Source organism: Paenibacillus psychroresistens (assembly GCF_009728935.1).
Lineage (GTDB): Bacteria > Bacillota > Bacilli > Paenibacillales > NBRC-103111 > Paenibacillus_AC > Paenibacillus_AC psychroresistens.
In genome coordinates this window covers 4,129,128-4,244,166 of sequence record NZ_CP034235.1, presented here as the reverse complement: position 1 = coordinate 4,244,166, position 115,039 = coordinate 4,129,128, and the positions used below count along the sequence as shown (strand labels likewise).

Annotated in this window: 117 protein-coding genes, 1 pseudogene and 1 riboswitch (2 of these 119 only partly in view); of the genes and pseudogenes, 83 read left to right on the top strand and 35 right to left on the bottom strand. The window is 40.1% G+C overall.

The window, feature by feature from the left end:
* The 12 genes from dapB to EHS13_RS19180 all read left to right on the top strand — a co-directional run.
* Window positions 1-101: the 3' portion of a 4-hydroxy-tetrahydrodipicolinate reductase gene (dapB, locus tag EHS13_RS19235; protein ID WP_193571430.1), read on the top strand. Its footprint begins 694 nt before the window's first position; only the last 101 of its 795 coding nucleotides appear in the window; its start codon lies off the left edge, out of view; it ends in the stop codon at window positions 99-101.
* A 14-nt stretch (window positions 102-115) separates the two neighbouring features.
* Window positions 116-544, top strand: a complete 429-nt coding sequence (locus EHS13_RS19230; protein WP_155701930.1) for a methylglyoxal synthase — start codon at window positions 116-118, stop codon at window positions 542-544.
* Window positions 541-1,239 carry a bacillithiol biosynthesis deacetylase BshB1 gene (gene bshB1 / locus EHS13_RS19225; RefSeq protein ID WP_155701928.1) on the top strand — a complete coding sequence of 233 codons (699 nt, stop codon included), beginning with the start codon at window positions 541-543 and terminating at the stop codon, window positions 1,237-1,239. Before EHS13_RS19230 ends, bshB1 begins: the two co-directional genes overlap by 4 nt.
* Window positions 1,240-1,314: 75 nt before the next feature.
* The gene (gene bshA, locus EHS13_RS19220) at window positions 1,315-2,493 is read left to right on the top strand and encodes an N-acetyl-alpha-D-glucosaminyl L-malate synthase BshA (RefSeq protein ID WP_155701927.1); all 1,179 of its coding nucleotides are present in this window, start codon (window positions 1,315-1,317) and stop codon (window positions 2,491-2,493) included.
* 44 nt (window positions 2,494-2,537) lie between these two features.
* The gene (locus tag EHS13_RS19215; RefSeq protein WP_155701925.1) at window positions 2,538-3,887 is read left to right on the top strand and encodes a CCA tRNA nucleotidyltransferase; all 1,350 of its coding nucleotides are present in this window, start codon (window positions 2,538-2,540) and stop codon (window positions 3,885-3,887) included.
* Window positions 3,880-4,851, top strand: a complete 972-nt coding sequence (locus EHS13_RS19210; RefSeq protein ID WP_155701924.1) for a biotin--[acetyl-CoA-carboxylase] ligase — start codon at window positions 3,880-3,882, stop codon at window positions 4,849-4,851. The genes EHS13_RS19215 and EHS13_RS19210 overlap by 8 nt, the downstream gene beginning before the upstream one ends.
* Window positions 4,852-5,069: 218 nt before the next feature.
* Window positions 5,070-5,900, top strand: coding sequence for a 3-methyl-2-oxobutanoate hydroxymethyltransferase (panB, locus tag EHS13_RS19205; RefSeq protein WP_155701923.1), 831 nt, complete (start codon window positions 5,070-5,072; stop codon window positions 5,898-5,900).
* 1 nt (window position 5,901) lies between these two features.
* Window positions 5,902-6,789, top strand: a complete 888-nt coding sequence (panC, locus tag EHS13_RS19200) for a pantoate--beta-alanine ligase (protein ID WP_155701921.1) — start codon at window positions 5,902-5,904, stop codon at window positions 6,787-6,789.
* A 16-nt stretch (window positions 6,790-6,805) separates the two neighbouring features.
* On the top strand, window positions 6,806-7,189 hold the full coding sequence (panD, locus tag EHS13_RS19195; protein WP_155701920.1) for an aspartate 1-decarboxylase: 384 nt from the start codon (window positions 6,806-6,808) through the stop codon (window positions 7,187-7,189).
* A gap of 104 nt (window positions 7,190-7,293) precedes the next feature.
* Window positions 7,294-7,914 (top strand): tetratricopeptide repeat protein, encoded by a 621-nt coding sequence (locus EHS13_RS19190; protein ID WP_155701919.1) that lies wholly within the window; start codon window positions 7,294-7,296, stop codon window positions 7,912-7,914.
* A gap of 70 nt (window positions 7,915-7,984) precedes the next feature.
* Window positions 7,985-10,852: an ATP-dependent DNA helicase DinG gene (dinG, locus tag EHS13_RS19185; RefSeq protein WP_155701918.1), complete on the top strand. Its 2,868-nt coding sequence runs from the start codon at window positions 7,985-7,987 to the stop codon at window positions 10,850-10,852.
* A complete protein-coding gene (locus EHS13_RS19180; RefSeq protein WP_155701916.1) occupies window positions 10,839-11,459 on the top strand; it encodes a redox-sensing transcriptional repressor Rex in 621 nt (206 codons plus the stop codon). Before dinG ends, EHS13_RS19180 begins: the two co-directional genes overlap by 14 nt.
* A gap of 69 nt (window positions 11,460-11,528) precedes the next feature.
* Here the strand turns inward: EHS13_RS19180 and EHS13_RS19175 are convergent, their stop codons facing one another.
* Complete coding sequence (locus EHS13_RS19175; RefSeq protein ID WP_155701915.1) at window positions 11,529-12,149, bottom strand: DUF47 domain-containing protein; 621 nt, start codon at window positions 12,147-12,149, stop codon at window positions 11,529-11,531.
* 166 nt (window positions 12,150-12,315) lie between these two features.
* Here EHS13_RS19175 and EHS13_RS19170 point away from each other — a divergent pair, with 166 nt between their 5' ends.
* The 7 genes from EHS13_RS19170 to EHS13_RS19140 all read left to right on the top strand — a co-directional run bounded on the left by EHS13_RS19170 (window position 12,316) and on the right by EHS13_RS19140 (window position 19,428).
* Window positions 12,316-13,614 carry an amidohydrolase gene (locus tag EHS13_RS19170; protein ID WP_155701913.1) on the top strand — a complete coding sequence of 433 codons (1,299 nt, stop codon included), beginning with the start codon at window positions 12,316-12,318 and terminating at the stop codon, window positions 13,612-13,614.
* Window positions 13,615-13,617: 3 nt separating this feature from the next.
* Entirely contained in the window at window positions 13,618-14,121 is a 504-nt protein-coding gene (locus EHS13_RS19165) for a cell wall elongation regulator TseB-like domain-containing protein (protein ID WP_155701911.1), read from the top strand.
* Window positions 14,122-14,285: 164 nt separating this feature from the next.
* The gene (locus tag EHS13_RS19160) at window positions 14,286-14,819 is read left to right on the top strand and encodes a hypothetical protein (RefSeq protein ID WP_155701910.1); all 534 of its coding nucleotides are present in this window, start codon (window positions 14,286-14,288) and stop codon (window positions 14,817-14,819) included.
* Window positions 14,812-16,293: an AAA family ATPase gene (locus EHS13_RS19155; protein WP_155701908.1), complete on the top strand. Its 1,482-nt coding sequence runs from the start codon at window positions 14,812-14,814 to the stop codon at window positions 16,291-16,293. Before EHS13_RS19160 ends, EHS13_RS19155 begins: the two co-directional genes overlap by 8 nt.
* Before the next feature lie 365 nt (window positions 16,294-16,658).
* Window positions 16,659-17,531, top strand: coding sequence for a 3-hydroxyacyl-CoA dehydrogenase family protein (locus tag EHS13_RS19150; RefSeq protein WP_155701907.1), 873 nt, complete (start codon window positions 16,659-16,661; stop codon window positions 17,529-17,531).
* Window positions 17,528-18,724: an acetate/propionate family kinase gene (locus EHS13_RS19145; RefSeq protein WP_155701906.1), complete on the top strand. Its 1,197-nt coding sequence runs from the start codon at window positions 17,528-17,530 to the stop codon at window positions 18,722-18,724. The genes EHS13_RS19150 and EHS13_RS19145 overlap by 4 nt, the downstream gene beginning before the upstream one ends.
* A gap of 23 nt (window positions 18,725-18,747) precedes the next feature.
* Window positions 18,748-19,428: a DnaD domain protein gene (locus EHS13_RS19140; protein WP_319633382.1), complete on the top strand. Its 681-nt coding sequence runs from the start codon at window positions 18,748-18,750 to the stop codon at window positions 19,426-19,428.
* Window positions 19,429-19,489: 61 nt separating this feature from the next.
* Here the strand turns inward: EHS13_RS19140 and mtnB are convergent, their stop codons facing one another.
* From mtnB to EHS13_RS19105, 7 genes are read right to left on the bottom strand one after another with little or no spacing between them, the layout of a single operon-like run.
* Window positions 19,490-20,149, bottom strand: coding sequence for a methylthioribulose 1-phosphate dehydratase (mtnB, locus tag EHS13_RS19135; RefSeq protein WP_155701904.1), 660 nt, complete (start codon window positions 20,147-20,149; stop codon window positions 19,490-19,492).
* Window positions 20,150-20,161: 12 nt separating this feature from the next.
* Window positions 20,162-20,824, bottom strand: coding sequence for a 2-hydroxy-3-keto-5-methylthiopentenyl-1-phosphate phosphatase (locus EHS13_RS19130; protein WP_227013436.1), 663 nt, complete (start codon window positions 20,822-20,824; stop codon window positions 20,162-20,164).
* On the bottom strand, window positions 20,821-22,095 hold the full coding sequence (locus tag EHS13_RS19125; RefSeq protein WP_155701902.1) for a 2,3-diketo-5-methylthiopentyl-1-phosphate enolase: 1,275 nt from the start codon (window positions 22,093-22,095) through the stop codon (window positions 20,821-20,823). Before EHS13_RS19125 ends, EHS13_RS19130 begins: the two co-directional genes overlap by 4 nt.
* A gap of 27 nt (window positions 22,096-22,122) precedes the next feature.
* A complete protein-coding gene (gene proC / locus EHS13_RS19120) occupies window positions 22,123-22,986 on the bottom strand; it encodes a pyrroline-5-carboxylate reductase (protein ID WP_155701900.1) in 864 nt (287 codons plus the stop codon).
* Window positions 22,987-23,007: 21 nt separating this feature from the next.
* Window positions 23,008-24,255, bottom strand: a complete 1,248-nt coding sequence (locus tag EHS13_RS19115) for a glutamate-5-semialdehyde dehydrogenase (RefSeq protein WP_155701899.1) — start codon at window positions 24,253-24,255, stop codon at window positions 23,008-23,010.
* A gap of 27 nt (window positions 24,256-24,282) precedes the next feature.
* Complete coding sequence (proB, locus tag EHS13_RS19110; protein ID WP_155701898.1) at window positions 24,283-25,380, bottom strand: glutamate 5-kinase; 1,098 nt, start codon at window positions 25,378-25,380, stop codon at window positions 24,283-24,285.
* A gap of 16 nt (window positions 25,381-25,396) precedes the next feature.
* Entirely contained in the window at window positions 25,397-26,602 is a 1,206-nt protein-coding gene (locus EHS13_RS19105; RefSeq protein ID WP_155701896.1) for a pyridoxal phosphate-dependent aminotransferase, read from the bottom strand.
* 182 nt (window positions 26,603-26,784) lie between these two features.
* Here EHS13_RS19105 and EHS13_RS19100 point away from each other — a divergent pair, with 182 nt between their 5' ends.
* From EHS13_RS19100 to EHS13_RS19080, 5 genes are read left to right on the top strand one after another with little or no spacing between them, the layout of a single operon-like run.
* Window positions 26,785-28,287 carry a spore germination protein gene (locus EHS13_RS19100; RefSeq protein WP_155701894.1) on the top strand — a complete coding sequence of 501 codons (1,503 nt, stop codon included), beginning with the start codon at window positions 26,785-26,787 and terminating at the stop codon, window positions 28,285-28,287.
* Window positions 28,288-28,320: 33 nt separating this feature from the next.
* The gene (locus EHS13_RS19095) at window positions 28,321-29,487 is read left to right on the top strand and encodes a Ger(x)C family spore germination protein (protein WP_155701892.1); all 1,167 of its coding nucleotides are present in this window, start codon (window positions 28,321-28,323) and stop codon (window positions 29,485-29,487) included.
* 24 nt (window positions 29,488-29,511) lie between these two features.
* Window positions 29,512-29,754 carry a hypothetical protein gene (locus tag EHS13_RS19090; protein WP_155701891.1) on the top strand — a complete coding sequence of 81 codons (243 nt, stop codon included), beginning with the start codon at window positions 29,512-29,514 and terminating at the stop codon, window positions 29,752-29,754.
* Between the two features lie 15 nt (window positions 29,755-29,769).
* On the top strand, window positions 29,770-30,879 hold the full coding sequence (locus EHS13_RS19085; protein WP_227013435.1) for a GerAB/ArcD/ProY family transporter: 1,110 nt from the start codon (window positions 29,770-29,772) through the stop codon (window positions 30,877-30,879).
* A gap of 45 nt (window positions 30,880-30,924) precedes the next feature.
* Window positions 30,925-31,728 carry a carbon-nitrogen family hydrolase gene (locus EHS13_RS19080; RefSeq protein WP_155701890.1) on the top strand — a complete coding sequence of 268 codons (804 nt, stop codon included), beginning with the start codon at window positions 30,925-30,927 and terminating at the stop codon, window positions 31,726-31,728.
* Here EHS13_RS19080 and EHS13_RS19075 read toward each other — a convergent pair.
* Window positions 31,725-32,636, bottom strand: coding sequence for a LysR family transcriptional regulator (locus EHS13_RS19075; RefSeq protein ID WP_155701889.1), 912 nt, complete (start codon window positions 32,634-32,636; stop codon window positions 31,725-31,727). The two genes, EHS13_RS19080 and EHS13_RS19075, sit on opposite strands and share 4 nt — an antisense overlap.
* A 187-nt stretch (window positions 32,637-32,823) precedes the next feature.
* Here EHS13_RS19075 and leuC point away from each other — a divergent pair, with 187 nt between their 5' ends.
* From leuC to EHS13_RS19020, 11 genes are all read left to right on the top strand, one after another.
* Window positions 32,824-34,233 carry a 3-isopropylmalate dehydratase large subunit gene (gene leuC, locus EHS13_RS19070; protein ID WP_155701888.1) on the top strand — a complete coding sequence of 470 codons (1,410 nt, stop codon included), beginning with the start codon at window positions 32,824-32,826 and terminating at the stop codon, window positions 34,231-34,233.
* 33 nt (window positions 34,234-34,266) lie between these two features.
* Complete coding sequence (gene leuD, locus EHS13_RS19065; protein ID WP_155701887.1) at window positions 34,267-34,872, top strand: 3-isopropylmalate dehydratase small subunit; 606 nt, start codon at window positions 34,267-34,269, stop codon at window positions 34,870-34,872.
* Between the two features lie 437 nt (window positions 34,873-35,309).
* Window positions 35,310-36,881, top strand: coding sequence for an N-acetylmuramoyl-L-alanine amidase (locus EHS13_RS19060; protein WP_155701886.1), 1,572 nt, complete (start codon window positions 35,310-35,312; stop codon window positions 36,879-36,881).
* A 28-nt stretch (window positions 36,882-36,909) separates the two neighbouring features.
* Window positions 36,910-37,452 carry a GerMN domain-containing protein gene (locus EHS13_RS19055; protein WP_162463168.1) on the top strand — a complete coding sequence of 181 codons (543 nt, stop codon included), beginning with the start codon at window positions 36,910-36,912 and terminating at the stop codon, window positions 37,450-37,452.
* A gap of 203 nt (window positions 37,453-37,655) precedes the next feature.
* Window positions 37,656-38,333, top strand: a complete 678-nt coding sequence (gene nth / locus EHS13_RS19050) for an endonuclease III (protein ID WP_155701884.1) — start codon at window positions 37,656-37,658, stop codon at window positions 38,331-38,333.
* Between the two features lie 34 nt (window positions 38,334-38,367).
* The gene (locus EHS13_RS19045) at window positions 38,368-38,634 is read left to right on the top strand and encodes an NAD/NADP transhydrogenase alpha subunit (protein ID WP_155701883.1); all 267 of its coding nucleotides are present in this window, start codon (window positions 38,368-38,370) and stop codon (window positions 38,632-38,634) included.
* Window positions 38,635-38,693: 59 nt separating this feature from the next.
* Window positions 38,694-42,356 carry a dynamin family protein gene (locus EHS13_RS19040; protein WP_155701882.1) on the top strand — a complete coding sequence of 1,221 codons (3,663 nt, stop codon included), beginning with the start codon at window positions 38,694-38,696 and terminating at the stop codon, window positions 42,354-42,356.
* Between the two features lie 352 nt (window positions 42,357-42,708).
* Complete coding sequence (locus tag EHS13_RS19035) at window positions 42,709-44,496, top strand: ABC transporter ATP-binding protein (protein WP_155701881.1); 1,788 nt, start codon at window positions 42,709-42,711, stop codon at window positions 44,494-44,496.
* A complete protein-coding gene (locus tag EHS13_RS19030; RefSeq protein WP_405083507.1) occupies window positions 44,484-46,325 on the top strand; it encodes an ABC transporter ATP-binding protein in 1,842 nt (613 codons plus the stop codon). Before EHS13_RS19035 ends, EHS13_RS19030 begins: the two co-directional genes overlap by 13 nt.
* A gap of 20 nt (window positions 46,326-46,345) precedes the next feature.
* Window positions 46,346-46,789 (top strand): protein-tyrosine phosphatase family protein, encoded by a 444-nt coding sequence (locus tag EHS13_RS19025; protein WP_227013434.1) that lies wholly within the window; start codon window positions 46,346-46,348, stop codon window positions 46,787-46,789.
* 32 nt (window positions 46,790-46,821) lie between these two features.
* Window positions 46,822-47,418 (top strand): MSMEG_1061 family FMN-dependent PPOX-type flavoprotein, encoded by a 597-nt coding sequence (locus EHS13_RS19020; protein ID WP_227013433.1) that lies wholly within the window; start codon window positions 46,822-46,824, stop codon window positions 47,416-47,418.
* Window positions 47,419-47,473: 55 nt separating this feature from the next.
* Here the strand turns inward: EHS13_RS19020 and clpP are convergent, their stop codons facing one another.
* From clpP to EHS13_RS19005, 3 genes are read right to left on the bottom strand one after another with little or no spacing between them, the layout of a single operon-like run.
* A complete protein-coding gene (gene clpP, locus EHS13_RS19015) occupies window positions 47,474-48,055 on the bottom strand; it encodes an ATP-dependent Clp endopeptidase proteolytic subunit ClpP (RefSeq protein WP_155701878.1) in 582 nt (193 codons plus the stop codon).
* A 43-nt stretch (window positions 48,056-48,098) separates the two neighbouring features.
* Window positions 48,099-48,338: a hypothetical protein gene (locus EHS13_RS19010; RefSeq protein WP_155701877.1), complete on the bottom strand. Its 240-nt coding sequence runs from the start codon at window positions 48,336-48,338 to the stop codon at window positions 48,099-48,101.
* A gap of 13 nt (window positions 48,339-48,351) precedes the next feature.
* The gene (locus EHS13_RS19005; protein WP_155705424.1) at window positions 48,352-48,882 is read right to left on the bottom strand and encodes an ArsR/SmtB family transcription factor; all 531 of its coding nucleotides are present in this window, start codon (window positions 48,880-48,882) and stop codon (window positions 48,352-48,354) included.
* 241 nt (window positions 48,883-49,123) lie between these two features.
* Here EHS13_RS19005 and EHS13_RS19000 point away from each other — a divergent pair, with 241 nt between their 5' ends.
* The 5 genes from EHS13_RS19000 (at window position 49,124) to gyrA (ending at window position 56,475) form a co-directional block, all read left to right on the top strand.
* The gene (locus EHS13_RS19000) at window positions 49,124-49,996 is read left to right on the top strand and encodes a GDSL-type esterase/lipase family protein (RefSeq protein ID WP_155701876.1); all 873 of its coding nucleotides are present in this window, start codon (window positions 49,124-49,126) and stop codon (window positions 49,994-49,996) included.
* A gap of 27 nt (window positions 49,997-50,023) precedes the next feature.
* Entirely contained in the window at window positions 50,024-50,998 is a 975-nt protein-coding gene (locus EHS13_RS18995) for an ABC transporter ATP-binding protein (RefSeq protein WP_155701875.1), read from the top strand.
* Window positions 50,991-51,983: an ABC transporter permease gene (locus EHS13_RS18990; protein WP_155701874.1), complete on the top strand. Its 993-nt coding sequence runs from the start codon at window positions 50,991-50,993 to the stop codon at window positions 51,981-51,983. The genes EHS13_RS18995 and EHS13_RS18990 overlap by 8 nt, the downstream gene beginning before the upstream one ends.
* 61 nt (window positions 51,984-52,044) lie before the next feature.
* On the top strand, window positions 52,045-54,021 hold the full coding sequence (gene parE / locus EHS13_RS18985) for a DNA topoisomerase IV subunit B (protein WP_155701873.1): 1,977 nt from the start codon (window positions 52,045-52,047) through the stop codon (window positions 54,019-54,021).
* Between the two features lie 12 nt (window positions 54,022-54,033).
* Complete coding sequence (gene gyrA, locus EHS13_RS18980; protein ID WP_155701872.1) at window positions 54,034-56,475, top strand: DNA gyrase subunit A; 2,442 nt, start codon at window positions 54,034-54,036, stop codon at window positions 56,473-56,475.
* 3 nt (window positions 56,476-56,478) lie between these two features.
* On the opposite strand, the gene EHS13_RS36440 is transcribed toward gyrA, so the two are convergent.
* Window positions 56,479-56,652, bottom strand: coding sequence for a hypothetical protein (locus tag EHS13_RS36440; protein ID WP_193571429.1), 174 nt, complete (start codon window positions 56,650-56,652; stop codon window positions 56,479-56,481).
* Between the two features lie 218 nt (window positions 56,653-56,870).
* Here EHS13_RS36440 and EHS13_RS18975 point away from each other — a divergent pair, with 218 nt between their 5' ends.
* Window positions 56,871-57,278 (top strand): MarR family transcriptional regulator, encoded by a 408-nt coding sequence (locus EHS13_RS18975; protein ID WP_155701871.1) that lies wholly within the window; start codon window positions 56,871-56,873, stop codon window positions 57,276-57,278.
* Here the strand turns inward: EHS13_RS18975 and EHS13_RS18970 are convergent.
* Window positions 57,275-57,988, bottom strand: a complete 714-nt coding sequence (locus EHS13_RS18970) for an RluA family pseudouridine synthase (RefSeq protein ID WP_155701870.1) — start codon at window positions 57,986-57,988, stop codon at window positions 57,275-57,277. The genes EHS13_RS18975 and EHS13_RS18970 overlap by 4 nt on opposite strands.
* 1 nt (window position 57,989) lies before the next feature.
* Window positions 57,990-58,853: a class I SAM-dependent methyltransferase gene (locus EHS13_RS18965; RefSeq protein ID WP_155701869.1), complete on the bottom strand. Its 864-nt coding sequence runs from the start codon at window positions 58,851-58,853 to the stop codon at window positions 57,990-57,992.
* 236 nt (window positions 58,854-59,089) lie between these two features.
* Between EHS13_RS18965 and EHS13_RS18960 the strand changes: the two genes are divergently transcribed.
* Genes EHS13_RS18960 through EHS13_RS18950 form a run of 3 tightly spaced genes read left to right on the top strand, consistent with a single transcriptional unit; the run spans window position 59,090 to window position 63,285 of the window.
* Window positions 59,090-59,320: a hypothetical protein gene (locus EHS13_RS18960; protein WP_155701868.1), complete on the top strand. Its 231-nt coding sequence runs from the start codon at window positions 59,090-59,092 to the stop codon at window positions 59,318-59,320.
* Window positions 59,299-61,695 carry a cyclic di-GMP-binding domain-containing protein, MshE-related gene (locus EHS13_RS18955; RefSeq protein ID WP_155701867.1) on the top strand — a complete coding sequence of 799 codons (2,397 nt, stop codon included), beginning with the start codon at window positions 59,299-59,301 and terminating at the stop codon, window positions 61,693-61,695. The genes EHS13_RS18960 and EHS13_RS18955 overlap by 22 nt, the downstream gene beginning before the upstream one ends.
* 36 nt (window positions 61,696-61,731) lie before the next feature.
* A complete protein-coding gene (locus EHS13_RS18950) occupies window positions 61,732-63,285 on the top strand; it encodes a glycosyltransferase family 39 protein (protein ID WP_155701866.1) in 1,554 nt (517 codons plus the stop codon).
* A gap of 75 nt (window positions 63,286-63,360) precedes the next feature.
* On the opposite strand, the gene EHS13_RS18945 is transcribed toward EHS13_RS18950, so the two are convergent.
* Window positions 63,361-64,521 (bottom strand): peptidylprolyl isomerase, encoded by a 1,161-nt coding sequence (locus EHS13_RS18945; RefSeq protein ID WP_155701865.1) that lies wholly within the window; start codon window positions 64,519-64,521, stop codon window positions 63,361-63,363.
* 155 nt (window positions 64,522-64,676) lie between these two features.
* On the opposite strand from EHS13_RS18945, the gene glgB reads away from it, so the two are divergent.
* Genes glgB through glgA form a run of 4 tightly spaced genes read left to right on the top strand, consistent with a single transcriptional unit; the run spans window position 64,677 to window position 70,350 of the window.
* Window positions 64,677-66,584 (top strand): 1,4-alpha-glucan branching protein GlgB, encoded by a 1,908-nt coding sequence (gene glgB, locus EHS13_RS18940; protein WP_155701864.1) that lies wholly within the window; start codon window positions 64,677-64,679, stop codon window positions 66,582-66,584.
* 41 nt (window positions 66,585-66,625) lie between these two features.
* Complete coding sequence (locus tag EHS13_RS18935) at window positions 66,626-67,798, top strand: glucose-1-phosphate adenylyltransferase (RefSeq protein ID WP_155701863.1); 1,173 nt, start codon at window positions 66,626-66,628, stop codon at window positions 67,796-67,798.
* Window positions 67,795-68,904, top strand: coding sequence for a glucose-1-phosphate adenylyltransferase subunit GlgD (gene glgD, locus EHS13_RS18930; RefSeq protein ID WP_155701862.1), 1,110 nt, complete (start codon window positions 67,795-67,797; stop codon window positions 68,902-68,904). The genes EHS13_RS18935 and glgD overlap by 4 nt, the downstream gene beginning before the upstream one ends.
* Window positions 68,905-68,931: 27 nt before the next feature.
* A complete protein-coding gene (glgA, locus tag EHS13_RS18925) occupies window positions 68,932-70,350 on the top strand; it encodes a glycogen synthase GlgA (protein ID WP_155701861.1) in 1,419 nt (472 codons plus the stop codon).
* Window positions 70,351-70,402: 52 nt separating this feature from the next.
* Here the strand turns inward: glgA and EHS13_RS18920 are convergent, their stop codons facing one another.
* Both EHS13_RS18920 and EHS13_RS18915 read right to left on the bottom strand, forming a co-directional pair.
* Window positions 70,403-71,119: a potassium channel family protein gene (locus EHS13_RS18920; protein WP_155701860.1), complete on the bottom strand. Its 717-nt coding sequence runs from the start codon at window positions 71,117-71,119 to the stop codon at window positions 70,403-70,405.
* A gap of 10 nt (window positions 71,120-71,129) precedes the next feature.
* On the bottom strand, window positions 71,130-71,924 hold the full coding sequence (locus tag EHS13_RS18915; protein WP_162463167.1) for a (2Fe-2S)-binding protein: 795 nt from the start codon (window positions 71,922-71,924) through the stop codon (window positions 71,130-71,132).
* 204 nt (window positions 71,925-72,128) lie between these two features.
* On the opposite strand from EHS13_RS18915, the gene EHS13_RS18910 reads away from it, so the two are divergent.
* The 9 genes from EHS13_RS18910 to EHS13_RS18870 all read left to right on the top strand — a co-directional run bounded on the left by EHS13_RS18910 (window position 72,129) and on the right by EHS13_RS18870 (window position 80,496).
* Entirely contained in the window at window positions 72,129-72,839 is a 711-nt protein-coding gene (locus EHS13_RS18910; RefSeq protein ID WP_155701858.1) for a ThuA domain-containing protein, read from the top strand.
* A 140-nt stretch (window positions 72,840-72,979) separates the two neighbouring features.
* A complete protein-coding gene (locus EHS13_RS18905; RefSeq protein WP_155701857.1) occupies window positions 72,980-74,044 on the top strand; it encodes a zinc-dependent alcohol dehydrogenase in 1,065 nt (354 codons plus the stop codon).
* Between the two features lie 38 nt (window positions 74,045-74,082).
* Window positions 74,083-74,940 (top strand): helix-turn-helix domain-containing protein, encoded by an 858-nt coding sequence (locus tag EHS13_RS18900; protein WP_155701856.1) that lies wholly within the window; start codon window positions 74,083-74,085, stop codon window positions 74,938-74,940.
* A 31-nt stretch (window positions 74,941-74,971) separates the two neighbouring features.
* A complete protein-coding gene (locus tag EHS13_RS18895) occupies window positions 74,972-75,772 on the top strand; it encodes a sugar phosphate isomerase/epimerase family protein (protein WP_162463166.1) in 801 nt (266 codons plus the stop codon).
* 31 nt (window positions 75,773-75,803) lie between these two features.
* Window positions 75,804-77,129, top strand: a complete 1,326-nt coding sequence (locus EHS13_RS18890) for an ABC transporter substrate-binding protein (protein WP_155701854.1) — start codon at window positions 75,804-75,806, stop codon at window positions 77,127-77,129.
* Between the two features lie 73 nt (window positions 77,130-77,202).
* Entirely contained in the window at window positions 77,203-78,084 is an 882-nt protein-coding gene (locus EHS13_RS18885) for a carbohydrate ABC transporter permease (protein WP_155701853.1), read from the top strand.
* Window positions 78,085-78,102: 18 nt separating this feature from the next.
* Window positions 78,103-78,969: a carbohydrate ABC transporter permease gene (locus EHS13_RS18880; protein WP_155701852.1), complete on the top strand. Its 867-nt coding sequence runs from the start codon at window positions 78,103-78,105 to the stop codon at window positions 78,967-78,969.
* 177 nt (window positions 78,970-79,146) lie between these two features.
* Window positions 79,147-80,076, top strand: coding sequence for a magnesium transporter CorA family protein (locus EHS13_RS18875; protein ID WP_162463165.1), 930 nt, complete (start codon window positions 79,147-79,149; stop codon window positions 80,074-80,076).
* Window positions 80,077-80,121: 45 nt separating this feature from the next.
* Entirely contained in the window at window positions 80,122-80,496 is a 375-nt protein-coding gene (locus EHS13_RS18870; RefSeq protein ID WP_155701850.1) for a GntR family transcriptional regulator, read from the top strand.
* Between the two features lie 8 nt (window positions 80,497-80,504).
* Here EHS13_RS18870 and EHS13_RS18865 read toward each other — a convergent pair whose 3' ends face one another.
* Together EHS13_RS18865 and EHS13_RS18860 are read right to left on the bottom strand one after the other, a co-directional pair.
* Window positions 80,505-81,356 (bottom strand): DUF72 domain-containing protein, encoded by an 852-nt coding sequence (locus tag EHS13_RS18865; RefSeq protein WP_155701849.1) that lies wholly within the window; start codon window positions 81,354-81,356, stop codon window positions 80,505-80,507.
* Entirely contained in the window at window positions 81,353-81,934 is a 582-nt protein-coding gene (locus tag EHS13_RS18860; RefSeq protein WP_155701848.1) for a xanthine phosphoribosyltransferase, read from the bottom strand. The genes EHS13_RS18865 and EHS13_RS18860 overlap by 4 nt, the downstream gene beginning before the upstream one ends.
* Window positions 81,935-82,166: 232 nt before the next feature.
* Between EHS13_RS18860 and EHS13_RS18855 the strand changes: the two genes are divergently transcribed.
* Both EHS13_RS18855 and EHS13_RS18850 read left to right on the top strand, forming a co-directional pair.
* Complete coding sequence (locus EHS13_RS18855) at window positions 82,167-82,712, top strand: heme NO-binding domain-containing protein (protein WP_155701847.1); 546 nt, start codon at window positions 82,167-82,169, stop codon at window positions 82,710-82,712.
* Between the two features lie 4 nt (window positions 82,713-82,716).
* Window positions 82,717-84,405 carry an ATP-binding response regulator gene (locus EHS13_RS18850; RefSeq protein ID WP_155701846.1) on the top strand — a complete coding sequence of 563 codons (1,689 nt, stop codon included), beginning with the start codon at window positions 82,717-82,719 and terminating at the stop codon, window positions 84,403-84,405.
* 64 nt (window positions 84,406-84,469) lie between these two features.
* Here EHS13_RS18850 and EHS13_RS18845 read toward each other — a convergent pair whose 3' ends face one another.
* The gene (locus EHS13_RS18845; RefSeq protein WP_227013431.1) at window positions 84,470-85,489 is read right to left on the bottom strand and encodes an ABC transporter substrate-binding protein; all 1,020 of its coding nucleotides are present in this window, start codon (window positions 85,487-85,489) and stop codon (window positions 84,470-84,472) included.
* Between the two features lie 330 nt (window positions 85,490-85,819).
* On the opposite strand from EHS13_RS18845, the gene EHS13_RS36845 reads away from it, so the two are divergent.
* From EHS13_RS36845 to EHS13_RS18830, 4 genes are all read left to right on the top strand, one after another.
* A complete protein-coding gene (locus tag EHS13_RS36845) occupies window positions 85,820-85,906 on the top strand; it encodes a putative holin-like toxin (protein ID WP_227014048.1) in 87 nt (28 codons plus the stop codon).
* Between the two features lie 137 nt (window positions 85,907-86,043).
* Window positions 86,044-86,277, top strand: coding sequence for a hypothetical protein (locus EHS13_RS18840; RefSeq protein WP_155701845.1), 234 nt, complete (start codon window positions 86,044-86,046; stop codon window positions 86,275-86,277).
* Window positions 86,278-86,320: 43 nt separating this feature from the next.
* Entirely contained in the window at window positions 86,321-87,436 is a 1,116-nt protein-coding gene (locus EHS13_RS18835) for a hypothetical protein (RefSeq protein WP_155701844.1), read from the top strand.
* A gap of 71 nt (window positions 87,437-87,507) precedes the next feature.
* A complete protein-coding gene (locus EHS13_RS18830; RefSeq protein WP_155701843.1) occupies window positions 87,508-88,602 on the top strand; it encodes an RCC1 domain-containing protein in 1,095 nt (364 codons plus the stop codon).
* 34 nt (window positions 88,603-88,636) lie between these two features.
* Here the strand turns inward: EHS13_RS18830 and EHS13_RS18825 are convergent, their stop codons facing one another.
* The 3 genes from EHS13_RS18825 to EHS13_RS18815 form a co-directional block, all read right to left on the bottom strand.
* Window positions 88,637-88,834, bottom strand: coding sequence for a hypothetical protein (locus EHS13_RS18825; RefSeq protein ID WP_155701842.1), 198 nt, complete (start codon window positions 88,832-88,834; stop codon window positions 88,637-88,639).
* 520 nt (window positions 88,835-89,354) lie between these two features.
* Window positions 89,355-89,975: a DUF6199 family natural product biosynthesis protein gene (locus EHS13_RS18820; protein ID WP_227013430.1), complete on the bottom strand. Its 621-nt coding sequence runs from the start codon at window positions 89,973-89,975 to the stop codon at window positions 89,355-89,357.
* A gap of 142 nt (window positions 89,976-90,117) precedes the next feature.
* Window positions 90,118-90,792 (bottom strand): CPBP family intramembrane glutamic endopeptidase, encoded by a 675-nt coding sequence (locus tag EHS13_RS18815; RefSeq protein WP_155701840.1) that lies wholly within the window; start codon window positions 90,790-90,792, stop codon window positions 90,118-90,120.
* 159 nt (window positions 90,793-90,951) lie between these two features.
* Here EHS13_RS18815 and EHS13_RS18810 point away from each other — a divergent pair, with 159 nt between their 5' ends.
* Genes EHS13_RS18810 through EHS13_RS18800 form a run of 3 tightly spaced genes read left to right on the top strand, consistent with a single transcriptional unit; the run spans window position 90,952 to window position 92,410 of the window.
* A complete protein-coding gene (locus EHS13_RS18810; RefSeq protein WP_155701839.1) occupies window positions 90,952-91,179 on the top strand; it encodes a hypothetical protein in 228 nt (75 codons plus the stop codon).
* Entirely contained in the window at window positions 91,176-91,868 is a 693-nt protein-coding gene (locus EHS13_RS18805; RefSeq protein WP_155701838.1) for a hypothetical protein, read from the top strand. Before EHS13_RS18810 ends, EHS13_RS18805 begins: the two co-directional genes overlap by 4 nt.
* Complete coding sequence (locus EHS13_RS18800; RefSeq protein WP_155701837.1) at window positions 91,865-92,410, top strand: accessory gene regulator B family protein; 546 nt, start codon at window positions 91,865-91,867, stop codon at window positions 92,408-92,410. The genes EHS13_RS18805 and EHS13_RS18800 overlap by 4 nt, the downstream gene beginning before the upstream one ends.
* A gap of 179 nt (window positions 92,411-92,589) precedes the next feature.
* Here the strand turns inward: EHS13_RS18800 and EHS13_RS18795 are convergent, their stop codons facing one another.
* The 4 genes from EHS13_RS18795 to EHS13_RS18780 form a co-directional block, all read right to left on the bottom strand.
* Complete coding sequence (locus tag EHS13_RS18795) at window positions 92,590-92,952, bottom strand: hypothetical protein (RefSeq protein WP_155701836.1); 363 nt, start codon at window positions 92,950-92,952, stop codon at window positions 92,590-92,592.
* Between the two features lie 184 nt (window positions 92,953-93,136).
* Window positions 93,137-93,550, bottom strand: a complete 414-nt coding sequence (locus EHS13_RS18790; RefSeq protein WP_155701835.1) for a helix-turn-helix domain-containing protein — start codon at window positions 93,548-93,550, stop codon at window positions 93,137-93,139.
* A gap of 143 nt (window positions 93,551-93,693) precedes the next feature.
* Window positions 93,694-93,858, bottom strand: coding sequence for a hypothetical protein (locus tag EHS13_RS18785; RefSeq protein WP_155701834.1), 165 nt, complete (start codon window positions 93,856-93,858; stop codon window positions 93,694-93,696).
* Between the two features lie 68 nt (window positions 93,859-93,926).
* Entirely contained in the window at window positions 93,927-94,505 is a 579-nt protein-coding gene (locus EHS13_RS18780; protein WP_155701833.1) for a CBO0543 family protein, read from the bottom strand.
* A 477-nt stretch (window positions 94,506-94,982) separates the two neighbouring features.
* Here EHS13_RS18780 and EHS13_RS18775 point away from each other — a divergent pair, with 477 nt between their 5' ends.
* The 3 genes from EHS13_RS18775 (at window position 94,983) to EHS13_RS18765 (ending at window position 98,148) form a co-directional block, all read left to right on the top strand.
* The gene (locus EHS13_RS18775) at window positions 94,983-96,299 is read left to right on the top strand and encodes a type 2 periplasmic-binding domain-containing protein (RefSeq protein ID WP_155701832.1); all 1,317 of its coding nucleotides are present in this window, start codon (window positions 94,983-94,985) and stop codon (window positions 96,297-96,299) included.
* 113 nt (window positions 96,300-96,412) lie between these two features.
* Window positions 96,413-97,294 (top strand): carbohydrate ABC transporter permease, encoded by an 882-nt coding sequence (locus EHS13_RS18770; protein WP_155701831.1) that lies wholly within the window; start codon window positions 96,413-96,415, stop codon window positions 97,292-97,294.
* Entirely contained in the window at window positions 97,294-98,148 is an 855-nt protein-coding gene (locus EHS13_RS18765) for a carbohydrate ABC transporter permease (protein ID WP_405083505.1), read from the top strand. Before EHS13_RS18770 ends, EHS13_RS18765 begins: the two co-directional genes overlap by 1 nt.
* 156 nt (window positions 98,149-98,304) lie before the next feature.
* On the opposite strand, the gene EHS13_RS18760 is transcribed toward EHS13_RS18765, so the two are convergent.
* Window positions 98,305-99,000 (bottom strand): GAF domain-containing protein, encoded by a 696-nt coding sequence (locus tag EHS13_RS18760; protein ID WP_155701829.1) that lies wholly within the window; start codon window positions 98,998-99,000, stop codon window positions 98,305-98,307.
* Between the two features lie 257 nt (window positions 99,001-99,257).
* On the opposite strand from EHS13_RS18760, the gene EHS13_RS18755 reads away from it, so the two are divergent.
* The 3 genes and pseudogenes from EHS13_RS18755 to EHS13_RS37555 all read left to right on the top strand — a co-directional run.
* Complete coding sequence (locus tag EHS13_RS18755) at window positions 99,258-99,581, top strand: hypothetical protein (RefSeq protein ID WP_155701828.1); 324 nt, start codon at window positions 99,258-99,260, stop codon at window positions 99,579-99,581.
* A 134-nt stretch (window positions 99,582-99,715) separates the two neighbouring features.
* On the top strand, window positions 99,716-99,856 hold the full coding sequence (locus EHS13_RS36840; RefSeq protein WP_227013429.1) for a hypothetical protein: 141 nt from the start codon (window positions 99,716-99,718) through the stop codon (window positions 99,854-99,856).
* 129 nt (window positions 99,857-99,985) lie between these two features.
* Window positions 99,986-100,048, top strand: a pseudogene (locus EHS13_RS37555) (DUF255 domain-containing protein); the annotation flags it as partial.
* A 114-nt stretch (window positions 100,049-100,162) separates the two neighbouring features.
* Here the strand turns inward: EHS13_RS37555 and EHS13_RS18740 are convergent.
* Window positions 100,163-100,387, bottom strand: a complete 225-nt coding sequence (locus EHS13_RS18740; protein WP_155701827.1) for a hypothetical protein — start codon at window positions 100,385-100,387, stop codon at window positions 100,163-100,165.
* Window positions 100,388-100,602: 215 nt separating this feature from the next.
* Here EHS13_RS18740 and EHS13_RS18735 point away from each other — a divergent pair, with 215 nt between their 5' ends.
* From EHS13_RS18735 to EHS13_RS18720, 4 genes are all read left to right on the top strand, one after another.
* Window positions 100,603-100,797, top strand: coding sequence for a hypothetical protein (locus EHS13_RS18735; RefSeq protein ID WP_155701826.1), 195 nt, complete (start codon window positions 100,603-100,605; stop codon window positions 100,795-100,797).
* 92 nt (window positions 100,798-100,889) lie between these two features.
* Window positions 100,890-101,090, top strand: coding sequence for a hypothetical protein (locus tag EHS13_RS18730; RefSeq protein WP_155701825.1), 201 nt, complete (start codon window positions 100,890-100,892; stop codon window positions 101,088-101,090).
* 156 nt (window positions 101,091-101,246) lie between these two features.
* Complete coding sequence (locus EHS13_RS18725) at window positions 101,247-101,462, top strand: hypothetical protein (RefSeq protein WP_155701824.1); 216 nt, start codon at window positions 101,247-101,249, stop codon at window positions 101,460-101,462.
* Window positions 101,463-101,543: 81 nt separating this feature from the next.
* Window positions 101,544-101,723 carry a hypothetical protein gene (locus tag EHS13_RS18720; RefSeq protein WP_155701823.1) on the top strand — a complete coding sequence of 60 codons (180 nt, stop codon included), beginning with the start codon at window positions 101,544-101,546 and terminating at the stop codon, window positions 101,721-101,723.
* 246 nt (window positions 101,724-101,969) lie between these two features.
* On the opposite strand, the gene EHS13_RS18715 is transcribed toward EHS13_RS18720, so the two are convergent.
* On the bottom strand, window positions 101,970-102,251 hold the full coding sequence (locus EHS13_RS18715) for a DUF3817 domain-containing protein (RefSeq protein ID WP_155701822.1): 282 nt from the start codon (window positions 102,249-102,251) through the stop codon (window positions 101,970-101,972).
* Window positions 102,252-102,430: 179 nt separating this feature from the next.
* Here EHS13_RS18715 and EHS13_RS18710 point away from each other — a divergent pair, with 179 nt between their 5' ends.
* Both EHS13_RS18710 and EHS13_RS18705 read left to right on the top strand, forming a co-directional pair.
* The gene (locus EHS13_RS18710) at window positions 102,431-104,500 is read left to right on the top strand and encodes a thioredoxin domain-containing protein (protein ID WP_155701821.1); all 2,070 of its coding nucleotides are present in this window, start codon (window positions 102,431-102,433) and stop codon (window positions 104,498-104,500) included.
* A 111-nt stretch (window positions 104,501-104,611) separates the two neighbouring features.
* A riboswitch (cyclic di-GMP riboswitch) is annotated at window positions 104,612-104,704 on the top strand.
* 180 nt (window positions 104,705-104,884) lie between these two features.
* Window positions 104,885-106,978, top strand: a complete 2,094-nt coding sequence (locus tag EHS13_RS18705; RefSeq protein WP_227013428.1) for a methyl-accepting chemotaxis protein — start codon at window positions 104,885-104,887, stop codon at window positions 106,976-106,978.
* A 73-nt stretch (window positions 106,979-107,051) separates the two neighbouring features.
* Here the strand turns inward: EHS13_RS18705 and EHS13_RS18700 are convergent, their stop codons facing one another.
* From EHS13_RS18700 to EHS13_RS18685, 4 genes are all read right to left on the bottom strand, one after another.
* Entirely contained in the window at window positions 107,052-108,065 is a 1,014-nt protein-coding gene (locus EHS13_RS18700) for a potassium channel family protein (protein WP_155705421.1), read from the bottom strand.
* 70 nt (window positions 108,066-108,135) lie between these two features.
* The gene (locus EHS13_RS18695; protein WP_155701820.1) at window positions 108,136-110,070 is read right to left on the bottom strand and encodes a glycosyl hydrolase family 18 protein; all 1,935 of its coding nucleotides are present in this window, start codon (window positions 110,068-110,070) and stop codon (window positions 108,136-108,138) included.
* A 116-nt stretch (window positions 110,071-110,186) separates the two neighbouring features.
* On the bottom strand, window positions 110,187-110,471 hold the full coding sequence (locus EHS13_RS18690) for a DUF2653 family protein (protein ID WP_155701819.1): 285 nt from the start codon (window positions 110,469-110,471) through the stop codon (window positions 110,187-110,189).
* Between the two features lie 4 nt (window positions 110,472-110,475).
* Window positions 110,476-110,892 carry a hypothetical protein gene (locus EHS13_RS18685; protein WP_155701818.1) on the bottom strand — a complete coding sequence of 139 codons (417 nt, stop codon included), beginning with the start codon at window positions 110,890-110,892 and terminating at the stop codon, window positions 110,476-110,478.
* A 121-nt stretch (window positions 110,893-111,013) separates the two neighbouring features.
* On the opposite strand from EHS13_RS18685, the gene EHS13_RS18680 reads away from it, so the two are divergent.
* From EHS13_RS18680 to EHS13_RS18660, 5 genes are all read left to right on the top strand, one after another.
* Window positions 111,014-111,553, top strand: coding sequence for a DUF309 domain-containing protein (locus tag EHS13_RS18680; RefSeq protein WP_155701817.1), 540 nt, complete (start codon window positions 111,014-111,016; stop codon window positions 111,551-111,553).
* A 2-nt stretch (window positions 111,554-111,555) separates the two neighbouring features.
* Window positions 111,556-112,299, top strand: coding sequence for a response regulator transcription factor (locus EHS13_RS18675; RefSeq protein ID WP_155701816.1), 744 nt, complete (start codon window positions 111,556-111,558; stop codon window positions 112,297-112,299).
* Complete coding sequence (locus tag EHS13_RS18670; protein ID WP_155701815.1) at window positions 112,292-113,737, top strand: sensor histidine kinase; 1,446 nt, start codon at window positions 112,292-112,294, stop codon at window positions 113,735-113,737. Before EHS13_RS18675 ends, EHS13_RS18670 begins: the two co-directional genes overlap by 8 nt.
* A gap of 37 nt (window positions 113,738-113,774) precedes the next feature.
* Window positions 113,775-114,101: a hypothetical protein gene (locus tag EHS13_RS18665; protein WP_155701814.1), complete on the top strand. Its 327-nt coding sequence runs from the start codon at window positions 113,775-113,777 to the stop codon at window positions 114,099-114,101.
* A 197-nt stretch (window positions 114,102-114,298) separates the two neighbouring features.
* Window positions 114,299-115,039, top strand: the 5' portion of a protein-coding gene (locus EHS13_RS18660) for an aminopeptidase (protein WP_155701813.1). 375 nt of this gene lie beyond the right edge of the window; 741 of the gene's 1,116 nt are visible here — the first part of the coding sequence; the start codon lies at window positions 114,299-114,301; its stop codon lies off the right edge, out of view.

Sequence of the window (115,039 nt, the reverse complement as noted above, 5' to 3'; positions counted from 1 at the left end):
CTTATGAACGTGCTGGTTATATGCCAGGTGTTAATATAGCAATAAAGAAAGTAATGGGCTACACTGGACTTGTTTATGGCTTTGAAAACTTCATTGATTGAGAGATGATTGCCTTATGGGATTGAATATAGGATTAATTGCACATGATCGTAAAAAAGAGGAAATGGTTAATTTTGTGCTTGCCTACGAGCATGTTTTTGCGGATGGGCATGCTTTATTTGGCACGGGCACGACCGGATTAAGAATCATGGAAGCTACCGGCTTGAAAGTGCATCGATTTATGTCAGGGCCGCTTGGTGGAGATCAACAAATTGGGGCGATGGTGGCTAAGAATGAAATGGACTTAATCATCTTTCTTAGAGACCCACTAATGGCGCAGCCACATGAGCCGGATATTATCGCTTTGCTTCGTTTGTGCGACGTGCAAGGAATACCGGTTGCTACCAATATTGCGACTGCCGAAATTTTAGTTAAGGCTTTGGACCGTGGCGATTTTGCCTGGAGAGAGCTAGTTCATAAATATAAGCCAGGAATTGACTTATGACGCAACAGCTCGATATTCTAATTTTTGGCGCACATCCGGATGATGCTGAGATTGGCATGGGAGCTACGATATACAAGCATACAAATGCAGGCTATCGTGTGGGCATATGTGATTTGACGTATGCTGAAATGTCATCCAATGGGAATAAAGAATCACGAATGCAAGAAGCAGAGGCAGCTGCACAGATTCTGGGGTTAGCTGCACGGACTAATCTGGGACTGCCTGATCGTGGTTTGTTTGTATGCCAGGAACAGATTGAAGCCATTGTTTTGGAGATCCGTAAGTTTAAACCAAGACTCGTCTTTGCACCTTATTGGGAGGATCGCCACCCCGATCATATTCTCTGCAGCCAATTGGTACAGCAAGCTGTATTCAATGCCAAGCTGCCCAAGTATTTGCCGGAAACACCTGCAACCACAGTGGAGCAATTATATTTTTACTTTATTAATGATGTGCATGCAACGGATTTGATGGTCGATGTGACAGAGTTTTATCCACATAAGCTGGATGCTTTGCGAGCTTATCGAACGCAATTTCTAGCAGCGCCTAGTGGTGAAGAATATATCCAGACTCCAATTAATCAAGGCTTTCTCCAAGCCATCGAAGCTCGTGATCGCTTGTTGGGGCAGAAGCGTCAAATAAGCTTTGCTGAAGGCTTTGTTACTAAGCAACCTCACGTAGTTAACCTTTTTTAAAATTATAAGAAGGTATAAGTTTTGTTACTTGTACTTACTCTAAAACATATATAGCAGCTCTCCAGGAGGTTTCATATGGTCGATAAATTAAAGATTGGGATCACTTGCTACCCCACACTCGGGGGTTCAGGTGTTGTTGCGACGGAATTAGGCAAGCTGCTTGCTGAAAAAGGACATGAGGTTCATTTTATTACACATAGCATGCCGTTTCGTTTAGGGAAATTCGACAAGAATATTTTTTATCATGAAGTTGAAGTCAATGATTATTATGTTTTTAAATATCCACCTTATGATTTGTCCTTAGCATCGAAGCTTGCACAAGTGGCTAAGAATGAAGGCTTGGATTTATTACATGTCCATTATGCGATTCCTCATGCGGTTTGCGCCTTACTGGCCAAGCAAATGGTAGGTGATCATTTGAAGGTAGTTACAACACTCCACGGTACGGATATAACGGTATTGGCTCAGGATGAGTCGCTCAGTGATTTAATCCGATTTGCCATTAATGAGAGCGATGCTGTAACAGCTGTTTCTAAAGATCTAATTCAGGAAACCCGCAATACTTTATCGATTGATAAAGCCATTGATTTGACCTATAACTTCGTGGATAAACGCGTTTATTATCCGCGTGATGTGGAAGCCTTAAAGCGCGATTTTGTGCGGCCAGGTGAAAAGCTCTTGATTCATATTTCTAATTTTCGCCCTGTAAAAAGAGTCTTGGATGTTGTAGAGATCCTTGATAAAGTTAATCTTCATATGCCGACAAGATTGTTATTTGTAGGTGAAGGTCCTGAACTATCCAAAGTTATGTCACGAGTTAAAGAGCTGGGTTTAATGGATCGCGTTATTTTTTGTGGTAAGCAGGATGATGTGGCTCAAATTATCTCTTTAGCCGATGTCATGATTTTACCTTCCGAGAAGGAAAGCTTTGGCCTTGTTGCTCTGGAAGCAATGGCTTGTGGTGTACCAACTGTTGGGTCGGATACTGGAGGGATTCCTGAATTAATTACTCACGGAGAAACTGGTTTTCTTGAAGCTGTTGGCGATACAGAGCGTATGTCTGAAGATGTGTTGAAGTTGTTGCGTGATGATGAATTATATGCAAAGGTTTCAAAAGCTTGTTTGTACCGGGCACAGGTCTATTTTTGCGATAGCGTGATTACGGCACAATACGAACAAATTTATTATCGCGTTCTAGGCAAGGAAATGCCGCTTGTTGATCTTGAAAAGCAAAAACTGAGCTGTCTAGGCTAATAATAAACGAATAATCAGACTCACTCACCGATTGGGGGGGCGTTATGGAAAAGTCTGCGAACCAGCTATTGGACAAGTTATTGGCAAATCAATATGAAGCTTATTTGGTTGGAGGTTGTGTACGCGATCGACTGATGCATAAGCCGGTTCAAGACTTCGACATCGCAACTAATGCGCTGCCGGAGCAGGTGATGGAGCTTTTCTCTCATACGATCCCTACAGGCTTAAAGCACGGTACAGTTACTGTTATGCTCGAAGGAGTTGCTTTTGAAGTAACAACCTTCCGCAAGGAATCCGCTTATGAAGAACATAGACGACCCCAGCAAGTGGAATTTGTTTCTGATTTACAGGAGGATTTGCAGCGCAGAGATTTCACAATGAATGCTATGGCTATAGACTTAAAGGGAACGGTAATCGACCCTTTTGATGGTCAAATAGATATCGCACAGAAATTAGTTCGCTGTGTTGGAAACCCAAATGAACGCTTTGAAGAAGATGCACTTCGGCTGCTTCGCTGCATTCGTTTTGCTGTAAATTATGGCTTCCGTATTGAACAAGCTACCTGGGAGGCTTTGCTCCAGCATGCTCATCTGCTTAAATTTGTTGCGATGGAACGTGTTAGAGTCGAACTGGAGAAAATGCTAGCAGGCGATAATCCTTATCAGGCACTTGAATTGCTTTTGGATTCTCAGCTGTTGAAATATGTAAAACTAGAGCTGCAGTTTCCTTTCATTAAGTGGAAAACAGCCGATTTACCGGTTTATCTTAGGAAGTTAAGCCAGCTTGATAATCCTTTACTGCGCTGGGCTTTATTGTTTTATAGCATGCAAACTACATCTGATAAGGCAAGTCGAGCCCTTAAAAAATTAACCTTTTCAAGTAAACAATTAAAGGTCATTATCCCGATTCTTAATTTAGAGATTTGGTTGCACGAGCAAATTGATCATGCGCTGCAAGCGAAGCGGACTCCAGATAAGAATGATCATGTTGCTTTATCATCTTCGAGAGTTTCCGTCGATCGGCCTGATTTAATCTGGAAGCAAGCAGCGATCCAATTCGGCAAAGATACTTTGTTAGATTGGTTAAGCATTAAACAAATTGAATTCTCTGAGCTTGCAAGCAATACTAGCTTAGATTTGAAGCAATCCGTATTTATTGTTTTCTTACGCAGCGGCAATGAATGGATCTCGGAAATGCCAGTTGAGACTTTAAGTGAGCTTGATTTGATCGGAAGTGATCTTTTGACTCATTTTGACATGCCGGCAGGTCCATGGGTCAGTGAATTTTTGCAGCGTTTGTTATTGGATGCCGCATTTGGGAATGCTCGCAACCAAAAGAATCATTTGCTAAAAAGAGCTGAAATCTATCGCAAAGAGTTGAATAAACATGAATGAATTAATTTTGCAATATTTTCAAGAACATGAAGGTGAATATGTTTCAGGCGAAGAGCTAAGCATTAAGCTGCAATGCAGTCGAACGGCAGTATGGAAGCACATTGAAGCCTTGCGCAAGCAAGGATATGTGTTCGACGCCATCCCGCGCAAAGGCTATAAAATGCTCACTAAACCAGTTATCATTAATGCAGCTAAGCTCATGCAAGGCTTGCAAACTAAAACATTAGGCAGGGTAGTGCGGATCTATGATGAAGTCGATTCGACTCAGAATATTGCCCATACTTTAGTTCGCCAAGGAGCGATTGAAGGAACCTTAGTAATAGCAGAACAGCAGAATGCAGGTCGCGGGAGAATGGGACGCAACTGGTTTTCACCAAAAGGCAAGGGGATTTGGATGAGCCTGATTCTCAAGCCAACAATTTCTATGCAATTTACTCCTCAGCTAACCTTATTGGTCGCTGTAGCTTTATGTCGGGCGATTCAAGCACATATCCCACATCAGGTAGGGATTAAATGGCCAAATGATTTGTTAATAAACGGGAAAAAGATTAGCGGGATTTTATTGGAATCAAGTGCAGAGGATGAGCGTTTGAATTATGTAATTGCTGGAATAGGCATTAGCGTAAATTTATTGGCTGAAGATTATCCTGAAGAGCTTAAGGCAAAAGCAACCTCCTTATTCATTGAAAAAGGCCAGCTGGTGGACCGAGAGCAATTGATTTGTGATTTCCTGCTGCAGCTTGAGGTATTGCTTGAGCTTTACACACAGCAAGGTTTTGCTCCGATTCGCTCTTTGTGGGAGGCACTAACAATCTCTTTACATAAACCTTTGCGTATTCAAACGGCAAAAGGTTGGGTTGAAGGGGTGGCTAACGCAATTGATGAAATGGGTGCTCTGTGGGTTACACTGCCAAATGGGGAAAATATAAAGTTATATTCTGGAGATATTGAGCTTTTGCTTTAGTAAATTCTTTGGTATAATACATACTAAGAGGCGATATCCTAATCGAATCGCACTCAAGTAAGTGGATAGTCTACAACTGAATAATGATGTCTATGTTGGATTCTGCTCAGATTCGTATGAACCGAGACAGAAGGATCATAAATACAGCTTATTTGTATGAATGAACCTTTTTAGTTTTGGCTAAAATGGTTTTTTAGTTTGTAAGGAGAGATGTAATCATGGTCAATCGCAAACCTCTAACAACCGTAAAATTAAAAAAGATGAAACAAGACGGGATCCCGATCTCGATGATCACCGCATATGATTACCCATCTGCACTTTTAGCGCAAGAGGCAGGTATTGACGTTATCCTAGTAGGAGACTCATTAGGAAATGTGGTTTTGGGGTATGATACAACGGTTCCTGTTACATTAGACGATATTATATATCATACAAAAGCCGTGACAAGAGCGGCAACAAGCTGCTTTGTCGTAGCCGACATGCCATTTATGACATACCACGGCAGCATTGATGCAACCTTGGGAAATGTAGGACGATTGATGCGTGAAGGGCTTCCCCAATCTGTGAAAATGGAAGGCGGCATTGAAATTGCAGCTACTGTAGCAGCCTGCGTTCAAGCTGGTGTTCCCGTTATGGGACACTTAGGGCTTACACCGCAATCCGTTCATCAAATCGGTGGATTCTATGTCCAAGGTAAGAACGCTGTACAAGCACAAAAGCTCATTGAAGATGCAAAAGCTTTAGAGCAAGCAGGCGCCTATGCAATTGTATTGGAGCTGGTGTCTGAATCTCTAGCTGCCTATATCACATCACAAATATCAATCCCAACTATTGGAATTGGTGCCAGTGTAAGCTGTGATGGCCAAGTGCTGGTCTTCCATGATCTGCTTCAATATGGAGCCTCAGAGGAACCTAAAAAAATGGTGAAAACCTATGCTAATATTGGGAATGAAATCCGTAAAGGTATTTCTGAGTATGTAAAAGACGTCAAATCTCGGCAATTTCCGCAAAAAGAGCATGTATTTCAAAACGAAGCCTGGAGGGAGTAACATGGAGGTTATCCAAACAGTTGCCGAATTACGCTCCAAGCTGAATGAGAGAAAAAAACATTATACGAATTCACAAGCTTCAAACTATAATAGTGGAGTAGGATTCGTACCTACGATGGGTTTCTTGCATGCTGGACATGCTAGTTTATTGCAGCAAGCTCGTCAAGATTGTGATATTGTGGTATTGAGTATATTCGTCAACCCGCTTCAGTTCGGTCCCAAGGAGGATTTTGAACGTTATCCAAGAGATCCAGAACGTGACTTAGCTTTAGCGAGACAAGCTGAAGTCGATTATGTCTTCATGCCGGAAACCGCCGAAATGTACCCAGAACCAATAAAAACGATGATTAAAGTATCTGATTTAACAGATAAGTTAGATGGGGCTTCACGCCCTGGGCATTTTGATGGAGTTGCTACAGTTGTTGCCAAGCTTCTGCATATTGTTGAGCCTGATCGTGTTTATTTTGGATTGAAGGATGCCCAACAGGTCGTTGTTATTCAGCGTATGGTTAAAGACCTTCATATGCGTACAGTTGTCGTACCTTGTTCAATTGTACGTGAAGCTGATGGCTTAGCGATGAGCTCGCGGAACGTATACTTAAGTGCTGAGGAACGCAAGCAGTCACTAGTGCTCTCACAGGCGCTTAATCAGGTCAGTGGTTGGTTGGAAGCCAGTGGTGAGATAAAAGCTTTAGAACAGCAATTAACAGCTTACATTCAAACTGCGGCTTTGGCAGAAATTGATTATGTGAAAGCATTGTCTTATCCTTCCTTATTAGAGATAGCCCATATAAAAGATGTAAAAGCTGGAGAGCGTTTGATTGTGGCATTAGCCGTGAAGTTTGGCCGCACCCGCTTAATAGATAATAACTTACTTGATGTGAACTAAGAGAGGAGTGGTTGAATTGCTAAGAACCATGATGAAATCCAAGATTCATCGCGCAACGGTGACAGAAGCTAATTTAAATTACGTGGGCAGCATTACTATAGATGAAGATATTCTTGATTTAGTTGATATTTATCCAAATGAAAAGGTGCAGATTGTTAACAACAACAATGGAGCACGTTTGGAAACTTATATCATTCCTGGACCCCGAGGTTCAGGTGTATTCTGTTTAAATGGTGCCGCAGCGCGAATGGTTCATGTTGGAGATACGATTATTGTGATCTCTTATGGACTGATGACAAGCGAAGAAGCCAAGAACTATAAGCCAAAAGTTGCTATTATGGACGCGAATAATAAAGTGATTCAAACGGTTAATGAAGAACCGCATTCCACTATTTTTTAACAAGTATGAATCGAGGTCTCTAAACAAACAATGAGGGTTAACTGCTTGCAGTCCTATTCGCTTTGTTGGAGGGGATCGACATTTTTGAACAGCTTTTTATGACGATGAATGAGCATTTAGCAGAAATTGCCGCACATTACGGATCGGCAACATCACAAGAAAAAGTTAATTTGGATGATCAGCTGGCCATGCTCAAAAAGATGAGTGATGAATACATGGAGCTGTGGCTTTCTTTTGAAGAGAAGCTTGCTGGATTTTATGTGGATCATCCAGCTTCTGCCACTTCTTCAGCTGCGGCTTTAAATCATAGCAAAAAAGCGAGTGACCAACAGCCTGTTGCACAAACTCAAATGGATCCAGGCTTCGCTAAAGCACAAGGATTCTATAAATTATATATGTTTAAGCATGCGGTTAGAGAGCTTGAAATCCTCATTAAACAGCAGCCGGATGATCTGTTGGCTAGAACGTATTTAGCTATGGGTTATTTGCGATTAGGTGAAGATGGCGATGCTTATCCTCATTTTCAAATGATTTTGCCATTAACAGATAACAAGCAATTAAAGGCCATTTCTTATAACGCGATGGGCTGTATTCAGATTAATAAGAAGAATATGCAAAAAGCCATGGAATATTTTAGCTTATCCCATCAATTAGATCCCGCTTGTTTTATGGAGCCTTATAGTCAGGTTGGAGCAAATCTCCATCATCAGCAAAGACTGCCATAGCGGTTTTCGGTATACTTTGGTATGCTAGGAGGAGTATTTACAGGGATTAGGAAGGGATTGGGTACGCGCAATGAAATTTGCCGTTCTTGACTTTGAAACGACGGGAAGCCAACAAACGGATGAAATTATTCAAGTAGGCTTAGTGATTATAGATGAACAGCAAATTACCGAGAGGTATACTTCACTGGTGAAGCCAGTTGCAGGTATACCATCTTTCATTACCGGATTAACCGGAATAGATGATGCGATGGTTAAGGATGCACCAGAATTAGAAGTGGTTATGGTTGAACTCCAGAAGCGATTAACAGATTGTGTACTGGTAGGGCATCAAATCTCATTTGATTTGGCTTTTTTGCAGCGTTCCTTGGATTATTGCGGATACTCGCCTTTTACAGGTCAAGTACTCGATACCATGGACCTGCTGCGTATAGTGTTTCCTGCGCTGCCTAGCCTGCAATTAAGCATGGTAAGCCAATCACTAGGAGTGACACATGAACGCCCCCATCAAGCAGATTCCGACGCGGATGCGACTGCTGATATTTGGTTGAAATGCATGCAGCGCTTTAATGAGCTTCCATTGATCACCATTCAGCGGATAGCTCAGATTTTTGTCGAGGACATTACCGACTTTTCGCTTTTTCTCCAATGGATGCGCGAGCAAAAAGAACATGCCGTTGCGCTTGATCACGATAATTTTCGTTATTATCGCCAGTTTGCGCTGAATGTCGACGATTGGGGCGATGAGGATGATATCCGCTCGGAAGAAGAAGTTAAAGCGAAGCTTGATATTCCATTTGAACAATTTTATAGTGCATTTAAACAAGAGCTGCAGCAGAAGTTTGCCGTTTACGAAGATCGTGTAGCCCAAGAGACAATGATTTCTGAGGTTGCGATGTCTTTCTCAGATGACCGGCATTTAATGATTGAAGCAGGAACAGGCACGGGGAAATCGCTTGGTTATTTAGTGCCTTCTTTGTACTATGGCATCCCGCATGGTGAAAAAGTAGTAGTTAGTACACATACCATTAATTTACAAGAACAGCTTCGCCAGCGCGATATCCCGTTACTCCATGATATTTTCCCAGTTCCTTTTCGGGCGGCTGTGCTTAAAGGGCGCAGTCATTATCTTTGCTTGCGTAAATTTGAGCATAAAATGACCTATGCAGACTATGAGGCAGCCAAAGAAGAGCGAATGACCGCTGCGCAAATGGTCGTATGGCTAAGTGAGACTCAGCATGGGGATGAAGAGGAGATTCATTTCGCGAACCGCGGACATGAATTCTGGCAAACGGTGGCCAGCGATACCGACTCTTGTTTGAACCGCGCCTGTCCATGGTTTAAGAAATGCTTCTATCATCGAGCTAAGCATGAGGCTAATATTGCCGATGTAGTAATTACGAACCATTCCTTGCTCTTTACGGATATCAAAGCGGAAAATCGGCTTTTGCCGGCTTACAAGCATTTAGTAATTGATGAGGCGCATCATTTTGAAGAGGTGGCTAGCAAGCATCTTGGGATAGAAGTGCATTACATGCAGTTCCTTAATTCGCTGCTTTGGTTATATAAGGATAGTAAGAGCGGACAGCTGCCTAGCTTACGGCAAAGGCTTGCTAGAATAGAAGGGGATTTGGCGGAAAAAGCAGCAGATTGGTGCAGGGTTATTGATGATCTCTATCTATCGATTCTATCCGTTAAAGAGAACTGGGATGAACTAATAGGCCTGTTATATGAATTATTAACAGGTAAGCATGATGGATCTGGCGAAGTGGGCCAGCTCGTACTAAGGATTAAATCAGAATACTTACCTTCGCAATGGAACCAATTATTAACGATAGAAGAGAACATATATGTAGTTTTAAGCAATGCTCTGCGTCAAATTGATAAAATGCTCCAAGCTTTGAAGGATTCCGATGAGTTTGATGTACAAAGCGCGATAACCGATATTAGCGGTACCGTGAAGGATTTATATCGCCATCGCGACGGTTTACGCTTTTTTATGAAACGTACAGATCAGGATTATGTCTATTGGATGGAAGCCAGTGCTTATTTTAAAGCAAAATCGTTACAGCTTATTTGTGTGCCTTTAGATGTCAGCCCAATGTTGAAACAGCATTTTTTTGAAATTAAAGATAGCGTTATTCTCACATCTGCCACTTTATCGGTAGATAAAAAGTTTCATTATACCTGTGAACAGCTAGGCTTGGATGCGGACGGAAATTCGGATAAGTTTAAAACGGTTTTATTGCCATCGCCATTTAATTATCGCGAGCAGGCTTTAGTTTGTGTTCCACGTGATTTTCCTGGAGTTAAAGGCGCTGGCGGGGAAGCATATTTTATTGACAACCTAATTCAATCTTTAAAAGAGGTTGCAATCGAAACAAAAGGGCGAATGCTAGTCTTATTCACTTCACATCGGATGCTTAAGCTGGTTCACCAAGGACTTAAAGAACCACTGCAGCAAGAAGGCATTCAAGTTCTAGGGCAAGGTGTGGATAGTGGAAATCGCAGCAAGCTTACTCGGATGTTTCAAGATAGTGTTTCGGCAGTTCTTTTAGGCACGAGCAGCTTTTGGGAAGGTGTAGATATTCCTGGCAAAGCGTTAAGCTGCTTAGCCATAGTTCGTTTACCGTTTCAACCGCCATCTCATCCCATTGTCGAAGCCAAAAGCGAGAATCTGATTAAAAATAAGCAAAACCCTTTCATGAAATTTTCTGTTCCTCAAGCGGTAATTCGCTTTAAACAAGGCTTCGGCAGGCTGGTTCGCACCGCATCGGATAAGGGAATTGTTATTATTTACGATACGCGAGTGATTGATACCCAATATGGCAAGTATTTTTTGTATTCCCTTCCTGGACCGAAGATTGAGAGTATGAACACCAATCAGCTTGTGCCTAGAATTAAGGATTGGATGAAGGAGGAAGAGCATGAAAACACCTAAAATATCGGAGGCGGTTGTACGGAGGCTGCCCATTTATTTACGATATTTGAATGTACTTCATCTGCAGAATGTGCAAACCGTATCCTCAAGCGATTTAGGGCAAAAGCTTGATCTGAATCCTGCACAAATCCGCAAGGATCTAGCTTATTTTGGCGAGTTTGGCAAAAAGGGGATTGGTTATGATGTTAATTACCTAATAGAGAAGATTCGCCAGATTCTCAAGCTGGATCAATTTATTCAAGTTGCACTAGTTGGAGCGGGTAACTTAGGCAGAGCACTTAGCAATTATAATGCTTTTCTCAAGGATAATATGAAAATTGTTGCTGTTTTTGATGCCATGGAAAGCAAGGTTGGTGATAAAATCAATAATCTTACCGTGCAGCCGATGCAAGAAATGAAGCAAACAATTAAGTCGATGAACATTCGGATTGGGATTATCACAGTACCAGCTTCAGAAGCTCAGCATGTAGCAGATGAATTCATTCAATCGGGGATTGAAGCGATTTTAAATTTTGCGCCAGCTATTATCAAAGTTCCTAACGAAATTCGGATTCACCATGCTGATTTTACAACAGAGCTGCAAAGCTTGGCGTTTTATTTGGATTAGAGCTTTTTGAAGTAAATACAAAAAAGAAATCGCTGTTAATGGCGATTTCTTTTTATTAGACAAGCGCGTTTAAGCATAACGCATAACAATGCTTTCGAGAATATTAGCTACATCTTCACAGGCATCCGTAGTTTCTTCTAAGCGTTCATACATTTCTTTAAGCTTGAAATCATGGTAGGGATCACGTTGGTTAATGAAAATTTCGCGGATTCCTTCGCGCATCAGGCGATCGCCATCATTCTCCAGCTTATTGATCATAACCGTATGAACGGATATCTGCATGTATTTCTTCTTGGAGAGCAGCTTGAAAGCGTCAAGAATATGCTGGCAGCTGGAAACGATGACTGCGGAGAATTCCTTCATATATTGATCAGACTTCAGAATATACAAGTAATCAAAACGAGCAATAGTAGCTTCAATACCATCAATTACATCATCCAGCTTCATCGCTAAATCAAGGATGTCTTCGCGATCAATCGGGGTAATGAATACTTGGTTTAAGCCTTTATAGATGTTGTGGGTAATGGAGTCGCCTTCGTCCTCCAAAGCTTTAAGGATAGGGAAATATTCTGCAGGTGGCTTATCACCCAGCATGGCTTCACGGAAAATATGTGCTGCCTTTAACGTATTCTCAGCTGCCTCAATCAATAGTACGAAAAAATCTGCTTTGCCTTTTTTTGCTGTTGTCATCAATAATAAGCCTCCCGTTACTTCTTTACACAAACTTAAAAATAGCACAAAACGTGGGGGAAAAGCAATGTCTCACCGAGCTTTTTATCGAAAGAATATTGATTTTATATGGTTGAAGTTGTACTCTGTGAAGAGAAGAAACTCACTGAAAAGGAATGATGTTCTAATGTTGCGTACAATCATTAAAAACGGAATTTTTGTTACAATGGATGAATCGAACCCAATTGTACATGGTTATATGACTTTCGAAGGCAATACAATCACAGGAATACATGAAGCTCTGCCAGCACCATTAGAAACTTTTGATGAAGTAATCGATGGTAAACACCGTTTGTATATGCCGGGCTTAGTTAATACCCATGGACATGCAGCCATGTCGCTATTGCGTGGTTATGGAGATGATTTGGCACTTCAAGTCTGGCTTCAGGAGAAAATGTGGCCCATAGAAGCGAAGTTCACAGCACATGATGTTCGTTACGGTACGCTGCTCTCTATTGTAGAGATGCTTAAAGGCGGCACAACCAGCTTTGTTGATATGTATGACCAAATGAACGAAGTAGCTCAGGCGGTTGAACAGGCAGGCATCAGAGGCTGTTTAACGCGTGGGGTTATTGGTTTTTGTTCACCCGATGAGCAAACTATCAAACTTAATGATGCTAAGCAATTAGTTAAAGACTGGCATGGCAAGGCAGACGGTAGAATTACGACTATGATTTCACCTCATGCACCGTACACATGTACGCCAGACTACATCTCACGTTTTGTTGAAGCTTCACATGAGCTGAATGTACCGCTGCATACGCATATGTCTGAAACAGCAAGAGAAGTGGCTGAGAATGTGGAGCAATATGGACAACGTCCTGTCGTACACTTGGAGAAGCTTGGTTTTTTCTCACGTCCAAGCATACTTGCTCATGCCGTTCATTTAACCGATGAGGAAATAGAAGTATTAGCGCGTTATGATGTGCGAGTTTCCCATAATCCAGGCAGTAATTTAAAGCTTGCCAGTGGTATTGCGAGAGTAGTTGCTTTGCAAAAAGCAGGTGTGCTTGTTTCCTTGGGAACAGACAGCGCAGCAAGCAACAATAATTTGGATATGTTCGAGGAAATGCGTTTGGCTGCTTTACTGCATAAAGGCATATCCGGTGATCCAACTGCAATTCCAGCTGCAGCAGCCTTGAAAATGGGAACAATAGATGGTGCAAATTCAATATGGTTAAATAATGTAGGTAGTCTGAAGGTCGGATATAAAGCTGACTTTATTGCCATTGATATTGATCAAGCCCATTTTTTACCTCGTTCCAACTACATTTCCCATTTGGTTTATTCAGCTTCAGCTAAGGATGTTACGGATGTTTGGGTGGACGGAAATTGCTTAGTACGTGCAGGAAAATGCCTCACATTGGATGAAGAGAAAATCAAACGAGAATTTGAGCTTTGCTTCGATCGACTGACAGGTAATTAAGCTATGTGGAATAAGAAAATCATTGTAATGGGTGTCATTGTTGTTTTTGCTTTGTTGCTGTTTGGGTTAGCGCAATTTTTTCAAACCATTCAAGCTGGAGCTTGGTCTGAAGAAAGCGAAGCAGTGGATACGGCTTATAAGAAGACGATTATGGCCAAAGCTACTAAAGTCGATACATTCATTAATGACCAAACCTTCAAAATTGTATATGGGGAAGATGCTGTTGGCCAGAAGTTGATTGTCTGGATCAGTGATGAGGAAATTCACACGGAATATGTGTCGGAAGGCTTAAAGGATAAGGACTTGCTAGCGCAATTTGCTCAAAAGGAACCAACTGCTAAGCTGATGCGCGTCATGCCAGGTAAATTTAAAGATAAGTTTGTTTGGGAATTATATTATAAAAAACCTGGTGAATCAGGGAGACAAACGTACTATTATGATTATATTGATTTTAAAGATGGCTTTTTATTAGATACCTACAATCTCGGTGATAAGCAAATGATGTAAAATGGTTGAGATAAACTATAAGTTATATATACATTTGTATGAATGGGACACTGCTGAAGAGGCGGTGTCTTATTAATTTCCACACTTTGCATCCCATTAGTTGATATACGATGTGATATACTCTCAATATACCTAAATTGATACACAGAAAGGAAGCGTGAATAATGAAGCTACGTTTTATACCTATTCTCATTACTGTTGCGGCTTCTTCAGCCTTGTTATTCGGCGGCTGGTACTTCTATCAAAACAATGTCGTGGAAAATCCGATAAAAGACGTCATTCTTGGTGTTCAGGGTGTCAATCAGGTTTCAACTAATATTAATAATAGTCAGGTTTCGATAGATTTGAAATTGAATAAAGATGCTGATCTGCGTAATTTGTATTCGACTATCTCGAAGGAAGGTGCTTCGTTATTGCGCAATCGTGAGCTTAAGCTTAACTTAGAGAGTCAAACGTCTCCAGAATTGGAGCAATGGTGGTCTACCGCCTTATTTGATGTTGCACAAGCTATGGATACTAAACACTACGCAGATATTCCACAGGTTCTGAAAGCACAAGATCAAGAAATTCCAGGCTTAAAAGTTATGACAGAGATGGACGAAACCAATGTTTATGTCCGATTGACTGACGGGGAGCATAGTAAATACGTTATCCTGCCCCGAACGCCTGCACAAATGGGAGTGTGGCCAAATGAGTAAATATGGCAAGGAAATTGCGATTGGTATTGTACCTGTGCTGCTTATTTTTCTTGGGTATATTGGGATTAATGTTGTTCCTATTCTATTTATGTGTGCGGTTGGTGCAACCTTGCTGGTGATGACCCGTTCACGTGGTGGGCTCAAGGTAGGGAGTGAACGCAAAGGCAAGCAGCGTACTCCAGCCTATTTGAGTTTTTCTGATATTGGTGGACAGGATCGTGCTAAAAAAGAATTGCAGGAAGCTCTGGATTTTTTAATTAAACCAGATGATATTAAGCGTTTTGGGATTCGTCCACTTAAGGGCATTCTTCTGACAGGTCCTCCAGGCACTGGTAAAACGCTGATGGCTAAGGCTTCTGCCCATTATTCGGATTCGATTTTTATGGCTGCTTCAGGTAGTGAATTTGTTGAGATGTATGTTGGTGTAGGAGCAAGCCGCGTTAGAGATTTGTTTAAAGATGCAAGAGCTCGTGCTCAAAAAGAGAATAAAGACAGTGCAATTATTTTTATTGATGAAATTGAGGTTATTGGCGGTAAAAGAGATGGTGGGCAGCAGCGGGAATATGATCAGACTTTGAATCAGCTGTTAACCGAAATGGATGGCATTCATACGGATGACTTTCCCCGCATCTTAATTATGGCGGCAACCAATCGTAAAGAAATGCTGGATAGCGCCTTAACACGTCCGGGTCGTTTTGATCGACATATTCAGGTGGATCTGCCTGATAAAAAAGGCCGCAATCATATTCTGCACATTCATGCGAATAATAAACCACTGGCTGAGGAAGTAAGCTTGGATAAGATAGCGGAGCAATCGTTCGGATTTTCTGGAGCACAGCTAGAAAGTGTAATGAATGAGGCGGCAATCTATGCGATGCGTGAGAGCAGTGAATCCATCGCTCAGCATCATTTATCGCTTGCTATCGATAAAGTAATGCTAGGTGAAAAATCGGATCGAGAAACAACAATGGATGAGCGAGTTCGTGTAGCTTATCATGAGCTAGGGCATGCTATTACAGCAGAGCTAGTTAAAGCAGGCTCTGTATCTCAGGTTTCCTTAAGTCCAAGGGGACAAGCATTGGGATTCGTGCGACATAATCCTCAGCAAGACCAATACCTTTACACAAAATCATTTCTAGAGGAACGAATCATGATTGCTCTAGGCGGCTCAGTTGCTGAAGAAATGTATTATGGAAGTCGCAGTACAGGCTCGAGAAATGACTTTGAGCAAGCTTTGCAAATGGTGGAAACGATGATCGATTCCGGTCTAACTTCATTAGGAATTGTTAATCGTTCGCAGATTAGTAAAGAGCTGTTAATGATTGAGAATGCATCGATTATGGATCAATTAATTGCACGGACCAGAGAGCTTTTAGAGCAACATCGACTTGTTTTTGATCAATCGCTAGAAATTTTGCTTAAGGAAGAAGTACTTTCAGGTGATCAATTCAGAGAATTAATGCAGGTCGCCTAATTAGCTGTGTGCTGAGAGGCATAAGAGGAGGATCGTTCTCTTATGCCTTTTTTGCTTGTATGTTGTAAAGCCACAAAACCGCCTTACAGCTGGATTTCAGATGTGCTCATATGCTGTAAAGCCACAAAACCGCCTTACAGCTGAATTTCAGAGGTGTTCGTATGCTGTAAAGCGATAAAACCGCCTTACAGCTGATTATCAAATTTGTTCATAGAGTATTCTGCTTAGCGGCTAATTTGGCAGACATTCGACACATTTTTGCAAATGGCAACAGTGCTTTTTATCACTGAAAAATGTATGATGGTAAGGCATAATAGGTGTTAAGGCTATAAACTTGGATTTAATTCAGCAAAGCGGGTGAAGTTATGAAATTTATGCGAATAGGTGTTATAGGTGCTGGGACGATGGGACAGGGGATAGCAGAAATGTTGGCTGTCAAAGGGTTAGATGTCTATCTGGTCGAGCAAACCCCTCAGAAGCTGGATCAAGCCTTTCAAATGATCGAGTGGAGCTTGGATAAGCAAATGGAGAAGTGGGCGCTTACCGTTACGGAGAAAAAATTAATTTTAGCTAAAATACATAAAACCGATCAAATCAAACAGCTGGATAATTGCGACATGATCATAGAAACGATTACCGAGGATTTAGCTGCAAAAAAACAAATTTTCAAAGAACTTGATTTATATGGCAATAGCGACGCCGTTTTTGCAAGCAATACCTCGACTTTAAGTTTAACTGAGTTAGCAAATGAAACCTCGGCGCCGGAGAGAGTCATCGGTTTGCACTTTCTTTATCCCGTGGCCAAGGTTCAGTTAGTGGAAATTATTCGCGGGCTAAAAACATCGGAAGAAACCTATATCAATACAAGGGAATTCGTCGAGCAAACGATTCAAAAAAGAGGGATTCAGGTCTACGAATCGCCGGGGTTTGTTACGACACGATTGATATGTACACTGATCAATGAAGCCATCCATACCTTAACGGAAGGGGTGGCAACTGATGAGGATATTGATGCTGCAATGCGTGTAGGATATGGTTTTCATTATGGACCCTTGGAAATGGCGGACCGCTTTGGATTAGATTCGGTTTATGCGGCTATGGAGCGTATGTTTCGCGAATTTGGTGATATTAAATACCGACCAAGCTTCTTATTGAAGCAGATGGTCCGCAAAGGCCATTTAGGCGCCAAAACAGGCAAAGGTTTCTTTCGTTATGATAAGGATGGTGATCGATTATGAATATTCTGGTGATTAATGCCGGCAGCTCCTCTTTAAAATATCAATTATACAGCATGCTGGATGAAAGCGTACTGTCTAAAGGCAGAGTCGAACGTATTGGCATGGAAACCGCTATTCTAACCCATGAAACGGCCGGAAAGCCTGAAATCCGTGAAGTAAATGAAATTTTGGATCATACAACAGCGATTCGCAAAGTCTTGGAAATGCTGCTTCATAAGGAGCATGGTAGCATTCGAGCGGTTAGTGAGATTAATGCGGTTGGCCATCGCGTAGTACATGGTGGTGAAGTATTCTCTAGCTCTGTAATCGTAACAGACGAAGTAAAACGAGAAATTAAAAAGCTTTTTGATCTTGCTCCTCTGCATAATCCAGCTCATATGATGGGGATTGATGCTATTGAAATCAACCTCGCTGCGATACTGCAGGTTGTTGTTTTTGATACGGCGTTTCATCAATCGATGCCAGCTAAAAGTTACTTATATCCTATCCCAATGTCGTTATATCACAAGCATAAAGTACGACGTTATGGATTTCATGGGACTTCACATGAATATGTCAGTCGACGTGCAGCCGCATTTATTGAAAAACCACTTGATGAGCTAAAGTTAATCACTTGTCATATTGGCAATGGTGCAAGCTGTGCAGCAATTGTGAACGGACAAACCTTGGATACGAGCATGGGCTTGACTCCATTAGAGGGCTTGATGATGGGGACACGCAGCGGTGATTTAGATCCGGCAATTGTACCCTATACGATGGGTAAGGAAGATTTGACCTTGAATGAAGTCAATTCGATGCTAAACAAACATAGTGGATTAATCGCCATTTCAGGTATTAGCAGTGATATGCGCGAGGTAGAGAAAGCCATGGGTGAAGGCGATAAGAATGCAAAGCTAGCTTTTGAGATGTATGAGTATCGGCTTCGTAAATATATCGGTGCATACGTTGCAGCTATGAATGGATTAGATGTTTTGATTTTTACAGCGGGTGTAGGCGAGAATAGTGTATTATTAAGGCAAACGGTTTGTAGACAGCTGACTTTTTTTGGAGTGGAACTGGATGAGGAATTGAACCAAGTAAGGAGCTCACAGGAAAGAAGAATATCAACAAGCCAATCCAAGGTTCAAGTGCTAGTGATTCCAACCAATGAAGAATTGATGATAGCACGTGAGACTTACCGCCTCGTTAAATGATCGAGAAATTTAAGTAGAATGAGGTGTCTGTTTTGAGGAAGCAAGGCGATGATAAACAATTGCAAGCGGCAGTTCTTGCTGGTATGAAGACGGGGAATGTAAATATACCTTTGATGCTTTTACAGGTTTATTCTATCCTTAAGCTAAGTGATTTGGAAGCGATGCTGATCATTCAGCTTATTGCCTATACAAGCCAAGAGGATAAAGAGTTCCCAACGGTTGAAGAGATTCAAGCTCGATTATCTTCGTCTCAGGAACAGGTCATTAAAGCTCTGCAGAAGCTGCTTAAAGATCAGTGGATTGCCATCGAAGAGCGCATAGACCCGATTTCTGGCATTCAATACGAGCGTTATGACTTAGATGGGGTATTAATTAAGCTATCTGAATACATATCCGATGAAATGAGAAAGCAGAATTTGATCAAAAAGAAAGATGAACCCAAAGAAGGCAAGGATATATTCAGTATTATTGAACGTGAATTTGCTCGGCCGTTGACCCCAATGGAGCTAGAAATGGTTACAAATTGGCTGGATAAGGATCAATATAAAGAGGAACTGATACTAGCCGCGTTAAAGGAAGCCGTATTTGCCGGCAAGGTCCACTTTAATTATCTGGATCGAATACTTTTGGAGTGGAGTCGCAATCGTGTTTTTACGGTGGAACAAGCCAAGGAGCATTCTCAAAAATTCCGGCAAAACCGCTAGTTTTAAATCTTATAAAGAAAAGGAGCTATCTGCTATTCAGGCAGAAGCTCCTTTATTGCGTTTAGCGTCTTCGAGTTGAGGCGCGTTGGATGAGGTTTAGTTTATAGGAATATTCAAATAGATATTCAAAAGCCTCCAGATGACGCTTAGCTTCAAATGCATCTGCACCCCATGCATAAATACCATGCTTACGCAGCACAATGCCAGGAATGCGAGGAATTAAAGCAGCTTCGATTCCGGATGCGATTTTTGCAATATCGGCATAGTTAGGCAGGATAGGAATTTCAATGCTCGCATCTTCTTCCCAAATGTTAAAAGCTTTAATTAGCTCGACACCTTCAATTGGAATACTGCCTTGCTCCCAGCAAAGCTCGGAAAGTAGATTGTTATAAACGGTATGGATATGAAAAATAGCACCGCATCCAGTTAGACGGTAAATTTCACTATGGATCTTAGTTTCAGCGGAAGGTTTAAGGTTAGTGGCTTCCGTAGGCAGGCTCAGTTCATTAACTAGCAGAAAGTCTTCAGGTGTTGATTGTGATTTATCTTTACCGCTTGCTGTAACAGCAAATGTGAATTTCTGATCGACAATCTCACCTACACGGATCGACAAATTACCGCTTGTTGCTGGAAACCAGCCTCTTCCAGCAAAATCAGCTTTTATGGTGCTTAATTCGCTGTAGGCTCGTTGTTTTTGCTCTAAAGTAATAGGTGATGACATAAGGAAATCCTCCTAAAGGGTGGTTTTAAGACTCGCTAGCTGTTCGATTACTTCAAAAAAGGTTTCATAGGGATAGTAGGGCATATCTAATTTACTGCATTCCGAAGCTAAGTGGGAGCGGGCAAAAATGAAGTCAGCCAGCTTAGCGCCTGCGAAATCTGTAATACTGTCGCCAATCAAAATCCGCGTATACTGAGCAGCAGGATAGGAACGAATGAGAGTTGCCTTACACATGCCACAATCCTGATCGCACCATTCATCACATGGATGGGGCCATTCGATTTTAATTTGCGCCTGTTCAAAATTACTTTTATTGCAATAGATCTGCTCTTTTTCAAGTCCAAAAGGAAGCAAAGTAGGATAAACAAAGAAATCTATCCCGCCACTGGTGACAAAGAACTGAATTTGCTGCTCCCGGCAATAGCTGAGAAACTCAGCAAAGCCAGGGCGAATTTGCATATTATCTAGCGCAAAACGAATAACTTCCTCTTGTTGTGTGGAGGGAAGCAGTGCAAACATCGACCCAATGGTTTGTTTAATCGAAATTTCTTGACTCATAGCTTTATCGAGAATATCTTTCCAGCCCTCAGGGTCAAACTGCTTCATAATCGCAATAATATTATCATTCAGTGTTATCGTTCCGTCAAAATCACAGAAGAGGACGATAGGCTTCATTCCTTGACACCCCATGCAGTTATAGCAGCTTGCAATTCAGGATGATCCTCAGCATATTGCACCAAGGTGCTTCCATTTAAATTAGCATCAATAGCTTGGCGGAAAGCGCGTCCACCTGCTGCAGCACCCATTGGATGTCCGTGAACACCTCCACCTGCATTAACGACAACTTCATGACCGAAGTCTTTAAGGATCAACGGGACAAGACCTGGATGAATGCCCGCTGAAGGAACAGGAAAGCTGGTTTTAAGTGATGGAACCAAATGAATTCCTTCTGTATGAGCATACATGTAATCCTGTTCTAAATGGGTTGTAAGCAAATCATGTTTGATCGCCATATTTTCATCTTTTGGCATAACTACTGAGCCATAAGGAGAAGGGAACAGGACTAAATCGGCTCCAGCAATTCTCATAAGCTTACCAAGCAAAAGAGAAGCGGAAACACCATGATGAGGCGATGGATAAAAAGCACCAGCCATGGCGGGATGAGCCATAATCGGTACGGATATATTAGGGTTTGTACTTAGTTCATGCAAGGTATCAAAACCATAAGCCAACACATTGAACAGTAAAGCGTTAGCTCCAGCAGCAATGGCACGTTCAGCTTGTTCAGCCAATCGGGAGGTAGAGCCGGTTAAATTAACGGCATAAAGTAATTTTTGCCCAGTTTCGGCTTCAGCTTGTTTAGCTGCTTCCATACAAATCTCAACGCGTTTAGTTAATGGCGTTAATGGATTCTCAAACAGGATCTCATCATCCTTGATTAAATCAACTCCACCAAGCGCTTGCTGGAGAAACTGCTCACGCAAGCCCTGTACATCATGGCCAATTACCGATTTAAAAATACTCATCAACAGCGGACGGTCCTGAACATCTAGCGCGTTTCGAACACCTTGTATGCCAAATTTAGGCCCTGGAAAAGCAGCTAAAAAAGCAGGCGAGAAGCTTAGGTTAAGCAGCTTTATCCGACCATCCATCGATAGCTTGCCGAATACGGTAACCAATAAAGCTGGTATATCTCTGCTAAAATTGACATCGGGGTAAGCAATTTGAATGTCCGCATAACGATCTTGGAGTGCTGGATTAGCTCCTCGTTCGAAAATCTTTACATCAATAACGAGACCTAAGTGTGGCTCCATACTCTTTTTTTGCGCTTCAGGTAAATCGGTCCAGCTGCCAACCGTTAGTCCTACAGCTATACTTTGAGCTTTTTTATGAAAGTCTGCTTTTTCGTCAAAGCAGCGATAAGTTGCTAAACAGTAATCATTCATTAGAGGGTACCACCTTTTGAGAATTATTTAGTTAAGCTTTATGGCATCTGCAGCGATCATTGCTCCAAGCTCATTTGCTCGTTCACTTGCCCTCAGAACAGCTTTCTCTACACCTTCTGTAAAGTGGAAGTGGTCCATCGTTTCCAACGCTGCTTGGGTTGCTCCATTGGGTGATGTGACATTCTTCCGCAGAATTGCGGGATCTGTTTGAGTTGCTTTGACCATTGAAGCAGCTCCCAACACGGTTTGAACTGTTAAATCTCGAGCCATTTCTGGGCTTAATCCACCTTGAATTCCACCTGAAATCATCGCTTCCATTAGATAATATACGTAAGCTGGACCGCATCCGGAAACTCCTGTAAGAATATCTATTTGCGATTCTTCAATCACGAAGACTTCCCCAACGGATGCGAAAATTTCAGTAGCCAATCCTTGTTGAGAGGATTCTACGCTTGCAGAGAAGCTTAATCCTGTTGAGCCTAAACCGATCGAGCTTGATGTATTGGGCATTGTTCTAGCAATTGGAAAGGAAGTACCCAGTAAAGCTTCAATGGTCTGAATCGATAAACCGGCAATTAAGGAAATCAACAGCTGTTTGTTATGCAGCTTAGTCTTTAATTGAATAATAGCTTGTGCCGCATCCTTAGGCTTCATAGCAAGCACAACAATATCAGCGGCTTGAAGAGTTTCATTGGTTAATTCACCGATGGAACCAACCTGGATATCATATTGACTTTGCAGCTGTGCTAGCTTGACATGGTTGCTGCGATTAAGTGCTAGAATTTGAGTGGGATTAATTTTATCTTTTTGCAGCAATCCGCTAATGATCGCTTCAGCCATCGAGCCAGCGCCAATGAATATAATTTTTTTAGTAGCTAAAATAAGTGGCATTGTTTATGAAGCCTTCTTCCATTATTGTCGTATTTGACCATTGCCATGCACATAATATTTGGTTGAGGTTAGCGCAGGCAAGCCCATTGGACCGCGTGCGTGCAGCTTTTGCGTGCTAATGCCGATTTCAGCTCCAAAGCCAAATTCATAGCCATCTGTAAAGCGAGTAGAGGCATTATGATAAACGGCTGCAGCATCAATTTGCTGCATGAACTTTTCCGCGGTTGCAGCATTTTCTGTGACGATACATTCGGAATGCATCGTTCCATATTGGCGAATATGCGCTAAAGCTTCGTCCAAATCAGCAACTATCTTCACGTTGAGAATGTAGTCGTTATATTCAGTTGCCCAATCCTCTGATGTGGCAGCTTTCATTTCAGGGATTAGCTTTAGCACATTTGCACTACCGCGCAATTCCACATGAACTTCTGCAAATGCCTTAGCAAAAGCTTGTAAATGCCGCTCCGCGAAATCTTCTTGCAACAGCAAGGTTTCCATTGAATTGCAAACAGAAGGACGTTGAGCTTTGGCATTAATGGCAATCCGCAAGGCTTTTACTGGATCCGCATCATTATCCGCATACGTATGGCAGATACCTGCACCTGTTTCAATAACAGGAACGGTTGCATTCTTCACGACATTTTGTATTAAGGAATGTCCGCCACGTGGAATGACAACGTCCAATAAACCGTTTAACTTGAGCATTTCATCGACGGAAGCCCGATCTGGATTGGTCACTAACTGCAAAGCATCTACAGGAATGTCGGATAGGGCAAGGGCACTATGAAGTACCTCAACAATTCGTTTATTGGACGAAAGAGCATCAGATCCCCCACGCAACAACACGGCATTGCCTGATTTCAAGCAGAGGCCTGCAGCATCTACAGTCACATTAGGACGAGCTTCATAAATAATGCCAATCAATCCGAGTGGTACTCGAACCTTACGAACTAGTAGACCATTAGGACGTGCAAATTCTTCCAACAGGTCACCAATTGGATCGTCGAGAATGATAATTTCCTTCAAGCCCTCAGCAATTGCAGCAATGCGAGCTGGATTCAACGACAAGCGATCCAACATGGAAGCGGCTAGACCATTGGTTTTTCCTCTTTCCAGATCCACAGCGTTAGCTTGAATAATGGAATCTGTTTCAGCGACTAAAGCTTCAGCCATCAGACGCAAAGCCTCATTTTTTTGAGCCGTAGACAGCGTGCCCAACATAGGGGTTATAGCTTTAGCTAACGTTGCTTTTTCTCTAACTTCACTCATATTTATGTCTCCTTCATAATTTATATTTTAAATGGCAATCCATTCATCACGATGTATGACTTCAATTCGTTGTACTTCAACTCTTTTCTGAACCTCTTCACTGGATAAACCATAAACGGCTTGAAGCTGCCAAGCTGCGTAATTAACAATTCCACGACCAATAATTCTTTTCTCGAAGTTGCGAACTTCAATCACATCACCAGGAATAAATTCACCAGTTGATTCGGTAACACCAGCGGGCAGCAAGCTTTTTCCGCCCATTATTAAAGCTGCTTCAGCACCTTGATCGACATAAATCGTACCTTGGGATTGCGAATGGTAGCCAACCCATTGCTTCTTCATGGAAAGGGAGTGAGATTCTGGTGCAAAATAAGTCCCTTTCCCACAATCAGCAACAGCAGTCGTTAAATCTCCTTGTTCCAATACGCTGCCGATGAATACAGAAACCCCGCCACGTGTGGCAATTCTTGCTGCTTCCAGCTTAGAACGCATACCTCCAGTCCCGACGGATGAGCCAGATCCTCCAGCCATTTGGTAGAGCTCATCACTAAATTGCTCCACACGTTCAATACGCTTAGCTGCTGGGTTAATTCTCGGGTCCTCGGTATACAAGCCATCCATATCTGTAATAATGATCAATTGATTGGCTTTTACGAAGTTGGCAACTAAAGCAGATAAGTTATCATTGTCACCAAACTTAAGCTCTTCAACAGCTACGGTGTCATTCTCATTGATGATTGGGATAATTTGATGCGCTAATAATTCCTGCAAGGTTTTTAATGCATTCTGAATGCGTTGGCGATTAGAAAAATCAGCTCGAGTTAAGAGGATTTGAGCGATGGAGACACCATCTTTTTGAAAAGCTTCGTTGTAGGCTTGCATAAGCAGTGCTTGACCGACTGCAGCTGCGGCTTGTTTTTCATGTAGAGCTTTTGGTTTATTTAAATAGCCGATTGTCGTAAAGCCTGCAGCAACTGCACCTGATGTGACCAATAGAACCCGATTTCCGGCTTTTTGCAAAGCTGCTAATTCTCTTGCAAAGAAATTAATTTTTTCGCGATTTAAGCCGCCTTCTCCCGAGGTTAAAGAGCTGCTGCCAATTTTGATGACTATGGTTTGTTGCATGAGAATTACACTTCCTCTATCTAAATAAATTCAAGCGGCCAATTCGTTCAACTGCCTCCGTTAAACGAGCTTCAGAGGATAGCAACGCCAGCCTTACATAACCTTCACCATGGGTACCGAAACCTACACCAGGTGCGACGACAACCTTGGCTTCCTGCAGAACCAAGTCTGCAAATTGGTTTGAGGTGTACCCTTTGGGAATGGGCAGCCAAGTAAAGAAAGAACCTTTTGAAGGCTTTGCTTCCCAGCCAATGGTTGATAAAGCCAAATATAGAGCATCTCTGCGATTCTCGTACATTTGAAGCAGATCCGTAACGCAAGCTTGTGAAGCAGTAAGAGCTTCTGCAGCAGCAGCTTGAATGCCGCCAAATAAGCTGCAATAGTAATGATCCTGAATTAGATTTATCAGTCGAATGACTTCTGGATTGCCTAGCGCAAAACCAACACGCCAGCCTGCCATATTATAGGTTTTGGATAGAGTATAGAATTCAATTCCAACCTCTTTAGCCCCTTTTTGCTGTAAAAAGCTGACAGGCTTTTCACCATCAAAACCAATGGCCCCATAGGCAAAATCGCTTGCAACCACAACTCCATTTTTCTCAGCAAACCGAATAGTCTCGTCATAGAATTCTGCCGAAGCTGTTGCCCCGGTTGGATTGTTAGGATAATTTAAGAACATTAATTTAGCTCTGTTTAAGTCGGCAGGGGAGAGCGCACTATAGTCTGGCAAGTATTGATTACTTTCCTTTAATGGCATGAACACCATTTCAGCGCCTGCTAGTGCTACACCTGACCAATAGTCGGGATAACCAGGGTCGGGAACCAAACAAACATCGCCTGGATTAAGCAAGCATTGACTGATTTCGATTAAGCCCGTTTTACCACCGAAAAGGATAGCTACCTCTGTTTGAGGATCTAGATCCACATTGTAGTCTTCCTTGTATCGCTTAGCTATCGCTTCTTTAAGAAAGAGAAATCCATTAAAAGGCGGATATTTATGATAAAGCGGATTAGCGGCAGCTTCTTGCATTTTACTGACTATATGCGCAGGTGTTGGCTGGTCGGGATTGCCTTGTCCTAGATTAATCACATCATGTCCTGCTGCAATTTGGGCATTAGCCTTCTGAACTAAGCTGGCAAAAAATTGCACGGGAAGCTGTTGTAAACGAGCAGCTGGTACTATGGGGACTGTGGAAGTGAATGTTAGATTATTGGATGACATTATAGATTCGAGCTCCGTTCTTTAGGCGAGAAACCCCGCAGGATAATAGGAATAATGTATCAAAAAACGTGAGCAATGTATAGTAATAGCTGGATTTAACTTATATTCTTCGAGGATTAGCATATCCATGCTTTTTATTGGAATAATAACCAAAGCGAGATACTGAAGAAGAGAGGACATCCATGGACTCAACAGAATCAGTAGGAAAAGAACCTATCTCAAAAAAATTAAGTGAAAATCAGGATTGGTTGAAGCAAACCCTAGCTGACTGCTCAGATATTAATTTTCAATTGCATCACTATGGTTCCAATTTTGAGCTTGGTGCATTAGTCGTTTATTGTGAATCCCTAATACAGTACTTAGAAATTAACTACTTGAAAAAAGCATTACAGGACTTGGTCCCGCAAATAATTGGACCTGCGACAATGGTTACTTTAGAAGAAGTCATCCTTTTTTTTGATCAAAATGGTGCTTCTTCAAGACAGACGGAAGTTGTAGAAAAATTGGAGGATGCCGTAAAAAAAATAATGTATGGCCATGTCGTAATAATATTTGATGGTTGGGATAAAGCACTTTGCTTTCATTCTATATGCATGGAGAAGAGATCCATTAGTGAGCCCATTAATGAGTCGGTAGTTAGAGGGCCACACGACAGCACAGTTGAGGATTTGACGATAAATCTCGGCTTGCTGCGGAATCGGATGAAAAGCGAAAAGTTTAAAATTCATAAATGCTTTGCTGCGGGTGAAACTGAAACAGAAGTGGTTTATGGCTATTTAACTGGAGCTGTAAATCCAGAGACATTGGCCGAATTTAAAAAACGCTTCGAACTCGCGATCAAGCATGAAATATTGGAAAGCTCTTATATTGAAGAATTAATTGAAGATTCAAGCTATTCACCTTTTCCGCAATACCAATATACGGAGCGTACGGATGTTGCTGTTGCTGCTTTATTAGATGGGAAAATTATAGTTCTGGTTGGTGGAACTCCTGGTATTCTTTTATGCCCTGGCTTATTCTCCGATTTTTTTAAATCTCCTGAGGATTATTACGTAAGAACGGTTTTTGCTTCGTTAATTCGGATCCTAAGAGTGGTTACTTTTTTATTAGCCTTAACATTGCCTGCGCTTTATATTGCCTTTTCCAACTTTGATTCAGAGCTGATTCCTACTGTATTGCTGCTTGCCGTTCTTGACTCACGTGAAGGAATTCCGTTTCCAACATTTATCGAAGCTATGTTAATGGAATTTTTATTTGAAATATTACGTGAAGCTGGAGTCCGACTTCCTAAGCCTGTTGGTTCTGCAGTAAGTATTGTCGGAGCCTTAGTTATTGGCCAAGCAGCGATAATTGCCAAAATTGCCTCTCCCGTTGTCATAATAATTGTTGCGCTTACCGGAATTGCTTCCTTCTCTTTACCTGACTACAACATGGCTATTGGCATACGAATTTTGAGATTTATCCTGATGGTCTTTGCGGCTATACTTGGCGTTTTTGGCTTAATGATCGGACTATTATTCATATTCCTGCACTTGGTTTCACTAAGATCCTTGGGTCAGCCTTATATGGCTCCTTTAGCTCCATTTCGCTTTTCCGAATTACGAGATGTCCTGGTACGTGCTCCGTTAAAAAGACTAATTCGATCTCCGCGGAACCAGCATATGCATAAATTTCGAAAAGATTAACCAGCATGCTCTACTAAGAAAGCAGGAGAGGATATGAGATTGCGTATCGCTTTGGCATTTTCAAGCTTGATCTTGTTATTAATGACGGGATGCTGGAACCGTGCGGAGCTCGATGAATATTCATTCGTACAGGCAGTAGCCATTGATAAGAGCGAGCAAGAGAATATTAAAATGACAACCCATTTCTATAAACCGAATGGAGGCGGAGGTGATGCAAGCGGTAGTAAAACCAAGTCCATGGGTTCCTCACTTAATATTCAAACAGAAGGCGAGAATATTTTTGATGCAATTCGGGATATTACGCTTCATTTGGGGCGTAAAAGCAAGTGGGATCATAATCGGGTTATTCTGGTTAGCGAGGAGATAATTAAACAACAGAATATTGCTGAGCTGCTTGATTTATTTATACGCGATCATGAACCTAGACCAACGACTTATATTTTAGTTACAAAAGGAGAGGCAAGCGATTATTTGGAGCTGCCTCCTTATATCGAGAATACACTAGGGCAGCAATTTCGTTCCATGGATCAGGTTTCCTATCAATCATCAGCTAAGGTTATTAAAGCGACGATATTGGATCTAGAAATTCAAATGAAAAGCCCCACGGGTATAGCTCTTTTACCTACTCTTTATCTAGAAAAAAAGCATAAAAAAGAACCTGCTATTGCAGGTATTGTTTTATTAGAAAAAGGCAAATTAATTGATAGCTTACCTGCTTCTGAGGTTAGAGGCTTGCTTATGCTGACTAATAAAATGAAAGGTGCAGCTTTTAGTATTCCATGTGAGGGAAAAGTGGGGGGGAAAATCAAAAAGGATGCTTTTGAGTTAAGCTTTATTAACTCTAAAATTAAAACATCAATAAAAAAAGATGCGGTAGATGTTCACATTGCTTTGGCATTAAAGGGGTCAGCTGGAGAGCTAGTATGTTCATCACTCATAACGGAGCAGGACGAAGCGGCATTTGAGAAGAGAGTGAGCGATTTAGCCAAGAAAGAAATGCAGCAAGTCATTACTCACCTGCAGGATAAGAAAATAGATGCTCTAGGGATTGGCAATAAAATATTCGCAAAAAACCCGAAAACATGGTTGAAGTGGCAAAAAGATTGGAATGAACGTTTTGCAGAAATCCATTTTTCCATGGATGTTAAGGTTGAGATTCTGCATACTGGTTCATCAATCGGTAAGCCATCTTCACAATAATAAACGTCAGAAAGGAAGCGGGAAATGCTGGAGCGAGTAGTGCTGATTAGCTTGATCTATTTTTCTCTATTTTTCTTTGATATGACGAAATTAATCAAAAAACCACGTATTGAAATTTATTTATATATATTCATTGTAATGATCTCGCTTTATTTAAGTCTTAAATTTGTTTTTGAATTAGACTGGTTCAATATGTACGATTTGATTGCTGTATTGATTGGAAAAATGGCAGAAAATATAGTCGATTATTTAAATGTTATTCCATAAAAAGTGGGTGGTCAGGTGACAAATCAAGAAACGGTAAGCGCTAAACAAATGTCAGCCTTATTTCTTTGTTTTACGACGGGTTCTTCGGTTATTAATATTCCAGGTCCTTTAATCGGATTTAGTAAAAATGGAGCTTGGTTAGCTTTGTTAATGTCACTTTCAATGGGGATGATTTTCTTATCCTTAATCCTGTTTCTATATCGAAGATTTCCAAACAAGAGCATGATCGAATACTCTAATGAAATGCTTGGGAAATGGATCACAATTATTCTTGCTATTCCGTTCATATCCTTTTTACTTCATATTGTTACTGGGATTGTACTCGATATAGGATTGTTTATGACCAACTCTATGATGCGGGAAACACCTTTATACGTGTTTAATTTGTTGATTTTTCTACTTGCGGCTACTTCGGTACGATTAGGAATTGAAGTGATGGCCCGCATGTTTGTTTTACTTATCCTCGCTGTTCTTGCTTTCATTTTTTTCATTCTTGGTTTGGCTAGTTTGAATTATCACCCAGAGTTTCTAATGCCAGTAATGCCTTATGGCTTTAAACCTATTGTTTTGGGAGCTTACTTTTCGTATGGATTTCCGTATCTAGAAATAGTGGTTTTTGCCATGCTTTTGCCATTAGTGCGAAAAGAATCAAATAATAAATTACATAGAGGTATGTACTTATCGCTATTATTTAATGGATTTTGTTTAATGGCTGTAACCGTATGTTCGATTATGTTGTTTGGTCCAATTGCAGGCGAACAAAGATATATCATTTTTCAGCTGGCTCGAACCATCGAAATATTAGAGATATTTCAACGCATTGAATCTTTAATCGGCATTTCGCTAATAGTTGGCTCTTATATGAAAGCGACAATTGCCTTATACGTTCTGAATGTAACCATTAGGCATTTATTTAAAATTAAAGACAAAAAATTGATGATTTTCCCACTTAGTTTGTGTTGTTTTCTACTATCTCTGCTTGTTATGAACGGAGGAGAAGCACAATGGATTCATCTTATCGCTGTTGTTGCACCTCTATGGGGGACCTTTGCATTTGTAGTACCGCTTATTGTACTAACGATTGCTGCTTTGTTCAGAAAAAAACATTCATCGATGAACAATTGACGCGGAGCTTTATTATTAGTTACGATGTAAGCAGGGAGTGATATTATGAATCAATCAAATTTAACGATTAGCTTATTACAAATGGATATAGAAATTGGCGAACCTGATCGAAATTTTGCTAATCTAACTCTGATGCTAAGTAAAGCAATTAAAGCAGATCCTAAACCAGATATAATCATTTTTCCGGAAATGTGGAATACAGGCTACGCTTTGGAGCAAATTCAACAGCTGGCAGATTTAGAAGGAGAGCGAACTAAACGATTCATTTCACAATTTTGTTTAGAGCATGATGTCAATATCATTGCAGGTTCAATAGCTGAGAAAAAAGGCGATGAAGTACTAAATACTGTTTATGTTTTTAATCGACAAGGTGAATTAACAGCTGACTATTCTAAAATACACTTGTTTCGCTTGATGGATGAAGAGAAATTTCTCGCAAGCGGGGATCAAATTGGCAAAATTCAAATCGACGAAATACCTGCGGGTGTAATGATTTGTTACGATATTCGCTTTCCAGAGCTAGCAAGAAAGCTAGCTTTAGACGGTGCGAAAATTCTGTTTGTGCCTGCAGAATGGCCTAATCCTCGGTTACACCATTGGCGGACTTTATTGATGGCTAGAGCTATTGAGAATCAAATGTTTGTTGTAGCTTGTAATCGAGTTGGGATAAGCGGTAAAGCGGAGTTTTTTGGACATTCGTTAATTATTGATCCTTGGGGCGAGATTATAGCAGAAGGTAGTGAAGAAGAAGAAATATTAACTGCTACATTGTCAATGTCAGATGTCGATCAAGTTCGTGCTCGAATACCTGTGTTTGAAGACCGCCGCCCCGAAATTTATAAGCTCTAATCAGCCGTGACCTCAAGCAAAGTAGCAATAAAAGCTTCTGCAGCTTTCGATAAATAGCGTCCTTTGCGATAAGCAATGACTAGGGTACGATAGGGCTTCTCTTGTAACGGTATATAGGTAGGAGTAAAAAGCATGCCTTGTTTTCTTGCAATCATCGAAGGGATGAAAGCAATCCCCATTCCGGCGGCAACAAGCGATTGTACGGTTTCGATATTACTGCTTTCAAAGACGATTTTAGGCTGGAAGCCAGCGGTTAAACATAGCTCTTCGGTAATTTGACGAAAACCTTGCCCTTTTTTGAGCACAATAAAGGGCTCTTTTTCGAGGTCGCTAATTTGTACCCATGAATCTTCAGAGTGTTCATCACTAGTTTTCGCTTGGAGTAAGGCATGCTGCGGTGGAAGCGCCAGCCAGATCTCCTCATCGATCAGAGATTGATAGGTTAAAGAAGGCTCATGCAAGGGAAGGGTTAACAAGCTAATGTCAGTTTGCCCGTTAGATGTCAAATGTTCAAGACGATTAGAGGTTTCTTCCACCAGGACAATTTCAATCTCAGGATACCTGCTTTGGAATACAGGCAGCACCAACGGAAGTATATGAGAGCCTGTAATAGGCAAGCTGCCGACAACAAGTTTACCTTTGCGCATTTGAGAGATGTCTTCCATCTCTTTTTTTAGCTGATTGACCATATCCAGAATCTTCTGTGCCTTTTCTACAAACACTTCACCGGCATGTGTAATCTCAACAGAATTCGTATTGCGTTGAAATAGAAGCACGCCAATTTCCTTCTCTAGCTTAGACAATTGCTGACTTAGTGAGGGCTGTGCCAAGTGAAGCTTCTCTGCTGCTCGTGAGAAATTCTTCTCCGTTGCAATTTGGATTGCATATAAGAATTGCCGTAATTCCATGTTTTGTTCCTCCTAAAATGAAGTGAAATGTGGTATTGTTTTTAAAAAGCTTAAACTTAAGGCGCCTTTATATTAATTTCCTATCAAGCTTATAGATATTATATCTTGGAACAATGAAGAAGGAAATGCTAGTATTACTTTATAATGAATATTAGAACAAAATTAATATCGAAGAGGTGAGTTATCCATGGCTAAAAAAACAATGTTCGAAAAGATTTGGGAAAATCATGTGATTCATCAAGAGGAAGGCAAGCCTAGCATCATCTATATTGATCTACATTTGGTTCATGAAGTAACATCTCCGCAAGCATTTGAAGGCTTGCGTTTATCAAGCCGTAAAGTACGTCGTCCGGATCTTACTTTCGCTACAATGGATCATAACGTCCCTACACAGGATCGTTTTAACATCAAGGATCCAATCTCTAAGCAACAAATCGATACGCTATCGCAAAACTGCGCTGATTTTGGCGTAACTCTGTTTGATTTATATAGTGCGGATCAAGGCGTTGTCCACGTTATGGGGCCTGAGCTTGGCTTAACACATCCAGGTAATACAATCGTTTGCGGAGACAGCCATACTTCCACTCATGGTGCTTTTGGCGCTTTGGCATTCGGAATTGGTACAAGTGAAGTGGAGCATGTTATGGCTACTCAATGCTTGCAGCAGTCCAAAGCCAAAACCTTGGAAGTACGCATTAACGGCAGATTAAGCCCTGGTGTAACAGCTAAGGATCTAATTCTTGGCGTTATCGCGCAATACGGTACGGATTTCGCAACCGGTTATGTTCTTGAATATACGGGTGAAGCTATCCGTGCCTTATCTATGGAAGAGCGCATGACCGTTTGTAACATGTCTATTGAGGCAGGCGCTCGTGCGGGCTTGATTGCTCCGGATAATGTAACCTTTGACTACCTGCGTGGACGTGATTATGTGCCACAGGGAGAAGAGTTTGATAAGTTAGTTTCCATATGGAGTCAAATCGTAACAGATGATGGCGCTGAATATGATCGTGTAGTTGAGTTTGACGCACAAGCATTAATCCCGCAAGTAACCTGGGGAACTAGCCCTGGAATGGGAATCCATGTGACTGCAGCAGTGCCAGATCCACAAAGCTTCCCAACTGAAAACGAACGTAAAGCAGCAGAAAAGGCTTTGGAATATATGGGGCTGACACCTGGTACTCCAATGACCGATTTAGCAGTTGATGTCGTCTTTATTGGTTCATGCACGAATGGGCGAATTGAAGATTTGCGTGCAGCAGCATCCGTAGCTAAAGGCCATAAAGTATCACCTAACTTAAAATATGCAATCGTAGTACCAGGATCAGGACGCGTTAAGATCCAAGCAGAAAAAGAAGGCTTGGATAAAATCTTCACTGAAGCAGGCTTTGAATGGCGTGATGCAGGCTGCAGCATGTGTCTGGCAATGAACCCGGACATGTTGAATCCAGAAGAGCGTTGTGCTTCTACTTCGAATCGTAATTTTGAAGGTCGTCAAGGTCGTGGAGGCCGTACACATTTAGTATCACCTGCAATGGCAGCAGCTGCTGCTATAGAAGGACATTTTGTCGATATTCGTGAATGGGCATTTAATTAATACCATTAAACATATAGAAGGGAGTGCCTAACAATGGAAGAATTTAAAGAGTTTACTGGCTTAGTTGTACCCGTTGACCGTGTAAATGTCGATACGGATGCTATCATACCTAAACAATTTTTAAAGAGAATTGAACGTACCGGATTTGGACAATACTTGTTTTTTGAGTGGCGCTTTTTTGAGAACGGCGACGTAAACCCTGATTTTAATTTAAACAAAGAGCGTTATAAAGGCGCTTCGGTTTTGATTTCTCGCGCCAACTTTGGTTGCGGCTCCTCGCGTGAGCATGCTCCTTGGGCGATAATGGATTACGGCTTTAAAGTGGTTATTGCTCCTTCTTATGCAGATATTTTCTACAACAACTGCTTTAAGAATGGTATTCTGCCAATCGTTCTTTCCGAAGAGCAAGTAGAGGATCTATTCCAACGGACGAATGCTAATGAAGGTTACACACTTTCAGTGGATCTAGTTGCCAAAACACTTAATGACAACCACGGGTTGAAAATTAATTTTGAACTAGACGAGCATCGCCGCCAATTCTTGCTTCAAGGCCTGGATGATATTGGCCTTACCTTGCAGCATAGTGATGAAATTACTGCTTATGAAGCTAAGCATAAATCACGTATTGTTTTTAAATAACTCTAAAAAGTGAAAGCAATCCATAAGGTACCCCAATTATAAAAGATCGCCCTCCTTAAGCCATGATGGCCAAGTGAAGGGCGATCTTTTCATGGTCTGGCAAGCTGCTGTAACTTGAAATACCTCAAGTCTTTGAGACCTAAGCAGAGTCTATTAATAATTGGATTATATGGTTGTATTTTGTTGACATGAGTATAACTAAGGTAGGTGATGTATCAAAGACGCTTGGTCAATATCCAGCAGCAACAAAAGACAGTTCATCCATTGAGTGATTGTCTCGATTTAATATTTCCCGCTTCATGGCTGTATAAATAATCCATTATTTGGATAAACCCTTAGTCTCCAAGACCTATCTTGTGGAACTAAGGTTTTTTTGCGCAACCTTTCGTGGTTCCTCGCGTCTAAACTGTCAAATAACGTCGAAAATGAGGTGAACAATGAAGAAGTCAGTCTACACCTTTTTAGCCGCGCTTTTTTTCTTATGTTTATTTCCACGATTAATCCATGCTGAAGAAGCCATTCCACTATTTCTAAATGGAAAAGCGTTAGTTTCTACAGTTCCTGCGCAGAATATCAAAGGGACTACAATGGTGCCAATTCGGATCATTTCGGAAACCCTAGGGGCGGTTGTTAGTTGGGATGCTAAAGAGAAAAAGGTAACTGTTATGAACGAAAGCTTGAGTATTGAAATGCAAATCGATAAAAAAGATGTAGCTGTCAACGGTGAACTACTACAATTAACGGAAGCCCCTTTGAATGTAGAAGGTACTGCATTACTTCCTTTGCGTTTTCTAGCGGAGAAGCTTGGCTTAAAAGTAATTTGGGATGAAAAGGCCAGATCTGTTAATTTATCTAGACAATTGATCGATTTGCCAGTAATTGGTGGCGAGCAGCCACAAGAACCAGTCGAAACTCCAGTTTCAAATGTACCTAGTGAAGAGAATACGGATCCAAGTCTGACTATTCCCGACCCTATAGTGGCAGCAACTGAAATTCAAGCCATAGCAAGTGAATATGATCAAGTCACAATACGAGGAAATGGAGATTTGCATCCAACCTTGTTCTATTTAACAGGACCTGATCGTTTGGTTGTAGATTTTGAACAAAGTAGTCTTGCTGCAGACCTAATCTCCAGTAATCAACCGACTATAATGAATGATATAAACACAATTCTCGATTCTTCAAACATCGATCCTTCAATTATCGATTCTTCGATCATCGATAACTCAAACATCGATGACTCAATCATTGATAACACAATTGAGAATACAGAACCTCCGGCAGAAGTGAATTATTCAGCAGTTACCAATGGTTTCAATGTGTCAGATAGTGTGTATATTGATAAGGTTAGATATGCTGATTTTTCGGACAAGCCTCCAACTGTTCGTGTAGTTATTGATCTTAAACAAAAAGGAAATTACGAGCTGATTGAAGATAAAGTAAATCATGTTGTAATCATTGCGAAAAAGACAGTTTCCTATACAGTTGTGATTGATGCAGGACATGGGGGAAAAGATACCGGTGCTATCTCTGTTACTAAGCGTTTAGAGAAGGACTTTAATCTAGCTGTCGTGCTTAAAATCCAAAAATTGCTTCAACAAGAACCATTGATTCAAGTTAATCTGACCCGTGATGATGATACATTCGTAGAATTAGACGAACGTGTTGCTATTGCCAATAGACTGGGAGCTAATTTGTTTGTTTCTGTTCATGGAAATTCCTACGCTAAGACATCCAAAGGAACGGAAACCTACTATTATCGCAAAGATAGCTTAGCTTTTGCACAAGCCATGCATCCACACATTGTAGCAGCAACAGGTTTCGTAGATAAAAAGGTTAAACAAGAAGATTTCCGTGTAATTAATAAAACCAAGATGCCGGCGATTTTATGTGAGATAGGTTATCTCTCTAATCCAACCGAAGAGGCTCAACTGTATAATGAAGATTTACAGAATAGAGTAGCGGCAGGAATTGTTGCAGGAATTAAGGAATACTTGAAAATTAGTTAATGCTAATGCTCTCGAAGGAGAAATGTCCATGTACAAAAAACTTATGCCATTGCTGGTTATTCTTAGTTGTATTCTGGTATTGGCTGGTTGCGGGAAAACTAAAGAGGCTGTTTCGGCTGCAAGTACCTCACCAGAAGTTTCGGCGACTGCTTTACCGACGCCATTAGCTACACCAGAAGCGGCTAAACCTACTTTAATGAACCTTTACTATGGTAATGAAGATGGGGATGCGCTAGTGTCGAAAGAGGTTAGTTTAGCATCCACATCAAACTTATCCGCTTATATCGAGGTCTTAAATGGACTAACTAAAAGCCCAGATGATCAGAGTGTTGCTTTATTTGACGGATTTACTTTTCAGAGTGCAGAGCTTAAGGGAAGTACATTAACCATTGATCTAACGTTGCCTGCTGAGCCACAGCTTGGTGCACCAGGAGAAGAATTATTAATAGAATCACTTAAAAAAACAATGTTTCAGTTTGAAGAAGTACAAGCAATTGAAGTCCTAGTCAACGGCCAGAAAGTAGAAAGCCTGTTGGGACATGTGGATTTACCTCATCCTATTGCAAAATAATTGAAACAATTAGCAAAAATATACCGTCTAAGAGAATAGGATGTCCAAAAAAAATTGGATTCCTTCTCTAAGACGGTTTTTTTTCGAAATATTACAAAAAATTTGCAAAATATTCGATATTGAAGTGCAATAAAGCATTGAAATTGGGATTGATTTTAGCTAAACTATAGGTTATTGAACCGAAAGTAGGTGAATCACCGCCAATGAATCAGAAGCAAATGCGTTATGCTCTCGATACAATTGGCCAAATGTTTCCCGATGCTCACTGCGAATTAAATCATAGTAACCCGTTTGAGCTAACTCTTGCTGTGTTGCTTTCTGCACAATGCACGGATGAGACTGTGAATAAAGTGACTGCAAACCTTTTTGTTAAATACCGCAAACCAGAGGATTACTTGGCTGTTCCGGTTGAAGAGCTTGAGCAAGATATCCGGAGAATTGGTTTGTTTCGCAATAAAGCGAAGAACATCCAAAGCCTTTGCGCGATGATATTAGAAAAATACGATGGGCAAATTCCAGAAAGCCATGAGCAGTTGGTTGAGCTTCCAGGAGTAGGGCGCAAGACAGCAAATGTTGTCATTTCAAACGCTTTTGGTGTACCTGCTATAGCAGTAGACACCCATCTTGAGCGAGTATCGAAACGACTTGGCATTGCTAAACATTTAGATTCCGTACTTGAGGTTGAAAAGAAGCTTATGAAGTTAGTGCCTAGAGAAGAATGGACATTAACTCATCATCGACTTATTTTTTTCGGGAGATACCATTGTAAAGCTCAAAACCCCAAATGTGAGATATGTCCCTTATTAGAAACCTGCACTGAAGGAAAAAAACGTATGAAATTACCACAAGTTAGGAAATCTAAAGATAAAGCTATTAATTAGACAAAGAAAATAGAAACCAAAGGATGGGATTTTAATGAAATGCATAGCTGTGTATACAAGTAATTTTGAAGTGTTTTCGGATATTTACGAACAGGTGATCAATACTCCACTTGCAGAGAATGAAGAGAAAATCGTTGAAGGCATTACGATTAGTGAATCAGGAGAAGTTCCTGAAAACTACTTGCAGAAGATGAAAGCTAAGCCAGAAGTTGTAGTAATGAAGGTTAGAGAGCGTAACATTACAATTCTACAGCATGGTGAAGTATTTGAAATTTTTATCCCCGAATTGGTTACTCAGTAAAAGCCGAATCCATTCGGCTTTTTTTTTGCAATTTAACCACAAGCTTAGGAGAATGAAACATGAACGAGCAAACATGGATTGATCTGGAGCAAACAATGCGTGCCTCTGGGGATGAATTCCATGCACAAAAGCTGCAGCAGCTTAAGTTAAAATATAAGTCAGGCCAACTAAATATCGCTTTTTGCGGACATTTCTCAGCAGGGAAATCCAGTGTGATTAATGCACTTTGCGAATATCCATTATTACCTTCTAGCCCGATTCCAACCAGTGCTAATATTGTTTCAATCCGAAATGGTCCAGCAAAAGCCTATATAACACATACAAAGCTACCTGATTCCGCAGAGACTTCTATGGTTTCTATTGAATTTGATCAGCTTGCTGCATACTGCAAGGATGGGGAGAATATTGAATCCATAGCGATCGAATATCCTATTGAGTTTCTTGGCAATAATACGCAGCTCTTGGATACACCAGGTATCGATTCCACAGATGGCGCCCATCAAATGTCGACGGAATCAGCCTTACATTTAGCTGATGTAGTATTCTATGTCATGGATTACAATCATGTTCAATCGGAGACTAATTTATCGTTCGCTAAGCGCATGAAGGATTGGGGAAAGCCCGTTTATTTAATTGTTAATCAAATTGACAAGCATCAAGAGAATCAGTTAACTTTTGAAGCCTTTCGTTTAAGTGTAGATGAAGCCTTTCGCAATTGGCAAGCTGATCCAGATGGGATTCTATATACGACTCTTAAACAGCCTCAGCACCCTTATAATGAATGGGGTAAGCTGAAATGGCTGTTGTCAGAGCTGATGCTTCATGCTGCCAAGCTGCGAGAATGGAGCCTTGAGTGCTCATTACGGCAAATTGTGCATGATCATATTGAAGTAATAAAGGCAAGCCATGAAGAGGCTAAAGACCAGCTAAGGAAGCAGCTGCCTGAACAAGATGAGCTAACGGAACGGCTGATTCAGCGTGAGCAGTGGCTAGCTAGAAATGAACAGTTAAAGGATTGGCCAGAGCAGCTTTATCTCAAATGGAATAAAGAAATTACCGCAATTGCCGAGAATTCAAACCTGACACCTGCTGTAACAAGAGATCTAGCACATGAATATCTAAGCAGTCGGAAACCTGGGTTTAAGCTTGGTTTGTTTGCACGAGCATCACAGACAGCTAAAGAAATTGAGCAGCGCTTAACTATTTTTCATGCTGATTTTGTGGAGAAGGTACATGCACATCTAATCTGGCATCTTAAGGATTATTATAAAAAAACAATCGAAGAATATGGATTATCAAGCTTGGCCAATCCGGCTGATCTGGAGAATTTAACTTTGGATGTTACAGCAGAGTGGATTGCTGAGCAAGTAAATCCTGGTGCGGTTTTTTCGAATGAATATACCATTCATTTTGCTAAACAAATTTCAAGTGAAGTTAAAGCTAAGCTGCGTAAATTAAGTCTGAATTTAATGGATCAGCTGCGTAAATTGATTGAGCAAGCATCAAAAAGTGAACAAGATCAGCTTGCTATCCAGCTTGCAGATTTGGACGAGCGTTTATTGGCTTTAAGTGAATTGCAGGGCTTGGAAAACCAGGAACAGAATTACAACGAAACCCTGCAAGCTGAAATAACGAAAGCTGTCGAGGTTTCAACAGCACTTGAGCTGCCTGATTTTACTGAATATAGATTAGCGCCTGAGATGCATGGGGAAGCAGCTTATACAATCGCTCCTAAGGAAGAGAACACTTTTCAAACAATGTCAGTGAGTAATAATAATTCAAATAAGGTGCTAAGCGAATCGGATGCTGTTCAAGCAAGCGGGCTTGCTAATCAAGATCATGCCATGAGAATGAAGCATACAGCTAATCGTTTGTTAAGTGCTGCTGAACTAATTAGCGATGTCTCGGCAATGACAATATTAGCTAAATCGATGCGTGAAAAAGCAAAAAGATTGGCTAATAATCGGTTTACGATCTCTTTATTTGGTGCGTTTAGTGCTGGGAAATCTTCATTCGCCAATGCATTGATTGGTGAGCGGCTGCTGCCCGTATCGCCTAATCCGACTACAGCTACTATCAACCGAATAATGCCTCCTACAGTAGATTGGCCGCACGGCTCAGTGCGAGTGAAAATGAAATCGGATCCCTTCATCCGCAATGAAATACAATTTTCAGCAGATGTTGTAGGAATTTCAGCTAAAACGGTAGCTGAGGTTTTTCAGAGTATCGATCATTTATCTTCTCAAAGCTTAAGCGCTAGTGGAAAGCCCCATCACAGCTTCCTCAAAGCAGCTGCCCTTGGGTGGAGCCATGCCGAGCCGCTTTTGGATCAAACGATATCGATTGATATAACTGAATTTGCCTCTTATGTTGCGGATGAAACAAAGTCTTGTTTTGTTGAACGAATCGATCTCTTTTATGAGCATCCCCTAACATCGCAAGGTATTATTTTTGTAGATACGCCTGGGGCGGATTCCATACATGCTAGACACACTGGAGTTGCTTTTAATTATATTAAGAATGCAGATGCGATTGTTTTTGTAACGTATTACAACCATGCCTTCTCACAAGCAGATCGCGAGTTCTTATTGCAGCTTGGACGTGTTAAGGATACTTTTGAGTTAGACAAAATGTTTTTTATCGTTAATGCTGCCGATTTAGCAGCGAACGAAGAGGAGCAGCAGCAAGTAATCGAGCATGTCAAAGCAAATCTGCTGACTCATGGGATCAGACATCCACGGATTTATCCGGTTTCGAGTATGGAAGCCTTGGATGGTAAATTAAATCATAATCAGGATTTAGTTAATCATTCGGGCATGCAATCATTTGAAAATGATTTTATTAGGTTTACTTTGGATGAATTAACTCAAGTAGCCGTTCATTCTGCTGAGCTAGAGATCGCTAGAAGTATTGAAGTACTTGAACTGAGAGTTGCAAGTGCTCAACAAGGTGAAGCGGAGCGGAAATTAAAGCTGCTGGCTTTAGATGACACATTTGCACAGATTATGAAGCTGCTTATTGACCAGAAGGAAGCTTATGATGCTAATGAGGTCACTCAAGAAATTCAGGAGCTTTTATATTATGTTAAACAAAGAGTATCCTATCGGTATGGTGAATTATTTAATTTTGCCTTTAACCCCTCCTCCTTGCGGGAAGATGGCAGAGACATCCGTAAAGCCTTAAAATTAGCCTGGAATGAACTATTACGCAGCTTTTCGTATGATCTATCTCATGAGGTATTAGCAACCACATTACGGATCGAACATTTCATTGGTGCTAAGATGAAAAAATTATATGAACAGCAAGTCGGATTAATCACAAAGCCATTTGTCGATTATCGGGGAGAGGCATTACCTGATTTGGATTATGAAACACCTGTTGTTGATGAAATGCTGGAAGAGAGTCTTTTAGAAGAAAAATGGCTATTTGGCTACTTTAAGAATGGAAAGCACTTCTTCGAAGGTGAAGGTAAAGCCAAGCTGCGTGCCGAGCTGGAATTGATCGTAAATGAGTTGATTCAACGCTATATGTTTAAACAGCAGCAATTGCTATTGTCGGCATATCAACAGCAGCTGAGAGAAAGCTTGCAAAAAGCTTTTGAGTTGCTCGCGCAAACGGTTGGGGAGCATGTTGAAGGGCAACGTGATGCTTTAGAAATGAAAATGGATCTACAAACGCTTGAGTTTAAAAAGCAAGAGTTGAAGCTGCTGCTGAACAGCTGATTTTGCAGCTGCCGGCGAAGAACTCGCCCTTCAACACCACAATGTGGCGTTACGCGCACCTAATATCACAGCCGCACCATTTAAGCAAAATGGAGCGGCTTTTTGCTGCTCTCGAGCACATATTCAGCATCAAATCAAGTTATTCGACAAGTTAAAATGCAAGCATTTATCTGAATCACCCTGAAAGGGCTTACATCCCGACCGATTGATACCATATGTAAGGATGATACCGATTATGTAAGCGTATCGCTAAGATACGTTTCTATATCGAATTATACGTAGTTTTTTCCACATTGTAGGTTGTAGCACAAGGTGTTAAACTTTCCTAAGATTAACGAAGCGGGGGTTTCCAATGAATGTTTTTAAGCAGCTGAAAGAGTTTTATTGGCCAAAAAGAAAGCTATTTTTTATCTCTATTTTATGTTTGGCGTTTGCAACTGGCTTAGGACTCGTTTATCCCAATTTACTGCGTTATTTAATCGATGAAGTCATTGTTAAAGAGAAGTATGACAAAGTGCCTGTTCTCGCTATCATTGTAGTTCTCGTAGTTACTTTAAAGGGAATGCTGCAATTCCTGCATGGTTTGACAGGTGGGCGTTTAGGAAATTGGATGGCGTATAATTTGCGTAATGCTCTATATGATAAGCTGCAGCAGCTATCCTTTCAATACTATGACAAAGCAAAAACAGGCGATTTAATGTCGCGGTTGACTGCTGATTTAGATGCCATACGTATGTTCCTTGGATTTGGATTCGCCCAAATATTAAATGTGGTTTTGATGCTAGTTTTTGGATCAGCTATGATGTTCTCGATCAATTGGAAGCTAACTTTGTTAACCTTGATTTTTATGCCTTTCTTGGTCATCACTGCTTCTAAATTTGAAACGAAAATACATCCCGCCTTTCGAATAATTCGTCAATCGATGAGTGATCTGACAACGGCTGTACAAGAGAATATTACAGGTGTGCGTACGGTTAAATCATTTGCTCGTGAAGAGCATGAAGTGAAGCGTTTTATGGTCCATAGCGCTGACTATAAATCAAGCAACTTGCTTTCGGCTGGAATATGGGCTAAGTATTTTCCAGTTATGGAGCTGTTTGCGAATTTAAGTGTCGTGATCTTGTTAGGGATTGGCGGATATATGGTCATTCAAGATAGCATGTCTATCGGGGAATTAGTCGCCTTCTTCAGCTTGATTTGGTACATTATTGGCCCTTTGTGGGGGATTGGCTTTCACATTAATAACTATACGCAATCCAAAGCTTCTGGTGAGCGGGTACTGGAAATTATCAATCAATACGTACATGTTAAAGATAAAGAGCATGCTATTTCACTAGCTCCTTCTCAGGTTAAAGGCTTTGTTACCTTTGAGGATGTCAATTTTGCCTATCCCGATAAGAAACCTGCATTAATTGATTTAAGCTTGGATGCTCCTCCTGGAAGTGTAATTGGAATATTAGGCGGGACTGGAGCAGGGAAATCAACGATTATTCAGCTATTATACAGGGCCTATAATTTAAAAAGCGGTCGTATAACTTTAGATGGTTATAATATCAACGATATTTCACTTGAGAGCTTACGACGTCAAATTGCGGTAGTTTTTCAAGAAACCTTCCTATTCTCCGCATCGATTCGTAATAATATCGCCTATGGGATTAGAGATATCTCGATGGAGCAAGTCATTCAAGTGGCGAAGCTAGCCAGAGCACATGATTTTATTATGGAGCTGCCATTGGGCTATGATACGATTGTAGGTGAACGTGGATTAGGCTTGTCTGGTGGACAGAAGCAAAGAATTGCTATTGCAAGAGCCTTACTTAAGGATCCTAGAATATTGATCCTCGATGATGCTACAAGCGCAGTAGATATGGAAACGGAGCATGAGATTCAAGCAGGCTTCCGCGAAGTTATGAAGGGCCGTACCACTTTTATCATTGCACATCGGATATCTTCTTTAAGACATGCAGATGAAATAATTGTGCTAGATCAAGGAAAAGTTATCCAAAGAGGGACTCATAATGAGCTGTTGCGTCAACCTGGGCCTTATCTAAAAACTTACCAGATTCAATATGCAGATATGCAAACAGAGGCTGAAAAAGCTCCAGATAAAGTGGAAAAAGAGAAGGGGTGGGTCCTTTGATAACAGCCGAACAGCAAGAAGAAAAGGACATTAAAAAACAAGAGCGTTTTGTCTATCAAGATGATGACATTATGGAAAAACCGTTTGACTGGAGCCAATTAAAGCGATTAGGCAAATACATGAAGCCATACAGCAAGAAAATGCTGCCGATCATTATCATCACGATCCTTATTGTTACGCTGAGTAAGCTTGCTATTCCAATGCTCATAACTTTTGCGATTGATCATGCTATTTTAGAAAAAAATGGTTCATTATTGCTTATAGTAACAGGGACCATGGCTGCCGTTTATGTGATCCAATGGCTTTCCAGCAATTATCGAATTCGTTATACAAACGATATTGGACAAAGGGTCATTTATGATCTAAGGCGAGATTTATTCAGTCATATTCAGCAGCTTTCCTTTCGTTTTTTTGATAAAAGACCTGCAGGATCGGTATTAGTTAGAGTTACAAATGATGTGAATTCACTTCAGGATCTATTCACGAATGGGGTTGTGAATGTCTTAATTGACAGTATACAATTGCTCGGGATAATTATTATTCTACTGAGCTTTAACCTTAAGCTTGGGCTTGCTATAATGATTACAGTTCCCTTAATGTTTATGGTTTCCACTACATTACGCAAGCGAATTCGTCGAGCCTGGCAGGATGTTCGGATGAAGCAATCCCGAATTAACTCGCATTTGAACGAGAGCATACAAGGCATTCGGGTAACTCAAGCTTATACACAAGAGAAAGACAACATGAACTATTTTGATGGGATGAATAAAGTCAATCGGTTCTCCTGGAACAAAGCTTCGGGCTTAAATCAAAGCTTTGGCCCAATCATTGAAATCACAGGAGCAATTGGGTATTGTATTCTGTTCTGGTATGGCGCTCATTTGGTGCAAACGGGTGAGATTAGTATTGGGATATTGGTCGGTTTTGCTACCTATATCGGACATTTTTGGGATCCAATCAACCGATTAGGCCAAATGTATTCCCAATTGCTGATAGCTATGGCGTCCTCTGAACGTATTTTTGAATTTATTGATGAGAAACCGACAGTTGAAGAAAATGCCCATGCTCCTAAGATGCCTCCGATTAAAGGGAATATCAGTATCGAAAATCTAGTTTTTGAGTATGAGCCTGGCAGACCAGCATTAAAAGGGATAAACTTAGAGGTCCAGGCAGGTCAATCCATTGCCTTAGTCGGACATACGGGATCAGGCAAGAGTACGATTATTAATCTGATTTCACGGTTTTATGATCCAGTTGAAGGTCGGATTCTAATTGATGGACATCCGATTCGTGAAGTGACTATTCAAAGCTTGCGTTCTCAAATTGGGATTGTACTTCAGGATACTTTTATATTCTCAGGTACGATTCGCGATAACATTCGTTTTGGGCGTTTGGACGCTACGGATGAAGAGGTTGAGCTTGCAGCAAAGGCTGTTAATGCAGACGATTTTATTAAAGATCTAGTTAATGGCTATGATACTGAGGTCCAAGAGCGTGGTAATGTGTTATCCATGGGCCAACGCCAGTTAATATCCTTTGCACGTGCTTTGCTGGCGAATCCGCGAATTCTTATTCTCGATGAAGCAACAGCAAGTATTGATACGGAGACCGAGCTGAAGATTCAAGAGGCACTCAAAATCTTGCTTGCCGGGCGCACCTCGTTCATTATTGCGCATCGTTTATCGACAATTCGCAACGCTGACAATATCGTGGTTTTGGATCATGGGCGGATCATGGAAATGGGCAGTCACGAGCAATTGATCGAGGGAAAAGGCATCTATTATGGTCTGATCCAAGCACAGTTCCGTTTCTTAAATGAAACAGGCTAATATAAAGGATGTGTCGGTACGTGAAGGTAAGCGGCAATTATCATGCACTGGTTGAGGATCGGATTTTTTTTGGCGGTGCGAGAGACGTAGAAGCGATGATTAAGAATGAAGAGGTTGACGTTATTATTGATTTACGAGGTGAAGCTACTCAAAGTGCGTATCCTTCTGCAGGCACAGAGTGGATTCAGATACCTTTAGGCGATAATTCACCTATAGTGACGGAGCAATTGTTTAAAAAGGCAATTGAAGAAGTAGTTGGGGCTTATAAAGCAGGCAAAAAAGTTGGTTTTCACTGCGGAGCCGGAAGCGGCAGAGCCGGAACCGTAGCTGCCGGGACTCTAATTGCGCTTGGTTTAGCTTCTACGGTAAGTGAAGCTGAGGACTTAGCCAAGAGTATTCGACCCATTGTTAGCTTAGGTTATGCACAAAAGGAAGCTTTGTTTAAGATATACCCGAATCCTTGAATTGGAGGATATCCAATTGAACAGGAGATAGAATGGCGATGAATGATTTCAGTAAAATTAAAGATGTGATTACTAGCTCTGAGGAGCTTAAAGCGATGCTCGAGCCTCCACATGAGCATGTAGTTAAAAAAACAATCACACATATTGATCCGCATATTGCAGGCTATTTAGCCATGTCGTCCATATTCTTTCTTGCAACCTCAGCATTAGATGGACGGACGGATGTATCTCCGCGTGGAGATAAACTGGGGTTTGTTAAAGTTCTTGATGAGCGAAGATTGGTTTTTCCAGATCGTATGGGGAATAGACGGATTGATTCTTTATTGAATATCGTTGAAAATCCACAAATGGGTATGATTTTTCTCATACCTGGTCTAGAGGAAGTCCTTCGTATCAATGGGCGAGCCATAATCACGCGAAGTGAAGAATTTATTGCGAGCATGCGGTGGGATGGCAAAACGACAGGTTTAGCGGTTGTGGTTGAGGTGGAGGAGTGCTTCATTCATTGTCCGAGAGCCTTTAAACAAGCCGGAATGTGGAATGCGGAGAATTGGTTTACTAAAGAGGAACTACCTTCTGTCAATGAAATGTTCCGTGCACATTTGGTTATTAATGGTGTTTCACTGTAAAAAAAAGGTCAAAACGAATTTTCACTCGTTTTGGCCTTTTTTGCTGTTAATTGAGCTACATATTCTCGACAACTTTATCAATCAAGCCATATTCTTTTCCTTCAGCAGCAGAGAGAAAAAAATCACGATCACAGTCTGCAGTGATTTTTTCAATGGACTGCTTAGTAGTTTCAGAATATATGCGGTATAAGGTATCCTTCGTTTTTTGGATATGCAAGGCACGAATTTGAATATCGCTCGCTTGGCCTTGAGCGCCACCCCATGGCTGATGCAGCATGATTTCGGCACTAGGCAAAGCAAATCTTTTCCCAGGCGCTCCAGATGTAAGGAGGAGAGATCCCATGGAGGCTGCCATCCCTACACATATGGTCGATACATCGGGTTTAATGAATTTCATCGTATCATAAATGGCAAATCCAGCAGTAGTGGAACCGCCGGGGCAATTGATGTAGAGATGGATGTCTTTCTCAGCATCTTCAGCAGCTAAGAAAAGTAATTGAGCGACAATAGCATTGGCACTTTGATCATCAATTGGACTGCCGAGGAATACAATACGGTCCTTCAAGAGTCTAGAATAAATATCATAGGAGCGTTCACCACGCCCGCTTTGTTCAACTACCATAGGAATTACACTCATTGTCTTTATCCTCCTTAGAACTGTTCAAATTTAGTTTAGTGCTTTAAGCAGCCATGCTTTGAATCCCATTTCCGCCAAAGCTGCGGATCGTGAATCCAGAAGATACCATTATTAGCTTAACAGGCTTGATTGCTTCAACTGCGGGCACATCCCAGCTAACAATCGTTGATTCCTGGCTGCGGCGATAGTCTGATAATTCCACTACTTTAGTGTGGGATTTTTCCTGAGGGAGTGGAGCTTCCTGCCAAACTAATAAATCCTTGCTTTCCTGCTCAGTCTTCATCGATATTGCCTCCTTAAATGGGTTGTGGATATACGGCTAGGATAACCTGATAAGCTGTTTCATCCTTAGAATCGCTGTGATACTTAGCTACAAGCTTATGAACCAAGCTGACATATTCCTCGACAAAGGCATGGCGTTGTTCGGGATCTGCCAGCTTGACCTGCAGCTGCAATGCAGCGCTCGCAATGACTTCATTCTCATCCGATTGCTCCATGAGTAGAAGTGCGTCTTTTTTCATTCGTTCCGAGGTTGTAACAAGATGGGCGAGTGCGCCTTGATCCTTCAGCTTCCGGACTGTCTCAGGCTTCATGCTTAGTGATTCTGCTAGCACAAAGCTTTTGGCAACAGCCTGAAAGAGTACTTCTACCAAATTGCGCACCTGCCTCGAACCAACTCGCCGCACAATGCCAACTTTTTCTAATGATTTTAAATGATAATTAACTCGTTGTGGTGTTTCACTTAAACGCCTAGCGACTTCTGATGCAGATGCAGGCTCCAGCAAATGAGCGACAATTTCAGCTCGAAGCGGATTGAGCAAAGCCATGGCTTGCTCGGGTGTTTCCAATACATAGCTTTCTTGAATGTTAACCAACAAGTAAAGGACCACCTCATTAACATATATATATTACGTAAAAATATTTTATTACATAAAAATTAAATTGTCAAACAAGAAAATACAGTTCGTTTGCATAATTAGTGATGAAGCTTTAATCTTATTTGTAAGGGCTTGGTTACATATAAAATTTAAGTTTTCGATAAGAAAACTCTGAGAAGGAGACCTCCGGATGAAATCTTCGCGAACGCTTTGGCGTGTGGTTGGTTCAATCGCAGCATTTTCAACATTATTATTTATTTTTGGTTTTATTTATGCAGCCCAGGATGTGATTAATCCGAAGCCTTCCGATTTTGGTGAAGAGCCTTCCTCAACTAGCGGAGGTGTAATGGAGATGTTTCCGAAGGGCGATGTTACTATTGTAGCTTTAGGTGATTCATTAACCAAAGGCACAGGAGATTTATCTTTAGAAGGTGGTTATGCCGGGAAAGCGGCTAAAAAGCTTGAAGTCATTTTAAAAAAGCCCGTTCATGTAATCAATCAAGCCATCAATGGCTGGCGTGCAGATAATTTGCTGAATTCATTAGAGGAACCGAATATTCAGAATCTAATAAAAAGTGCAGATATAATCATGTTAACTATCGGAGGAAATGATCTAAATCATGCCGCTGACAATCCAATTGATGTGACAGATACTAAAATAAAAGTGACTCCAGCACCGAGCGAAACGCCTGGGAGCAATCTTGAAATTAATTATGCGGAGATTAAGAAAAGCTTGTCAGCCTCTGAAGAGAAAATGGCAAAAATTTTAACCACAATTGCCACATTGAATCCTAACGCCAAAATCGTTTATGTAGGCTTATATAATCCCTATTACGAACAGGATACAAAAAAAGAAGGAACAGCTATCCTCCAGGATTGGAACCTTAAAGCCTCACAGGTTGCTAGTGCGTACCCCAATATGTTGGTTGTACCTACATTTGATCTATTCCAACTGAATATCAAATATTATCTATACATCGATGAGTTTCATCCGAATTTATTGGGTTATGAACGGATAGCGGATCGAGTTGTACAAGCATTATCATTGCCATTGCCAGAGTGAAACTAGTTAGGAAGGCTGTGTAACACTATGAAGGATGAAACCATTGTCTTATCCGTAAATAACATTAAGAAAAAAATAAAAGATAAATGGATTATTAAAGGCATTTCATTCGAAGTTCGTGCTGGAGAAGTGTTCGGGTTTCTAGGTCCGAATGGATCAGGGAAAACGACAACAATCCGGATGTTAGTCGATTTAATTAAACCGACGGAAGGTACTATTTCAATCTGTGGCATTTCGGTAAGCAAACGGCCGGATGAAGCCTTGCAGCATGTTGGTTGTATCGTTGAAAATCCCGAGCTTTACGCTTATTTAACTGGCTGGGAAAACTTAGAGCATTTTGCTAGAATGCTGCCGAACGTAACGGAAAGCAGAATCCATGAGGTAGTCGCAATAGTGGGAATGGATCAACGGATTCACGACAAAGTGAAAACCTATTCGCTTGGGATGAGGCAGCGCCTTGGAATCGCTCAAGCTTTATTAGGAAAACCTAAGCTGCTCATTCTGGACGAGCCTACTAATGGCTTAGACCCGCAGGGGATTAAAGAAATGCGTATATTCATTCGCAATTTAGCTAAGGAAGGGTTATCCGTTTTTGTCTCCAGCCATCTTCTAAGTGAAATTCAACTGATGTGTGATCGTGTGGCTATCATAAGTCATGGAAATGTCATCGCTGTAGGTAATGTCGATGATTTAATTAGGCAGAATACGACGATTGTTGAGTGGAGGCTAGCTCCTTTTGAGAAAGGGTTGGCTTTGCTAGAAGCAAGCGAGGGAGTAACCTTAGTTGAGGCTAATAAAGAAGACAGCATAGAAGCTATTGCAGCACCATCCAATGTTATTTCATTAATCCGCACACTTGTCTGCGAAATGCCTGAGCATCAAATCCCGATTATTAATGCTAAGCTAGTCCAGAATTTGGTTCAGGTCCACGGTATTAACATTAAAAATCCAACGCTCGAAGATTTATTCCTGCGTTTAACGGAGGGTGAGAAAATTGATTAGTTTATATCCGCTCATCCAGAATGAAACGATTAAGATGCTGAAAAAACGTCGATTTTTAGTGATTATTCTGATTATTGCTTTATTGATTCCTGTGTTTACCTATGCGCAGTTGAAGATTGCCGAGAGCTCGCGCAAGCAATTTGGTACGGAGAATTGGCGTGTGAGTACACAGCAGCAAATCTCTGATTATACGAACCGTTTGAGCAGTAACCGAGTCCCCGAAGAGTGGAAACGGTATTTAAAGGTAGAAATTAAACGTCTGCAATATAGCTTGAATAAAGATATCGATCCGCAATCTCCAAACGGAGTAACCTTTACTCGTGACTTCTTTAAAAATGCGATTGGTTTGTTTCTTCCATTAATGGTAGCAGTCGTTGCAGCCGATATTGTATCGTCTGAGCAATCAACGGGTACAATCAAAATACTGCTGACGCGACCTGTACGCAGATGGAAAATTCTGATGAGCAAGCTGATCACCTTATGCTTATTTATTTCCTTAATCATACTCACGACCGGTTTGTTGTGCTATGCTATCTCAGGACTCGTTTTTGGTTATGCGGGTTGGACTATGCCTGTTCTGACCGGATTCCAGGTATCAGGCACAGAATTAAGCACAGCTAATGCTCATGTCGTGGATCAATGGCTCTACCTGCTGATGGAAATGAGCTTAGGCTGGTTTTCTTGCATAGTAGTAGGTTGTTTATCCTTGATGGTATCTGTGTTGGTAAGGAGCACCGCCGCCGGTATGGGGATCATGCTAGCAACATTAATTGCTGGAACCATTCTTGCGAATATGGTTTCATCTTGGGAAACGGCCAAATATTTATTCATGGTTAACCTCGAAACAGTTACTTTTTTAAGCGGAAGTGTACCGCCAATTCCAGGGCTGACGCTGCCATTTTCGCTAAGTGTGTTAGCTGTTTGGGCGTTGCTTTCGTTATTAGTTTCATTTCGAGTATTTACAAAAAGGGATATTTTGAGCTAAAGTAAGAATTGTCGTGTTATAATGCTTAATAGTTTACATTGTTGAAACAGGGGGCTTTTGCATGGCCGAACAGCTAGAAATAGAAAAGAAAGATCCAAAGCCACCGAATTCGAACTACGAAGCGGATGATATACAGGTACTAGAAGGGCTTGTTGCAGTACGTAAAAGGCCGGGTATGTATATCGGCAGCACAGGTCCATCCGGGTTGCATCATATTGTTTGGGAGATTGTTGATAATGCAGTGGACGAGCATTTAGCGAAGCATTGCTCTGCGATTGATTTAGTTATCCATCGCGATCAATCGATAAGCGTACGTGATAATGGTCGGGGAATTCCGACAGGCATGCACAAGACGGGGGTGCCGACACCTCAGGTTGTGTTTACAATTTTGCATGCTGGCGGTAAATTTGGTGGTTCTGGTTATAAGAAATCAGGTGGCTTGCATGGAGTAGGCGCTTCCGTGACGAACGCTTTATCAGAATGGCTGGAAGTTGAAATTTCACGTGATGGTAAAATACATAAACAACGTTTTGAGTATTGGGTGGATGCAAACGACAAAGAACATGTAGGGCAGCCAACTACAGGATTAGATGTTATGGGTACGACTAATAAAACAGGAACAAAGGTTACTTTCAAACCCGACAAACGTGTATTTCAAGCAGGGATTGCCGTAAACTATGATACATTGTCAGAGCGGCTGCAGGAAATTGCTTTTCTAAATTCAGGTTTGAAGGTAAGTATTAAGGATGAGCGCTCAGATAAACAGGATACTTATCAGTATGAGGGTGGAGCCAAGCAATTTGTTGAATTCTTAAATGAGGATAAAACAGTTTTGCATAAGGTTGTCCATTTTACGGGCGAGAAGGATGATATTGAGGTTGAAGTCGCTTTGCAGTATAACGATGGATATACGGAAACCTTAGCTTCCTTCGTTAATTCCATCCCCACTCGTGGAGGCGGAACCCATGAAACGGGCTTTAAGGCAGCCTATACCCGGGTTTTAAATGATTATGCGCGAAAAATGACTATTTTGAAGGAAAAGGATAAGAATTTAGAGGGTTCAGATTTACGTGAAGGCATGATGATTGTGCTTAATATTAAGATGGGCGAGGTTGAGTTTGTTGGCCAAACCAAAGACCAGCTAGGAAGTTCGTCTGCTAGAAGCGTTGTAGATTCCATTGTAGCGGATCGTATGGCTGTTTTCCTTGAAGAAAATCCAAACGATGCACAAATGATGCTGAAGAAAGCCGTTCAATCTGCAAGAGCAAGAGAAGCAGCTCGTAAAGCACGCGAAGAAATTCGCAGCGGCAAAAAAGGCAAAAGCGAAAGCTCTAATCTCAACGGTAAATTAACACCTGCCCAATCGAAGGATTATCAACGCAATGAGCTGTTTATTGTCGAAGGGGATTCCGCTGGAGGCTCTGCCAAGCAAGGCCGTGATTCAAAGCATCAAGCGATCCTGCCGTTAAAAGGCAAGCCAATGAATCCAGAGAAAGCCAAGCTGCTCGATATTCTGAAGAATGAAGAGTATAAAGCGATTATCGCGGCGATTGGTGCTGGGGTAGGACCTGAATTCGACCAGGAAGAAACCAATTATGGAAAAATTATTATCATGACAGATGCGGATACAGATGGCGCACATATTCAAGTACTGCTGCTGACATTCTTTTATCGGTATATGAAGCCGTTGATTGATGCAGGAAAAGTATATATTGCACAGCCGCCGTTATTTAAAGTGACTAAAAAAGCCGGCAAAAATACGCAAATGAAATATGCCTATACCGATGATGATTTAAGCAAGATTACTAAAGAGTTTGGCGGTAACGTGGAACTGCAGCGATATAAAGGGCTTGGAGAAATGAATCCGGATCAATTATGGGAAACTACGATGGATCCAGAGCTTAGAACTTTGTTTCAAGTGCAAATTGAAGATGCAGCTAAGGCAGAGCGTCGCGTTTCCACCTTGATGGGCGATAAAGTTGACCCGCGGAAGCGTTGGATTATTGAAAATGTAGATTTTACGGAATATGTGGAATAAAGGAGCAAGCAAATGAGTGTGAATGAGCAAATTTCACCAGCCTTTTTGGAGGATTTGGTAGGGGACCGATTTGGACGCTATTCTAAATATATTATTCAAGATCGCGCTATACCTGATGTTAGGGATGGTTTAAAGCCTGTGCAACGCCGAATTCTCTATGCGATGTATGATTCAGGCAATACCCCTGATAAAATTTACCGTAAATCAGCGAAAACCGTTGGTGATGTCATGGGGAATTACCATCCGCATGGTGACTCTTCGATTTATGAGGGTATGGTACGGATGGCTCAGCCTTGGAAAATGGGGCATGTGCTAGTTGATGGCCATGGCAACTGGGGATCACAGGATGATGATCCAGCAGCAGCCATGCGTTATACGGAAGCTCGTTTGTCCGAAATCGCAATGGAATTACTAAGAGACATTGATAAACGTACCGTTTTGTTTAAAGATAACTTTGATAATACAACCAAGGAACCAACGGTATTGCCATCTCGTTATCCCAATTTGCTCGTAAACGGGGTTAGCGGCATATCCTCAGGCTTTGCGACAGACATTCCTCCGCATAATTTGCGCGAGGTTATTAATGCTTGCATCGCAATGATGGATAATCCTCAAATAACTTTAGAACAGATTATGGGGATCATAAAAGGACCTGATTTTCCAACGGGTGGAATTATCATGGGCGAAGAGGGGATTCGCGAAGCGTTCCAAACAGGAAAAGGCCGAATTTACCTTCGGTCGAAAACCTCCATTGAAGATATGCGTGGCGGACGCCAACAAATCGTGATTACGGAAATACCCTACCAAGTGGTTAAGTCGCGTTTAGTTACAGCCATGGAAAATCTGCGTCTTGAGAAAAAAGTCGAGGGAATCGCCGAGGTTCGTGACGAAAGTGGACGTAATGGCTTAAGAATTGTGATTGAGCTTAAAAAAGAAGCAGATGCTCAAGGGATTTTGTCCTATTTGCTCAAAAAAACTGATCTGCAGGTGGCATATAGCTTTAATATGGTTGCCATTGTCAATAAAACCCCTCGTCAACTAGGAATCAAGGATATATTAGAGGCTTATATTGAGCACCAGAAGGAAGTTGTTACCTTCCGCTCCCAATATGAGCTTGATAAAGCGGCAGACCGTGCACACGTACTTGAAGGGCTTGCAAAAGCGCTTAATATCTTAGATGAAGTGATTGCGACGATTAAAGCTTCTAAAAACCGCTTAGATGCTCAAAAGAACTTAGTAAGTGCATATGGCTTTACCGAACGCCAAGCAGATGCCATCCTAATTCTCCAATTGTATCGTTTGACCAACCTTGAAATTCATTCTTTGGAAAAAGAGCTTAAAGAAGTCAACAAGAATATCGCCTATCTTAAATCAATTCTTGGCAGCTTAAATAAGCTCCTAAGCGTCATTAAGGAAGAGATGAGCGAGATTCGTGATAAATATGGGATAGATCGCCGCTCTGAGATTCAGGGGGAGATTGAAGAGCTTAAGGTTAATCTAGAGGTAATGGTAGTCGCCGAAGATGTACTGGTAACGATTTCTAACGAAGGTTACTTGAAGCGTACCAGTTTATTATCCTTTACCCGATCAGGCGGGGATATGAATACAATTGGCTTAAAGGAAGGCGATTATGTTCGCTATCGTTTGGATGTGAATACCATCCATAATCTGCTTATCTTCACCCAAAAAGGCCAATATTACTTATTGCCTGTCCATCAAATTCCGGAGTTCAAATGGAAAGAGAATGGTACAGCGATCGTGAATGTCATTCCTATTCCTAAGGAAGATCGAATTGTATCTGTTATTCCGATTAAGGATTTTAATGATGAAGAGAAATCACTCGTGTTCGTAACTCGAAAAGGGCAAGTGAAACGAACTGAGCTTAAAGAATATTATACGAACCGTTCTATTGGTATTGTTGGTTGTAAGGTTAGTGAACTGGACGAAGTTATCCAGGTGAAGCTTACAGACGGCCGTAAAGACATCATCTTAGTAACGGCGCAAGGGATGAGCATTCGGTTTAAAGAAGTTGAAGTGAATGCGATGGGTCGAGTGGCTACTGGGGTACGCGGGATTCAATTAAAAGATCAGGACGTTGTTATTGCAGCAGAATGGGTGGAAGGCGAAGAAGGAGAGCTAATGGTCGTATCCGATTTAGGCTACGTAAAAAGCTCTTTGCTGCTGGATTATCCAATTCAAGGACGCGGCGGTAAAGGAATTGTTACCTTCGAGTTTAAAGAAGGCAAGCGCGTCCGTCCGAATGGAACTACATTAATCCGTGCATATGCCATTAAAGAAGCCTGTACGATGGTCGCAATAATTAGCGGCGGAGAGAAAATTACCTTCTCAACCGAAACGGCACCGATTGAAGATCGTAAGTCGATTGGTAAATTACTAATCCCGTATGCTAAGGGAAGCCGAATTCTGGAGCTATTGAAGCTTCCACAGGCTTAAGCATCAATCGTAGCTTTTGGATGGCGGATCGACAATATCAACTAACTTTAAGACAATTTCAAGCACGGCCCACACTGGTATTGGTTCATTCAACCGATTCAACCATTGTGGGTCGTTTATTATTCCCATGGTTTGGGCCTTCTTGTAAAGCTCTTTTTTCCATTGTTCTTCGTCCATGTGTGAGCACCTCCTAAGAGTTTTGCGTAAGCAAACTTTCTTCGTAAGCATTAACTTTAAATTATATAGGCATTTGTACTGCCACTATATGTAGAATGCAGTCAAAAGGTGCGAAAACACTCGATTTATGACATAAAATATTAATGTAATTAAGCTTTTACTCTCCCAATAACCATGATATAATAGAGCAAATGATCGGAAATCGGAGGGATTCTTCCATGTATTCAAAGGAATTTGCTAAGTTGTGGTTTAAGCTTTCCAAGGAAATGAAAATGCATATGGAATCGAAGCTGGCAGATAGTCTAACAGAAGGTCAGCTGCATCTGTTGGAGCATTTGCTGCAACAGGATCGGATGAAGCCTTCCGATTTTATTCAATATCTTTCCACGACACCTGCTGCAATTACAACCTTACTGGATCGCATGGAGAAAAGTGAATTAATTAATCGTGAACGTGATGATAAAGATCGGCGAATTGTCTGGATTACGGCCACAGAAAAAGGCCAAGCTGAATGTCAGCGTGGCCTTGATATTAGACAGCAATTCATTGAAAACTACTTGAATAAGATTTCCTCACACAATCAACAGCTGCTTATCTATCTGTTAGGCAAGGTTACAGCTGTCTAACTTTTCAGGTACTTATTTTCTTCCCACACATTCCAAGGGAATGCCGTTGTCGGGGGAATCGAATGGAAGGTTACACGTTCTTTCAAGGTAGGATGCTCGAAGGAAAGCTCTGCTGACCATAAAGCAATTTGTTGACCTACTTGATTTACATGTGCACCATACCGTTGATCTCCGAATAAGGGGTTGCCAATCGTCGCAAACTGCACTCGAATTTGATGGGATCTTCCCGTATGCAGCTTAATATGCACTAAGCTCAAGTCATTATGGTGAGCAAGGATCTCATACTCGAGAATAGCTTCCTTGGCTTCAGGATGCTTCTTATCCACAGCGGTCACCATATTGGTTTTCGTATCTTTTACCAAGTAATGCACAAGTTTATCTTGTGCTTTTTTTGGCGTTCCATGGATGACTGCAAAATAACATTTACCAAAGTCACGGCTGCGGATGGACTCGGATAAACGAGATGCTGCTTTCGATGTTTTGGCAAAAACCATAGCTCCTCCAACTGGACGATCCAGCCGGTGGACCAGACCCAGATAAACGCTGCCTGGCTTGGAATACCGTTGTTTAATATCTTCTTTTAAAGCAGTTAAGAGATCTAAATCCAAGGAGTCATCCGCTTGAGTTGGCATATTAGGAGGCTTGACCACGATAAGCAAATGATTATCCTCGTAAATGATCGGAATGGAAGGGATGTTAAAACCAGACATTCTAAGCCTCCCAGCGACCCAAGATACCGCATGGCAGATTAAGGCCTGAGGTTGTGATCGGGATTCCTATTTCTCCGCTTGTTATCTTGCCATTATATTTAGTTTTCATTGTTAAACTTAACACATTCGTCAAAACGGAGGCAGAGATTCCTGTTGTATAAGAGTTGATCAACATGAAAAGCGGATTAGGCGTTAGAATGGTCATGCATTCTTCGACAAAGGGATATAGATTCGTCTCAAGCTTCCACATTTCCCCGCTAGGTCCACGCCCGTAAGAGGGAGGATCCATAATGATCGCGTCATAGAAGCTGCCGCGCCGTTGTTCTCTTTGGACGAATTTAAATACGTCATCGGTGATGAAGCGCACTGGTTTATCACTTAAATTAGATAAAGCCAAATTTTCTTTGGCCCATTGTACCATGCCTTTAGAAGCGTCAATATGGCATACTTCTGCTCCAGCATAGGCGCAAGCTACAGTTGCTCCACCTGTGTAAGCAAAGAGGTTTAAAACTTTAATGGGCCGATTAGCCGCTTTGATTTTATCCATCATCCATTGCCAGTTCACAGCTTGCTCCGGAAACAAACCGGTATGTTTAAAGCTAGTTGGTTTAATGTGGAACTTCAGTTCTTTATAAGCTATTGTCCAACGTTCAGGTAGCTTAACCTTCTCGTTCCACTGGCCACCACCACTTGAGCTGCGATGATAATCCGCATTTGCATTATTCCAAAGCGAAGGATCGGCGGAAGCCGGCCAAATCACCTGCGGATCAGGGCGTCTTAATACGACTCCTCCCCAGCGTTCGAGCTTTTCTCCGTCTCCCGTATCCATCAATTCATAGTCTTTCCATTCATTAGCTAAATACATATTAATAGAACCTTCCTTCAAATCAACTGTAAAACATTACTTTTCATTGTACTTTATTTCAATACCTAATATCCAATTAGAACGCAGAATTTTTAATAATAAGCTGATCTTTTAGCTAAATTATCCCTTAAAAGGAAGCTAAATCTTCAATATTTACCTATATACCTATGATAAAATGTTGTAATAGTTTGAGCAATGTCGAAAAAGGGTAGATAGGGTTAGAGGGGGAGCGGCATATGACAAGTGCTAAAAGACTATTCGGCTTTAACCCAAGAGAAGTAAAACGTTATATGAGCAAGCTTGAAACGGATATTAAGCAAGCACTAGCCGAGAAAGAGCTTCAGCAACAATCATATGATCTAAAAAGAGATGAGCTTCTTCAACAAGTCGATGAGCTAACGGAGAGAGTTTCACATTTAGGTGAACTGGAGCAGGAGTTGCGCACATGGATCGAAAAAAGCCATTAAGGGATCTATTTCAGAAATCTTGGTTTGGGTTAAACAAGAAAACGACAATCGAGGCCATCGAAAAGCTAACGGATCATTTATCAGATATACAGCTGAATGCAGCATTGGAAAAAAAGATTAACGACGCAGAAGTAACGGCACTAGATATAAAAGTACAAGAATTAACGGAAGAAATTAATCAGAAATATTTGCGTGTTGGCAGTTATATTCATCTAAAAAACAATCTCAAATATAGAGCGTTTTGGGCTAAATACGGTTTATATGAAGAAGATGCCAAGCTGGAGAGCTTGACCTCGATTCCTGTTGTGCGGCTTAAGCTTGGAGATAGGCTTATTGCGGATGGCCTTTTAACGCAGGAACAATTAGGGCTAGTTTTCGAGCAGCAGCAAAAAGTTGGTGGGCGTTTAGGTGATATTATTATAGAAATGGGCTACATGTCCAAAAAACAAATGGAGCAGATTGCTAGCAACCAGCCCGGTCACGGGCGTTTAGGTGATATGCTGGTGGATTCAGGGGAGATTACCCAGGATCAGCTTAATAAAGCCATTGAATTTCAGCAAAAAAGCGGAGGCGTCTTAGGCGACGTATTGCTGGCTTTAAGATTTATTGCCCCTGAGAAGCTATACCGAATCATAGCAACCCAGAGCAGCCTAGGCAGAGTTGGATCTGAGTTCAGCTTCGAGAATACAAGAAAGCTGCCGGAACAGCTGGCAAGAAAATATGATGCCATTGTCATTAACGAAGATTCGAATCGTTATCTTGTTGCAGTCAGTGCACCGCTTTCTGAAGAGGCAACTCAAGAAATAGAAACCTATTTGGGTATGCCGATAGAGCTAGTATTGGCAACTCGGGATGAGCTGGAGTTTTTCTGGAAGAGTGTTTATGAAGAGGAGCTCATGCTGGAAAGTACGCAAAAGTTAGTCGAGGAGCAGCCACAGAACTCAGCGCATATTACCTTCACTAAACCTCAAATTACAATTATTGGAGCAATGGCGCTCTTATTTATCGTATGTTTAATCTGGAGCTGGCTTGTAACCTTAATTGTCGTTAATTTGATAGTACAGGTGTTTTATTTTGTTATGACGTTATTTAAATTTATTACGATCTTATATGGGACGAGAGATAAAGCGCAGCTCAGGTTTACACCTGAAGAAATTGATGCCATTGATGAAAAAAAGCTGCCTGTTTATACGATCCTTGTTCCGATGTACAAAGAAGGTCGCGTGATTCCCCAGCTTCTGCAGAACTTGGAGCGTTTGGATTATCCCAAGTCAAAGCTGGACGTACGTTTGTTGATTGAGCAAGATGATATAGAAGCTCAGGAAATCCTCCATAACATGGATTTACCTGCTTATTATACGACCATAGTCGTACCGCATAGCTTGCCCAAAACGAAGCCAAAGGCTTGCAATTATGGCCTTATTCGCGCTCGGGGAGAATATGTGGTCATTTTTGATGCAGAAGACCGTCCTGATCCCGATCAGCTTAAAAAAGTCTATGCTGCCTTTTTGAGAAGTCCTAGCAATTGCGCGTGTATCCAAGCAAAGCTGAATTATTTTAACAGCAATCAGAATTTATTGACCCGTTGGTTTACACAGGAGTACAGCATGTGGTTCGAGTTGCTGCTGCCTGGCATCATGCAATTGAATATTCCAATTCCATTGGGCGGCACCTCTAATCATTTCAAAATGTCTGTTTTGCGCGAGGTCAATGCTTGGGATCCTTATAATGTGACAGAGGATGCGGATTTAGGTATTCGTTTGTACAAATCTGGTTATACGACAGCAATTGTCGATTCCAGAACATGGGAGGAAGCCAACAGCCAAGTCGGCAATTGGATTCGCCAGCGTTCGCGTTGGATTAAAGGCTACATGCAAACCTGGCTTGTGCATATGCGTAACCCCTATCGATTATGGAAAGAGCTTGGAACTAAAGGGTTTCTTGGCTTTCAGCTAATGGTTTTAGCAACTCCCTTGATTCCTTTACTAAACCCGCTATTTTGGGTAATGATCATCCTCTGGTATGGCTGGAAAGCAACAATTATTAAGCAATTCTTTCCTGGATTTATCTATTATTCAGCATCATGGGAATTTTATGCAGGCAACTTTTTGTTTGTATTTAGCAATATTGTCGGTATTTATTGGGTCATTCACCAATTGGAGCAGAAGAAAGAAACCGTTTTTAGCTACCGGCTTGTTAAATATGCCTTGCTCACGCCTTTTTATTGGGTGTTGATGAGCATAGCTGCCGTTAAAGCAGCATGGCAGCTAGTAACCAAGCCGTTTTATTGGGAGAAGACTACCCATGGCTTATCTAAACCGCATCATGAGAATGGGAACGGAACAGGTAAATTCGTCGATCACGGCGGTTTATAAAGTATAGGCAACATAGATTAGATTGGAGGCGCAAGGATGAAAAAAAGCGGAAAACGGACGGCTATATTCATCTTTGCGTTGATCTTTCTTATGGAATTTTCATTTGGTTTTTATTTAAGCTATATCTATGGATTTATGTCGGGTGATGCGTTAAGTCGGGTGAGCAATGCTTTCTATGTGCTATATAGCCGCTTTCCAGCTTTAGCTAATATCGGTTTTGTCTGGAATCCTCTGCCAAGTATTATGGAGTTGTTTCTGTTATTATTTCAGCCTTGGATTCCTGCTTTGGCATCAGATGGCTTAGCTGCGGTTTTACTAACATCGCTTTTCTCTGCATTATCGGCTGCCATGCTTGTAAAAGCGGGCTTGCGTTTTGGCTTAAATTTACAGCTAAGTCTTGTTTTAGCACTATTATATGCCTTTAATCCTTATATTTTTTATTATGGGGCTAACGGATTAACCGAAGTGATATTTATCTACTTTCTCCAGCTTATTGTTATTCAGTTCTTGCTCTGGATGGATAAAGCGGATATACGCCCGATGATCTTCATCGCATTTGCTCTGGCAGCTGCATTCTGGACCCGATATGAAGCCATTCCATTTGGAGTAGCAATCTCGCTGGCAGTAGGAATAGTAATCTTTAAGATGCGTGATGAACAGAAGACATGGCGTGAAAGATGGGGAACTGCGGAAGGAATTTGGATTGTCCTAATAACCCCAGTTATTTATTCAGGATTTTTATGGCTATTCTTCAATTACACAATAATGGGCAATGCGTTTTATTTTTTAACATCTTCATATAGCAATTTGGGACAAGCTGAATTAATTAAAGACAGTCAGGCTTTTGCTAAATTAATTGGCCATCCTTGGCTGGCGATTAAGGTAGTCGCAGATAAAGTAGGCTATTTCTGCTTACCATTAGGGGTTATTGCCTTAATTAGAATGGTCGAGCGTAGAATCTTCCGTTGGGATTTTCTAATTCTCCTCTTGCTGGTGTTTTCCATTCCAAGTTTACAGCTACTTTTGTTAATTAAAGGTGCTTCCGCAGCTTGGATTCGTTATTACATGTATCCTTTACCGCTTGCCATGGCTTATCTGCCTTATGAAATCAGTCGGATGAAGTTTCGCAAAATCGGGATTTCTCTTTTGATTGTAAGTTTGATAGTAACGATGGGAATTATGCTGAAGGTAATGAACAACCCCAATGTGGCATCTGATGAATATGAAGCGTTTCACCAATCCAAGCTTTATGAAGAACAAGCGGTTAAACGCGAAGTAGCTCGATATATTTCGCAAAATATGTCGCAGAATCAGCATATTTTAACCGACTCTTTTAGCAGTTTTAGTATAATAATGAGCAGCAAGCATCCGAAAAGCTTTATCATCACAAGTGATCATGATTTTCAAGCTGCGCTAAAAGATCCAGTAGGTCAGGGAGTGGACTTTATCCTTATTCCAATCCCAAATGCCGTATTAAAGCTGGATGCCGTGAATCAGCTTTATCCCAATCTTTATGAGCATGGTGCTTCTTGGACAACTTTATATAAAGATTTCGGCGGATATTGGAAGCTCTATAAGATAAACAGGTAGACAAAAAAGGTTCTTTGGCAATTGGGTTGAAATCCACCATGCCAAGGAACCTTTCTCATAAACAAGTTAAGCTATTTATTTACTAGGAGTGGAAACAATTAATCCAGGTAATTCGTTAGTTGTGAAGGTTTGGTAGGCTTGTTGAATATGATTAGCGCTTAAAGCTTCTTTTGCTTGCTCAAAAGTGGTTTGTGATTTAGCATCAACACGAATGATGTGATAACCAAATTGAGATAATACTGGCTCACTTACTTTATTTAGTGGGAGAGCAATGACGGCATCCTTAAATTCGGTTACCCAGCCATTAACATTGGTGCTCTCGTATTGACCGCCATTATCTTTAGAGCCCGCATCGTCCGAATATTGTTTAGCCAAATCTGCAAAGGCTTCGCCAGCATTTAGCTTGGCAATAACTTCGTTCGCACGCTTCAACGCATCTTCTGGTGTGCGAGCAGTACCATCTTCAAGCGTTAAGGAAATTAGAATATGGCTAACTGTCGCATTATCATAAGCATTAGTTGATAAGCCTTTAATATAATCATCGCGAAGACTGCTATCGGAAACCTTGCTCGTTAAATAAACATTGCCTAACAAACGTTCTTCCAAATAAGTTACCATATTTGCATCTGTGATCTTTAACTCTAGCAGACGTTTATCCCAAGTAACTTCGGTACCAAAAACCTGAGCAAATTGAATTTTCAAATCAGCCAGCTGAGCTGCAGCATCTTCTTTAAAGCTTTTTCCGGTAAGAGCTTGTCCGCGTTTAGCAAGTATTTTGAGCGTTATGTCATCCTTAAGCATCTGTTCATTGAAAGCAGCATCTGTAAGTGATTTAGTATAATCGGGATTATATAGCTGCATGATAGCAAGGAATGTATTGAAATCTTGCGTACTGAGGCTTCCGCCTTTGTATACAGCAGCTGCTTTTGCACCAGTGGCTGGTTTTACATCAGTAGGTTTAGCAGCAGGCTTATCACTGAACCAAACGGTTTGATTCTTCTCATCCCATTTGACTTCTTGACCTAATGCTTCTCCAACGAATCGTAACGGAACATAGGTTGTATTGTTATAAACAAAACCTTGTCCTTGAGTAGATTTTTTCTCTACACCGTTAAACATATACTTGATACTCTTGAAAACTACTTCAATTTGGGTTGCGCTTGCATAGGCGGCTGATCCAGCAATTAACGAACCTATACTTAAACCAATAATTAAGCCTTTAACCTTGTCCTTCATTATCAAATCTCCTTTTAGTTCAGAATAAGTCTAGTTTAGTAGGAAAGCGTCTAAAATACAATGTTTTTTATAGGATGACATGTCCAAAAAGTATGGAATATGGTACATTAAAAGAGAGCATTTTTTGAAATATAAGTAAGAAGAGGTGGTTGCTTATGGCTTTTGAATCCCCAACCCCTCACGACTTATATCTTTTCCATGAGGGTAATCTTTTTCAGAGCTATCGGACTTTAGGATCACATGTTACAAATCAACATGGAGTGGAGGGGGTGCTCTTTTCAGTTTGGGCTCCTAATGCTAATAAGGTTAGTGTAGTCGGAGATTTTAACCATTGGTATGGAAGCAATCACGAAATGAATCGACTGGAGCAGTCAGGCGTTTGGTCCTTGTTTATCCCTTATTTGGGTGAAGGCACGGTATACAAATACCAAATCGAATCCCAGCATGATGGCTTGCTGCTGAAGGCAGATCCTTATGGCGTTTATGCTGAATTAAGACCAAAAACGGCCTCCATCGTCCGGAACTTGTCCGGGTTTGATTGGCAGGATCACGAATGGCAGAAGCAAAAGGCAGAGCAATCACACTTTAAAAGACCGATGAATATTTATGAAATGCATTTAGGCTCTTGGAAATTAAATGACGATAAAAGCTTTCTTACTTACGAGCAATTAGCTAATGAATTAGTGGATTATCTCGTATCTTCTGGGTATACACACTTGGAAATCATGCCTTTATCCGAGCATCCTTTTGATCGCTCGTGGGGCTATCAGATAATAGGGTATTACGCATTAACTAGCCGTTACGGAACTCCAGAGCAATTCATGCATTTAGTTAACCGCTGTCATCAGCATGGGATTGGTGTCATTATGGACTGGGTGCCAGGCCATTTTTGCAAGGATGATCCTGGATTACGTCGGTTTGACGGTTCACCTTTATATGAATATCACGATCCCAAGAAAGCAGAGAAGCTGCTTTGGGGCACGTTAAGCTTTGATTTTGGCAAACCAGAAGTATGCAGCTTTTTGATTTCAAATGCCGTATTTTGGATGGATGTCTATCATATAGATGGTATACGGGCAGATGCAGTGGCAAGTATGCTGGACCAGAATTTCGATAAACCGCAAGAGCAGTGGACATTAAATGAACAAGGTGGAACTGAAAACTTAGAAGCAATCGCTTTTCTGCAGAAATTGAATAAGACGGTTTTTCAATTATTCCCGCATGCACTAATGATTGCTGAAGACTCATCAGACCGCCCGCTTATTACTGCGCCTACATACGCTGGAGGGCTTGGCTTTAATTACAAATGGAATATGGGATGGATGAACGATACGCTGCGTTACATGGAGCTAGAACCAGAGCAACGTCGGCATCATCATAATTGGATTACCTTTTCCTTTTTATATGCTTATTCTGAAAATTTTATTTTACCTTTTTCTCACGATGAAGTGGTACATGGCAAGAAATCCTTATTGAACAAGATGCCAGGTGACTATTGGCGCAAATTTGCTAATCTCCGTTTGTTATATGGGTTTATGGCTGGACATCCAGGCAAAAAACTGCTTTTTATGGGCAGTGAGTTTGGTCAGTTTAGTGAATGGAATGATAACGAATTCGCCCAGCTGGATTGGCAGCTTATCCACGATTTTGAAAAGCATCGCCAAATTAATGAGTATAAGAAGCATCTCAATTCTATCTATAAGCAGCAATCTGCTTTATGGGAGCTTGATTTTGATCCAGCAGGTTTTACATGGATTGATGCGGATAACGCCGAACAGGGTGTATTATCTTTTATTAGAAAATCACAAGATCCAAACGAGCAAATCGTGATTGTTTGTAACTTTACGCCTAATGTATATCATGATTTTCGCATAGGTGTGCCTAGCTCTTCACAGATGTATGAGCTGTTGAACAGTGATGAAGAACGTTTTGGAGGCTCTGGCTGCATCAATTCAGGGCAATACCATGCACAGTCGATACCCTATCATAATCAAGCTTATAGCATTCAAATGACGGTACCTCCTCTAGCAACAGTGATGTTAAAAACATCAAAACCTAATTAAACGCGTCAATCCGTGTACTATTCGAAAGGGGACTTATCTCAATGCAGAAAAAAGAGTGTGTAGCCATGCTATTAGCGGGCGGAGAAGGAAAGAGACTAGAATCCCTAACCAAGAATTTAGCCAAACCAGCAGTACCTTTTGGCGGTAAGTACCGGATTATTGATTTTACCTTAAGTAATTGTACGAATTCGGGAATTGATACAGTCGGCGTATTGACCCAATATCAGCCTTTAGTCTTAAATTCTTACTTGGGGATTGGCAGTCCATGGGACTTGGATCGCAAAGAAGGTGGAGTTGCCGTCCTCCCGCCTTACGTAAAGCAAAAGGGTGGAGATTGGTATTCAGGAACAGCCAATGCCATCTATCAGAATATTGGCTTTATCGAACAATATGATCCCGAATACGTCTTGATTATTTCTGGAGATCATATTTACAAAATGGATTATGACAAAATGCTGCAATTCCATAAGGAAAATAATGCGGATGCTACTATCGCTGTTATTGAAGTGAAGTGGGAGGAAGCCAGCCGGTTTGGGATTATGAATACGGATAGCAGCAATCGAATTACTAAATTTGATGAAAAGCCTAAGCAACCAGAGAGCAACCTAGCTTCGATGGGCGTTTATATGTTTAGCTGGCAGGCATTAAAGAAGTATTTGATTCAAGATGCAGGTAAAACAAACTCGAATAATGACTTTGGCAAGGATATCATTCCGGATATGCTGAAGGATCAAATGAGTTTATTGGCTTATCCTTTTGAAGGCTATTGGAAGGATGTCGGAACGATCCATAGTTTATGGGAAGCGAATATGGATTTGTTAGAAACCAATCCCCAGTTGAATTTAAATGATCGCTCCTGGCGAATTTATACACTGAATCCGAATCAACCCGCTCATTACATCGCTGCTAACGCTAAGATCAGAAGATCGATGATTAATGAAGGCTGTATCGTTTTTGGTGAGGTGGACCACTCCGTACTATTCTATGGAGTACATGTGGGTGAAGGCAGTCAAATCAAGGATTCCGTCATTATGCCTAATGTTATCATCGGTAAGAATGTAACCGTTTATCGCGCGATTATTGGCGAAGGCTCTGTGCTAGAGGATGGAGCAGTTGTAGGTGATCCCAATTCTCCTGATGCACCGATTACCTTAATTGGAGATAACGCAACAATTACTTCTAACCATAAGCAAAAGGAGGCGGAACTTAAATGAAGAATGTAATGGGTGTTATCAATCTAGTAAATGAATTGGATGATTTAGAAGAGTTGACCTACGGTCGATGCGTAGCTTCGGTGCCGTTTGGCGGCAGATATCGCTTAGTTGATTTTATTATGTCCAGTATGGTCAATTCGGGAGTAGGCAATGTCGCCGTATTCGCACATACGAAATTTCGCTCTTTAATGGATCATTTAGGCTCGGGTAAGGAATGGGATTTGGATCGCAAGCGGAATGGTTTGTTTATTCTGCCACCTGCTGTGGATGAAATTCAGGAAATGTTAAAAGGCGATTTGTATCATTTTCATAAGCAGCGGGATTATTTCTATCGCAGTACACAACAATATGTCATTATCAGCCGTAGCCATATGGTTTGCAACATAGATTTAAAGGATGTAATGGAATCTCACCGTGCGAGCGAAGCCGATATAACGTTGGTTTATAAGGATCTCGATGATACGACCAATGCGAAGTCACGTAAAATTATCGTCAATGACGAAGGCCGCGTTACTGTCATGCATGATCATTCTGGCAGATTGCAAAGTACGAAGGTTTCTATGGAAATCTTTGTGATGAAGAAGGAATTGCTGCTTGATCTAGTCGAAACCTCCATTGCTCAAGGGCATGATCATTTTGTACGTAACGCGGTTATGCGTAATATTGAGCATTTGAACATTCGCGGCTATGAATACAAGGGTTACTTAGGAATTGTTAATACGATTCAAAGTTATTTCCATCATAGTATGAACTTGCTAAACCCTGATGTATGGAGCGAGCTGTTCTACAAACCAGGCCTTATTTATACCAAGATTAAAGATGAGCCGCCATCCAAATATCTCGAAAATGCCAATGTTCGTAATTCTTTAATTGCCAATGGGTGCATAATAGATGGAACGGTAGAGAATAGTATTCTTTTCCGCGCAGTTAAGGTCAATAAAGGGGTTCATCTTAAGAATTGTATTGTCTTGCAGAACTGTGAGATTCGTGAGAATGTTTCCATTGAAAATGCTATCCTAGATAAAGATGTTATTGTCAAAACAGGTCGTGAATTAAAAGGTGATATGGCCGTTCCGTTTATTGCAGCTAAGAAAAAAATCATTTAATCCTATCTATTCGGAAAAGGTGTCTCTATGAATGTTTTATTCGCCGCATCAGAAGCTGTACCGTTCGTCAAAACAGGTGGATTAGCTGACGTGATTGGTTCTTTGCCAAAGGCTTTAATTGAGCAGGGGGTCGATGTAAGAATCATTCTGCCCAAGTATGAGGATATTCCAGAGCATTATAAACAACAGATGACGACCAAGCATATCATTACCGTAAAAGTTGGCTATCGAAATCAATATTGTGGGATTCAGGAGCTCGAGGTAGCTGGCGTCCACTATTATTTCATCGACAATGAGTTTTATTTTCGGAGAAAAGGATTGTATGGCTACGGAGATGATGCAGAGCGTTATGCTTTCTTCTGTAGAGCTGTAATGGAAGCATTGCCTTTGTTGGATTTTAAGCCTGATTGGATTCACTGTCATGATTGGCAAACGGGATTGGTTCCCTTCTTCTTAAAAACACAGTACGGTGGACGAGCTGAATATGAGAGCATTAAGACTATGTTCACCATCCACAATTTAAAATATCAAGGAAGCTTCTCACGGGAGCTGCTTAAAGATATTGTTGGAGCACGAGATGAGGATTTTGCGGATGATGGAATCGGTTACTATGACGGAGGCAGCTGTCTTAAAGCAGGCCTTGTTTACTCGGACATTATTACTACCGTAAGTAAAACCTATGCGGAAGAAATCCAGACTTGGGAATACGGCGAAAAGCTTGAGGGATTGCTGCAAAAAAGAAGCGATGTGTTGTTCGGTATTGTGAATGGGATTGATAATGAAGCTTTTGATCCGATGACGGATACTCATGTCACCTATCCTTACCGTGACTCACTGACGAAGAAACGTAAGAATAAAACAGATATGCAAGCAAATCTTGGACTAACCGTTGATGAGAATATTCCGATGATTGGGATCGTTTCACGTTTGGTTCAGCAAAAGGGCTTCGATCTGATTGAGCATTCATTGAATGCTATTCTAGAAATGGGCGTTCAGCTTGTTGTTCTAGGAACGGGAGATTGGAATTACGAGGAAATGTTCCGTGAAGCCGCGCTACGTTTTCCGAAGCAGGTTTCGTCTCATATCTCATTCTACGATCCATTTGCGCGGAAGATCTATGCTGCATCCGATATGTTCCTCATGCCATCCTTATTCGAGCCTTGCGGATTGGGGCAGCTAATCGCTTTACGTTATCGCTCCGTTCCCATTGTGAGGGAAACAGGCGGTTTGAAGGATACAGTACAAGCCTTTAATGAGTTCACAGGCAAAGGCAATGGATTTACATTCACCCATTATTTTGCTTCTGATATGCTGCACACCATTCGGAGAGCTGTAGATTTCTATCACAATGAAGCCGAGTGGAAGAGAATTATCAGCAACATCGCTAAGGTTGATTATGGCTGGGACGCATCAGCAGCGCAGTATATAGATTTGTATAATAAATAATTTGTGGATAGCAATAGGAAAGGCTCTCTGATTGCCAGAGAGCCTTTTTGCTTTAAATTTGTGCTTTTTCTGTTTTTAACTTTTCAAGTAAGATTTGCAGTGTTTCGATATCAGCTTCAGATAATTGATCATAGCGATCTAATTCCTGTTTAATAAAGGCAACGGTGCTGTTGGTCTCTTTAGTATGGCTGATAAAGTAAGTGGCAATGGAACCCGTGGTCATCCCAATTAATCCAATCCCAAAAATCATTAACAAAATGGCAATTAACCGACCCGCTAATGTAGCAGGAGATAAATCTCCATATCCCACCGTAGTTGCTGTGACAATACTCCACCATAATGCATCTTGATAGGTATTTATTTTTGGCTCAATTAAATAGATGGGAATCGCAGAAATAAAAATTAACCCACAAGTAAATGTGATCATTTTATGCAAGCCATTGGTTTGGATAATGGAGAAGATAGGCTTTGCAAAATGAGAGGCCATGGCAATTAGACGGATTAATCTAAAAATTCGGGCAAACCTTGCAAAAAGGAAGATGGAATCAAAAGGAATAATCGCGATAATATCTAGTGGATGCTTCTTGATATATTCCCATTTACTTTCTGAGCGAAAGAAACGCACACTTACATCGAGTACAAAGATGAGCCAAACAATCGTATCGACATAATGCAAAGAAGGATTAGCAATCCAAATGAAAGAAACAGAGATGAGAGCAAGCAGCAACATGAATATCTCATAGATAAAAGCGAGCTTAGTTTTATTCATGGAGGGAAGCCTATTTAACCGTTTCTAGAATTTTCAAGCGTTGTTCTTCTCGTTCCTCAGGACGCATTCTAGGACAGGTGTGACAGTAATCATGGCCTTCACAGCGATATAGCAGACAGCAGGCGGAACGAATCATTAATGTAGTACCCGGATTATAAGGATTGTCGACATATTTAGGCTTGTGGTTAAAAGGATTCTTCTTGCGATTAAAGGTTTCGGGAGGCAGCTGGTTGGCGATCAAATCATAAACCTCTCGATAACGGTCAATAACGTCTTGACGTTTTTCATGCTCTATTATGTAATCTACACCGTAAGCCAAGCTGCCGCCAAATTGATTCCAAATCAGATCGGGTTTAACATTCGCACTCAAAGCAGTGAGCTCAATTACAGGATTTATCGTATTTTTGAAATAAGCTTTAAACTCTTCAGTCAACCACGCTTGTCGTTCAACCTCCGGAACTTCCTTCCAACGAAGCTGATTAATTTTAAAACCAGTATGGGCATGATCTCCATGGCTTTCAATCTCAAAGGTTAAATTTTCAAGGCTCAAATCAAGAAAGCGATTATTAGTCGCTAAGACGATTTGAAGGCTGGCACATAGATTAAAAAAGGATTTGCCGATAAATGAGGCTCCAACATCCAAGCCTTTACCTTTATACAGCTCCATACCTAGACGAACGATAGCATCCATCTGGCTTTTATTAAGCAGGTCAATTGCGGGTATCGATAGAACTGGATCCTTCATTCCAGTAGGGGAAATATGAAAAAATGCTTCCAATATTGCTAAATCCATAGTTTCTTCCATATGAGTGCCTCCAAAAAAAATATAAGATATGAAAATGATAATCATTATCACGAAATATTGCAAGCAAATCTTTAAACCTGTATTAAGGACAAATAACAATTTATTAGAGTCATATATAATTTAACACCTCAAGCCTACAATAAAAGAAAGCGATTTATTAAAAGCTGTAGATATAACATTAGCTCAATTAAAGGAGAGAAACAGATGAACATTGTAGTATGGAATGAATATCGCCATGAAAAAATCAATCAGGATGTAGCTCGAATTTATCCAGAGGGTATTCATAACGTAATAGCGGAATACTTGCGAAAAGAAAATATGATTGTTGGAACAGCTACATTAGATGAAGATGAGCATGGGCTGACAGATGAATTATTAGACAAAACAGATGTACTCATATGGTGGGGGCATAAAGCTCATGATGAAGTACAAGATGCTATTATTGAAAAAGTATATCAACGTGTGTTAAATGGAATGGGATTGATTGTGCTGCATTCGGGACATTTTTCAAAAATATTCAAAAAATTAATGGGTACCTCTTGTGACTTGAAATGGCGGCAAGCTGGAGAAATGGAACGCTTATGGGTTACTAATCCAAGCCATCCAATTGCGGAGGGCATTACGGAATATATAGAACTCGAGCAAGAGGAAATGTATGGAGAGTTTTTTGATATCCCTGAGCCAGAGAGCATTGTATTTCTTAGTTGGTTTGCAGGCGGGGAAGTATTTCGCAGCGGATGCACCTATACACGCGGTAAAGGCAAAATCTTTTATTTTCGGCCAGGACATGAAACATACCCGACTTATCATAATGGACAAATAATGAAAGTGATAGCCAATGCGGCACGTTGGGCATACTCACCAAAAGGATCAAAACTTATATTCGGGAAAACGGAACCATTAAACCTGTATTAGTGACAAATATCAATTTATATGGATCATATAATTTTAAAAAAATCGGTTTATAATAAAGATGTAAGCGCGTAACAAATAAAAATTTTTTTGATAACTGATGATAATACACCTTAGTGATTACGTAATATGGAGGATTAATAATGCCAAAACAACTTGTTGCAACAGCACCACGAAAAACAGAGCTATTGGATTATGAGGAAGCACTTTTAGGAGCGGGTCAAGTTAGAGTCAAAGTGGAATTTGCATCTCCGAAGCACGGCTCAGAGATAGCGGATTTTCGCGGAGAGAAGGATCATACAGAGGATGTATATGATTCTGAATGGCAAAGCTTTATGCCAAGAAACCTTGAAGAAGCAGCAATAAGTAGTCCATTTGGACGCTGGAATATTGGCAATCAATGGGTCGGCAGGATCATTGAATTGGGAGCAGATATTCAAGGGTATGCAATTGGCGAGCGTCTATGTGGATATGGCGGCATACGTGAATCTCATGTCGTTCAGACCGTTAATGCTTCCAGGTTAATGAAAATGCCGGAGAGTATGTTATGGAAGAATGCACTTTGCTTTGATCCTGCACAGTTTGCTTTAGGCGGTATTCGTGATGGTCATATCCGTGTAGGTGATCGAGTTGCGATTTCCGGCTTGGGAGCTATTGGTGCAATAGCAGCTCAGATGGCTAAATTGGCGGGTGCAAGCTACGTTGCGGTTATCGATCCAATTGCTAAACGCAGAGAAGCAGCGCTAAGAGCTGGAGCGGATGAAGCCTTTGATCCGTTGGTACAGGATATAGGCTTGGAGCTGAAAAAAGCAACGAATAAATTAGGCGTTGATGTCATTATTGAAACGAGTGCTAATGAGTTTGCACTTCAAGGCTGTTTGCGAGGGCTGGCATATGGTGGTACAATCGCATTTGTTGGCTGGGGAAGGCCTTTTACTGGGGGATTAAATTTAGGCAGAGAAGCACATTTTAATAATGCCAAGATTATCTTCTCTCGGGCTAGCAGTGAACCGAATCCAGATTATCCACGCTGGAGCTGGAAACGAATTCAAGAAGCTTGCTGGCGGCTATTGGAAACCAATCAAATTAATTGTGAAGAAATCGTAGATCCAGTCATTCCTTTTGCTGAAGCAGCGGATGGATATGAATTATATGTAGATCGAGCGCCTGAAAAAAGCGTTAAGCTTGGGATAGCCTTTACTGATTAAGCTCATTAGGTTAAAGGATGCGTAGAGGGGGATTATAGGTGAATGATGATGTGATGGATTTAGATCTCTTATTGCAAAATGCAGTCCTCAATATTATTGAGTTTGATATAAACACCCGTCATGAAATGAAAACCTATAATCGTGTTCGCCCTTGTTATGTAATGTCGTACCATAAAAAAGGGAATGCGAAATTAAGAATTGGGGACGAGATTTATGCAATTGTTCCTGGAACCGTTATTCTGATTCCACCCAATGTCCCTCATGATCATTTCAAGGAAAACGCAGATGAATCCGTGTTCCTCTGGTCTCATTTTACATTCGAAATTGCCGGTGTAATTGATGTACTCAAGCTTTTTCAAATTCCGATTACCTTCAAGCTGCGCGATTCCGTTGAATTTGAGAAAGTGTTCATGCAATATAATGAGCTTAAGCAACAAACGGGATTTTTGCCTCGAACAATATTGCGGAAAGCCAAAGCTTTGGAATTGATTTACCTTGTATTGGAAAGCGCCATTCGGATGGATCAAGATATGGTCATGAAAATTCAATCACGCAGTTTTCTAGAAATATTAGCAAGAATCATCCAGAATCCTGAACAGGATTTCACCTTGGCTCATTTTGCTAAAGAATTAAATATGCATCCGACTTATATTAGCAATCGATTTAAGGAACTATATGGCCGATCACCCATTCAAGTCCAACGTGAAATGAAAATTCATAAAGCTAAAACCCTATTGAAAACGACTCAGTTGTCGATAACTGAAATTGCTCAATCTTTAGGCTTTATTGGGATTCCGAATTTTACACGTTTATTCAAATTGTATGTCGGCACATCTCCCTCTCATTATCGAGAAATTAATAAAAATAAAATAAACGGTTATTTCTCAAAATCATAAGCGACAAAAACAGATGAAGGTGGTTGCTAGCATGAAGTTTGTCATACAGGATAAATTAACAGGATTAACTAATCAACAGGCTGTTTTTCAAATGGCTAAGGACATTGGTTATGATGGGGTGGAATTGAATCTATTTCAGCAGCGTTTGGATGATAAGCTGACGGACGAGCTTCGTACGGCAATAGATTCAACAGGCATACCTTTAACCGCAATTTGCGGAGGATATCGGAATTGGATTGGACATTTTGATGAAGTGAAGCGATTAGAAGCAGTAGCAGATATTCAAAGCTCGCTAAAAAATGCTGCTCTACTAGGAGCTCAAGGAATTATAGCTCCTGCAGCTTACGGAATGTTCTCTAAGTCATTGCCCCATCTAGTTTTACCGCGAAATGAAGCTGATGATCGCATTGCTTTATTGGATTCACTTAACCGCATTGCCGAGAGTGCTGAAAAGCTCCAGGTTCAGCTAATTCTCGAGCCTTTGAATCGCTATGAGGATCACATGCTGAATACGGTAGCTCAAGCTGCCGCACTCATTAAAGAAGTGAATAGCACAAGCCTCAAAGTTCTGGGTGACTTTTTCCATATGAACATTGAAGAATCTAATATTGCCGAGACCATTGCAAACGATTTCAATAGCTTAGGCTACTTTCACCTTGCGGATAACAATCGTCAGCTTCCTGGTAAAGCTCAGCTCGATTTTCGGACGCCTTTTCAAACATTGAAAAGCCTTGATTATAAAGGGTATTTAGCAATGGAATGCAGAATTGGTGAAGAGAGGAGAGAGCTGCTGCAAGAAACCTTACATTTCTTACGTCAAAGCTTAAACTAATCATGAATCATAAAAACGGGGAGAGATTAAAATGAAAAAAATACTTAGTGCTAGCTTTGCTATTCTACTTACCAGCAGTTTAATGTTAACGGCCTGTTCGACTAAAGCACCTATCAAAGATGGGGCTGCAGCAACACCAGCTGCTTCAACAGCAGTAAAAAACGATAAGCCAGTCACCATCAGCTTTTGGGATAATTATACGGATCCAACACAATCTAAAGCTATGGATGAGATCATTGCAAGCTTCGAGAAACAAAATGGATTAATCAAAATCAAGCGATCATCCATGAAAGCAGATGATCAGCGGAAATTAATTAAGCCAGCTTTGGTAAGCAAGGAAGGTCCTGATCTTTTTGCTTATGATGCAGGCCCTGGTTATCTAGGCGTATTAGCTAAAGCTAATTTACTATTGGATCTAACAGCTCAATCAGAGAGCTTAGGCTGGAATAAACGTTTCCCATCGTGGATTCAGGAACGCAATACCTTTAACAGTAAGATTTATGGGGTTGGGACTCAGGTTGAAATGCTTGGTGTTTACTATAATAAAAAAATCTTTACTGAATTGGGAGTTAGCATTCCAAAAACTTATGAAGAATTTCTAGCTATCTGTAAAGCCGCAAAAGATAAAGGAATCACAGCTATTGCTTTGGATGATAGAGATCAATGGCCTGCCTTCCATTTGGAAAGTATATTCTATACGGCAGTAGTTGGTAAAAAAGAAATTGAGACGGTTTTGAATGGTGGAAAAAGCTTTGATCAACCGATTTTTGCAGAGGCATTAGATACTTTTAAGAAATTAATTACGGATGGATATACAACAAAAAGTCCATTGGCTATTTCTTATGATGATGGCAATAAAGAATTTTTCTCAGGCAAAGCAGCAATGAGAATGACAGGTACCTGGATGGTTTCGGGGATGGTTGAGAATTTGAAGGAAGATGTTGGATTCTTCTTGCTCCCTTCCGTTAAGCCTGAGTTACCGTTAATGGCACCAGGCGGGATTGGCGGTACATTCGCTGTATCAGCAGATACCAAAAATCCTAATGAAACAGTTAAATTCCTTGATTACATGTTCTCTACAGAAACAGCAAAAATTTGGTATGAGGCAAGCGTAATTCCGCCAGTACCCATTGACGTAAGTACGATCAATGCTAACTCATTATTTAAAGAAGTCGTTAGCTTATCCCAAACGCCTGCTGGACTTTCCTACAATATCGATGTATTGATGCCGCAGAAGGTAAATGATATTACGATGAATGATTTACAGGAACTAATCGCAGGAAAGAAGACGGGAGCAGATGTCGTCAAGGATAAGCAAAAGGTATTTGAAGAAGAGAAGGCTAAAGGAAATTATTAAAGAATGGTTACATGGAGATAGGGCGATATGCCCTATCCCTATGTTTTTTAATAAAGCTGCAGGAGGTGCAAATATGAACATTCTTTCCCGAATAAAACCATTTAAAGCTCTGTTTTTTATTTTACCTGCTTTGGTTTTCTATGTTGTATTTTTAATTATTCCTATTATCCAAACTGCACAATTCAGTTTGTTTGAATGGGATGGGGCCAGTCCAGTGATGAATTTTGTCGGGTTTGACAATTATGCTCGTTTGCTTCAAGATCCTATATTCTGGAAGGCATTGGGTCATAATCTTTTCTGGATTGCTTGGACAGTGACTATCCCGATTTTTTTAGGCTTAATACTTGCGCTCCTTGTGCGTTCTAATGGGATTAAGGGAGCATTGATTTTCAGAGTAACTTATTTTATGCCGACGATCGTTTCGTTGATCGCTGTTGGTATAGTTTGGAACTGGATGCTGCACCCAAGCTTTGGAATTGTTAATACGATCCTCGATAAAATCGGTTTAGGCAGCTTAGCCTTGGATTGGCTCGGTAATGAACATACGGTCATGCCTGCCTTAGCAACTGCCGGAAGCTGGACCTATTACGGGTTTTGTATGGTAATCTTTATGGCGGCCATGCAGGGGATTGATAAGAGCTATTATGAGGTTGCTAAGCTAGAAGGGGCAACGGTCATTCAAACCTTTGTGCAAGTGACTATACCCTTACTGAAGAATACGATAACTTTATTAGTTTTAAATTCGTTGATTGGATCCTTTAAAGTATTTGATATTATTTATTTAATGACAAAAGGTGGACCATACCATTCCTCTGAGGTTATTTCAACCTATATGTTTGATAGCGCCTTTCGGTCTAATGAGGTTGGTTTCGGAGCGGCAATTTCGATTGCACTAGCTTTGATAATTGCAACCTGTTCGATTGTATATATGCGTTTTTCTGAACGAAATGATTAATAAGAAAGGAGATTATCTATGCATGATTCGGCTGCCAGTCGACCAACAGCACATAAAAACTCGTCTGCTTATCTTAAAAAGACGCTCATTTATTTCATCCTAGTCTTATTCTTACTTATTTCTGTAATGCCGATTGTCTGGATTGTTTTGGCCGCACTCAAGCCAGCTAATGAATTAAACGCGAACTTGTTCGCCTTCCCGAAGCATATTACATTTTCCAATTTCTCCGAAGCCTGGACGGTTGGTAAAATGGGTCAATATTTTGTGAATAGTGTAATTGTTGCTGTGCCGCGGGTATTTTTTATTCTGATATTAGCATCTTTAGCTGGCTTTGGTTTTGGAAAGCTTAAGTTTCCCGGTAGAGATTTCTTGTTTTTCTTCTTTTTGTTTGGAATGATGGTACCGATCCAAGCGATGATTATTCCACTGTATTATACAATGCAGCGTTTGGATTTAATCAATTCGTATTGGGCTTTAATTTTGCCGAATTTTGGGTTAGCTATGCCGTTTGCCATTTTTATGATGCGCTCTTTTTTCAAGGATTTACCGGATGAACTTATGGAGGCTTCTAAGATAGATGGAGCTAATAATTTTACTGCTTATCTTTATATTATGCTTCCTTTGACCATGCCGGCGTTGACTTCATTGCTTGTGTTTGAATTTATGTGGTCTTGGAACGATTTCTTATTGCCCTTACTCTTTGTTTATGATGATGCTTTTCGCACGCTTCCGCTTGGAATGATGTACTTTTTTGGGGAATATACGTCGAATCAATCTTTAATTGCTGCAGGAGTCTCGATTGCAATCGTCCCGATTATTGTGATTTATATTATTTTCCAACGTAAGTTTATTGAGGGGATAACAGCTGGTTCAGTAAAGGGGTAAATTAGTGATATAACCGAATAAGCCTGAGCTTTTGGAACGAAATGTTCTGAAAGCTTTTTTTTGTTAGAAATAAGTTTAATGTGGTTTAGATGTGGAATTAATAGTAAGATAATACGAAGGCTTCAGATTATGCTTACGAAGTGAGTTTTCTAAAGAAAACTTTAAGGAGGAATGGTTGTGGCGTCTATTCATTTAAACAATAGCAACGGATGGAATTGGCAGCAATTTGATCCTCAAGATAAGCATGATATAAAAGTGGATTGTGCGGATAATTGGCAATTTAAAGATTGGCTAGAGAAATGCGATAAACGTACAACGGATTATACCGGAGTCAGGAACCAAGGGGAGGACCACGCTTTATTCGGTTCTTTACTTTATTATCATGATCCCAACCAAGAGAAAACGAAATCATTCCTGCATTATTATGTGACAGAAGGTTATCTAGTAACAAGCCATTTTGACTTTAGTATCTACCAACGTACAAACGAGCAGGATTTAATGGATAAATTAAATGCCTGTACAACAGCCCAAGACGCGCTTTTTATTCTGATTGGGGAGATATTAAATTCATTCTTAGAGGGAATCGATGAATTCGAGGAGTCTCTACGGAAGCTTCAGGAAGAGCGCAAAAAAGGACGCAACGGTGGAGAAATGTTAGATAATATCATAAACCTGCGGTATTTATTGCTGCATTGGACTGCCTTAACCCTTCCGATCCAAGATACTCTATTAGCTGCTAAAGAAGCATTTATGGATAAACTAGAATCAAATGTTGATTATCAAAGAGCATTGCTGCGACTTGAGAGAATTCTTACTTTACAGAAGTATTATGAGGATGAGATGGACACCTTGCTGTCTATTGAAGATAATTTAACCAATTATCGTGGAAATGAAATCGTTAGAGCTTTGACTGTGTTTACAGTCGTTTTTATTCCGGTTTCAGCATTTGGTGCTATATGGGGGATGAATTTCAAGCATATGCCTGAGCTGGATTGGGAATGGGGATATGGCTTGTCTTTAGTATGGATTATCCTATTCATGAGTATGGTCTACTTATTTTTACGTAAAAAAGGCTGGACGGATGATTTACTGAAGCGAAAAAAATAGTTAATTAATTTTTAAATTGATTACATAAAAGAAGCGGGTAGCAGAATGAGAGTAAGCTTTGATGAAGGGCAGCCTATTTTTCAGCAGATTGCCGAAATGATTGAAGATGATATCCTAAGTGGGGCCTATCAGGAGGAGGAGCAGGTCATTTCGACAACTCAAATTGCTAAGGCTTTTCAAATAAACCCTGCTACGGCAGTTAAAGGCATTAATTTGCTGGTTGATACAGGTGTTTTGTATAAAAAAAGAGGCTTGGGCATGTTCGTAGCCCAAGGTGCCAAAACAAGCATTATGAATAAACGGCAAGAAGGATTTTATAACGAATTTGTGCTCAAGCTTTTAGATGAAGCGAATAAGCTTAGCCTGAGCTCCGAGGATATAATAGCCATGATCAAAAAGGGGAAGGGGGGTTCAGGTTAAGGATTTGCTCATTCAAACAAATCCAGCTGTCTTGGCGCTAAACCCTGATCTCCTTCCCCAAGCAAGCTAATCAGTTGTTTGGCATTATCTGCTGCATCTCCGCCAGAGTTATTATTGAACATTACATATAATGTTTCGCAAGATTTCTCTAACTCACGCAATCTATCCCGCCATTCGCTTAATTCTATCATGTTGTATCTATATAGATATCGCAGCTTACGCCAATCAGGGTCACTGCTTTTGTGCCAACCACTTACATTTCGCCCATGCAAACGAATTAACGTTTTATCGGGAGTAGTGACGCCCAGCACGATAGGAATGGAACCCATTCCTGCTTGGGGTTCATCTGCAATCGTATGAATCCATTGTTGCTTGCTTAGAAAAGCTAATGTCTTCTCTCGCGTTTCGGGAGTGTACCAAGTTTGATTGCGAAACTCGACAGCACAAGGAACATCACCCATTCGTTCGCGTGTTTTTCGCAGAATAGCGACATTTTTCTGATTGCATTCAAACCAAGGCGGATATTGAAAAAGCACCATGCTTAATCTCTGTTCCTCTATTACTGGTTGAATGGAAGTATGAAAGGCTGCAAACATCGCTTCATCCGAATCAAAGTAATTTTTCTCGCCTCTTAAGTGGCCTGTCATTCCTTGATAAGCCTTAATCACAAATTGAAAGCCATGAGGGGTTTCACTGAGCCATTTAAGGTAGTTTCTAACTGGTTGAACGGCATAGAATGAGTTATCCAATTCTACGACTCCGAAATAAGCGCTGTAAGCCTTCAGCCTCTCTGAAGCCCTAACTCCATTGCCATACAGCTCCTCATGATCACCAAATCCAGATAATCCAACCCGAATCATGGTAAATTAGGGGCAAAATAAACCTGCCCATTCTCAAGTGAAGCAATACGTGCTAAGGAATCAACACGATAGCCAAGCTCTTTAAGCCTACTAAATCCAGGCTGAAACGTTTTCTCAATCACAATCCCAATTCCAGCAACCGTTGCTTGGGCTTGTTCAACAATACGAGCCATCGCTAGTGCAGCATCTCCATTCGCAAGAAAATCATCGATGATGAGAATGCGGTCATTGGAGTTAAGAAATTTTTGCGAGACTGAAACTTCATTGGTTTCTTTTTTGGTGAAAGAGTGGACTGTTTCGGTATATAAGTCTGTTTGCAGAGTTAAGGATTTACGCTTTCGGGCAAAAACAACAGTTACATCAAGCTGCAAGGCAGTAAATACGGCAGGCGCAATCCCAGAGGATTCAATGGTCAGAATCTTGGTAATACCCGCTTCACGATATAATTCAGCAAAATATTTTCCGATTTCAAGCATTAATTTAGGATCAATTTGGTGATTTAGAAAGGAGTCAACCTTTAATACATTATTATTTAAAACAATACCCTCATGCACAATTTTTTGCTTCAACAGCTCCAATATGAAAACCCCCTCTATGTATCATCCACAACAATCGACAAGATAAGCCTAAATTATTCCTATTGTAACACAACTTTAGCTCAAATGGTTTCTATGAACTAAAGAGAAAAATTAGAAATTAGCAGGGCGGAAAATGGTGAAATATAGTATAATTTACTTTAGTTTAATGCTGATCAAGAATACAATACTTCTTCTATAAAAAAACGCTTAAATGAGAAAGAGGATGCTATATATGAAAGGAATTGTATTTACAACCTTTATTGAAATGGTAGAGCAGAAATTTTCTTTAGCAATTGTAGACCAAATTATTAATGATTCTGATCTTCCTTCCGGAGGAAGCTATACATCAGTTGGCACTTATGATCATGGGGAAATATTAAAGCTGGTCGTTCAACTCAGCGAAAGAACGGGGATTCCCGTATCCGATTTGGTTCGTGTTTTTGGTGAGTATTTATTCGGACAATTGATTGAATTGTATCCTCAATTTGTACAAACAAACCCGAATTTATTCGATTTTCTAAGTAAAGTAGACAGCTACATTCACGTTGAAGTACGTAAGCTGTATCCGGATGCGGAATTACCTGGCTTTGAGTATGATACTTCCGATTCCGAGAAGTTTGTGATGATCTATCGTTCTTCCCGTCCTTTTGCCGATCTTGCTGAGGGCTTGATTCTAGGTGCAGTTGGGCATTATGGTGAACAGATTGATATCCTTAGAGAAGCATTATTGGATTCCTCTGGCACAGCGGCCCGATTTACTCTAACGAAACGGAGCTGAGCTAATGAGTGAAATCGAGCTTTTACGCAGACAACTGGAACGTGAGAAGACAGCCCGCAAAGAAGCAGAAAGAATTACCGAGCTGAAAACACGTGAAATTTACTATATCAACCAGGATCTTCGTCAGTTAAATGAGCATTTGGAAGAGAAGGTAAATGAACGCACATCAGAATTAGAGAGGGCTCATGATGAGGCTATTGAAGCTAATTTAATTAAGAGTCAATTCCTAGCCAATATGAGTCATGAATTAAGGACGCCCTTGAATGCAATAATCGGGTATAGTGAAATGCTTATAGAAGAAGCAGAGGAAATTCATCAACAATCCATTGCAGATGATCTACTAAGAATAAATAAATCAGGCAAGCATTTGCTTTCGTTAATAAATGATATCTTGGATATCTCGAAAATTGAAGCAGGTAAAATGGATATCTATTATGAGGAAAATAATGTACTTGATTTGATTCAGGATGTTCTGACTACAGTTAAGCCGCTTGTTAAGCTGAATGGAAATTTACTTGAAACTCAATGTGTAGATGGCAGGATTGCCATTGATACTACTAAACTTAGACAAATACTAATCAATTTACTTAGCAATGCAAGTAAGTTTACGAAAAACGGCATGATTACTTTCGATGTGTATAGTGATCAAAGAGACCAAGTGGATGGTTATAGCTTTAGAGTTAAGGATACAGGTATTGGCATGACTTCAGAGCAAATGGATAGATTATTTCAACCATTTACTCAAGCAGATTCATCTATGACTCGCAAGTTCGGAGGTACAGGTCTTGGTCTTGCGATAAGCAAACGTTTTTCTGAAATGATGAACGGAAGCATCCAGATTGAAAGTGAAATGAATCAAGGCAGTATCTTTACATGCTGGCTTCCCAAAGACCCTATTCTGCAGAATTCAACTGTTAATGGCGATTTATCTGAACAAGGATATGATATAGAAGATATGACGTCAGTAAGCATTCTATTTATCGATGATGAGCTTTCCAATCAACAGCTGATGCAGCGCTACCTTGCAAAAGAAGGATGGTCGATGGCATTTGCAGATAGCGGACAGGAAGGACTGCGTTTAGCTAAAAAGCTTCGCCCAAAAGTAATCTGCTTAGATATACTTATGCCAAGCATGGATGGTTGGAGTGTTTTATCTGCGATGAAAAGCGATCCGGAGCTCGAGAATATTCCAGTTATTATTTTATCGTTAACAAACGACAAGTATTTGGGCTATACTCTGGGAGCTGCCGAATTTATTACAAAACCCATAAACCGCGATAGACTTATCGAAGTAATGGATAAGTATATGTTTAACCGTTCTGAGCATACAGTCTTAGTTATAGAAGATGATAAAATAACTAGCGAAATGATGACTCGTTTATTACAAAAAGAAGGTTATTCTGTAACTGAAGCTAATAATGGTCGTTCAGCTTTGGCAAGTATAGAAAATAAAGTTCCAAAGTTAATTTTGTTAGATTTAATGATGCCTGAGATGGATGGGTTTCAGTTCATTCTAGAGCTTCAAAAAAAACAAGCCTGGACCTCGATTCCTATTGTCGTTGTTACAGCAAAATCAGTTACGGCAGATGAACGATTGAAATTAAACGGTTATGTTAAAGAGATTGTCCAAAAAGGAATGTTTAACAAGGAGACATTCCTAGCCGAGATTCGAGGGTTAATAGAGGGTGGTTAATAAACGAAAACGAAACCTATGATGAATGATCATCGCAGGTTTCGTTATTTTTTAAGTAGGATTATTATTTAACCAAGCTTGTAAGCACGTCATCGATAACTTGAGAGTTGGCAATGACACCACCATATAACCAGCTGTGTTTACTGTCAAATTCATAAACATGGCCATTTTTTACTGCCGGAATGTTCTTCCACACAGCGTCTTTAAGTGCTTCGGAGCCTGTCTCTTTATCACTATTAATTAAGAATAAATGATCTACATTCATATCAGCTAGTTTCTCCATTGAGATTGGCAACCAATTTCCGGTTCCTGTTTTTGAAACTTCTTTCACAACATCTGGAGCAGCTAAGCCCATATCTTTATACAATACAGAACCGCTTGATAGATTCTCGCTCACGATATAGAAGTTTTTTTGAACAAGCCAGATTGCTGCAGCAGATTGTGTGCCAATAGATTGCGTAAGCTTTTCTTTAGCTTCTTTTGCTTTTGCTTCGTAAGTATCAAGTGCTTTTTGTGCATCTGCACTTTTATTTAAGATCTCACCGATTTTTAGTAAAGCTTGACGCCAATCTTTATTGATATCATCACCAAGCACGTAAGTGGGTGCTATTTTATTATATTGCTCATATTTACCGTCTTTAACTTCACTATTCGAAGCAATTATTAGTAAATCCGGGTTAAAGCTAGTTACTGCTTCGAAAGGAAGATCATATGAAATGTTAGGAATTCCGGCAAGGTCTTTTTGTAAATAATCTTGAATGCCATTAGGTACGGACCATTGTGCTACTGGTTTAACTCCAAGTGCGACAAGTGGATCTTCCAGATATGAGGCAATAATGCGTTGTGGATTAGCTGGGATCTTAACTTCATTCCCTAGTGCATCCTTAACCGTTAGTACAGTAGGAACAACTGTTGCAATAGGTGTAGCTTCTGGTGCTTTAGTTTCCGCAGGCGTTGCTGCAATAGAAGGTGGCGTGCTTGCTTCATCCTTAGCTTCTTTGGTACCACAAGCTGAAAGGACTAATAAAACCATAATCAAACTAATAATTAATGATAAAGATTTCTTGCTTTTGAATAATAACACAGCAGTTCCCCCTTGAGGATAGTATATTTTTTTGGAAGTAACCTTACTTAGGGTTATCTCCCAATCCCAGAGTAAATGATAACAATTATCATTATCATTGTCAAACCATAATTTGTATGGATATTATGATCTTTAAATTGTAAATGTGTATTAAATTTTAAGTGTCAATTTATGGCGAGAAAATGTGCAAATCTTGTAGGTATTTTGATTTAGAAATGGGGGGAAATACAGTTCCTAATACACTTCCATAATTAGCCAATTAGGCTTAATCTATAAGGACAACTTGTAAAATGGTAGAAATCTTCTTTTTATGAAAGGGGGATTCTATTAATGGAAACGTTTCAGGCTATTTCTATCATGTTTGCATTTGGGTTATTCATACTCACTTTGTTAAACTACATTGAAAAGCGGAAATGATCCGACAATGCTGTTAGTCATGGTTTAAATGGAGCCATACTGGATACCAACTGCCATTTACAAGTTGCCTCTCATTAAGCTTGTCTCATCTTTGAATTGTTTGGTACAATGGAAGAAAAAGGAGCTGAGGTGGAAATATGGGAGTAGATGAAGAGGAATTATTGAAATTAATCGATGCACTTAATAAGCGAGTTGATGCTATGGAGTTAAGAGGTGAAAGCATTAGCGAACGTGCGGAAGCCATTATTAGACATGTTGAATTCTTACACGAAACTCTAATCGCGATTACCCAAGCAAAAAGCTTAGGATCAGCAAAAATTCTTGCGCAGAATGTTTTAATGTCCATGCCTAAGATTAACCCTCTGCATTAATTAGATTTATGTTTCGAGCGTATGCAGATTGGAGAGTAATTTAATGCAGAAGAGTAAACCGATAAAGCTTGGCTATATATTTTCCATCCTATTTATATTGTTAACCGCATGCAGCAATAATAAAGAAATAGTGGCTAGCGTTATACCAGCTGTAATCTCGACCGTGACACCTACTGTATCAACTCCGCAAGCTTCTGCCGTTTCCACTTCACCTATTCCGTCGGTGCTGTCTGATAAGCCATTATATGAAGTCTACAAGGGAGCATGGATTGATCGCGAATATAATTATAAACAATGCATGTTTTGTCATACCGAAATTGATATTGATTTTCCGCAAGTTTCGGACGACTTAACCAAAACGGATGATATTGATGTGTATTTAACATTTTATGATGGTATAAAAATGATAAGAATAGTAGATGCAGTTACAAGAGTTAAATTGAATCAGGCAGGTTTTGGAGAATTTGTGATAAACGAAGAACAAAGTGGTTTTGAAGGAAAAGGAACAATACGCTTGCAGCAAGATCAAATTGTAGTTGATTTGACAGTGAGTACGGGTCCTGAGAAAGCTAAGGAAATCTTTAGCAGGCAACGAACTTTTATTAAGGATCCCTATCAGTTTGTGACCCTAGCGGAACCTCTAGAGCTGGCGAAGCGAAACTGTGGGAATTGCAATACATACATAATGAAGCTTGAACCAGGTGTGGAATGGCATGAAGATTTGTTATCGGGTGAGTATTTGGAAGTTGTCAATGCATGGGATCAAAACGAGGAGATTGTTCGGAAATTTATCGTAAATACAGTCAAAGGAACCGTCAGGGAAGTACCGTTAACGTCTGAACCCTCTAACACCTTTTGGGACAGTATGGCAGAAACGACAACGATTTTGCAGGATCCTTCATTAATGATTAATCATGAAGCTATCTCATTAGATAATTTGAAGGCTGGTCTGAGATTTGCGAATCCTCAAATACGCTTGTACTGTGTTGATAAAATAATGGAAGCTTTAACTAAAGACAATCGCGAGGAATTAGCTAAGCTAGTCGCTCCATTAATGGATGACGCTGATGAGACTGTCCAAAAAGCAGCTCAATTTACGAACGCTTTACTTACACGTACCTATGACAACCAAAACCGGAAAAGTCGATCAGATTTTTAAAATACTGAATCTAATAAAGGCGTAATTCCAACTGATTTTAAATGGTAATGATCTAACAACTTGGGGGCAAAATGAAAAAATATGGTGTTTTAGCGGTGGCTTTAGTTGTTACGTTGTTAATGGGCTGTCAGCCTATCAGTCAAGAAGAGAAAGCTTACCAATCAGCCTTACAATCCATAGATAAAAAAAGCTTTCCCGAGGCTATTGGTAATTTATCAGATTTAGGAGATTACAAGGAATCAAGAGAAATGGTTTCTAAGCTGAGATATATCGTGAATGGCGACTATATTGGGGCAGGAGGCTTCTTAATTGCAGCTATAAAAAGTGACGGAACAGTAACCCATAAAGGTGGAAATGAAGATTCAGCAAGCTCGGATAGCTGGAAGGATTTTAAGACATTATCCACACGAGGTGAGTATATAGAAGGCTTAGATGAGAAGGGGAAGATCGCGACAACTTCCCCAGTTAAAGTGGAAGATTTTGAGTCATCGACTCTAGCTTCGGCAGGGGGAATGATTAACGTTATTAACGAAATGCCAAAGTTAGAACATGTTTCCGCTTTTCAATCCTATTATCCTAGTGGAGTAATTGCTTTATTAGAGAATGGCACGGTGCAACAAGTAGGATTACTATGGGATTATAAAGAAATTGCGGTTGTTAAAGCCTGGAAAAATATCGTAGCAGTAACAGCCAGAGGAAGTTTTGTTGTTGGATTATTGGCAGACGGTTCAGTTGTTGCGACTGGCGAGCGTATGGAGCGAGATGAAGTAAGTAATTGGAAAGACGTTGTGGCGATCTCTACGGATACCAATACAATTGGCTTAAAAAAAGATGGTACGGTTATTGCTGCTGGTGAGAACAGATTTGGCGAGTGTAATGTTGAAGGTTGGACAGAAATCATTGCGATTGCCACTAGTGGACATCATAGTGTAGGTTTAAAAAAGGACGGTACGGTTATAGCAACGGGAGACAACTCATATGGACAAGGTAACACAGCAGATTGGACGGACATCGTCGCCATTGATGCAAGCTGGTACTATACTCTTGGATTAAAGAGTGACGGAACCTTAGTTATTGCAGGAGATAGCAGTTCTGGGGGGACACCCACTCCAAATGTGGCTAATGTTTCAGGATTAATGGTTCCGACTATTCATAGTAATGATTGAGGCAGAGGTTAGAATCCACAAACAATATCCCCCTTCACAGGGGGAAATAATTATCATCTTGGTCTAGAGGTATTTGATTGCTCACTGTTTCTTCTGGAGCTTCCTCAACAGTTTCATTTAACCCTCCAGAAGCAATTGAGCCATGCAAGCGGTCATTAACAATACTGGCAACCTTGGATACATTTTTGTAAAACTCTTTTTCAGTATCGTTAAATTCATTATCTTCAGTCATGGGCAGATCTCCTTTTCCACAGGGTTTATTTATTCAATTAGTATTTACTGGAAAGGAAATCTTTATCCGCGGTTTAATTAGTGCGTAGTAAGGTAGCTCGTTACTAATATTGCAATCATAATGGAAGAGAATAAAATAATGAGTCCAATCACATGCATTAAGTTTTCGTCTATTTTCTTCATAGTCACACCTCGTAATAAATGATATTTAAGTGTATGACAGCTTGAGGTAACTAAGTCGTAGAGTTTTTGAAATTAATAAGCGGATGTTCCAATTCTGCTTAATTATAAAAGCGACTCCAGATAATCAAGGATTCCTTCAATTGCTCCACCTATGACAATTCCTAATAACTTAAACATCATCAATCAACTCCCATTTATTTTGAATAGCTAAGTGCGCACAATAACCTGGCTAATTCAATTTATGAAAAATAGGAATAGAAGGTGACACCAAAATAAACCGATCTGCCTAAGCATCGGTTATTCAGCCTGAAATGGTTTCATCATCCAAAGACACAGTTTTATAATGATTTTAAAAAGAGGAAGACGGATCCACACATTATTATAACGCCACCTACCTTGCACATGAAATAATAAAAATCGCTTGGTTCAGAGTCTTGAACCCATATCCAATGTAGCGAAATAGTGAATAGGAAGCTCTGAAATTTTCGAAATCGGTAACCGCACCATCCATAGATTAATAGAACTATTGAAAGAACAAATAATACAAGACTTCCTTGTTTGGAATGATACTCTGGATAAGCAATCGTAACAAGCGAACCAGGCAAGTAAATCTCTTCCCCATTTTCGAGAATCCTTTTGTTATCTGCGTACAAGTATACCTCTAGAACCCATTCACCCTTTTCGTCATAGCTCATTAGCTGTCCAGCTTGGTCGACGACTTCATATTTATGGCCATTAGGGTAAACTACTTCATATTTTAAGTTGTTTGGGTCTTGATTTTTATAAATTAAGTATTTCATTCCATCTATTATTATCGTTCTATCCTGATCGGAGATATGTACTTCGATAGACCGTGCTTCTCCATTGCGGTAGGAAATTATTTTCCCTTGCTGATCCTCCATTTTGTATTTATGTAGATCTACATAGAATATGGATTCAGAGTAATACGTTTTGGACATGACCACCAAAAGAACTGCCAAAATCATTAAACATAATACGATCAGTAGGGCGGATAATCGTTTTCGTTTTAACAAAATTAATTTCATATGGAATGATCTTCATCCTTTCCTTACCTTTTCTATAACAACTGAGTATTATTTACTAGATGTTCTTTAGCTTATGCGAAATATAAAGTATCTTAAAATCATACAGAATATGAATGATAATCGGCAGCAGCAAACTCCCTGTAACTAGGTAAAGGAATCCAAGCAGGTAGCCAAGAATCAGCGTTTCTACTATGCCGCTTAACCCTTGTTGGTAATGTCCAAGCCCGAATATAACCGTACATATAAGTAAGCTTAACAAGGCGCTCAAGCCGTAAGGAGAAGCTTGGAAGTATTGGAACAAGAATCCCCTAAATATAATTTCTTCACAAATGCCTACTGTAATCGGAACTATAATGAATATGTAGCGCTGTCGAGTAGTGGTAGGGAATACATAAGACTTTTTATCGAAGCTTGCTGATGTCATTTCCCTGAACTTGCTGCTAAACGAAATCAGAATAACTGGAATGACTTGGTTAATAAAAATATATATGGCTGCTAGATAGGCGAGGATCGTCCAAGTTATGTTAAAAAAAATCTCATATGGATAGAAATGAGGAAGGTCCGAAAAGAGCATGAGGCAAATGACGGTTCCCCAGTAGACGGCGAATAGTTTATAGTAGGTTTTTTCTTTGGCAGCTGGATCAATGGCCTCTTTTAATCTTTTTGTATCGAAGAATACATAGATTCGAACAACGATTAAAAATAAAAAAACTAAAATGTGATTGATCATTGAGATATCCTTTCTAAAAAGCACTAATTGTTTTTACTAGTTTAATTTAATCATACTTTATATGATTATAACAGCTTATTAAGCATGCTATTTTTATATTGACAAAATTCATACAAAGTATGATAATAATTTCATATAAAGTATGAAAGGATTGATTAGATGGGAAGAAAGAGACTACCTATTGAAATTCCTCCATTGTGCGGCTCTAAAGAAGTTTCAGATATATTAGAAATTAAAACAACGTCCGTACCTGGCGCTCGAGCATTGAAGGGATTTCCTGAACCAATACAAGTATTGGCAAGCGGCCCAATTTGGATCGAGAGCGATATCATAGACTACAAAGAAAAACGAGATTTAAAAAAAATGAAAAGGGATGGTGAGGAGTGATGGATTTATACATAAAGTTTATCGTTGGGATCATATCGACATATGCAATTGTAATTTTATCTTTTGCAATATTTCAAATAAGAATTAGGGAAAATGACAAACAAATTGCCATGATTGCTTTATGTGTTGGTGTTACAAATGTTTATTTTAAATTCGTTGTAGATTCAAGTTATTTCTTTTTAGCGCAATCCGTGGTGTTCATTCTATTGTTAACTTTATTAAGGAAATATCCACTGCTGTACTCAACAATAATTCATGTGGTGGTCTCAGTAGGCGTGGCGGTTGTTGAAGCGTCCATCACGTCAGCTGCCTTCGGTTTGAAATTAATGTCGGCGGATAGCTTAGATGAAAACATAAGACATTTCATATCATTGCATGCGGTGGTCAGCATTATATTTATCGCAATAAGTTTAATATTAGTGAAATATAAAATAGGATTTACTTTCGTTGTTAGCAGGTTCTCGGGGAGAAGTTTCTTGAAAAAATCTACCTATGTTTGGGCAATTCTTTTGATTATCGCTACTAGTGTTTTACAAGTGAGTTCTCAGCAATATAAGATTTACAGTGTAAATGGAATAATTATTTCAGTAGTATCACTATTATTTATTACGGTATTAATCTATTCATTTTCCCAAAATAAGCATGACCTTGTTGATAGATTCGGTAAGGAGAGGAAATTAAAACAATGACCCCAATAGTATATAGATTGGCTGATAATATTGCTCAAAGCATTCGAAGGAACGATCCAGAGTCATCTTCGATAGAGGTGTTAAGATTTGCTCTAATCGCATTGATAAATGCAGTAATTGTAATCGGTTCTATGCTAGTAGTCGGGGCATTAACAGGGCATTTTCTTGACACGTTAATTGCGTCTTTTGCATTTCCAGTACTTAGGTATTTTAGTGGAGGCATGCATTTAAGATCATCTGCTTTATGCAATGTAATTTCCGTTGTAATAATAGCGATTTGCGTATACACTCCTATGGAGTATTGGTATAATGGACTAGTACTTAATGCCTTGTCGATTGGCTTTCTAGCAATCTACGCTCCAAGCGGTATAAAACAAAGTAAGATGAAAAAAGAAAATTATTTTATTTTGAAATGTATTGCAATCTTGATAGTTAGCACTGATTTTATATTTCATTCCTCAGTGTTAAGTATCGCACTTTTCGCTCAATCGGTTACAACAGTACCTATCTTCGAGAAGTGGCTGGATCGCATAAACTGGTAATAGGAGGAACATGAATGAAGCAGATTCTAGCGAAAATTTCAAACAGATATCTTACGAGAACTTCAAAAACTTTAGCAAAAACTGGATGTTATATTTTTTGCCACAGACAAGAAATTCCACAGGAATTACTTTAGTTAAGACAACAAAAGCGACTCCTTTAACAAGAGCCGCTTTTTTATTTACTTATTTATTGTCATACCGACGATCAGAGGTGCAAATTTAGTGTTGAGTATAAAGTTTTTCATACGAGTTAATATCTGGTGTGAGCGATCCATGTGTAGAATATCTTGTTTAGTTATGCATGAACTCAACTCTTTGTTGCCAATGAATTTCGCTAATAGTTGAAAACATACTTTTTCCTGAACTTCATATTCTTCACTAGAATTAATAAAAAAAATACTAACCTTGCCCGGTATATACATACCGACTACATCGCCCAAAATGTCTTTATATTCAACGTGCACTCCTAAGTGTTTAGATATTTTGAAAGGGGAATTTTCCCCGACTTCTTTCAGTAATTCCTCAATCGTTTTGCCCTCCATGATCAAATCCCCTTTATAGTGGTTTATTATTCTGTAAAAAACTGTTTAGATTCTCTCGATAATTGAGTAAGGCTCATGGAGGTAGCAAAGCATTTGTGTAAGAGAGTATTGATCAAATCCCTTAATTGTTATCTATTACCAGTATATCACAATCCCAATTATATTTGCACTTCACTTTAAGCTGTTAGGTATTAATATTATTTTTCTTCTCGTTCATTTTTTCTTCAAAAGTAAATTTCATATAACGTAATATGTTTTTTAAGACTGCATCTTCGATATTCGCATTTTCATGCAGCATCATTTCAGCTTGAACCATGAAATCTGAAAGACTTTTCTCTTCTTCAAGACTTTGACCGTTCTCACTTTTATATAGTTCAAATGGTTCGTCAGTCCTACCAAGCATGTAATCTACGGATACGTTAAATGTATTTGCTATTTTAATTAATAGATCATACCCAGGTAATGATCTATCTTTGCCTTTGCCCATATATTTAGAGATACTTACACGAGAAACCCCGAACTTAAGAGCTCCCACGTCTTGATTCCAGCCTTTTTTATCCATTAATTCAGTAAACCGTTCATGGAAGATATCTGACAATCTATTCACTCCTAAAAAATTAATTATGTATATTAATTTTAATCACTTTTTGATTATACAACGTAACTAACGGTTACACAACTGTAATTTGTTCGTTAATGGGTATGAGACAAGTAAAAAGCCCCCTTCACAGGGGGCGAATATTACTTTTTCTTCTCCTTATCAACTTCTGATGATTCTGGAACCGTCGTATTAAAAGCTCCAGGTGCAAAGGAGTCATGTAGCCGCTCATTAACAAAATTAGCTGCTTTCGCTACATTTTCATAAAACTCTTTATCATGATCATCATTTTTATTTTCTTCAGTCATTGGCTGGACTCCTGTTCTATGGACATTTTATTAAATTATTATTTACTGGGAAGTTAATGTTTATGCGTTTATGAGCGATCGGTCGTAGACTTTTGAAGATGTAAGAAGAAAGCAGTAATCCAAATTGAGATTAACATAATGATCAAGTAACCACAGAGCAAATAGGTATAGTTCATCCATTCATATATTTTGAACAGATCAAGCCAGGACATAAAGGGCTTGAAAATAAATGAGATGAATAGACCAAGGATGGTCAAATATAGGTAACGATTTTTTTGGTGATTCACAGTCCATTGATAAACAAGCATGCAAGCAACTGGGAGAAAGGAAGCGTCTAAAGCGAAATTCGTTGGCATAAATGGGGATAATTTGTATGGATAGGCCCAAAGACCGTAACGCGTACCGAATTCGTCGATACATGTGAACCAAACGTGGACATTAAATCCAAAGAAACCAAATTGCAATGCTTTCCTTTTATCAATCAGAAAATATAGTGCAATTAATGGAAGTACAAATAAAGCTAAATTTACCCAGAACTGCCAAGTGTTCGCATTTGAATATTTTATCCAATAATCTAACATTTCACTTGTTTGTTCTTTTACAGCTTGCCTTAAATGTTCAAATATATCTTGTTGTTCTTTTGTCATTATCTAAAACCCCATTTCTTCGGTATGGAAAAAGTTTCTCCGAATAATAGGTTTTTAATGCATTAAGCAATATATTTCATATACCCCTAGTGCGGCACTCGTTAAGAAAATGAGCTAGTGGGGCTGTTACTGATTCGAACGGATCGACGACATTTCCGATCACAATTCCTACAACAATAGATTCGGGTGATGGAATATCCATTCAACTGAAAGCAGGCAATACGGCTGCAACGGCTGCTGTAATCGGCGATTTGATTATATTCACGAATTAAAGGGAGCATTTAACAAAGCTAGCTAATGGGTTGATTGCAAAGAACCGGACGGCTTTTAGCCTTTCGGTTTTTTGCATAAAAATGTCTAAGACTTCCATTATTAGATGATTTTCTCCCTCTATAATCGAAATGTACACCTAGTCAAAATTCACTAATAATTTTATTCTTAAGTAGTACATAAAACCTATTAGGAGGTCCACTATTTATGAAAAAAAGTCTTCTAGTCACTGCACTCAGCACGATCCTTGTGGCGACAACGGCCTTAGGTACGGCTGGTGCAGCAACAAAAACAATTACCATGGTTGTAAGACACACCCAATTGGGCGAGGCGAAACAACAACGTCTCAATATCCTAAATGATGTTTTGAAAAAGGTTTCAAAAGATGTTCCAGGTATTAAATTCAAACTAGACGGTGTGGATTCAGACGTTAACCGCAAAGAAAAATTGCGTTCTGAAATGGTAGTTAACAGACCTCCTGCAATTTTCGATCTATTTGGTGGAGCTGACACTCAGTTGTATGTTGAAGCAGAAAGGCTGTTGGATCTTACACCGATTCTGAAGGAACTTGGTCTACAGGATAAATTTATTTCATTGGGCGAATTTACAGTAGGTGGAAAAGTATATGGTTTGCCTATCGGCGGCTACCAAGAAGGTTACTTCTACAATAAAGATTACTTTAAAGCCAAAAATTTGAAAGTTCCAACAACAGTAGCTGAACTTGAGAAATTGGCTGATACGATTAAAAAAGACGGGAAAACGCCTTTTGCACAAGCTTCCAAAGCTGCATGGGTACCGTTAATGACAGCCAATACTTTGTGGGCTCGCTATGCAGGACCTAATTTTACGGATGGTTTCTCAACAGGTAAAACCAAATGGAATAGTCCTGAAATGGTAGCAGCTTTTACCAAGTACCAAGATTGGGTGAAAAAAGGCTACTTTAAAGAAGGCGAACTTGGTTTGGATTATGCCGAACAGCGCAACCAAATCATTCGTGGCGAAGCGATCTTGATGTATGACGGATCATGGGCTTCCAGCGTATTCGCAGATCCTAAACAAGCTGGGGATTTAACAAACAAAGTAGGTTATTTCTCATTGGGATCAGTGGTTAACGGAAAAGGCAGCCAAACAGCAGTAAACGGTGGCTTCTCCAACGGTTATGGATTCTCGGCAAAAATTAAAAAAGACAAAACGCAATTAGCTGTTGTTAAATCGTTTATTAAGAACATGTACAATGACGATATGCAAATTCGCGGACTTGAAGCAGACGGCGTATTGCCTTCCATGAAAGTAGACAGCAAGAAATTGGCTAATGCCAAAGCTTCTGATCTAGTGAAAGAAATTATTGCAGTAGGCAATAAAGCAAGCGGCGCTTTCCCAGCATTCGATTCTTTGGTTAAGCCTGATGTAACTACGGCGATCAGTGAAGGAATTCAAAAATTAATTGGCGGAAAAGTCACACCTAAGGCTATGCTGGACAGTGTACAAAAAGCTCAGGATGCAGCAAATAACGACGATTTCTAAATTATGATAAGTTAGAGAAGTTAGAGAAAAGTACCACCCTCCTCAGAGTGGGTGGTACTTTTTTAATAAAAAACGATTTATGAAGCAAATTTCTGATTATCACGGAGGTAACGATGAATAAAACATTAAGAAACCCATGGACGTATGTACTGTTTATGCTGCCTCTCCTTTTGCTGTATGTTATGTTTTTCATTTATCCAATGATTTCTGCGTTTCTCAAAGGCTTTACGAAATGGAACGGTCTTACTGAAGCACAATTTAATGGGTTGGCAAACTTTAAGCATGCGTTTGCAGACGTTAAATTTTGGGACTCCGCCAAAAATAACGGGTATTTCATTCTGTTCTCAGTTTTTGTGCAAGTTCCTCTGATTATATTTTTCTCGCTTTTGATCAGCAACGTTAAAAAACTCAAGGGTTTATATAAAACGGCTGTATTTATCCCCTCCGTCATGTCAACTGCGGTGATAGGAATTTTGTGGAGTTTCATCTACGAACCGGATATCGGTTTATTTAATCTAATTCTGGAGAAAATTGGTTTTCAGCCTGTCATGTGGTTATCCGACTCTAATTGGGCGATGTTTTCAATCTTGATAACCAATGCCTGGCAGTGGACGGGATTCTACATAGTTATGGTTCTTGCTGCAATAATGTCGATTCCGAGGGAAATAGATGAAGCTGCAATAGTCGATGGGGCTAGCGCTTTTAAACGCGCAACTCGGATTACGGTACCGCTTATAATGCCTATCATTTCCGTTGTAATTATGCTTTCCATCGCAGGTGCAATGAAAGCGGCTGATATTATCATCGTAATGACTAAAGGCGGTCCAGGTGGGGTAACGGATGTAATGGCAACCTATTTGATTAAATACGGAATAACGAATGTCAAATACGGGTATGGCAATTCTATTGCCGTGTTAATCTTCGTTTTCACGCTTATTCTTACAGTACTGTACCAATTTTTAATTGCCAGAAGAGTCGAAAGGGTCGAATACTAATGACGATGACACTAAGATCGCTGAAAAAAAGTATCCCCCATATTTTATTACTAGGCTATTTAGTTGTGATCCTTTACCCGTTCCTGTTCGTCCTCTTTTCATCTGTAAAATCGGATAATCAGGCGATTGCGAGTAATCCATTCGGATTCCCATCTTCGTTTCATTTTGAGAATTATTATGAAGCTTGGGTGAATGCGAAAATCAGCGTTTACTTTTTTAATAGTTTGTATATCGCAACACTTTGCTCAATCGTGACGATCGTCTTTTCGTCCATGGGTGCTTATGCGATTACGCGGATGCGATATTTAAAATTGAGCAAAGGAATGTACCAATTCATTCTTATCGGCTTGCTCATTCCAGGTAATGCTTTACTGCTGCCTATTTTTATTATGTTGAAAGATATGGTGGTATTTGGTCAACCTATATTGGGTACCCATATGGCGCTAATCCTTCCTTACACTGCTGGGGCAATTCCATTTACAGTTATCATTTTGTCGGCTTTTATGAAATCGATTCCGAGTGAAATTGAAGAAGCTTCTGTCATGGATGGATTGAGTGCAAAGGGGATTTTCACTAAAATAATTATACCCATTACAATCCCGGCATTGGTAACCGTATTTATTATCAACTTCATTGGAAATTGGAATGAGTTTCTATTGGCGAATTTCTTCATCTCCACAGATGAATTGCGTACGCTGCCAGTCGGGATGGTCGGTTTTCGCGATATCTATAACACGAATTACGCGCAAATGTCGGCAGGAATCGTATACAGCATCCTACCGGTCATGATTATCTATGCAGTTCTGCAAAAACAAATTATAGAAGGTTTAACCGCTGGTGGTGTTAAAGGTTGATCTGCTCATTACCTAACTAAAATCAAGAACATCACGATGTATTCAAGATCTTCAATCCTACTTCCAGTGAAACCCCTTCTTTGGGGTTTTTCTTTTGTTTGTAGGAGATGTTATCTATCGGTATAGTAGCAGTAGAAGGGGGAATCAGGGGAATGACTACAATCCTAATTTCTCGCGAACATTTTTCCATTGATTTTTTACTGTATTCAAAGACTTCTGTAAATGTTTGGCGATTTCGGTTTTATTCAAGCCTTGCTGCTTTAGTTCATAAACTTCTCTTTCCACTGGAGTCAACAAGTTAAGCTGGAGCTCCTTTTTGGCTAGCATTAATTCTTTTTCGATATTTTGGAAGCCAGCGAATATTTTGGTGTTGCGGATAACCACTGCCGCCATATTTACGTAAGCTTCTACTGTTTGAATTTCTTCGATGGATAAATTCATTGCGATCCCATAATCAAATAAATAAACGATCCCAAAAATTTCTTCCTCGTAGGTGATAGGCAATGCAAGTAACGATTTAATCTGAAAAAATTGTACGATTTTGGGATCTGGACGTTGATCAACGGATGTGTCAGGTATATAGATACTCTTTTTGAAGGTAATAATCTCTTGAGCGAGCATGTCATTCTTTGGATCCACGTTAAGTTGATCTAGCATTAACCCGTTGAGACGATCTGGTTTGCCGATGTACCCTTGAAATGTACCATCTGGCTTAGGTAAATATATTCCGACAGCATCACAGCGGACAATTTCTTCGGAGATGGCTACCACTACCTGCTCCAATGCTTCTCTTAAATCAAGTTTTGAATTGATTCTCTCTGCGAGTTTATAGTACCTTGATGATTCTAACATTATGAGTAATTTTCCCCCAGTATATTTATTGATATTTCATTAAAAATTAAAAATAAATCAGGGGGACTATAAAACTTAGTCCTCTTTTTTATGTCAACATTATAATACAATCTAATAGAAGATAAAGATATATTAATTAATGACTTTCAGCTGAATCCTTTTTTCAGACCATATAAAATATTGTTCATATCCTCCTCATATTTTTGAAATTATATTGTTTTGCATAAACTTTTACATAAGGTTGGTGACTGTTATTAATGAAAAAGAAAATTACTATAGGCGATAAAGTTAGGATATCTGGGTATTATGGTGAGCTATTTGAAGTGAAGGGACACTTCGAACAACTTGATTACGAAAGTGCAAGTCTGAACTATGAATTATGGTTAATTTTAAGTAATAAATTAAACGATAAAATTGTTGAGGAAAATTCACAAAATGTTTTATTTGTTCATGGTGGAGAATCAAATATTAATAGCTTTTTAGATGAATACAACGACTATATTATTTTGGAACAGTTGTTTTTAGATGGAGAATATAAGGCGAAAGCCGAAGAAATATTAAAACAATATAAGGAAATCTAGAACTATTATGTTATTCAACCTAAAAAAGGCAGAACTCTCAGATTGAGAGTATCTGTCCTTTTTGCATGTATATAAATTGGAAAAAAAGCAGATTAAGTAATATAATGAAGATACAATAGGATTGGATGTGCAAAATGAATAGTACTGCTATTAAAAGTCCAGAGGTTAGCGCGGTTTTCATGAGATACTCGCAGGAAGAAACGCTTAAGTGGGGACAGCTGAGCTACCTTACACTGAAATCCAAAAGCGGCAGTACAATTCGGATTGACTGTTAACGATGATATCCCCCTAGACGAATTAAGCTTCTGCATTTCATTGGCACTGACTTATCACCTCAATAAAAAGTTGGATATCTTCTGAAATACCAGAAAGAAGTTATCTAGAGGTTTTCGTGTTTTACAAACCGACTAAAACAAGAAAAATCCCCTTATCTACTCCAACATGCCCATAACCCAGTGAACTGGTAATCGTTTTATAATAATTAAAAATAAGCCATTTACTATTCCATTTAACTGTGGAATATAAGCAAATGGCGAATAGTTTTTTTGTACTTCCAACTTTAAAACTTAAAAAAAGTTTTTTTAATTTCCTACATAATAAGTTGGTGGATTATGGTAGGTTGGAGGATTGTGATAAGTTGGTGGATTATGGCTGATAATCACTGGTAATTGAATGATTTCGATGTTCTGCTGAGTTGTGGATAAAAGTGTACTGCGCGAAATAGTATCGGCACTTGCTGCCACTGGTAAAGCCAAAATAGCTGAAACCACTACACTTACTAAACCTAATTTGATTGTTTTCTTCATAATATAAATCCTCCTATTTTTCCTCTAATGAGGTTTCTCTTGCTACAAATTCATCATAAGCCATATCTATGAGGAAAAATATACTCGAAAATTGAGTAGTATTTTAAACATAACTTAAAACAAATACAGTTCATAAGGTTACATCTTCATAGGAACATCATAAGAATAAGCCAATTTGCCATATATCCATCCCAAACGCTAAATTGACCCCCTCAATGAGTTCAGTTCTAGCTAATGCAACAGCAGCTTTATTTACAGCAGAAGCCTTATCTTTTTCAATATTTGCTTTCCCTGCTTCTGTTAAAATAGGAGTTGGAATGGGTGTTGGTGCTAAAGTAGGAGCTGGTATATCAGTACTTACTGTTTTAGCAGACGCAACTTCTGTTTTAGGTGAAACAAGTTGTTTCTAATTGAGAATTGTCAGTGAATTAATTACCTTATTATGTAACATATCTCTTGCTCTTCCTGTCCTACCTAATATAAACCATTAGGAGGGGAATTTATGTTACTTGGACAAATCTTATTGACAGATTCAGATTTTGAAGATGCAATTCTAAATGATATTGAAGTTAAAGTTACGCAAGACGGAATGCATTTAGGAAGCGGACGCGTTGTATCTTATGGTTTACATACTGTTAAATTGACGAGTAGCTATTTTTTCAAGGATGGCTGCGAGTTTACGGTTATTTCAATGTTTCATTAATTAAAATTAAATGGAATTAGAAATGTAATTTGGTATTGCCTGTGCAGAGAAGCATGGGCTTTTTGTATTGGTGAATAAAATAAAATTTTACATAAGTTGTAAATATCTTTATAAATATTTTACAAAATAGTTACTCATTCATTGAGTGGTTATTTTTTGGGATCAACAAAGCATTCTCGCAAGGGATTTGGTGGCATAAGACACCAATGGGTAAGCCTTTGCGGGGATACTGCCTTCAAGTTGGGTAGTGCTATACATGGCAAGACCAATGAGATTATATTACCTCTGTTTGGTAAGCTTGAGGTGCTAACGAATAATGGCAAGGTAACATTTACCCATAAAACAGAAAGCCATGTCATGGATCAGCAGTAAATAAAGAGTAATGCAGCTGTTGTTATTTACTCCAATATGATAACAATATGAGTAAAGACAAGCTATTGGAGTGGATAATAGATGAATGCTGAATTACTAAATCAATGGTTAAATGGAATGAAGCAAGGCAATCAACCCGAAGGAATTAGTTTCATTGAAGTATTACAGTCAGAAATTCATCTCGGAAGGTTTAATGATGAATCAGCAGAATTGAAAATGAAGGAAACAGCGGGCTCCACTATTTCTAAAAATGAACTATAAAAGCTGACTCGAGAACGGGCAGCACTTAATCACTTAGGTGATTCGGTGTCGCCTTTTTCTTTGCACATTTTTGGGTATACAAATGAATGGAGTGATCTTATGAATCCGATTACGAAAAAGTTTGAGAGGAAAATCGAGAACCGTGAAATAACATTTTCCGACTGTGGAATCATTGACGAATGAGGACAATCAAATTCCGAGGCAAGAGAACAGATAACGGTGAGTGGGTTTAGTGGTGGTTAGCCATTAACGAAGTTTTCTGTCCATTAGAAAAGGACCAAAGGGCAAAAATGCGGCGATAAAAGCCAGTAATGAACTACCTAGAGTTAGTTTGTGCAACAACCAGGCATGACCGATCGCAAGGAGATATAACGAGAACAAGCCTCCATGAAGTAACCCGACCCAAAAGACGACCTCTGGTATATCGGCAATATATTTAAGCGGCATGGCAATTCCGAGCAGGATCAGGAAAGAAATGCCTTCGAAAAATCCAATGAACCTCAATCTTCCAATGGGCGTAGTCAGCATCTGAATACCTCTGTCTCTATGTTTTCCTTTATGATAACATCTCTAGTTCATCAAAACCATGGACAAGTCGTGTCATCCTTAGTTTAACTAAACTTTCGAATGGCTGCTTTTCCTTTTTTAACTTCACTATGCTAAACTTATTCAATAATAAAGAAATCAAATTTGAGGTGTTTATTACCATGGCAACCAATTCAAAACCTAATAGATTGTCACAAGAAAAATCCCCATATCTATTACAACATGCACACAACCCAGTAAACTGGTATTCATGGAGTGACGAAGCTTTTGAATTAGCGGCGAAAGAAAATAAACCGATCTTCCTAAGCATCGGTTATTCAACCTGCCATTGGTGCCACGTAATGGAAAAAGAGTCCTTCGAGGACGAAGAGGTTGCAGAAGTATTAAACGCTAATTTCATCTCTATTAAGGTAGATCGGGAAGAGCGTCCAGATGTGGATCATTTATATATGGCGGTCTGTCAGGCTATGACAGGGGCCGGAGGTTGGCCTTTGACTATAATTATGACACCGGAGAAGAAGCCTTTCTTCGCAGGCACTTACTTCCCAAAAAGACGTAAAAATAATCGCTTTGGGGTTATGGATCTGCTGGGTCAAGTTACGGAGAAATGGAACGAAGACCGTGAGAAAATTATTGATGCAGGTAATCAGATAGTAGCTGAAACACAAAAGCGCATGCTTTCTAATCTGCAAGGCGAAATTAGTACAAAATCACTTGAAAAAGCCTATGGCATGTATGAGCAAATGTTTGATCCGATGTATGGAGGTTTTGGGACTGCTCCCAAGTTTCCTACCTCACATAATCTTTCATTGTTATTGAGGAATTATCTTAAAACCAACAACGCCAAAGCTTTGCAAATGGTTGAGAAAACGCTAGATTTTATGTATCGCGGCGGGTTATATGATCATGTAGGCTTCGGATTTTCGCGCTATTCGACAGATGAAAGATGGCTGGTGCCGCATTTTGAGAAGATGTTGTACGATAATGCTTTGTTGGCGATGACTAATTTAGAAGCTTATCAAGTAACTGGAAAAGCTCAATATGCGGAGACCGCAGAACAAATATTTGCATATGTTCTTAGGGATATGACGGATGTAGGTGGAGCTTTTTATTGCGCAGAGGATGCAGATTCTGAAGGGGTAGAAGGCAAGTTCTATGTATGGAAGCCACAGGAGATAATTGAGGTTCTTGGGCAAGAAATAGGTGAACTGTACTGTGAGCTTTATGATATAACGGTTGATGGCAATTTTGAAGAGGATAATATTCCTAATCTAATCAATCTGACAGTTGAAGAGTTTGCAAAATTAAAACAAATGCCGTTGGAAGAATTGAAAAAAACGATAGAAGAAGCGCGCCAAAAATTATTCATCCATCGTGAAGCTAGGATCCATCCTCATAAGGATGATAAAATTCTCACCTCTTGGAATGGTCTGTTCATTATGGCATTAGCCAAAGGAGCTAAGGTTTTACAAAAACCCGTCTACGCAGTGGCGGCCCAAAAGGCTGTAAGCTTTATACTGACAAATATGCGTAATGAAGACGGACGACTGTTAGCTCGATATCGCGATGGTGAAGCGGCTTTTCCGGGTTATGTCGATGATTATGCATTCATGGTTTGGGGCTTGATCGAGCTATATGAAGCAACCTTTGACATTTCTTATATAAAACAGGCTATAGAACTGAACCAACAGATGCTTGATTTATTCTGGGATGAGCAGAAAGGCGGGTTATTCTTCTATGGGAATGACAGTGAGCAGCTATTCATTCGTCCTAAAGAAATTTATGACGGTGCGATGCCATCTGGAAACTCAGCAGCAGCGTTAAATTTGCAAAAGCTTGCTCGATACACATTTAATGCTGCGCTGTCTCAGAAAGCCGATCAGCAGCTAAAAGCTTTCGCTGGTGCTGTAGAAGGTTATCCTGCTGGTCACGCTTTATTCATGGCTGCCATTGATTTCGCATACAGTCCGAGCAGTGAGGTTGTAATTGCCGGAGATCTCAATGCCGAAGATACCCAAGCGATGATCCGAGCGATTCAAACGAGATATGCACCGAATACATTAATTATGGTTAATCCGACAGGTGATGGGAAAGCGGAGGTAGAAGCTTTAATTCCATTAATGCAGGGCAAGAATGCATTAGGAGGGAAAGCTACAGCGTATGTTTGTGAAAATTTCTCTTGTCAATCGCCAACCTCAAGCATAGAGGAATTGCTGGATATATTGAAATAAATTACAGCTAATAATTGATTTATCAGTAGAATAATGTTACTATACGTAACATATAAAGTTAACTAGTTACAGAGCTTTGTAACTATATTCTTACAACTCACATAATTCTACTATCGAAAAAGGCAAACCCGTTGAAAGACGGTGACGCAAAGCCATGGATCTAATACTTTCGACTTTGAAAGAGATGATTGCCAGGTTCCCGAAGTATGCAATATACTCCTTTTTTTGATGCTTGTGATCCGATTCTTCGGGTTGCTTGGGTTAAGAAAAGGTGTTTTTTTGTATGAGAATACTTGAAAAAGCAGTGAAAAATTAAAAAAGGAGAGAATCAATAAATTTTATATTAATCACTATACTTAACCCAAATTTGGAGGATGACACATTTTGAAAACTATCACGGCATTATTGCAGAAGCAAAAAGGATTTAGAATCGAGAACCCCATTAAATCAGTAGGCATGAAATTATTTATTATCTTTTTCTTATGTATTGTAATCCTAGTCGGAGTAACGGGTTATTTTTCTTTTATCAAATCAAAGGCAATTATTACTACAAAAATGGCGGGAGCTACGCAACAAACCGTTGAGCAGGCTGGAGATAAATTAGATCTTATTTTTACGAGTTTTGAGTCTACGACATTTGATGTTTTGACAGATACAGAGCTTACCGATAACTTAGAGATCTATTCTTCTGAATCGGATGCATACGAGAAATTGACAGCTTCCAAAAAGGTGTTAGAAAAACTAACCAAAAAGATTTATGGAAAAACGGGATTAACTAATATACATCTATTACCGACTGATCCTAAATTGGGTCCGATTACTACCGCTTCAGCATCCAAATTAGAATTACCGGAGAAATATGTTAAAGAACCTTGGTTTGAGAAGAGTGTTAAAGCGGATGGTGCTGTAACATGGGTGGAAACTAAGCAAAAAGGTTATACCGAATTAGGAAAACCAACCTTTGCAGCAAGCAGGCTTTTAAAGATTGGAGATAAAAGATTTGTATTGCTCTTGGAAATAGACAGCCAAATTTTGGTTGATGGACTAGCTAAAATTAAAATAGGTAAAACAAGTGATATCATTATATTGAGCCGTGAAAACAAACTGATCATACCAGCTAAATCACAAAAAATTGAAGAAGTTTATCACATACCCTCCATTGTAGACTTCAATAAATTAGCAGCGGATGATCCGGCAGCAGTTTCCGGCAACAAAACAGCAACAATCGATCGTAAAAAGCAGCTATTAGTCTATAAAAATATGGCTACCTCTGGATGGACGATTGAAGCAATTGCACCAGTTTCTGAATTAGTAGAAGAGACCAGTCAAATTGCAAAAGCCACTTGGGTTATAGCTTTTATTGCTGCGCTAATTGCTTGTTTGGTTGGATATTTTGTTGCTCGCATGATTGGCAGACCTCTAATTATTCTGCGAAACCTGATGAGAGAGGGCGAGCAAGGAAACTTAACCGTTCGAACTCACCACAATAGTAAGGATGAAATCGGTCAGTTGAGCACAAGCTTTAATCAAATGATGGAACAAATCACAAACCTTGTTAAACAAACTAATCAATCGGCTAGTGATGTTCTGACCACTGCTGGACATCTTCTACATTCCTCAAATCAGACAGCAATTTCAGCACGGGAAATTGCCCAAGCAACAGAAGAAATTGCGAATGGCGCTTCCAGCTTAGCAATGGATGCTGAAAGAGGGAGTGGATTAACGAACGATATTGCTTTGCAGATGAAACAAGTTGTCGAAGGCAATACGAATATGGGTGTTTCTGCAACTGAGGTTCAGAAAGCCAGCCAACAAGGAACCATTTATATGGAAGAATTGACAATTAAGACAACAGCTACAGAAATCATGACTCGTTCTATGGTTGAGAAGGTAGAACACTTAAAGAACAGTACTTCATCCATTCGTAAAATTCTTGATGTATTAAACGATATGACTCAACAAACCAATATCCTGTCATTAAATGCAACGATAGAAGCTGCACGTGCAGGAGATGCGGGAAGAGGCTTTATGGTTGTAGCAGATGAAATCCGTAAATTAGCGGAGCAATCCAAGCACAATATTGGGATTGTAGGCACAATCACAGTAACGATTCAGAAAGAAATTGATGAAACGGTATCTGTTTTATCCGAAGCATATCCGATGTTCCAGGAGCAAATTAAATCCGTGAAGGACGCGGAGCTTATATTCACACAAGTGCAAACAAGGATGGGGGGCTTTGTCGAGCAGCTTTCTAGTGTTACAGGCTCTATTCTGCTTCTTGATGAATCACAGCATATTCTAACGGATGCCATGACTAACGTAAGCGCGGTTTCCGAACAATCCTCTGCAACATCACAAGAGGTTGCTTCTCTCAGTAATGAGCAGTTGAATGTCAGCCAAGGCTTGGTTAAGCTATCTGAGGAATTAGAAAACTTATCACATTCCTTACAAGACACACTTTCTAAATTCAGAATATAGTTTATCTTGCATAAAAGCCCTTTCCAATTAAACTGGAAAGGGCTTTTTAGCTTGCGTCTTTAGAAATCGATAACTAATTGTTTCTAATTTTTAGATGTGTATCTGGGTCACAAACGACAAACAGCTTTGCAGTCTCAGGAATCAACCTATCCAATTTGCGGTTGATTCCGAGATCATTGCGATCTGCAATCAGTGTAGCTCCTTGTTTTAGCAAATCCTGAAAAGCATCGTTATATGTTTTCCATTGTGGTTTGCTTGGTACCTCATAGATATCCTCACCATATTGACGGCTTATTAACTGCATATAAAGATCAATCGAACCTTCGTTCAGTGCAGATCTTACAGCTAGATTGGAAACGGCGTCATGAGAGAGTATAAATTCATTTACTTTAACATGGTGGAAGTTTTTAATATGCTTCTCTGACATAATTTCTGCTGTGGTATGGACTTTAGGCGCCAACCTTTCAATACTAGAAGCGATCAGAAGTGTTTTCCCATCTATCAGCAGATAATCGTCGATTTTCTCATCAGCAAAAATAATTGCTGATCGCGCCGATCCCAAATTTGCTCTTAACAAAACATCATCTTCTGTAGGATCTCCACTAACATAGTGAACTTGTTTATGATCATAAGGAAGACGCTCATTCTCATCGATGATAACAATCTCTATTTCGGGGCCACATGCGATTAGCTCTTTAACTGCAGATTGGGCTTTTTTGTTCCATGTGATAATAACGATATGATCGCGACCGTGATAATTCAATTTCCCTGTTTCCCTCCTTTTATGGATAGTTGCTAATGCCTCGAGGATTTTACCAATAATCAAGCTCAGTAAACCAATGCCAAAGAGATAGAGGAACATAGTGAAGGCCTTGCCAAGCGTACTTTTCATAAAATAATCGCCATAACCAACTGTAGCCATAGTGGTCATAACCCAATAGAGGCTGTTAAACCAGTTTTTGAATGTATCTGGTTCAATCCAATAAGCAATTAAGGAGCTTAGAAAGATAAAAGCCAATATGAACATTGCCAAGAAGGTACTGCTTAAGCGAAATATACGATGGGAGTACTTAAGCAGAAAAAGCACGATTGTCACCGCCAGTTTACAAATTATTCAAGCTTCTTAATAGTACTATAGATATTGGATTATGTGGTATTTATTTCTCGTTCATTAGAGTTTGCCAGAATGAATTTGGCTCATAGCCTAAACGCCATGCAGCAATTCCAGCAATCTTTAATTTTTTGGCAAGTGTAACCCGCGCAAGCAGAGTTGTTTCGTTCTCATTCCAGAAAACGTGCGTTTTTCCACCTTCGACATATTCAATCTTATTCTGTCCAGCTGCGGCGTCCCAAGTGGTTTTTACAGATTTCCCTTTAAGTAGATCGGGGATATCCTCCACATAGATGGCTTTGTTGCTTGCCAAGCTGCCATTTTTATTAAGAGTCCATTCACGCACATAGAAGGGGATCCCCATAATGATTTTCTCACGCGGAATTCCATAGGAGAGGAATTCTTCAATACCTTCCTCGACCCAGTTTAACCCGGCAACAGGACCTGCCGTGGCACTGCCTGAATAAAACTGATCGTAGGTCATGATCATGATATAATCGACAATCCCGCCTAACTGTATATGATCAAAAGCAGTAAGCTGGTTCCATTTCAAACTTCCCCGAGGTAAATCCAAGGAAACAGTGAGTCCTTTTTGATGCGCATAGGTGGTTAAATTTTGGATAAATGCTGTGAATTTATCGCGATCATTTCCAGCAAGGCTTTCAAAGTCGACATTGATTCCGGTCAATTTAAGCTCCACACAACGATCAATTAAGCTTTGTATAAATAAGGCTTGCGCATTAGGGTCCGCGAGGAATTTAGTAGTCATCCCAGCATTAAATTGGTTATTGACAAGCGGATGAACATTAAAGCCTTGGGAAAATAACCAATCTGCAGCTTCTTGACTGGATGCATCATCGAGCTTACCACTGGCATCAGCTAGCTTAAACCAGGAAGGAGAATCGATATCCAAGCCTATAGTCGTACTCAGTTGATTCTGGATTGCTGTTAAGCTGGAGGAACCGTTCCAACCCCAGTAAATAAGCTTGGATTTGTTGCTCCAGATGACTTCATTAATGTCATTAATAATAAGACTATCATTAACAGTAAGCGCATATGCAACCGCTTCAGCAATTATATTGAATTCACCTGCTAGCTCATCACCATTCATTACTTTAAATGAAGCCTCATTGGTCCAAATAGTTGTTTCGCCAACTCTTACGGAGACATGCTTGTAATTCATCGCAAATTGAATGGCATTTTTTAAGCTTACGAAGCTATCAACTAAGTTTTCTTTTTGATAGACCGAATATATTTTCAAATTGGAATAGACAATTTTATTCGTGGCTCCACCAATCACTGGCTTGAATAGGACGATGGTTGAGTTATCGAGTTTAGCTGCTATTCGAATGGCATCCTCCAGATAAGAAAATTTCCATTCTTCTTTAGTAGTTTCAGACTGATAAATTTGATATCGTTTGGTTTGTGCACGCTGAGCTTTCTTTTGTTGCTTGGTTAAGTTATCCCAGACCCAGCTATTATCCTCTAAGAGAATGATATGTGCATTGAGATAGCTTTTTGCTTCTTTTTTGGCATCATCGATGGAGGCGAATTCCCAGGTATCTTTCGTTATCTCTCCTTGAAAGAGCCGATATTTCGGATAATTATCCCAAACCCAGCCAGGAGCTTGCAGATCTTTAATACTAGCGTGGTTGTATGAAGCTGCGAATGCTTTGGCTTGCGGTAGACTAGTGAATTCTCCGTCAGGTAGTGGAGCATCATTCTGATAGACTCGATAGCGCGGTAAATTATCAGCAAGCCATTTGCGGCTAGTAATCTCTTCGACATGGCTGTGTTTAAGTGTGCTGGCATAATACTTGGCTTTGTCTAAATTATCATATTCTTCTAAAGCTTGATCATTCTGATAGACGCGGTAGAGGGTGGTTTTATTGGCTGCTTCTGCTGCATGGGAATAAACGGGAATCATACAAATTAAAAGGAGGATGATGACTGAAAAGCGAATGTTCTTAAATAAATGCATGCTTTTATTGCCTTCTTTCTGTCGTGGCTTCTTTATTGCTTAAACGAAAGTAAGGTTAGAAAGTTGCGTTCAAAACAAAAACAACCTCAGCTTTTGGCGAAGGTTGTTTAAGATCTTTAATTCTGTTCGTCAATATTTGCAAACATTTCTTCATCAATATCCAATGTAATCTGGCTGCGAAATACACGATGATCCCAGAGGACTAGCAGGTAGCGCTCAATTGCTTCAAGTATACTGGCTTCAATGAGGATTTGACTGCGTCCTTCGGCAAGAACCTCTGCAGAAAAACCCAAGTCTTCATCCCACATTAGCTGTACTTTTACAAATTCAGGTTTGATTTGTTTACGCTCACCCACATGCATACAAATCGCATTCATAATATCCTGTTCACTTAATCGCATGAGCTTAGTACCTTTTTTCGTTCGTTTTGCGACGATTGATGAAATAGACAACGATGTTGCGAATAATCATAAAGAGGAAATATATCGCGAGTACGTTAATTAATAATCCAAAGATATTACCTAGAGCACCCATGCTGCCGAACATTCCACCAAACAACATACCAGCAATTCCGCCGATTAATAAACCTTTCATCAAGCCGCCGCCACTAAAAAATCCGCGATTCGCAGTTGTAGCTGCACCATTGGTTGGATTGGTTTTTTTGGTGTTGGAAACATTGTCAGTTGATTTAGCAGGAGCTGTTGGTTTTTTAAAGCTTCCACTTGGAGATTTGTAGCTTCTTCCTTTTGCATCGACTACTGATGGTGTGACTACAGCAAAGATTAGCAGTGATGACATGATGACAAGCAATAATTTTTTCATGATAAGCCTCCGTTAAGTTTTGTTAGTACAGTAGAGTATTACGTATATTGTCGGCTGAGGTTTCAGTTTTTATCCGATTTTGGTAAACTAATAGTATAAGAAGTGAAATGAGGCGAATCGAATGCCGCGGTATCCTGAACCCTATATAGAATATTTGATTTATTTGCACGTAGAACGTGATTTTTTTGAGTGTCATGAGGTGTTAGAGGAGTACTGGAAAAGTGTACCCAATAGTCCATTGAGACAAGCTTGGCATGGTCTTATTCAAATAGCGGTAGCCCTATATCATCAGAGAAGAGGTAATATAGCAGGAGCTAGGAAAATGCTAGAGAGCGCCATTCATAATATCTCTGAGGATCATATGGAACAGCTTGGTCTGCAGGTTGATGCTTTCTCACAAGTATTATCAGATAGGCTAGAGCAATTAAAGCAGTCTCCACAAGCAGTATTTGAAGATCTGAATTTTCCGATTGCGGATAATGAACTGCTCTTATTGTGCCAAAGCCATCCATTAGCGGCCAATAAGCTCTGGTTGTCACGAAGTGATTTATTGGACACGGGCCTCATTCATAAGCATACCCTGCGAGATCGTTCTGAAGTCATTGAAACACGCCAAAAGCAATATGAGCTCAGAAAGCAAAGCCGTGAGTTGAAAGGGTGAAAATGATGTCCAAAATATTAGTCGTAGATGATGAACCGAATATTGTCGAGGTGATTCGACTCTATTTGGTCCATTCCAGCTTCACTCCGATTATTCTGTACAATGGAAAAAAGGTGCTTGATACCATCCAACAGGAAGAGCCTGAGTTAATTATTCTCGATATTATGCTGCCCGATATAACGGGCTTTGAGTTATGTGAACAGATTCGCAAAATGGCTTCATCCTTATCACGGACTCCAATTATCTTCTTAACTGCCAAAGGAGAAGCGATCGATAAGCTGAGAGGGTTTAATCTGGGTGTTGATGACTATATTGTCAAACCTTTTGATCCAAATGAATTGATAGCACGAATGAAAGCTGTCTTACGAAGATCTCAAACCAATCAGGAGCCTATAGACAACCGTACCTCAACCAAAAGCGATACCGCAACAGGACTCAAAAAAACCTTGGATTTCAAAAGCTTATCGATTGATTTGAATCAATATAAGGTAATCGTCAGCGGGAACAAGGCAGATTTAACCCCTAAGGAAATTGAGCTGTTATTCTTTTTGGCAAGTCATCCGGGCCGGGTTTATACACGTGAGGATTTGCTGAAGCATGTTTGGCATTTTGATTTTGGCGGTGGAACACGTACGGTGGATGCCCATATTAAAAACCTCCGAAAAAAATTGGGCACACATGAAGATTGGAATATTCAAACGTTATGGGGTATAGGTTACGCGTTCGAGGTGGCTGTCCATGCCTAAACGCTGGCATCAAAGCCTGTATATCAAAATATTCTTATCCTTTCTGGCAACCTGTATTTTGTTTTTTGTGGGACTTGCTGTATTTTGGAATTTTTGGTTTTCGGACCTGTTTTACAAAGAGAAGAAAGCTTTGCTTGTATCACGTATGGAAGAAGTTAAACAAATCGTACGGAATTATGATGAAGGTGCTATTTCAACTAGAGAAATTCACTTTGGCCTTCGCCTAATTGCTCGCAGCTATAATGGACAGGCTTGGGTCGTGGATGAAAATGGAGTAACTATAGTTAGCTCTGATGTTCCGCAAGAAGGTATGAAAATTCCCAATGTAATGGATAAGGATCTTATCCAAGCTAAGAAAAACAGTTCAGGCTTTTCGATCAGCCATTTTGAAGCTGGACCTTTAAACCAGCAAATGAGTTTGTTGAGCTATTATTCGCCAATCCAAATGCAGAACCAACAAATGATCATTTTCTTACATACACCTGTAGATGATATCAATAATATTATTTCAACTGTGCGTATAAACATTGGGCTTCCATTGCTTTTCTCGTTATTAGCCGTTGGGTTTATACTATTTACTTTATCTCGTAAATTAACGGGACCTTTGCAGCAAATGAATAAAGCGGCATTATCGCTTGCTGAAGGAGATTTTCTAGCTAGAGTACAAGTAACTTCAAATGATGAGGTTGGACAGCTGGCGAAAAGCTTTAATTTCATGGCTGAACAGCTCAAGCAATGGGAAGATACACGACAGGAGTTTTTAACTAATATTTCGCATGAGCTGCGTTCACCACTTACTATACTGCGTGGATTAATTGTCGGGATGAACGATAAAGTTATTTCTGTGGAAGAGCAACCGAGGTATTTGGAAATATGTGATCAAGAAGTACAGCGGCTGCAAAGGCTAGTGAATGAGCTGTTGGATTTAGCACGGATTCAGAATCGGATGGATGTATTTGATTTAACTCCGGTTAATGTTATGGAGAAATCGAAGAATGTGATTGATCTGATAGCACCTGTTATTGAGGATCATGGCTTGAAGCTGGAGGTTTGGATTCCTTTTGATTACTCCGTTCCACCGCTTGTTGAGTTAGATGCCGATCGTTATGCCCAAATTCTACACAATCTGATTTACAACGCCATTCAATTCACGCCTTCAGGCAAAAAGATAAAAATCACTCTTCGTATTGAGGCGGGGCTGTTTAGCATCATTATTCTAGATGAAGGCTTAGGGATGAGTGAAGCAGAAATGAGCCGGATGTGGGAGCGTTTCTATAAAGCAGATCCTTCTCGGGGCAACCCTTCGGAAGGGACAGGGCTTGGCTTGACCATTGTGCGACATTTGGTGCTGGGAATGAACGGGACTATTTCGGTAAAAAGTGTTTTGGATCAAGGGAGTGAATTTACGGTTAGCTTTCCCTTATTAAGTGAAACCTAATGGTGAAGGTTGACTGAACTATAGGAGGTTACGCCCGATGACACACTCAAGGCAGCATCAAGAACTGGTTAAAAAGGCTGAGGAGCATGCAGAAGCTACTATTACATCTGCACTGAATGCTGGAGAAATGCTGGATGATGCACTGGACCGAGCAGATCCTAAGCTGATTCTGTCCTCCCAGGGGAGATTGAATCAAGTGCAGCATGAAGTAATCAAGTCACAGGAACAATTGACTGAAGTAAACAGGGAGCATAAGCACGACGCACAGCTGCAGCAAGTAACTGAGAATTTGGATCTTGCGCAAGAAGACGTTGAGCAAGCCATAGATGCAGCGCAAATGCCCCAGCAAGTAATAGAAAGATAGTTTATGTAAATAACCGTTCTATTGCCGAAGTCCATTCGGTTGATAAAGCGGTTTGTTTCTTTTTTGAGATCAGTCTAGGCCTTTAATTAGATTCTTTGCATTGTGAACTGGTTGTGAACACGGATGTTTTTGCAGGGGCAGTGTGCTATCATAGCAATTATAAAAGCATTTCAATTCATTTGAGGAGATTATTAAATATGAGAGATCCAAGACTACAAGTGTTTGCGAGAAATATAATCCAATATTCCGTCAATCTGCAGCAGGGCGAGAATGTATTGATTGATTTTATCGGAATTAAAGATCCTGAGCTTGTAAAATGCTTCATAGAAGAGGTTTACGCAGCTGGGGGACATCCGTTTATTGAAATTCGCGAGCCTGCAGTAACACGTAAAATTCAAATGAATGGAACGATCGATTTATTTAAGCAAATGGCTGAAATTGAGCTCTTTCGCATGAAAAAAATGCAAGCTTATATTGCCGTTCGCGGTGGAGATAATATTACGGAAACCTCAGATGTTCCAGATGCACAAATGAAGTTATATATGAAGGAATATCTGCGCCCAGTAACCGATCATCGTGTTAATTTTACCAAATGGTGTGTAATGCGTTATCCGAGCCCGTCGATGGCGCAGCTTTCTAACACAAGTACAGAGGCATTTGAAGACTTCTACTTCGAGGTTTGTAATCTGGATTATAGCAAAATGGCGAAAGCGATGGACCCATTGGTAGCCTTGATGAATCAGACTGATAAAGTACGTCTCGTTGCACCAGGTACGGATATAACGTTCTCGATTAAAGACATTCCAGCAATAAAATGCGCAGGTTTACGTAATATTCCAGATGGCGAGGTGTATACAGCACCGGTCAAAAATTCCGTTAACGGCGTGCTTGCCTACAATTGTCCAACAATATATTCTGGAACATCTTTTGAGAATATT

What these genes read in the sequence shown, in the direction of transcription:
- EHS13_RS18740 (WP_155701827.1), bottom strand. Translation starts at nt 100,387, where the DNA reads ATGAAGAAAACAATCAAATTAGGTTTAGTAAGTGTAGTGGTTTCAGCT.
- EHS13_RS18690 (WP_155701819.1), bottom strand. Translation starts at nt 110,471, where the DNA reads ATGCGATTAAGTGAACAGGATATTATGAATGCGATTTGTATGCATGTG.
- EHS13_RS19215 (WP_155701925.1), top strand. Translation starts at nt 2,538, where the DNA reads ATGGAAAAGTCTGCGAACCAGCTATTGGACAAGTTATTGGCAAATCAA.
- EHS13_RS18720 (WP_155701823.1), top strand. Translation starts at nt 101,544, where the DNA reads ATGAATGCTGAATTACTAAATCAATGGTTAAATGGAATGAAGCAAGGC.
- EHS13_RS18835 (WP_155701844.1), top strand. Translation starts at nt 86,321, where the DNA reads ATGCAGAAGAGTAAACCGATAAAGCTTGGCTATATATTTTCCATCCTA.
- EHS13_RS19010 (WP_155701877.1), bottom strand. Translation starts at nt 48,338, where the DNA reads ATGAAGACTGAGCAGGAAAGCAAGGATTTATTAGTTTGGCAGGAAGCT.
- EHS13_RS19115 (WP_155701899.1), bottom strand. Translation starts at nt 24,255, where the DNA reads ATGAGTGAAGTTAGAGAAAAAGCAACGTTAGCTAAAGCTATAACCCCT.
- EHS13_RS18670 (WP_155701815.1), top strand. Translation starts at nt 112,292, where the DNA reads ATGCCTAAACGCTGGCATCAAAGCCTGTATATCAAAATATTCTTATCC.
- leuD (WP_155701887.1), top strand. Translation starts at nt 34,267, where the DNA reads ATGGAAGAATTTAAAGAGTTTACTGGCTTAGTTGTACCCGTTGACCGT.
- EHS13_RS18765 (WP_405083505.1), top strand. Translation starts at nt 97,294, where the DNA reads ATGACGATGACACTAAGATCGCTGAAAAAAAGTATCCCCCATATTTTA.
- EHS13_RS19150 (WP_155701907.1), top strand. Translation starts at nt 16,659, where the DNA reads ATGAAATTTATGCGAATAGGTGTTATAGGTGCTGGGACGATGGGACAG.
- EHS13_RS18935 (WP_155701863.1), top strand. Translation starts at nt 66,626, where the DNA reads ATGCAGAAAAAAGAGTGTGTAGCCATGCTATTAGCGGGCGGAGAAGGA.
- EHS13_RS18855 (WP_155701847.1), top strand. Translation starts at nt 82,167, where the DNA reads ATGAAAGGAATTGTATTTACAACCTTTATTGAAATGGTAGAGCAGAAA.
- EHS13_RS19130 (WP_227013436.1), bottom strand. Translation starts at nt 20,824, where the DNA reads ATGAAGCCTATCGTCCTCTTCTGTGATTTTGACGGAACGATAACACTG.
- EHS13_RS19075 (WP_155701889.1), bottom strand. Translation starts at nt 32,636, where the DNA reads ATGGAATTACGGCAATTCTTATATGCAATCCAAATTGCAACGGAGAAG.
- EHS13_RS18970 (WP_155701870.1), bottom strand. Translation starts at nt 57,988, where the DNA reads ATGTCTGGTTTTAACATCCCTTCCATTCCGATCATTTACGAGGATAAT.
- EHS13_RS18830 (WP_155701843.1), top strand. Translation starts at nt 87,508, where the DNA reads ATGAAAAAATATGGTGTTTTAGCGGTGGCTTTAGTTGTTACGTTGTTA.
- EHS13_RS19155 (WP_155701908.1), top strand. Translation starts at nt 14,812, where the DNA reads ATGAGTAAATATGGCAAGGAAATTGCGATTGGTATTGTACCTGTGCTG.
- EHS13_RS19175 (WP_155701915.1), bottom strand. Translation starts at nt 12,149, where the DNA reads ATGACAACAGCAAAAAAAGGCAAAGCAGATTTTTTCGTACTATTGATT.
- dinG (WP_155701918.1), top strand. Translation starts at nt 7,985, where the DNA reads ATGAAATTTGCCGTTCTTGACTTTGAAACGACGGGAAGCCAACAAACG.
- EHS13_RS18885 (WP_155701853.1), top strand. Translation starts at nt 77,203, where the DNA reads ATGAACATTCTTTCCCGAATAAAACCATTTAAAGCTCTGTTTTTTATT.
- EHS13_RS36845 (WP_227014048.1), top strand. Translation starts at nt 85,820, where the DNA reads ATGGAAACGTTTCAGGCTATTTCTATCATGTTTGCATTTGGGTTATTC.
- EHS13_RS19060 (WP_155701886.1), top strand. Translation starts at nt 35,310, where the DNA reads ATGAAGAAGTCAGTCTACACCTTTTTAGCCGCGCTTTTTTTCTTATGT.
- EHS13_RS18710 (WP_155701821.1), top strand. Translation starts at nt 102,431, where the DNA reads ATGGCAACCAATTCAAAACCTAATAGATTGTCACAAGAAAAATCCCCA.
- EHS13_RS18680 (WP_155701817.1), top strand. Translation starts at nt 111,014, where the DNA reads ATGCCGCGGTATCCTGAACCCTATATAGAATATTTGATTTATTTGCAC.
- panB (WP_155701923.1), top strand. Translation starts at nt 5,070, where the DNA reads ATGGTCAATCGCAAACCTCTAACAACCGTAAAATTAAAAAAGATGAAA.
- EHS13_RS19080 (WP_155701890.1), top strand. Translation starts at nt 30,925, where the DNA reads ATGAATCAATCAAATTTAACGATTAGCTTATTACAAATGGATATAGAA.
- EHS13_RS18955 (WP_155701867.1), top strand. Translation starts at nt 59,299, where the DNA reads ATGGATCGAAAAAAGCCATTAAGGGATCTATTTCAGAAATCTTGGTTT.
- EHS13_RS18960 (WP_155701868.1), top strand. Translation starts at nt 59,090, where the DNA reads ATGACAAGTGCTAAAAGACTATTCGGCTTTAACCCAAGAGAAGTAAAA.
- EHS13_RS18800 (WP_155701837.1), top strand. Translation starts at nt 91,865, where the DNA reads ATGACCCCAATAGTATATAGATTGGCTGATAATATTGCTCAAAGCATT.
- glgA (WP_155701861.1), top strand. Translation starts at nt 68,932, where the DNA reads ATGAATGTTTTATTCGCCGCATCAGAAGCTGTACCGTTCGTCAAAACA.
- EHS13_RS18870 (WP_155701850.1), top strand. Translation starts at nt 80,122, where the DNA reads ATGAGAGTAAGCTTTGATGAAGGGCAGCCTATTTTTCAGCAGATTGCC.
- EHS13_RS18795 (WP_155701836.1), bottom strand. Translation starts at nt 92,952, where the DNA reads ATGGAGGGCAAAACGATTGAGGAATTACTGAAAGAAGTCGGGGAAAAT.
- glgB (WP_155701864.1), top strand. Translation starts at nt 64,677, where the DNA reads ATGGCTTTTGAATCCCCAACCCCTCACGACTTATATCTTTTCCATGAG.
- EHS13_RS18890 (WP_155701854.1), top strand. Translation starts at nt 75,804, where the DNA reads ATGAAAAAAATACTTAGTGCTAGCTTTGCTATTCTACTTACCAGCAGT.
- bshB1 (WP_155701928.1), top strand. Translation starts at nt 541, where the DNA reads ATGACGCAACAGCTCGATATTCTAATTTTTGGCGCACATCCGGATGAT.
- EHS13_RS19035 (WP_155701881.1), top strand. Translation starts at nt 42,709, where the DNA reads ATGAATGTTTTTAAGCAGCTGAAAGAGTTTTATTGGCCAAAAAGAAAG.
- EHS13_RS18820 (WP_227013430.1), bottom strand. Translation starts at nt 89,975, where the DNA reads ATGTCCAAAACGTATTACTCTGAATCCATATTCTATGTAGATCTACAT.
- EHS13_RS18760 (WP_155701829.1), bottom strand. Translation starts at nt 99,000, where the DNA reads ATGTTAGAATCATCAAGGTACTATAAACTCGCAGAGAGAATCAATTCA.
- EHS13_RS18950 (WP_155701866.1), top strand. Translation starts at nt 61,732, where the DNA reads ATGAAAAAAAGCGGAAAACGGACGGCTATATTCATCTTTGCGTTGATC.
- EHS13_RS18905 (WP_155701857.1), top strand. Translation starts at nt 72,980, where the DNA reads ATGCCAAAACAACTTGTTGCAACAGCACCACGAAAAACAGAGCTATTG.
- EHS13_RS19105 (WP_155701896.1), bottom strand. Translation starts at nt 26,602, where the DNA reads ATGTCATCCAATAATCTAACATTCACTTCCACAGTCCCCATAGTACCA.
- EHS13_RS18975 (WP_155701871.1), top strand. Translation starts at nt 56,871, where the DNA reads ATGTATTCAAAGGAATTTGCTAAGTTGTGGTTTAAGCTTTCCAAGGAA.
- EHS13_RS19020 (WP_227013433.1), top strand. Translation starts at nt 46,822, where the DNA reads ATGGCGATGAATGATTTCAGTAAAATTAAAGATGTGATTACTAGCTCT.
- EHS13_RS19230 (WP_155701930.1), top strand. Translation starts at nt 116, where the DNA reads ATGGGATTGAATATAGGATTAATTGCACATGATCGTAAAAAAGAGGAA.
- EHS13_RS18850 (WP_155701846.1), top strand. Translation starts at nt 82,717, where the DNA reads ATGAGTGAAATCGAGCTTTTACGCAGACAACTGGAACGTGAGAAGACA.
- panC (WP_155701921.1), top strand. Translation starts at nt 5,902, where the DNA reads ATGGAGGTTATCCAAACAGTTGCCGAATTACGCTCCAAGCTGAATGAG.
- EHS13_RS19125 (WP_155701902.1), bottom strand. Translation starts at nt 22,095, where the DNA reads ATGAATGATTACTGTTTAGCAACTTATCGCTGCTTTGACGAAAAAGCA.
- EHS13_RS19190 (WP_155701919.1), top strand. Translation starts at nt 7,294, where the DNA reads ATGAATGAGCATTTAGCAGAAATTGCCGCACATTACGGATCGGCAACA.
- EHS13_RS18920 (WP_155701860.1), bottom strand. Translation starts at nt 71,119, where the DNA reads ATGAATAAAACTAAGCTCGCTTTTATCTATGAGATATTCATGTTGCTG.
- EHS13_RS18840 (WP_155701845.1), top strand. Translation starts at nt 86,044, where the DNA reads ATGGGAGTAGATGAAGAGGAATTATTGAAATTAATCGATGCACTTAAT.
- nth (WP_155701884.1), top strand. Translation starts at nt 37,656, where the DNA reads ATGAATCAGAAGCAAATGCGTTATGCTCTCGATACAATTGGCCAAATG.
- EHS13_RS18810 (WP_155701839.1), top strand. Translation starts at nt 90,952, where the DNA reads ATGGGAAGAAAGAGACTACCTATTGAAATTCCTCCATTGTGCGGCTCT.
- clpP (WP_155701878.1), bottom strand. Translation starts at nt 48,055, where the DNA reads ATGAGTGTAATTCCTATGGTAGTTGAACAAAGCGGGCGTGGTGAACGC.
- EHS13_RS18755 (WP_155701828.1), top strand. Translation starts at nt 99,258, where the DNA reads ATGAAAAAGAAAATTACTATAGGCGATAAAGTTAGGATATCTGGGTAT.
- EHS13_RS36440 (WP_193571429.1), bottom strand. Translation starts at nt 56,652, where the DNA reads ATGGACGAAGAACAATGGAAAAAAGAGCTTTACAAGAAGGCCCAAACC.
- EHS13_RS36840 (WP_227013429.1), top strand. Translation starts at nt 99,716, where the DNA reads ATGAATAGTACTGCTATTAAAAGTCCAGAGGTTAGCGCGGTTTTCATG.
- bshA (WP_155701927.1), top strand. Translation starts at nt 1,315, where the DNA reads ATGGTCGATAAATTAAAGATTGGGATCACTTGCTACCCCACACTCGGG.
- EHS13_RS18825 (WP_155701842.1), bottom strand. Translation starts at nt 88,834, where the DNA reads ATGACTGAAGATAATGAATTTAACGATACTGAAAAAGAGTTTTACAAA.
- EHS13_RS18695 (WP_155701820.1), bottom strand. Translation starts at nt 110,070, where the DNA reads ATGCATTTATTTAAGAACATTCGCTTTTCAGTCATCATCCTCCTTTTA.
- EHS13_RS19055 (WP_162463168.1), top strand. Translation starts at nt 36,910, where the DNA reads ATGTACAAAAAACTTATGCCATTGCTGGTTATTCTTAGTTGTATTCTG.
- EHS13_RS18735 (WP_155701826.1), top strand. Translation starts at nt 100,603, where the DNA reads ATGAGTTCAGTTCTAGCTAATGCAACAGCAGCTTTATTTACAGCAGAA.
- EHS13_RS18815 (WP_155701840.1), bottom strand. Translation starts at nt 90,792, where the DNA reads ATGATCAATCACATTTTAGTTTTTTTATTTTTAATCGTTGTTCGAATC.
- EHS13_RS19180 (WP_155701916.1), top strand. Translation starts at nt 10,839, where the DNA reads ATGAAAACACCTAAAATATCGGAGGCGGTTGTACGGAGGCTGCCCATT.
- EHS13_RS19170 (WP_155701913.1), top strand. Translation starts at nt 12,316, where the DNA reads ATGTTGCGTACAATCATTAAAAACGGAATTTTTGTTACAATGGATGAA.
- EHS13_RS19210 (WP_155701924.1), top strand. Translation starts at nt 3,880, where the DNA reads ATGAATGAATTAATTTTGCAATATTTTCAAGAACATGAAGGTGAATAT.
- EHS13_RS19145 (WP_155701906.1), top strand. Translation starts at nt 17,528, where the DNA reads ATGAATATTCTGGTGATTAATGCCGGCAGCTCCTCTTTAAAATATCAA.
- EHS13_RS19160 (WP_155701910.1), top strand. Translation starts at nt 14,286, where the DNA reads ATGAAGCTACGTTTTATACCTATTCTCATTACTGTTGCGGCTTCTTCA.
- EHS13_RS18915 (WP_162463167.1), bottom strand. Translation starts at nt 71,924, where the DNA reads ATGGAAGAAACTATGGATTTAGCAATATTGGAAGCATTTTTTCATATT.
- EHS13_RS18685 (WP_155701818.1), bottom strand. Translation starts at nt 110,892, where the DNA reads ATGAAAAAATTATTGCTTGTCATCATGTCATCACTGCTAATCTTTGCT.
- EHS13_RS18785 (WP_155701834.1), bottom strand. Translation starts at nt 93,858, where the DNA reads ATGACTGAAGAAAATAAAAATGATGATCATGATAAAGAGTTTTATGAA.
- EHS13_RS18675 (WP_155701816.1), top strand. Translation starts at nt 111,556, where the DNA reads ATGATGTCCAAAATATTAGTCGTAGATGATGAACCGAATATTGTCGAG.
- EHS13_RS18775 (WP_155701832.1), top strand. Translation starts at nt 94,983, where the DNA reads ATGAAAAAAAGTCTTCTAGTCACTGCACTCAGCACGATCCTTGTGGCG.
- parE (WP_155701873.1), top strand. Translation starts at nt 52,045, where the DNA reads ATGGCCGAACAGCTAGAAATAGAAAAGAAAGATCCAAAGCCACCGAAT.
- EHS13_RS19040 (WP_155701882.1), top strand. Translation starts at nt 38,694, where the DNA reads ATGAACGAGCAAACATGGATTGATCTGGAGCAAACAATGCGTGCCTCT.
- leuC (WP_155701888.1), top strand. Translation starts at nt 32,824, where the DNA reads ATGGCTAAAAAAACAATGTTCGAAAAGATTTGGGAAAATCATGTGATT.
- EHS13_RS18895 (WP_162463166.1), top strand. Translation starts at nt 74,972, where the DNA reads ATGAAGTTTGTCATACAGGATAAATTAACAGGATTAACTAATCAACAG.
- EHS13_RS18665 (WP_155701814.1), top strand. Translation starts at nt 113,775, where the DNA reads ATGACACACTCAAGGCAGCATCAAGAACTGGTTAAAAAGGCTGAGGAG.
- EHS13_RS18995 (WP_155701875.1), top strand. Translation starts at nt 50,024, where the DNA reads ATGAAGGATGAAACCATTGTCTTATCCGTAAATAACATTAAGAAAAAA.
- mtnB (WP_155701904.1), bottom strand. Translation starts at nt 20,149, where the DNA reads ATGTCATCACCTATTACTTTAGAGCAAAAACAACGAGCCTACAGCGAA.
- proB (WP_155701898.1), bottom strand. Translation starts at nt 25,380, where the DNA reads ATGCAACAAACCATAGTCATCAAAATTGGCAGCAGCTCTTTAACCTCG.
- EHS13_RS18880 (WP_155701852.1), top strand. Translation starts at nt 78,103, where the DNA reads ATGCATGATTCGGCTGCCAGTCGACCAACAGCACATAAAAACTCGTCT.
- proC (WP_155701900.1), bottom strand. Translation starts at nt 22,986, where the DNA reads ATGCCACTTATTTTAGCTACTAAAAAAATTATATTCATTGGCGCTGGC.
- EHS13_RS19000 (WP_155701876.1), top strand. Translation starts at nt 49,124, where the DNA reads ATGAAATCTTCGCGAACGCTTTGGCGTGTGGTTGGTTCAATCGCAGCA.
- EHS13_RS18780 (WP_155701833.1), bottom strand. Translation starts at nt 94,505, where the DNA reads ATGACAAAAGAACAACAAGATATATTTGAACATTTAAGGCAAGCTGTA.
- EHS13_RS18965 (WP_155701869.1), bottom strand. Translation starts at nt 58,853, where the DNA reads ATGTATTTAGCTAATGAATGGAAAGACTATGAATTGATGGATACGGGA.
- EHS13_RS18770 (WP_155701831.1), top strand. Translation starts at nt 96,413, where the DNA reads ATGAATAAAACATTAAGAAACCCATGGACGTATGTACTGTTTATGCTG.
- EHS13_RS18730 (WP_155701825.1), top strand. Translation starts at nt 100,890, where the DNA reads ATGTTACTTGGACAAATCTTATTGACAGATTCAGATTTTGAAGATGCA.
- gyrA (WP_155701872.1), top strand. Translation starts at nt 54,034, where the DNA reads ATGAGTGTGAATGAGCAAATTTCACCAGCCTTTTTGGAGGATTTGGTA.
- EHS13_RS19090 (WP_155701891.1), top strand. Translation starts at nt 29,512, where the DNA reads ATGCTGGAGCGAGTAGTGCTGATTAGCTTGATCTATTTTTCTCTATTT.
- EHS13_RS19045 (WP_155701883.1), top strand. Translation starts at nt 38,368, where the DNA reads ATGAAATGCATAGCTGTGTATACAAGTAATTTTGAAGTGTTTTCGGAT.
- EHS13_RS19100 (WP_155701894.1), top strand. Translation starts at nt 26,785, where the DNA reads ATGGACTCAACAGAATCAGTAGGAAAAGAACCTATCTCAAAAAAATTA.
- EHS13_RS18865 (WP_155701849.1), bottom strand. Translation starts at nt 81,356, where the DNA reads ATGATTCGGGTTGGATTATCTGGATTTGGTGATCATGAGGAGCTGTAT.
- EHS13_RS19095 (WP_155701892.1), top strand. Translation starts at nt 28,321, where the DNA reads ATGAGATTGCGTATCGCTTTGGCATTTTCAAGCTTGATCTTGTTATTA.
- glgD (WP_155701862.1), top strand. Translation starts at nt 67,795, where the DNA reads ATGAAGAATGTAATGGGTGTTATCAATCTAGTAAATGAATTGGATGAT.
- EHS13_RS18910 (WP_155701858.1), top strand. Translation starts at nt 72,129, where the DNA reads ATGAACATTGTAGTATGGAATGAATATCGCCATGAAAAAATCAATCAG.
- EHS13_RS18715 (WP_155701822.1), bottom strand. Translation starts at nt 102,251, where the DNA reads ATGCTGACTACGCCCATTGGAAGATTGAGGTTCATTGGATTTTTCGAA.
- EHS13_RS19165 (WP_155701911.1), top strand. Translation starts at nt 13,618, where the DNA reads ATGTGGAATAAGAAAATCATTGTAATGGGTGTCATTGTTGTTTTTGCT.
- EHS13_RS19005 (WP_155705424.1), bottom strand. Translation starts at nt 48,882, where the DNA reads ATGGCTTTGCTCAATCCGCTTCGAGCTGAAATTGTCGCTCATTTGCTG.
- EHS13_RS18945 (WP_155701865.1), bottom strand. Translation starts at nt 64,521, where the DNA reads ATGAAGGACAAGGTTAAAGGCTTAATTATTGGTTTAAGTATAGGTTCG.